This is a genomic window from Nostoc sp. LEGE 12454 (assembly GCF_056620565.1).
Genome location: NZ_JBWQXL010000017.1, coordinates 1 through 115,343, shown reverse-complemented (window position 1 = coordinate 115,343; position 115,343 = coordinate 1). Strand labels below are relative to the sequence as shown.

The 115,343-nt window shown below is 41.9% G+C and carries 69 protein-coding genes and 1 pseudogene (1 of these 70 running past the window's edge); 36 read left to right on the top strand and 34 right to left on the bottom strand.

Features of this window, described 5'->3' with window-relative positions; genetic code table 11:
- The 5 genes from AC1F2U_RS18885 to AC1F2U_RS18865 all read right to left on the bottom strand — a co-directional run.
- On the bottom strand, nt 1-17,405 hold the 5' portion of the coding sequence (locus tag AC1F2U_RS18885) for a non-ribosomal peptide synthase/polyketide synthase (protein ID WP_480262496.1). Its footprint begins 1,114 nt before the window's first position; the window shows 17,405 of its 18,519 coding nt (coding positions 1-17,405); it begins with the start codon at nt 17,403-17,405; its stop codon lies beyond the left edge, outside the window.
- Nucleotides 17,406-17,407: 2 nt separating this feature from the next.
- Nucleotides 17,408-25,276, bottom strand: a complete 7,869-nt coding sequence (locus AC1F2U_RS18880; RefSeq protein WP_480262495.1) for an amino acid adenylation domain-containing protein — start codon at nt 25,274-25,276, stop codon at nt 17,408-17,410.
- A 78-nt stretch (nt 25,277-25,354) separates the two neighbouring features.
- Nucleotides 25,355-25,606 carry an acyl carrier protein gene (locus AC1F2U_RS18875; protein ID WP_480262494.1) on the bottom strand — a complete coding sequence of 84 codons (252 nt, stop codon included), beginning with the start codon at nt 25,604-25,606 and terminating at the stop codon, nt 25,355-25,357.
- The gene (locus AC1F2U_RS18870; protein WP_480262493.1) at nt 25,603-27,144 is read right to left on the bottom strand and encodes a class I adenylate-forming enzyme family protein; all 1,542 of its coding nucleotides are present in this window, start codon (nt 27,142-27,144) and stop codon (nt 25,603-25,605) included. Before AC1F2U_RS18870 ends, AC1F2U_RS18875 begins: the two co-directional genes overlap by 4 nt.
- A gap of 64 nt (nt 27,145-27,208) precedes the next feature.
- On the bottom strand, nt 27,209-27,748 hold the full coding sequence (locus tag AC1F2U_RS18865) for a chorismate--pyruvate lyase family protein (RefSeq protein WP_480262492.1): 540 nt from the start codon (nt 27,746-27,748) through the stop codon (nt 27,209-27,211).
- A 1,436-nt stretch (nt 27,749-29,184) separates the two neighbouring features.
- On the opposite strand from AC1F2U_RS18865, the gene AC1F2U_RS18860 reads away from it, so the two are divergent.
- From AC1F2U_RS18860 to AC1F2U_RS18830, 7 genes are all read left to right on the top strand, one after another.
- On the top strand, nt 29,185-30,345 hold the full coding sequence (locus tag AC1F2U_RS18860; protein ID WP_480262491.1) for an AAA-like domain-containing protein: 1,161 nt from the start codon (nt 29,185-29,187) through the stop codon (nt 30,343-30,345).
- Between the two features lie 575 nt (nt 30,346-30,920).
- On the top strand, nt 30,921-32,336 hold the full coding sequence (locus AC1F2U_RS18855) for an AAA-like domain-containing protein (protein WP_480262489.1): 1,416 nt from the start codon (nt 30,921-30,923) through the stop codon (nt 32,334-32,336).
- A 439-nt stretch (nt 32,337-32,775) separates the two neighbouring features.
- Complete coding sequence (locus tag AC1F2U_RS18850; protein WP_480262488.1) at nt 32,776-36,426, top strand: WD40 domain-containing protein; 3,651 nt, start codon at nt 32,776-32,778, stop codon at nt 36,424-36,426.
- Between the two features lie 629 nt (nt 36,427-37,055).
- Nucleotides 37,056-38,111, top strand: coding sequence for a glutathione S-transferase family protein (locus AC1F2U_RS18845; protein ID WP_480262487.1), 1,056 nt, complete (start codon nt 37,056-37,058; stop codon nt 38,109-38,111).
- Nucleotides 38,108-38,992, top strand: a complete 885-nt coding sequence (locus AC1F2U_RS18840) for an aspartoacylase (RefSeq protein WP_480262486.1) — start codon at nt 38,108-38,110, stop codon at nt 38,990-38,992. The genes AC1F2U_RS18845 and AC1F2U_RS18840 overlap by 4 nt, the downstream gene beginning before the upstream one ends.
- A 321-nt stretch (nt 38,993-39,313) precedes the next feature.
- Entirely contained in the window at nt 39,314-39,490 is a 177-nt protein-coding gene (locus AC1F2U_RS18835) for a hypothetical protein (RefSeq protein ID WP_480262485.1), read from the top strand.
- Between the two features lie 336 nt (nt 39,491-39,826).
- Entirely contained in the window at nt 39,827-40,810 is a 984-nt protein-coding gene (locus tag AC1F2U_RS18830) for a polysaccharide deacetylase family protein (protein WP_480262484.1), read from the top strand.
- Between the two features lie 190 nt (nt 40,811-41,000).
- Here the strand turns inward: AC1F2U_RS18830 and AC1F2U_RS18825 are convergent, their stop codons facing one another.
- A complete protein-coding gene (locus AC1F2U_RS18825) occupies nt 41,001-45,671 on the bottom strand; it encodes a beta strand repeat-containing protein (protein WP_480262482.1) in 4,671 nt (1,556 codons plus the stop codon).
- A 331-nt stretch (nt 45,672-46,002) separates the two neighbouring features.
- Here AC1F2U_RS18825 and AC1F2U_RS18820 point away from each other — a divergent pair, with 331 nt between their 5' ends.
- Both AC1F2U_RS18820 and AC1F2U_RS18815 read left to right on the top strand, forming a co-directional pair.
- A complete protein-coding gene (locus AC1F2U_RS18820) occupies nt 46,003-48,444 on the top strand; it encodes a dynamin family protein (RefSeq protein ID WP_480262481.1) in 2,442 nt (813 codons plus the stop codon).
- Between the two features lie 236 nt (nt 48,445-48,680).
- Entirely contained in the window at nt 48,681-49,706 is a 1,026-nt protein-coding gene (locus tag AC1F2U_RS18815) for a S66 peptidase family protein (RefSeq protein ID WP_480262480.1), read from the top strand.
- A gap of 193 nt (nt 49,707-49,899) precedes the next feature.
- On the opposite strand, the gene AC1F2U_RS18810 is transcribed toward AC1F2U_RS18815, so the two are convergent.
- From AC1F2U_RS18810 to AC1F2U_RS18800, 3 genes are all read right to left on the bottom strand, one after another.
- A complete protein-coding gene (locus tag AC1F2U_RS18810) occupies nt 49,900-50,421 on the bottom strand; it encodes a hypothetical protein (protein WP_480262479.1) in 522 nt (173 codons plus the stop codon).
- A 68-nt stretch (nt 50,422-50,489) separates the two neighbouring features.
- Nucleotides 50,490-50,927 (bottom strand): hypothetical protein, encoded by a 438-nt coding sequence (locus AC1F2U_RS18805; protein WP_480262478.1) that lies wholly within the window; start codon nt 50,925-50,927, stop codon nt 50,490-50,492.
- A gap of 126 nt (nt 50,928-51,053) precedes the next feature.
- Entirely contained in the window at nt 51,054-51,944 is an 891-nt protein-coding gene (locus AC1F2U_RS18800) for a DUF2382 domain-containing protein (protein WP_480262477.1), read from the bottom strand.
- A 587-nt stretch (nt 51,945-52,531) separates the two neighbouring features.
- On the opposite strand from AC1F2U_RS18800, the gene AC1F2U_RS18795 reads away from it, so the two are divergent.
- From AC1F2U_RS18795 to AC1F2U_RS18775, 5 genes are all read left to right on the top strand, one after another.
- Nucleotides 52,532-52,987, top strand: coding sequence for a CAAD domain-containing protein (locus tag AC1F2U_RS18795; protein WP_480262476.1), 456 nt, complete (start codon nt 52,532-52,534; stop codon nt 52,985-52,987).
- A 129-nt stretch (nt 52,988-53,116) separates the two neighbouring features.
- Nucleotides 53,117-53,599 (top strand): hypothetical protein, encoded by a 483-nt coding sequence (locus AC1F2U_RS18790; protein WP_480262475.1) that lies wholly within the window; start codon nt 53,117-53,119, stop codon nt 53,597-53,599.
- A gap of 156 nt (nt 53,600-53,755) precedes the next feature.
- Nucleotides 53,756-54,400, top strand: coding sequence for a hypothetical protein (locus AC1F2U_RS18785; RefSeq protein WP_480262474.1), 645 nt, complete (start codon nt 53,756-53,758; stop codon nt 54,398-54,400).
- Nucleotides 54,401-54,676: 276 nt separating this feature from the next.
- Nucleotides 54,677-56,164 (top strand): helix-turn-helix domain-containing protein, encoded by a 1,488-nt coding sequence (locus AC1F2U_RS18780; protein WP_480262473.1) that lies wholly within the window; start codon nt 54,677-54,679, stop codon nt 56,162-56,164.
- Nucleotides 56,165-56,364: 200 nt separating this feature from the next.
- Nucleotides 56,365-57,978 carry an NAD(P)/FAD-dependent oxidoreductase gene (locus AC1F2U_RS18775; protein ID WP_480262472.1) on the top strand — a complete coding sequence of 538 codons (1,614 nt, stop codon included), beginning with the start codon at nt 56,365-56,367 and terminating at the stop codon, nt 57,976-57,978.
- A gap of 119 nt (nt 57,979-58,097) precedes the next feature.
- Here AC1F2U_RS18775 and AC1F2U_RS18770 read toward each other — a convergent pair whose 3' ends face one another.
- The 3 genes from AC1F2U_RS18770 to AC1F2U_RS18760 all read right to left on the bottom strand — a co-directional run bounded on the left by AC1F2U_RS18770 (nt 58,098) and on the right by AC1F2U_RS18760 (nt 61,559).
- Nucleotides 58,098-59,195, bottom strand: a complete 1,098-nt coding sequence (locus AC1F2U_RS18770) for an alkene reductase (protein ID WP_480262518.1) — start codon at nt 59,193-59,195, stop codon at nt 58,098-58,100.
- A 440-nt stretch (nt 59,196-59,635) separates the two neighbouring features.
- Nucleotides 59,636-59,902: a hypothetical protein gene (locus AC1F2U_RS18765; RefSeq protein WP_334841349.1), complete on the bottom strand. Its 267-nt coding sequence runs from the start codon at nt 59,900-59,902 to the stop codon at nt 59,636-59,638.
- Nucleotides 59,903-60,434: 532 nt separating this feature from the next.
- On the bottom strand, nt 60,435-61,559 hold the full coding sequence (locus AC1F2U_RS18760; RefSeq protein ID WP_480262471.1) for a THUMP domain-containing class I SAM-dependent RNA methyltransferase: 1,125 nt from the start codon (nt 61,557-61,559) through the stop codon (nt 60,435-60,437).
- Nucleotides 61,560-61,833: 274 nt separating this feature from the next.
- Between AC1F2U_RS18760 and AC1F2U_RS18755 the strand changes: the two genes are divergently transcribed.
- On the top strand, nt 61,834-63,225 hold the full coding sequence (locus tag AC1F2U_RS18755; protein WP_480262470.1) for a hypothetical protein: 1,392 nt from the start codon (nt 61,834-61,836) through the stop codon (nt 63,223-63,225).
- Between the two features lie 201 nt (nt 63,226-63,426).
- Here AC1F2U_RS18755 and AC1F2U_RS18750 read toward each other — a convergent pair whose 3' ends face one another.
- The gene (locus tag AC1F2U_RS18750; RefSeq protein WP_480262517.1) at nt 63,427-64,314 is read right to left on the bottom strand and encodes a sugar phosphate nucleotidyltransferase; all 888 of its coding nucleotides are present in this window, start codon (nt 64,312-64,314) and stop codon (nt 63,427-63,429) included.
- A 200-nt stretch (nt 64,315-64,514) separates the two neighbouring features.
- Nucleotides 64,515-65,696 carry a radical SAM family heme chaperone HemW gene (hemW, locus tag AC1F2U_RS18745; RefSeq protein ID WP_480262469.1) on the bottom strand — a complete coding sequence of 394 codons (1,182 nt, stop codon included), beginning with the start codon at nt 65,694-65,696 and terminating at the stop codon, nt 64,515-64,517.
- Nucleotides 65,697-66,101: 405 nt separating this feature from the next.
- On the opposite strand from hemW, the gene AC1F2U_RS18740 reads away from it, so the two are divergent.
- Nucleotides 66,102-67,178: a PIN/TRAM domain-containing protein gene (locus AC1F2U_RS18740; RefSeq protein ID WP_480262468.1), complete on the top strand. Its 1,077-nt coding sequence runs from the start codon at nt 66,102-66,104 to the stop codon at nt 67,176-67,178.
- A gap of 67 nt (nt 67,179-67,245) precedes the next feature.
- Here AC1F2U_RS18740 and AC1F2U_RS18735 read toward each other — a convergent pair whose 3' ends face one another.
- Nucleotides 67,246-68,040, bottom strand: a complete 795-nt coding sequence (locus AC1F2U_RS18735; RefSeq protein ID WP_480262467.1) for an Rpn family recombination-promoting nuclease/putative transposase — start codon at nt 68,038-68,040, stop codon at nt 67,246-67,248.
- Nucleotides 68,041-68,558: 518 nt separating this feature from the next.
- On the opposite strand from AC1F2U_RS18735, the gene AC1F2U_RS18730 reads away from it, so the two are divergent.
- The 3 genes from AC1F2U_RS18730 (at nt 68,559) to AC1F2U_RS18720 (ending at nt 74,703) form a co-directional block, all read left to right on the top strand.
- Entirely contained in the window at nt 68,559-70,505 is a 1,947-nt protein-coding gene (locus AC1F2U_RS18730) for an APC family permease (RefSeq protein WP_480262466.1), read from the top strand.
- 279 nt (nt 70,506-70,784) lie between these two features.
- Nucleotides 70,785-74,033, top strand: coding sequence for a hybrid sensor histidine kinase/response regulator (locus tag AC1F2U_RS18725; RefSeq protein ID WP_480262465.1), 3,249 nt, complete (start codon nt 70,785-70,787; stop codon nt 74,031-74,033).
- 97 nt (nt 74,034-74,130) lie between these two features.
- Nucleotides 74,131-74,703 carry a prolyl hydroxylase family protein gene (locus tag AC1F2U_RS18720; protein ID WP_480262464.1) on the top strand — a complete coding sequence of 191 codons (573 nt, stop codon included), beginning with the start codon at nt 74,131-74,133 and terminating at the stop codon, nt 74,701-74,703.
- Nucleotides 74,704-74,738: 35 nt separating this feature from the next.
- On the opposite strand, the gene recR is transcribed toward AC1F2U_RS18720, so the two are convergent.
- The 3 genes from recR to AC1F2U_RS18705 form a co-directional block, all read right to left on the bottom strand.
- Complete coding sequence (gene recR, locus AC1F2U_RS18715) at nt 74,739-75,296, bottom strand: recombination mediator RecR (RefSeq protein ID WP_480262463.1); 558 nt, start codon at nt 75,294-75,296, stop codon at nt 74,739-74,741.
- Nucleotides 75,297-75,365: 69 nt separating this feature from the next.
- Entirely contained in the window at nt 75,366-75,494 is a 129-nt protein-coding gene (locus AC1F2U_RS18710) for a hypothetical protein (protein ID WP_480262462.1), read from the bottom strand.
- A gap of 31 nt (nt 75,495-75,525) precedes the next feature.
- Complete coding sequence (locus AC1F2U_RS18705; protein WP_480262461.1) at nt 75,526-76,563, bottom strand: aldo/keto reductase; 1,038 nt, start codon at nt 76,561-76,563, stop codon at nt 75,526-75,528.
- 592 nt (nt 76,564-77,155) lie between these two features.
- On the opposite strand from AC1F2U_RS18705, the gene AC1F2U_RS18700 reads away from it, so the two are divergent.
- The 3 genes from AC1F2U_RS18700 to AC1F2U_RS18690 all read left to right on the top strand — a co-directional run bounded on the left by AC1F2U_RS18700 (nt 77,156) and on the right by AC1F2U_RS18690 (nt 81,404).
- Nucleotides 77,156-79,048 (top strand): lipoxygenase family protein, encoded by a 1,893-nt coding sequence (locus AC1F2U_RS18700; RefSeq protein ID WP_480262460.1) that lies wholly within the window; start codon nt 77,156-77,158, stop codon nt 79,046-79,048.
- A 51-nt stretch (nt 79,049-79,099) separates the two neighbouring features.
- Complete coding sequence (locus AC1F2U_RS18695) at nt 79,100-80,449, top strand: cytochrome P450 (RefSeq protein ID WP_480262459.1); 1,350 nt, start codon at nt 79,100-79,102, stop codon at nt 80,447-80,449.
- Between the two features lie 403 nt (nt 80,450-80,852).
- Nucleotides 80,853-81,404, top strand: coding sequence for a hypothetical protein (locus AC1F2U_RS18690; protein ID WP_480262458.1), 552 nt, complete (start codon nt 80,853-80,855; stop codon nt 81,402-81,404).
- A 79-nt stretch (nt 81,405-81,483) separates the two neighbouring features.
- On the opposite strand, the gene AC1F2U_RS18685 is transcribed toward AC1F2U_RS18690, so the two are convergent.
- On the bottom strand, nt 81,484-82,206 hold the full coding sequence (locus AC1F2U_RS18685) for a chromophore lyase CpcT/CpeT (RefSeq protein ID WP_480262457.1): 723 nt from the start codon (nt 82,204-82,206) through the stop codon (nt 81,484-81,486).
- A gap of 204 nt (nt 82,207-82,410) precedes the next feature.
- Nucleotides 82,411-82,908 carry an N-acetyltransferase family protein gene (locus tag AC1F2U_RS18680; protein ID WP_480262456.1) on the bottom strand — a complete coding sequence of 166 codons (498 nt, stop codon included), beginning with the start codon at nt 82,906-82,908 and terminating at the stop codon, nt 82,411-82,413.
- A 269-nt stretch (nt 82,909-83,177) separates the two neighbouring features.
- Between AC1F2U_RS18680 and AC1F2U_RS18675 the strand changes: the two genes are divergently transcribed.
- Together AC1F2U_RS18675 and AC1F2U_RS18670 are read left to right on the top strand one after the other, a co-directional pair.
- Entirely contained in the window at nt 83,178-83,396 is a 219-nt protein-coding gene (locus tag AC1F2U_RS18675) for a hypothetical protein (RefSeq protein WP_480262455.1), read from the top strand.
- A gap of 225 nt (nt 83,397-83,621) precedes the next feature.
- On the top strand, nt 83,622-84,641 hold the full coding sequence (locus AC1F2U_RS18670) for a tRNA-dihydrouridine synthase family protein (protein WP_480262454.1): 1,020 nt from the start codon (nt 83,622-83,624) through the stop codon (nt 84,639-84,641).
- Nucleotides 84,642-84,669: 28 nt separating this feature from the next.
- Here the strand turns inward: AC1F2U_RS18670 and AC1F2U_RS18665 are convergent, their stop codons facing one another.
- Both AC1F2U_RS18665 and dpdE read right to left on the bottom strand, forming a co-directional pair.
- Nucleotides 84,670-85,473, bottom strand: coding sequence for an SDR family NAD(P)-dependent oxidoreductase (locus tag AC1F2U_RS18665; RefSeq protein WP_480262453.1), 804 nt, complete (start codon nt 85,471-85,473; stop codon nt 84,670-84,672).
- Between the two features lie 295 nt (nt 85,474-85,768).
- Nucleotides 85,769-89,077: a protein DpdE gene (gene dpdE / locus AC1F2U_RS18660; RefSeq protein WP_480262452.1), complete on the bottom strand. Its 3,309-nt coding sequence runs from the start codon at nt 89,075-89,077 to the stop codon at nt 85,769-85,771.
- 597 nt (nt 89,078-89,674) lie between these two features.
- On the opposite strand from dpdE, the gene AC1F2U_RS18655 reads away from it, so the two are divergent.
- From AC1F2U_RS18655 to AC1F2U_RS18620, 8 genes are all read left to right on the top strand, one after another.
- Entirely contained in the window at nt 89,675-89,929 is a 255-nt protein-coding gene (locus tag AC1F2U_RS18655; protein WP_289797304.1) for an RNA-binding S4 domain-containing protein, read from the top strand.
- Between the two features lie 47 nt (nt 89,930-89,976).
- Entirely contained in the window at nt 89,977-90,393 is a 417-nt protein-coding gene (arfB, locus tag AC1F2U_RS18650; RefSeq protein WP_335177773.1) for an alternative ribosome rescue aminoacyl-tRNA hydrolase ArfB, read from the top strand.
- Between the two features lie 49 nt (nt 90,394-90,442).
- Entirely contained in the window at nt 90,443-90,619 is a 177-nt protein-coding gene (locus AC1F2U_RS18645) for a hypothetical protein (protein ID WP_194044777.1), read from the top strand.
- Between the two features lie 718 nt (nt 90,620-91,337).
- The gene (locus AC1F2U_RS18640) at nt 91,338-92,222 is read left to right on the top strand and encodes a lipid kinase (RefSeq protein ID WP_480262451.1); all 885 of its coding nucleotides are present in this window, start codon (nt 91,338-91,340) and stop codon (nt 92,220-92,222) included.
- 122 nt (nt 92,223-92,344) lie between these two features.
- Nucleotides 92,345-92,950 carry an exopolysaccharide biosynthesis protein gene (locus AC1F2U_RS18635; RefSeq protein ID WP_322663877.1) on the top strand — a complete coding sequence of 202 codons (606 nt, stop codon included), beginning with the start codon at nt 92,345-92,347 and terminating at the stop codon, nt 92,948-92,950.
- A 634-nt stretch (nt 92,951-93,584) separates the two neighbouring features.
- A complete protein-coding gene (locus AC1F2U_RS18630; RefSeq protein ID WP_480262450.1) occupies nt 93,585-94,142 on the top strand; it encodes a hypothetical protein in 558 nt (185 codons plus the stop codon).
- Between the two features lie 281 nt (nt 94,143-94,423).
- Nucleotides 94,424-95,332, top strand: coding sequence for a class I SAM-dependent methyltransferase (locus AC1F2U_RS18625; RefSeq protein ID WP_480262449.1), 909 nt, complete (start codon nt 94,424-94,426; stop codon nt 95,330-95,332).
- 119 nt (nt 95,333-95,451) lie between these two features.
- Nucleotides 95,452-96,228, top strand: a complete 777-nt coding sequence (locus tag AC1F2U_RS18620; RefSeq protein ID WP_480262448.1) for an SDR family NAD(P)-dependent oxidoreductase — start codon at nt 95,452-95,454, stop codon at nt 96,226-96,228.
- 131 nt (nt 96,229-96,359) lie between these two features.
- Here AC1F2U_RS18620 and AC1F2U_RS18615 read toward each other — a convergent pair whose 3' ends face one another.
- The 3 genes from AC1F2U_RS18615 to AC1F2U_RS18605 all read right to left on the bottom strand — a co-directional run bounded on the left by AC1F2U_RS18615 (nt 96,360) and on the right by AC1F2U_RS18605 (nt 98,493).
- Entirely contained in the window at nt 96,360-97,139 is a 780-nt protein-coding gene (locus AC1F2U_RS18615) for a photosystem II electron transport protein, Sll1252 family (protein WP_322683416.1), read from the bottom strand.
- Between the two features lie 206 nt (nt 97,140-97,345).
- Nucleotides 97,346-97,855 carry a hypothetical protein gene (locus AC1F2U_RS18610; RefSeq protein WP_194043242.1) on the bottom strand — a complete coding sequence of 170 codons (510 nt, stop codon included), beginning with the start codon at nt 97,853-97,855 and terminating at the stop codon, nt 97,346-97,348.
- A gap of 260 nt (nt 97,856-98,115) precedes the next feature.
- The gene (locus tag AC1F2U_RS18605; protein ID WP_480262447.1) at nt 98,116-98,493 is read right to left on the bottom strand and encodes a hypothetical protein; all 378 of its coding nucleotides are present in this window, start codon (nt 98,491-98,493) and stop codon (nt 98,116-98,118) included.
- A gap of 82 nt (nt 98,494-98,575) precedes the next feature.
- Here AC1F2U_RS18605 and AC1F2U_RS18600 point away from each other — a divergent pair.
- Nucleotides 98,576-98,759: pseudogene (locus AC1F2U_RS18600) on the top strand (zinc ribbon domain-containing protein); the annotation flags it as partial.
- 177 nt (nt 98,760-98,936) lie between these two features.
- Here the strand turns inward: AC1F2U_RS18600 and AC1F2U_RS18595 are convergent.
- From AC1F2U_RS18595 to AC1F2U_RS18580, 4 genes are all read right to left on the bottom strand, one after another.
- Nucleotides 98,937-101,201 (bottom strand): TolC family protein, encoded by a 2,265-nt coding sequence (locus AC1F2U_RS18595; RefSeq protein WP_480262446.1) that lies wholly within the window; start codon nt 101,199-101,201, stop codon nt 98,937-98,939.
- A 103-nt stretch (nt 101,202-101,304) separates the two neighbouring features.
- Nucleotides 101,305-102,867, bottom strand: a complete 1,563-nt coding sequence (gene kaiC, locus AC1F2U_RS18590; RefSeq protein WP_480262445.1) for a circadian clock protein KaiC — start codon at nt 102,865-102,867, stop codon at nt 101,305-101,307.
- A gap of 76 nt (nt 102,868-102,943) precedes the next feature.
- Nucleotides 102,944-103,258 (bottom strand): circadian clock protein KaiB, encoded by a 315-nt coding sequence (gene kaiB, locus AC1F2U_RS18585; RefSeq protein ID WP_099099291.1) that lies wholly within the window; start codon nt 103,256-103,258, stop codon nt 102,944-102,946.
- Nucleotides 103,259-103,367: 109 nt separating this feature from the next.
- Complete coding sequence (locus tag AC1F2U_RS18580) at nt 103,368-103,949, bottom strand: KaiA family protein (RefSeq protein ID WP_480262444.1); 582 nt, start codon at nt 103,947-103,949, stop codon at nt 103,368-103,370.
- A gap of 562 nt (nt 103,950-104,511) precedes the next feature.
- Between AC1F2U_RS18580 and AC1F2U_RS18575 the strand changes: the two genes are divergently transcribed.
- Nucleotides 104,512-107,844, top strand: a complete 3,333-nt coding sequence (locus AC1F2U_RS18575; RefSeq protein ID WP_480262443.1) for a hybrid sensor histidine kinase/response regulator — start codon at nt 104,512-104,514, stop codon at nt 107,842-107,844.
- A gap of 66 nt (nt 107,845-107,910) precedes the next feature.
- On the opposite strand, the gene AC1F2U_RS18570 is transcribed toward AC1F2U_RS18575, so the two are convergent.
- Together AC1F2U_RS18570 and AC1F2U_RS18565 are read right to left on the bottom strand one after the other, a co-directional pair.
- Complete coding sequence (locus tag AC1F2U_RS18570; protein ID WP_480262442.1) at nt 107,911-109,857, bottom strand: ArnT family glycosyltransferase; 1,947 nt, start codon at nt 109,855-109,857, stop codon at nt 107,911-107,913.
- Nucleotides 109,858-110,209: 352 nt separating this feature from the next.
- The gene (locus AC1F2U_RS18565) at nt 110,210-110,848 is read right to left on the bottom strand and encodes a hypothetical protein (RefSeq protein WP_480262441.1); all 639 of its coding nucleotides are present in this window, start codon (nt 110,846-110,848) and stop codon (nt 110,210-110,212) included.
- An 807-nt stretch (nt 110,849-111,655) separates the two neighbouring features.
- Between AC1F2U_RS18565 and AC1F2U_RS18560 the strand changes: the two genes are divergently transcribed.
- Together AC1F2U_RS18560 and AC1F2U_RS18555 are read left to right on the top strand one after the other, a co-directional pair.
- On the top strand, nt 111,656-111,988 hold the full coding sequence (locus AC1F2U_RS18560) for a DUF565 domain-containing protein (protein ID WP_480262440.1): 333 nt from the start codon (nt 111,656-111,658) through the stop codon (nt 111,986-111,988).
- 15 nt (nt 111,989-112,003) lie between these two features.
- Entirely contained in the window at nt 112,004-113,053 is a 1,050-nt protein-coding gene (locus AC1F2U_RS18555; protein WP_480262439.1) for a glycerate kinase, read from the top strand.
- A gap of 17 nt (nt 113,054-113,070) precedes the next feature.
- Here AC1F2U_RS18555 and AC1F2U_RS18550 read toward each other — a convergent pair whose 3' ends face one another.
- The 3 genes from AC1F2U_RS18550 to AC1F2U_RS18540 all read right to left on the bottom strand — a co-directional run.
- Entirely contained in the window at nt 113,071-114,315 is a 1,245-nt protein-coding gene (locus tag AC1F2U_RS18550) for a hypothetical protein (protein ID WP_480262438.1), read from the bottom strand.
- A gap of 3 nt (nt 114,316-114,318) precedes the next feature.
- A complete protein-coding gene (locus tag AC1F2U_RS18545; RefSeq protein WP_480262437.1) occupies nt 114,319-115,044 on the bottom strand; it encodes a hypothetical protein in 726 nt (241 codons plus the stop codon).
- A 42-nt stretch (nt 115,045-115,086) separates the two neighbouring features.
- A partial coding sequence (locus AC1F2U_RS18540) for a trypsin-like peptidase domain-containing protein (protein WP_480262436.1) occupies nt 115,087-115,343 on the bottom strand: 257 nt, incomplete at its 5' end.

Sequence of the window (115,343 nt, the reverse complement as noted above, 5' to 3'; positions counted from 1 at the left end):
GCAGGTAAAGCACGGCGGTCTATTTTGCTGTTAGTAGTTAGTGGCAGTGCTTTTAGGAAAATAAAAGCATTGGGTATCATGTACTCTGGCAGCTTTGTTTTCAGGAATTGTCGCAGTTCTTTGTTTGTCGGTGTCACCTCTTTTTGCGGCACAATGTAGGCGACTAAGCTTTTATCGCCTGGGGTATCTTCACGGACGATGGCACAACATAGTTGCACATCGTCATGTTGGCTTAGTACTGCTTCAATCTCACCTAACTCGATCCGGAAGCCCCGAACCTTGACCTGATTATCAATGCGTCCCAGGTATTCAATGTTGCCATCCAATAAATAGCGTGCTAAATCCCCTGTTTTGTATAAGTGGGAATCTGGGTCAGCGCTAAACGGGTTCGGAATGAATTTCTCGTTGGTCAATTCTGGACGGTTAAGGTAGCCTTGTGCCAAACAGTTCCCACCAATGTGCAACTCTCCTGGCACACCTACAGGTACTGGTTGTAGGTGAGAGTCAAGAATGTATACAGTTTTGTTAATTACTGGACGACCAACAGGAACTGTGGTGAGATTGGTGTCTTCACTGAACTGGGGAGGAATTTCAAACAGGGTTGCTGTGATAGTTGCTTCTGCGGGGCCATAAGCATTGAGCAAACGAACACCAGACATTGGGAGTTTTTGCCAAAGAGCAACGTATTCGGGTAACATCGCTTCTCCACCAATAATTACAAGTCTCATTTGACTATTCTCATTTTGTACTTGTGTTGTCGCCCACTCTTGAGTCAATTGTTGCCAATAAGCTGTTGGGAGATTAACGACAGTAAGTCCAAAATCGGAAATTATTTGATGTAACTTTGTTGGAGTCCATACATCCCAACCTCGAACCAACAAGGTCGCGCCAACGGTCAGTGTAGGAAATATCTGCTCCCATGAGGGATCGAAGTTGATTGAGGTAAACTGGAGTACACGATCGCTCGGCACAAGTCCAAAAGCCTCTTGCATAATACAGCAGTGGTTAGCGATCGCACCATGTGAAATCATCACCCCTTTGGGTCTGCCTGTAGAACCAGAGGTATAAATTACATAAGCCAAGTTAGCTGCTTGTACACCAGTTATGGGATTTTCCTGGCTATGCTCAGAAATTAGATGCCACTCGGTATCCAAACAGACAACATTTGCTTGATTCTCAGGCAGTCTTTCAACAAGATGGTGCTGGGTTACTAGCACCGCAACTTGAGCATCTTCCAACATAAAACTCAAGCGGTCTTGGGGATAGTCTGGGTCAAGCGGCACACAAGCTCCACCCGCCTTGAGAATGCCAAGTAGTCCCACCAACATCTCTAATGAACGTTCCACACACAACCCAACCAGTACATCTGCTCCCACACCCAAGGAGCGCAAGTAATGCGCTAATTGATTAGCCCGACAATTCAACTGCTGGTAAGTCAGTTGTTGATTATCACATACCACTGCTACTGCATCCGGAGTACTCAAAGACTGCGCTGCAAACAACTCATGAATACACTTACTTTGAGGATAATCTGCTTGAGTATGGTTCCATTCAACTAATAACTGGTGTTGTTCTTGTTCAGAAACAAGAGAGTGCAACTCGTAGCATCCTTGTGGCTGGTTTGCCATTGCCACCAGAGCATTGAAATAGTATTCACCAATCCTATTAATTTGTTCAGGACATAACTTTAAGGCATCGTACTGAAGTCGCAATTCTACCTCAGATGACCTGGGATTAACACTAAATTGAGTGGCAAAAGTGAAATTGGTTTGTTCAAAAAACTTGACACCTAACAGTTGCAAATTATTCAGTTCCAATACCTGTTGGTAGACATGAAAATGCACAAAATTAAACGCCGTCTCAAATAAAGGCTCACCACCCAAATTTCTCTGGATTTCTGCCAGTGGATAGCGACGGTGGGGCAACATTTCTCGTTCGGCGGTAAACACTTGCCGTACTAAGTCTATCCATCTGCCCCCAGTCAATTCCACGCGCAATGGCAAACTATTGAGGAATAGTCCCAGGATTCGCTCACCATCGCTTTGTTCCGGTCGCCCGTTGGCTACTAAACCAGTTAGTACGTCTGACTGACCTCCCAGAAGACTTAACACTCGCAGATGAGCAGCCAACAGCACACTCTTGAGTGGAACTTCTGCGGATTGAGCCAGTTGTTTTAAGCTTTCAGAAATTTGAGGAGATAAAGTTACATCTTGTACGCCAACTTCTACAACATTAGTATTTGTTGGTACAGAAGACCAGCGAGGTATTTTAGTGAAAGTGCTATCATGTAACTTCTCATTCCAGTATTGCTGAGTTGACGATGAAGCGATCGCTTGTTGCTCTAAGGCGACAAAATCCCGGTATGCAATACTTAATGGTGGCGATACATAATTGGCTTGTTCGCCTAAAAGTGATAAATAACAATTAAACAACTCAGCCATCATTGAGGAAACACTCCACCCGTCCAAAATAGCGTGGTGGCAACTCAAAGTGAGATTAAATGTCTCCTGTGTACGACGATGAACAAAAAAGCGTAATAGGGGAGCATGAGTCCAATCAAAATGCCGTTTCTTTTCGGCTTCAAACCAAGCAGCTAAGGTTTCTTCTTGCTCGGAATGATTCAAGTGACACCAATCTTCCATTTGCAAGGGAAGCTCAACTTGCTGATGCACCAGTTGTAACGGAATACTGAAGTTACTCAGATCGAATGAAGTCCGCAGTACAGGATGATGATTAACTAAATCTTGGACAGCGACTTGCAAAAGTCGAACATCAAGACGGGTTTTGAGATGGAAACTGCTAATTTCGTGATATAATGCATCATCTTTTTTGTACTCACTGTGGTAGAGCATTCCCATTTGCAGCATAGCAAGGGGATAGGCATCTTCTACACCATCAGGTAAGCTTTGTTTATCTGCGATCGCAATCAGGCTAAATGGTTGAGTTGATGATAATTGTGTAAGATTCTGCTCTTGGGTTTTGAGTTCTTGAACTAGCTGGGAAATGGTTTGATGTTGGAATAGCTGTACAAGAGAGATACCTAAACCTTGTTCTTTAGCTTCAGACAACACTTGAATGCTACGGATAGAATCTCCACCCAAGGCAAAGTAGTTATCATTAATACCGACTTGCTCGACACCGAGAACCTTAGTCCAAATAGCGGCTAATATTTTCTCTTCTCTTGTGCTAGGCGCGACAAAAACATCTTCTAGTTCTGGTCTGGTGCTGTCAGGTGCAGGTAAAGCACGACGGTCTACTTTACCATTTGCTGTTAGTGGTAGGGCTTCTAATTGTACAAAAGCACTTGGAACCATGTAGCTTGGCAGTTGGTTGCTGAGGAAGCGACGTAGTTCTGCGGTTGTGAGAGATTGTTCTTTTTGCGGCACTACATAAGCAACTAAACGTTTACTTCGACTCCGCTCAGTACCAGTGTCGCCCGGTTCGTCTTCTCTCACTACCACAACGTTTTCCCACACATCTGGATGAGTTGCCAGTAATGCCTCAATTTCTCCCAACTCAATGCGGAAGCCCCGCACCTTCACTTGGTTATCTATGCGTCCTAAATACTCTAGCTCGCCATTCGGCAAATAACGTGCCTTATCCCCTGTTTTGTATAATCGCGCTTTTGGTTTATCAGTGAAGGGGTTAGAGATAAACCTTTGTTGTGTCAGTTCCAGACGATTGAGATAGCCACACGTCACTCCAGCACCACCAACGTACATCTCGCCTGGAACACCAATTGGTACTGTATGAAGATGTTCATCTAGCACATACACCTGTAAATCGGGGATTGGACGACCAATAACACTTGCTGTACTTTGCAAATCGGCTTTGCTCAGTGGGCGATAGGTAACGTGTACGGTAGTTTCTGTAATCCCGTACATATTCACTAACTGGGGTCTTGTGTCGCCATGACGCTCAAACCAAGGTTGTAAACTCAACAGTTCCAAGGCTTCGCCACCGAAAATTACTAGGCGTAAGTTCAAGTCGTCAGCAGTTGCCATTGATTGTTCGGCTTGAATTAACTGGCGGAAGGCGGAAGGTGTTTGATTGAGAACTGTGACTTTTTCTTGAGCTAATAACTGGTAGAAAGATTCAGGCGATCGCGTTACTAAATAAGGCACTACTACCAGTCGTCCACCATACAGTAATGCACCCCAAATTTCCCACACGGAGAAGTCGAAGGCGTAGGAGTGGAATAATGTCCACACATCATCTTGATTGAATTTATACCAAGCTTCTGTGGCTGCAAATAGACGAACTACATTAGAGTGATTAACTAAAGTGCCTTTCGGCTGACCTGTAGAACCTGAAGTATAAATGACATAAGCTAAGTTATCAGTTGTCAAATCACTAATGGGATTATCTTGACTTTCAGTAGATATATTTTCCCAGTTAGTATCTAAGCAGACTACACGCGCCCCATGATCTGGTAGTCCACTGACCAATTTCTCTTGACTCAACAGTACACGCACTTGTGAATCATTCAGCATATAAGCCAAGCGTTCTTGGGGATATGTTGGGTCTAAAGGTACATAAGCCCCACCAGCTTTGAGAATTGCCAAAAGTCCCACCACCATTTCTATTGAGCGTTCCACACACAAACCGACCAGTACATCGGCTCCCACGCCCAAGGAGCGTAAGTAGTGGGCTAACTGGTTAGCACGACAGTTTAATTCCCAGTATGTAAGTTGTTGATTCTCATATACAACCGCTACAGCATTTGGTGTATACTCTACCTGCTCCTCAAATAACTGATGGATGCACAAATCTTGTGGATAATCGAGGCTTGTATCGTTCCACTCGACAATTAACTGCTGTTGCTCAGATGGTGTCAGTAAAGGCAATTGCGCTAGGTGCTGCTCTGGGTTAGCAATAATACCTTCAAGCAATGTTTGGAAATGACCCAACATTCGAGCGATCGTTGCATCGTCAAAGCGGCTAGTATCATAGCTAATTTTCACCAACAATTGTTCACGAGCGATCGCAACTAAAGTCAGAGGATAATTGGTTTGTTCAATGCCGTGAATATTGTCTAGGTCGAAACCATAATTGTGCGATCGCATTGTCGCATCAACAGGATAATTCTCGAAGACAACAATACTTTCGAACAAAGACATTCCCTTGGGAACTTCGCTAAAACCCTGAATATTTGCTAACGAACTATATGAGTATTGCTCAGACTCAACTTGCTGCGCCTGTAAATCTTTCAACAAATCTAGCAGTTGGGTATTTGCTGAAACTTGAACTCGCACTGGCAATGTGTTGATAAATAGCCCTACCATCGACTCAATACCAACAAGAGATGGCGGACGACCAGATACAGTCGTACCAAACACTACATCTGTTTCTTGGCTGTAGCGACACAGCAGTATTGCCCAAACTGCCTGTATTAAATTACTAATTGTCAATTGATGCTGTCGTGCAAAAGACCCAACTGCGGTTGTGACTAGTACTGTTAACTGAATTTGCTGTTCGCCATAGCTAGCGTTGCCATTTCCCTGGTTTGGCAGTAGCTTATCGACTGTTAAAGGAGTAGGAACAGTAAAACCTTGGAGTTTTTGCCTCCAGAATTTTTCAGCTAGAGCTAAATCTTGTTTCTGTAACCAAGCGATATAGTTGCGGTAGTTCGCAGCAGATTTATAGTGTAAACTTTCACCCTGAGAAATTGCTTGATAAAAATGCAGCAGGTCTTTGAAAACCAAAGGTAACGACCAGCCATCAAGCAATAAATGATGATGACTCCAAACAAACTGATAACTATCGGCACTCAACTGCATTAGATGAAAGCGCATTAGTGGTGCAACAGACAGTTGGAAACCTTGTTGCCGCTGTGACTTTAAGAAAAGCTCTAATTGCTGTTGCTGTTCTTGTGCAGATAGCTCTTGCCAGTTATAAACCTCTACAGTAACTTTGACCTGCCGATACACAACTTGCAGTGGCTGAATCAATTGCTCCCAAACAAAACCAGTCCGCAAAATTGAATGCTGCGCTACTAACTGCTGCCAAGCTTTTTCAAATGCTTTGACATCCAAATTACCTGTCAAAGTGCAAATTACCTGCTCGAAATATACTCCTGAGTCTGGAGCATACAAACTCTCAAACAACATACCCTGTTGCATGGGAGAGAGCGGATAAATATCCTCAATATTTTGCCAGTTAGTTTGTAGTCCTTGTTTCAATGCTGGGCTTACTAGGAGCTGGTCTAGTTTTCGTTGGTCAAACTTAACTAATGGGAAATCTGAAGGTGTATAACCGCCATTTTGTGGATCTAAACAATGGGCAATTAGTTCTTGTAATGTTTTGACAAATTCTTGTGCTAAATTCTCAATTGCCTCTTGCTGATGGACATTGGTGCTATAAATCCAATTTATTTGTAGTCGTTCTCCAGAAATGATGCTGTTGATGTCTAGGAGATGAGCGCGGTTATTATCTAAACTATGCTCAACTCCAGCAGACTCACTAGCTACTTGCATCCAAGAAGATGTGTTCAGAACTTGAGTGAATTGACCCAAATAATTGAAGCTAATTTCTGCTTGCGGTAATACCTGTAGTTGGGTAGCGATTTCTGCATCCTGACTCAGATAACGCAATAGCCCGTAGCCAATTCCCTTATTAGGAATAGCACGCAGTTGTTCTTTGACACATTTTAAAGCATCCGTCGGCTTTTCTGTTGCTTCCAGTTCCACAAGCACAGGAAAGATGGTTGTAAACCAACCGACAGTGCGTGACAAATCCACACCATCAATAATGTCTTCTCGTCCATGACCTTCTAAGTTGAACAGTACAGAGCTTGATTGAGTCCATCTGCTCAAAACCTGTACCAAGGCAGTTAGTAATACATCGTTGATTTGAGTGTTGTAAGCTTTTGGTACATCTTGCAGTAAAGCAAGAGTTTCAGCCTCATTTAACGACACTAATACTGTACTGGTAGATGCAACAGTGTTTACTCCTCGTATGTAGTCAACTGGAATAGAAGGAACTGCGGAACGAGATTCGTTTAGCCAATAAGCAACCTCGGATTTGAGGGTTTCCGACTGTGCATATTCTGTTAACTTGTAAGACCAATCCTTGAAAGAAGTTGTCTTGGCAGGAAGCACAATTTCTTGACCTTGGGCAAGTTGCTGATAAGCTGTTTGCAAATCTTCTAATAAAATCCGCCAAGAAACACCATCAATTACCAAGTGGTGAATTGCTATGAGTAATCGTGCCCTTTTGTCAATACCCAGAGCAAAAAAGGCAACCTGCACTAAATTTTCTGATAGATTTAAACTTGCCTGAAGGGAAGCGGCTTTAGCTTCAATTGCTGCTTGTTGTTCGCTCTCTGGAAGTGCCGATAAGTCTATGTGAGAGAAAGCAACCTTATCATTCGGAGCAGAGTGAATTTGTTGCCAAGTAGACTCAGACTGTGTAAAACGTAAGCGCAGAGCATCATGATGTACCAGCAATTGTTGTAAGGCTTGCTGCAATAACTCTGGCTTGAGGTCAGAGGGTACTGACAGCAGAAACGATTGATTAAAGTGGTGCGGCTGTTGTAAATCTTGCTCAAAGAACCAGTGTTGAATTGGTGTGAGAGGTAATTTTCCTGTAACTAATCCTTGTTCTACCTCGATCGCCTTGATTGTACCCGCTACTGCTGCCAACTGAGCGATCGTTTGATTTCCAAACAGTTGTTTGAGGGTCAGTTGCAGCCCTGCTTGCTTTGCTTTGGCAAGAATTTGAATACTGAGAATGGAATCTCCACCGAGTTCAAAGAAGTTATCGTGAATACCTACTTGTTTGACTCTCAGAACTTCTACCCAAATCTGCGTTAGTATTTCTTCAATTTGATTGCGCGGGGCTACAAAACTTTGTTCTAGTAACCCGTGTAAGTTTGGTTCAGGCAAAGCGCGACGGTCTATCTTGCCGTTGGGAGTTAAGGGTAAAAACTCTAGGATGACGAAAGTATGTGGCACCATATACTGTGGCAGTTGCCCAGAGAGGAAGGAGCGCAACTGGCTAATAGGGGGTGCAAAGCCTTGCTTCGGTACTACGTAGGCAACTAGGCGTTTATCGCCGGGAGTGTCTTCACGGGCGATGATACAAGATGCTTGCACATCGCTATGTTGGCTCAATACTGCTTCAACTTCTCCCAACTCGATGCGGAAGCCACGAATTTTTACCTGATTATCGATGCGTCCCAGGTATTCAATGTTGCCATCTGGTAAATAGCGTGCTAAATCCCCAGTTTTGTACAGGCGGCCAGCATCAAACGGGTTGGGAATGAATTTCTCTTGTGTTAATTCTGGGCGGTTGAGGTAGCCGCGTGCCAATCCCGCACCATTGATGTGTAACTCTCCTGGGATACCTACGGGAACTGGCTGTAGATATTGGTCAAGAATATAGATTTGCGTGTTAGAAATTGGCCGACCGATGGTTGGTGAAGTGGTTGCGCCTTGTTCCACCAAGCTAAATGTCGAGTAAGTAGTGTCTTCTGAGGGGCCATAGAGATTGAATACACGCTTGACTTTACTATGCTGATAAATTTGCTGCACAAGTTGATTTTGCAGAGGTTCACCAGCTAAATTAACTGTGCATACCTGCTGTGGTAGATTATCATCTCGAATTAACTGTGCGATCGCACTTGGGACTGTATTAATCAGAGTGACTTGGTTGGCAGCAGTCAGAGTGGATAAGTGCAAAGCATTTTGAGCTAAGATGACTTTTCCGCCCACGCTAAGAGTTACAAACAACTCAAAAACCGAGAGGTCAAAACAAATAGAGGTAGAAGCTAAGACACCAGCAAGTTCTTCTTTTGTAAAAACCTCTTTTGCCCAACTCACCAAAGCAACGGGACTGTGATGCTCGATAGCAACTGCTTTTGGTCTACCTGTCGAACCGGAGGTATAAAGTACATAAGCTAGGTTTGATGCTTTAACTTCGCTGAGGTTAGGAATTTCGCTAGCTTGGTCAAGCTTATAACCATCAGTATCCAAATAGACAATGTGAGCTTTATGTTCAGGTAGCTTTTCAATTAGATGCTGTTGCGTGAGTAATACTGGAATTTGAGCATCTTCTAACATGAAACGTAGGCGCTCAGTAGGATAATCAGGATCGAGTGGCACATAAGCTCCACCCGCCTTGAGAATGCCCAGTAACCCCACAACCATTTCTATAGAGCGATCGACACAAATGCCTACTAGCACATCTGGTTTTACGCCTAATGAGCGCAAGTAGTCGGCTAACTGGTTAGCGCGAGTGTTCAACTGCTGGTAAGTCAGTTGTTCGCTTTCAAACACAACTGCTACTGCATCTGGGGTACGCTCTACCTGCTCCTCAAACAATTGATGGATACACTTATTCTCAGGGTAATCTGCCTGAGTATTATTCCACTTCACTAATAACTGTTGTTGCTCAGTCGTTGTCAGTAAAGGTAATTGGGAAATCCGCTCTTGGGGGTTAGCAACAATACCTTCGAGCAATGTGACAAAATGACCAGTCAATCGCTCAATGGTAGAAGCATCAAATAAATCAGTGTTGTATTCCCACGCACCCACCAGTCCAGTGGGCGTGTTCTGCATTCCTAAAGTCAAATCAAATTTAGCGGTTGCGCTTTCTAACACCATTGGACTGACAGTTAACCCAGCCAACTCTAATTGAGACTTAGACTCATTCTCAAGCACAAACATTACCTGAAACAGAGGCGCATGGCTGAGATGTCGTTCTGGCTGCAATGCCTCTACTAGCATTTCAAAAGGTAAATCCTGATGAGAGTATGCATCTATGGCCATTTCCCGAACACGAGCTAGTAACTCGCTAAAGCTAGGATTGCCTGAGACATTAGTACGTAATACTAGAGTATTGACAAAAAAGCCAATTAACCCTTCTAACTCAGAGCGATCGCGGTTGGCGATCGGCGAGCCAACTAAAATATCTTCTTGTCCTGTGTAGCGGTAAAGTAAGGTATCAAACGCTGCCAACAGGGTCATGAACAAGGTTACTCCTTGCTCCTGACTGAGTTTTTTCAGTTTTTCAGTTAACTTAACAGACAGTGTAAACTTTTGATATGTGCCCGCAAAGGTTTGCACAACAGGTCTAGGTCTATCTGTGGGCAGTCCTAATAAAGTTGGTGCATCTGCCAATTGTTTTTGCCAGTAATCCAATTGGCTTTGCAGTACATCACCTTGCAACCAATCTCTTTGCCACAGTGCAAAGTCTGCATATTGAATCGGTAGTGGTGTTAAGGGTGTTGGCTGACCTTGAGAATAAGCATTGTACAGCGATGCAAGTTCTTGGACAAATACACCCATTGACCAGCCATCCGAGACAATGTGGTGCATACACACTAAAAATATATGTTCTGTCTCGGACAGCACTATTAATTTTGCGCTAACTAATGCTTGTGTTGCCAATTCAAACGGTTGAGTTGCTTGTTGTTGCGCTAATTGTTGTGCAGTTATTTCTTGTTCATCCGTAGATAAATGCTGTAAGTCAACAATTGATACTGTCCAATTCGTTTGTGTTTGAATAATTTGAGTTGGCTGTCCATCTACTGCAATGAAGTTGGTGCGTAAAGCTTCGTGGCGAGCAATTATTTCTTGCAAGCTTTGTTGTAGTGCCGCTTGATTGAGAGTTCCTACTAGACGTAAAGCTATGGGGATGTTGTATAAAGAAGTATTTGGCTCGAACTGGTCTAAAAACCACAGCCGTATTTGGGCAAATGATAGCGGTAATTCTGCATCTTTTGCCCGCCTTAAAATGTGTGAAGAAGTAAATTCGCTGTTTTGTTGTTGTAATTGCCCAATCGATTGAGCTAATTCAGCAACTGTTGCTTTTGCAAACAACTCACGCAAAGGTAATTCTATTTTAAAAATGTTGCGGATACGTGAAAGCAGTTGCGTTGCTAATAAAGAATGTCCACCCAATTCAAAGAAGTTATTATGAATGCCCACTTGTTCTACTTTGAGAACTTGTACCCAAATTTGTGCCAGTATTTCCTCAACGGGTGTGCGTGGGGCGACATACTTTTCTAGTAGTGTGCTGTCTAACTCTGGTTTGGGCAGGGCGCGACGGTCTACTTTCCCATTGGGAGTTAGCGGCAAAGAATCCAAGATCACAAAAGTACTTGGAACCATGTACTCTGGGAGTATTGTTTTCAGGTATTGCCGTAGTTCGCCGATAGTTGGTGTAAAGCCTTGATGTGGAACTATGTAAGCAACTAGGCGTTTATCGCCCCTGGTATCTTCGCGGGGTATGACACAAGATGCCTGCACATGACTATTTTGACTGAGTGCGGCTTCAATTTCTCCCAACTCAATGCGGAACCCGCGTATTTTTACTTGATTGTCAATACGTCCCAAGTATTCAATATTGCCATCTGGTAAATAACGGGCTAAATCCCCTGTTTTATATAATTTTGAATTGTCAAAGGGGTTGTTAATGAATCTTTCCTGAGTTAGTTCGTCACGGTTGAGATAACCTTTGGCTAACCCTACGCCACCAATATGCAACTCTCCTGGCACACCCACGGGTACTGGTTGCAGATTGCGATCTAGAATGTAGACTTGTGTGTTAGCGATCGCTTTCCCAATGCTTGGTGATATCTGCTCTTGTTCTTTAGCAACTACCAGCCCAGAAGTTGTAACAACAGTATTCTCGGTTGGGCCATAATTATTCACTACTTGGAAGGGAATTAACTCTGATGGATACTGATGAAGCTTATCTCCTCCAGTTAGGATAGTTCGCAAAGCCAAACCTTCAGTTGGCCATGCCAAAGACAATAATTCCTGAGCTAGTGGTGTTGGCAGGAAACTGATAGTAATCTTGTTGGAAATCAACCAGTCTCGTAGATTTTCTAGGGAAGTAAGTAGTTGAGATTTGACTAAGTAGATACTTGCTCCTGCGGTGAGGTAAGGCCATAATTCCCATACCGCAGCATCAAATGCTGTTCCTGCTAGCTGAGTAGCTTTGTCTGAGGAAGTGATGTCAAAGGCGCGTTGATGCCAGAACACCAAATTTAACAACCCTTGATGGGCAATCAGCACTCCCTTGGGTTGACCTGTAGAACCGGAGGTATAAATTACATAAGCTAAATTAGGTGCTTGTGTATCAGAGATTAGATTGTCCTGACTGAACTGAGAAATCACCTCAGCGTTAGTATCCAAACAAACGAGCTTTGCTTGATAAGAGCCTGGAGAGCTAAAGGCCCCATGCTCCTTGCCCCCTGCTCCCTGCCCCCCTGCCTTTTCACACTGGGCTAGTCTATCAACGAGTCGCTGCTGGGTCAACAATACCCTAACTTGAGCATCTTCGAGCATAAAATGCAAACGCTCAGTTGGATACTCAGGGTCAAGTGGTAGATATGCTCCACCTGCCTTGAGAATGCCTAACAGTCCCACTACCATTTCTATTGAGCGTTCTACACAAATACCTACCAGTACATCTGCTCCCACTCCTAAAGACTTGAGGTAGCGTGCCAACTGGTTAGCACGGCAATTTAACTGGTGATAGGTAAGTTGTTGATTTTCAAATACAACTGCTACAGCATCGGGGATTTGTTTAACCTGTTCCTCAAACAACTGATGAACACACTTATCTAGAGGATAATTAACACTTGTATCGTTCCACTCGACCAGTAATTGCTGTTGCTCAGATGGTGTCAGTAGCGGTAATTGGGAAATTTTCTGTTCTGGGCTAGCGATAATACCTTCAAGTAAGGTCACAAAATGACCCGTTATGCGCTCAATGGTACTAGCATCAAACAAATCAGTGTTGTACTCCCAAACACCTACTAGTCCATTAGAGGTCTTCTGCATTAATAAAGTTAAATCGAACTTGGCAGTTATACCTTCTACTTTCAGGTGATTGACAGTTAATCCAGCTAACTCCAATTCAGATAGGGAACTATTCTGGAGTGAAAACATCACCTGGAACAATGGTGTATGGCTCAAATCCCGTTCTGGCTGCAATGCTTCGAGCAGCATTTCAAAAGGTAAGTCCTGATGAGTGTATGCTTGCATTGCCATGTCTCTAACACGACCCAATAATTCGCTAAAGCTCGGATTGCCTGCCAAGTCAGTACGCATGACCAAGGTATTGACAAAAAAGCCAATTAACCCTTCTAACTCAGAGCGATCGCGGTTAGCGATGGGAGACCCCACCAATATATCTTCTTGTCCCGTGTAACGATAAAGTAGGGTATCATAAGCTGCCAACAACGTCATGAACAAGGTGGCTCCTTGCTCTTGACTTAGTTTTACCAATTTATTTGTTAACTCAACTGAAAGCGGAAACTCTTGATATGCACCAGAGAAAGTCTGCACAGCAGGTCTGGGTCTGTCTGTGGGTAAGGGTAATAAAGTTGGTGCATTTGCTAATTGTTGTTGCCAGTACGAGAGTTGACTTTGCAATACATTCCCTTGCAACCACTGTCTTTGCCATAAAGCAAAATCTGCGTACTGTACAGGCAGTGGTGCTAAGGGTGACGGCTGACCTATTGAATAAGCATTGTAGAGCGATGCTAGTTCTTCGATCAACACGCCTATTGACCAGCCATCAGAGACAATGTGGTGCATACACAGTAATAAGACGTGTTCTGTCTCGGACAGTACTACTAATGTTGCCCTAACTAATGCTCCCTGTTCCAAGTCAAACGCTTGAGTTGCTTGTTGTTGCGCTAATTGCTGTGTGGCAATTTCTTTTTCATTATTTGGTAAATGTTGCAACTGGACAAAATTAACAGTCCAATTCGTCTGTTGTTGAATAATTTGAGTTGGTTGTCCATCAGCTGCGATGAAGTTGGTGCGTAAAGCTTCATGGCGATGAATAATTTCAGATAAGCTTTGTTCTAAGGCAACTTGATTAAGCGTTCCCAGAATATGCAAACCTACAGGTATGTTGTAGAAGGAACTGTTTGGTTGTAACTGGTCTAAAAACCAAAGACGCTGTTGAGCAAACGACAGTGGTAATTCAGTATTTTCTGCTCTAGGTACGATGGGTGATGTATGAAGTTCTAAATTCTGTTGCTGTAATTGCCCAATCGATTGAGCTAATTCAGCAACTGTGGCGGCGGCAAATAACTCACGCAAAGGTAGTTCTACTTTGAAAATGTTGCGGATGCGTGAAACCAGTTGCGTTGCTAATAGAGAATGTCCACCCAGTTCAAAGAAATTATCATGAATGCCAACTTGCTCTATTTTGAGGATTTGCGCCCAAATTTGTGCCAGTATTTCCTCAACAGGTGTACGTGGGGCAACATATTTTTCTAGTATTGTGTCGTCTAACTCTGGTTTGGGTAGGGCGCGACGGTCTACTTTTCCATTGGCAGTTAGGGGTAAGGATGGAAGTATTACCAAAGTACTTGGAACCATGTACTCTGGGAGTTTCGCCTTGAGAAACTGACGCAATTGGTTAGTAGTGAGTGATTTATCACTCTTGACTACATAAGCAACTAAACGTTTGTCCCCCGGTTCATCCTCCCGAACTACCAGCACACTTTCCCACACATCTGGATGAGAAGCCAATAATGCTTCAATTTCTCCCAACTCAATGCGGAAACCGCGAATTTTAACTTGATTGTCGATGCGTCCTAAATACTCTAGCTCGCCATTGGGTAAGTAACGCGCTTTATCCCCTGTTTTGTATAGTTTACTTCCTCCTGCCTCCACAAAAGAATGAGAAATAAACCGTTGTTGGGTTAACTCGTGACGATTGAGATAACCACGCGCTACCCCAGCACCACCAACGTACATTTCACCTGAAACACCAATTGGTACTGTATGAAGATGTTCATCTAGCACATATACCTGTAAATCGGGTATCGGACGACCAATTACACTTGCCGTACTTTGCAAATCGGCTTTGCTCAGTGGGCGATAGGTAACGTGTACGGTAGTTTCTGTAATCCCGTACATATTCACTAACTGGGGTCTTGTGTCGCCGTGTCGCTCAAACCAAGGTTGCAAACTCTTGAGTTCTAAGGCTTCTCCACCGAAAATTACTAAGCGCAATTTTAAATCATCAACCGTTGCTATTGACTGTTCAGCTTGAATTAATTGGCGGAAGGCTGAAGGGGTCTGGTTGAGAACTGTGACTTTTTCTTGAGACAATAAATTATAAAAAGATTCAGGCGATCGCGTCACCAAATACGGCACTACTACTAGTTTTCCACCATACAGTAATGCACCCCAAATTTCCCAAACAGAGAAATCGAATGCATAAGAGTGGAATAATGTCCAGACATCTTTAGAGTTGAAATTATACCACGAGTTTGTCGCTGCAAACAGACGAGTTACATTATTGTGATTGACTAAAACGCCTTTGGGCTTACCTGTAGAACCGGAAGTGTAAATGACATAAGCCAGGTTATCGGGTGTTGCGGCGTTTTCCAGATTGAACTCGCACTTTTGAGCAATTTTTTCCCAACCGGTATCTAAGCAAACTACACGCGCCTGATGTTTGGGCAGAGATTCTACTAATTGTTGTTGGGTTAATAGCACCGAAACTTGAGCATCTTCTACCATAAAGCTCAAACGTTCAGCCGGATAGTCTGGGTCAAGTGGTACATAAGCCCCACCTGCCTTGAGAATCCCTAGTATGCCCACAATCATGAAGAGCGATCGCTCTACACACAACCCTACCAGTACATCGGCTTTCACACCCAAAGACCGCAAGTAATGCGCCAACTGATTAGCGCGAGTATTCAATTGCTGGTAAGTCAGTTGTTGATCTTCAAACACAACTGCCACACCATCGGGAGTACGTTCAACTTGTTCCTCAAATAGATGATGGATACACTTATCCTGGGGATAGTCTACTTGAGTGTTGTTCCACTCTACTAACAATTTATGACGTTCTGCGATCGTTAACAGAGGTAATTCTGCAATTCGTTCTCTAGGATTGGCAACAATTGCTTGTAGTAAAGTTTGAAAATTTTGGGCTATGCGGGCAATGGTTGCCGCATCAAATAAATCAGCATTGTAAGACCATACGCCTTCTAAACCTCCTGAAACTTCCCAGTAGTTCACTTCTAGGTCAAACCTGACCATTTCATCAAGTGGTAAGGACATTTTCTGGGTGGTTAAACCTGGCAAATCCAAAAAAGACTGTGAGTCATTTTGGAGAGAAAATAGCACTTGTACCAGGGGATTACGGCTTAAATCTCGTTCTGGTTGTAGCTTTTCCACCAACATCTCAAAGGGCAAGTCTTGATGAGCATAAGCTGATAATGTGGTTTGCCGCACTTGCGCTAAAAAGTCAGCAAAGCTGGGATTGCCAGAGAGATCGCCCCTTAATGCTATGGTGTTAGCAAAAAAACCTATTAGCTGCTCAACGCTCTTGTTGTTGCGGTTAGCGATGGGAGAGCCAACAATAATATCTAACTGACCACTGTAACGAGAAATTAAGACCAAAAAAGCTGCCAGTAGAGTCATAAACAATGTTGCTTCTGACTCTTGGCTCAACTGCTTGAGGCGTTGTGTAAGGTGGCGATCGAGTTGGAAACGCTCAACTCCACCCCGGAATGTCTGAACTGGAGGACGTGGTTTATCAGTTGGCAGTTCTAGTACAACTGAGGCATCAGCTAACTGTTGCTGCCAGTAATTCAGTTGCCGTTCCAGGACTTCGCCTGTTAGCCATTGGCGTTGCCAAACTGCAAAGTCAGCATACTGGATGGATAATTCCGGTAGTGGGTTGGGCAATCCTTGAGCGAAAGCTGCATATAGCTGAGATAACTCACGTTTAAAGATGTTCAAAGACCAGCCATCGTAGATGATGTGGTGCATTTTCAACAGCAGTACATATTCCTGGTTACTCAGTTGGAGTAGAGTGAATTGTACTAATGGCCCAACAGCTAAATCGAAAGGCTGGGACGCAAGAGACTTGGCCATTTCTCGAATTTGCTCAGTCTGCTGTTGCGCTGACAACCCCTGCAAGTTATGAATTGGCAAAGTTAAGGCAGTGGGAGGAGCAATGACTTGGACAGGTTTTCCGTCTACGGTGGGGAAAGTGGTTCTTAAAACCTCATGGCGGCGAATGAGTTCACTCAGGCTCTGCTCTAGTGCAACTATATTCAGCGACCCATGTAGTATTTGAGCATCCAGCAAATTATAAGACCGACTGTCTGGTGACAAATGGTGCAAAAACCAGAGTCGTTGTTGAGCAAAAGATAGTGGAGCTTCACCGTCTCGTTGCACTCTCGGAATGGGCAATTGATGAGAGCTTTTAACCTGCTTTGCTTGTTGTAAAAACAGGATAATTTCTGTTTTTCGTGCAGCTATTTCCTGACGTAGCGATGGAGTTAATACCCCTTCAGGTGCATGACAGCGCAAGCGAACCTCTTCCAGAGGCGCTCCGCTAACGCCATTGGCCTCTAGTTCTATACTTAAGTTTGTCAGGTGACGAATAAATTCAAAGGTGCTGTTAGTCATGCTCAAAACTCCACTACCTCGCTACTGACTTCTTTAACTGATAAATTTTGTGTTACCAAATCCACTACTTCTATGTAGGCTGCTATCCCTGCTACTGTGGGAGACTCGAACATCATCTGTATAGATAAATCGAGTCCAAAAGCTGAGTTAATCTCTGACAGGACTTGGGTAGCGAGTAGCGAATGACCCCCTAGTTCAAAGAAGTTATCCTTAACGCCAATGCGTTCAACTCCTAAGATTTCACTCCAGATTTGAGCGATTTGAGCTTCAATAGGCGATCGCGGTAAAACAAAGCCAGTGGAAAGATTTCTCGTGGCTGTATCAGGTGTTGGCAAAGTGCGACGATCCACTTTGCCATTGGGTGTTAAGGGTAGCGCATTGAGAACAACAAAAGCTTGCGGAACCATGTAATCGGGTAGCTTTTGTTGGATATATTCACGCACCTGTGGCACTAGTTTCTGAACTAACTTGCCGTATAGAGGATTATTTGTGTAGTCAATCCAGGGTTTGGTAGCGACAGCTGAACTATCCCAAAAAGCGATTGTCCCGTTAGATGTCTGCGTTGAACTATTGCGGCAGAACACCACATCATAACAACCATCCTGGCTACTCTCCCACCAACTTAGGTCAACTGTGTAACCGAGTTGCTGCCCCAACTGGTAAAACTGTTCTGGATTGATCCCAACTGTTGGCTGTTGTGCTAATACCTGCCGCAGTTGCTTGACTGTTTCCACAGCCGGAGGATTTTCCAACCACTGCCAAATCTGTAGTGCTTGCTGTACCCGTTGATTCGGCACGCGCCTAATTCCCAACAGTTCTGGCTGCTCTTTGTGTAGTTGATTTTGAATTTCTGTAAACGAGAGCTTGTCTAGTTGCCAATTTAACCAAGCAATGGTGGTCGCCTGAACATTAGTACCAACATGGAGGGTAACATCATAGCGGAATTGGGTTAGCTCATTTTGGGCGTAACCGCGTTTGGGCTGAATCTCTACCCAACCAATCTGGGGAAAACGTGTCTGGAGGGCAATGAAGAAACCCGGATCGATAACCAATTCTTCCTCGGCGGCCAGACTCTGGTGTACCTGCTGCTGCCATTGCTCAATAGTTCTATCCGACTCTGCTTGGGACAACTGCACGGCTGCATGGTATTGCTCCAGTAATGGCAAGCTGCGGACATCGCCCACGAAAATTGTTCCCTGTTGAGTAATTGTAGACATCGCCCCTTCTAAAACCTGCAACAGATACTCAATGCTGGGGAAATACTGGACGATTGAGTTCAAAACAACAGTGTCGAATTCTCCTTGGGGGATGCCTTCAAAATTATCTGCCATTTGGTGCAGCAGCCGCACATCTTCTAGACCCTCGACTGTGCTGCATATCTGTTCAACGTGCTGTATGGCGGCGATGGAATAATCGGTTCCCCAATACTGTTGAGAGTGCTTGGCAAGACGAGATAGCAGTAAGCCTGTTCCACAACCAATTTCTAATACGCGCTGAGGAAAGTTAGCTTGAATTCGGCTGACTGTACTCTCAACCCACTCCTGCATTTCCCGATCTGGGATGGGCTGTCTGGTATAACTACTGTTCCAACCAGCAATATTAAATGTCAGGTCATCTGTGGATGTTTGATTTTGGCTATAAAGTTGTTCATAGAGTGTTTGCCAATCATTAACATACTCACTCTGCCATTGACTAACCTGCTGGGGTAATGTTTGACGATGAAGAGTTGGTACTAAGTAAGCTATCAGACGTTTATCACCAGGGGTGTCTTCTCTTACAACCACAACACTCTCTTGCAACAAGGGGTGTTGACTCAAAACTGTTTCAATTTCTCCCAACTCGATCCGGAAACCCCGTATCTTCACCTGATAATCGATCCGACCGAGAAATTCAATATTCCCATCACTTAGGTAACGTGCCTTATCTCCAGTTTTGTAGAGGCGTTCGGAAGAGGCAGAGGGGCAGAGGTGCGGAGGGGCAGAGGGGAAAGATGGGTGCAATTTATCTTCTGCCCCCCTACTCCCCTGCTCTCCTGCTCCCTTGCTTCGACTAAAGGGACTGAGAATGAATTTTTGGGCAGTTAACTCTGGTTGATTGAGGTATTCTTTTGCTAGACCATCACCCCCAATGTAGAGTTCTCCTGGTACACCAACGCCCACAGGCTGTAGTTGGGGATCTAATAAATAGATTTGTGTGTTGGAAATTGGCTGCCCGATGGGAATAGTTGTAGCGTCTTCGGGGACATCCTGCACTAAGTACCAGGAACTAAATGTGGTATTCTCTGTTGGCCCATAAACGTGCAGTAATCGCTGTGGCGCACCATTTTCCAGTACTTTTTTCACCCATTTAGGATCGACAGCTTCACCTCCAAATAAGAGATGCCGTAGTGAATTGAAAGCATAGGGGACTTCCTGAGCAATTTGATTGAACAAGGCAGTCGTCAAGAATAATATGCTGATTTTTTGCGATCGCATAAAACCAGCGAAATCTCTGGGCGAAAGCGCCAAATCTTTGCTCACCCCTACCAACCTTGCTCCGTTTAGTAACGCTCCCCAAATTTCAAAGGTAGCTGCGTCAAAGGCGTAATTTGCAGCTTGGGCAATGACATCTGTTGGTTCTATGTTGATGTAGTTTGTGTTGATTACCAAGCGATTCACGGCTCGGTGAGTCACAGCTACTCCTTTGGGTTTCCCTGTGGAACCGGAAGTGTAAATTACATAAGCGAGATTATCGGGTGTTACTGCTGCTATGGGGTTTTGCTGGCTGAAGAGAGCGATCGCATCTGCATCAGTATCAAAGCAGACAACACGCGCTTGGTGTTTGGGAACAACATCGGTTAATTTCTGTGTTGTCAACAGCACCGATATCTGAGTGTCTTCTATGATGAAAGCCAAACGATCTGTAGGATATTCTATATCTAAAGGCACATAAGCCGCACCTGCCTTGAGAATTGCCAATAACCCGACAACCATAGATACAGAACGTTCCACACAAATACCCACCATAACACCTGGTTTCACGCCCAGTTTTTGCAGATAATGTGCTAGTTGATTTGCCTGTGCATTCAACTCCTGATAAGTGAGCTTTTGCTGTCCAAAAACCACCGCGACTGCATTAGGAGTTTGTGCAACTTGGGCTGCAAACAAATCATGTATACATTGGTCTTTTGGATAATCCGTTTGGGTGCCGTTCCACTCTACTAACAATTGCTGCCTTTCTTGTGCTGTCAGTAGAGGTAATTGGCTGACTGGTTGTTCTAAGTTAGTAACAATCGCCTCTAGCAAATTCTGGAAATGTTTCATCATCCGGGCGATCGTTGCCGCATCAAATAAATCGCTGCTGTAATAGCAAAAGCCCTCAAGACCTTCAGCAACTTCCCAGAGGTGAACTTCTAGGTCAAACCGCACCGCCTCAAGCCCCCAATGCGTTTTCTCGACCCTTAAACCAGGTAAATCCCAAGGGTTGGTTGGCGCATTCTGAAGGGCAAACATCACTTGCACCAGTGGGTTGCGATCTAGGTTGCGCTCCAGTTGCAACTCTTCAACTAACATCTCGAAGGGCAAATCCTGATGGTCATAAGCGTTTTGAGTCACCTGTCGCACCTTCTCCAGCAAGGCTTTCAAGGTCAATTCTGGGGACAGATCGAATCTCAGTGCCAGAGTATTGACAAAAAAGCCAATTAACCCTTCAATTTCTTTACGGTTGCGATTTGCGATCGGGGAGCCAATTACAAGATCCGTTTGACCACTGTAGCGAGACATTAACACCACAAATCCCGTCAACAGTGTCATAAACAGAGTCGTTCCCGACTTGTAGCTTAGTTGTCTAAGCCGAGAAGTCAGCAAGGCATCTAGTTGAAATCGCTCTGTTCCGCCTCGAAAAGTCTGGATAGCTGGGCGGGGGCGGTCTGTAGGCAATTCCAACAAAGGTGGCGCTGCCGCTAACTGTTGTTTCCAGTAACCTAACTGAGGTTCAAGTACTTGAGTTGTCAGCCATTGGCGCTGCCATAAGGTAAAGTCGGCATACTGTACAGATAACTCTGGTAATTCAACCGCACTACCCGTGGTAATAGCTCGATAATGGGCAGACAATTCGCGGTTCAAAACGCCTATCGACCAACCATCAGCAGCAATATGGTGAATGGCTATCAGTAGTACATACTCGTCAGTCGCAACTTGCCACATCTTGACCCGCAATACCGGATCTTTCGCCAGATCGAATGGTTTGTAGGCTTCTTCGATCGCTAGTTGCTCTACTTGTTTCCAGGGGTCTGCCACATTTTGTAGATTCACCACTGGTAATGTTATGGCTATAGCAGGGGCTATTACCTGTATTGGCTTGTCATGCTCGATCTCAAAACGAGTCCGTAGAACTTCATGCCGCCGCACCATTGCCTCAACCGCTTGTTCCAAAGCTTTGATATTGAGATTCCCCACTAAACGCATGGCGAAAGGCATTGTGTAAGCACCACTTTCGCCTTCTAGGTGATGGAGAAACCACAGGCGCTCTTGCGCCCAAGATAGAGGTATGTCTTGTCTTGTGGAAACGGGTAAAATTGCTGGAAGCGTTAGACTCGAACCTGTTTTAAGTTCACCTAAAATAACTTCACTTAACTGTGCGATCGTCGGTGACTCAAATAGCGATCGCAACGGTAGCGAAATCCCAAAAGCTTCTGGTAAGCGGGAAATAACTTGAGTAGCTAGTAGGGAATGTCCCCCTAGTTCAAAGAAATTATTATGAATACCTACTTTCTCTAACCTCAGCACTTGTGACCAAACCAGTGCTAATTTTTCTTCAATGGGGTTGCGGGGTGCAACAAATTTATCTGCTATTTCACTGTTTAAATCTGGTGCAGGTAAGGCCCGGCGGTCTACTTTACCGCTAGGAGTCAGGGGTAAGGCTTCTAGAATCACAAAAGCACTAGGAACCATATAATCTGGCAACTTGGCTTTCAGGAATTGCCGCAGTTCGCTGCTTACAGGTATTACCTCTTTTTGCGGCACTATGTAGGCGACTAACCGCTTCTGCCCAGGGTGATCTTCGCGGACAATAACGCTGGATACCTGCACATCGCCATGTTGATTCAGTACTGTTTCAATTTCTCCCAACTCGATACGGAAGCCCCGGATTTTTACCTGATTGTCGATGCGTCCCAGGTATTCGATGCTGCCATTTGATAAATAGCGTGCCAAATCCCCAGTTTTGTATAATTTACTTCCTCCTGACTTCTCAAACGGGTTGGAGATGAATTTCTCTTGTGTCAACTCAGGACGGTTGAGGTAGCCTCGCGCTAAAGAGACACCACCAATGTACAATTCTCCTGGTACGCCGACGGGTACAGGTTGTAGATCCCGATCAAGGATGTAAATTTGCGTGTTCGCAATGGGTCGCCCAATTGGAGGAAGTAGCGGCCAATTCTCTACTGAATTAGTTAAAGTAAAAGTGGTGACTACATGGCTCTCTGACGGGCCATAATGATTGTGCAAAGTACAATCAGCTAGTTTGTTGAACCATTGAGAAATGGCCGGAGTAATCTGCAACTGTTCGCCAGCAGTAATAATTTCTCGTAGATTACTAGTAACTGATTCACTACTAACAGCTACTTCAGCTAATTGCTGTAAGGCAACAAAGGGAACAAACAGCCTCTCAACAGCTTTTTCTTGCAGAAAATCTAACAAAGCCAAGGCATCTAATCGCAATTCTTCTTTAATCAAAAGCAATGTGCCTCCCGAAAACCAGGTAGAGAATATTTCTTGGAAGGAGACATCAAAGCTGATAGGAGCAAATTGCAGCGTTTTTGCTCCGCCAGAAATTGTATTATTTTGCAGTTGCCATAGAATCAGATTGCAAAGAGCAAGTTGATTCATGGCTACACCTTTAGGTTGACCTGTAGAACCAGATGTATAAATCACATAAGCTAAATTAGTTGCTTGCACGCCAGATATGAGATTATCTTGACTCGACTGGGAAATCAAGAGCCAGTCAGTATCCAAAAAGACTTGCTGCGCTTGATGCTTAGGTAGTTTTTCAAGTAATTGCTGTTGAGTCAACAGTATGGATACTTGAGCATCTTTGAGCATGAAGCTTAAACGCTCTTGGGGATACTCTGGGTCAATTGGCACATAAGCACCACCCGCCTTGAGAATGCCCAAAATTCCCACTACCATTTCTAGCGATCGCTCTACACAAATACCAACCAGCGTATCTGGTTTTACACCCAATGAGCGTAAGTAGTGCGCCAACTGATTAGCGCGACAGTTCAACTGCTGATAAGTTAGTTGTTGATTTTCAAATACAACTGCTACCGCATCCGGTGTACGCTCTACCTGCTCCTCAAACAACTGATAGATACACTTATCAGAGCGAGAATCCGCCTGAGTATTGTTCCACTCGACTAATAACTGTTGTTGCTCAGTTGGCGTCAGTAGAGGTAATTGTGAAATAGACTCCTGTGGGTTAGTAACAATACCTTCCAGCAAGGTCACAAAATGCCCTAGCATCCGGGTAATTGTGGCTTGTTCAAATAGGTAAGAGTTGTACTCTAAACTGCCACTAAGCCCTTGCTCACTCTCTATCATCGACAAGGTTAAATCATACTTAGCTGTCGAGTTTTCTATTTCTAAGCGAGTTAGAGATAAACCAGGTAATTCCAATTTTCCAGGCGGCGTATTCTGCAAAATGAACATCACCTGAAACAAGGGAGAGTAACTGAGGTTTCTTTCTGGCTGCAAAGCTTCTACTACTTTCTCAAACGGTACATCTTGGCGAGAGTATGCTTCCATTGCTGCTTGGCGTACTCTTTGCAGTAATTCCCAAAAGCTGGGATTCCCAGAAACGTCAGTACGCAACACCAAAATATTGACAAAAAAGCCGATGAGAGATTCTATTTCACTACGGTTGCGGTTAGCGATCGGAGAACCGACGAGAATATCTTCTTGATTGCTGTAGCGCGATAGTAAGATGACAAAGCTAGTCAGCAAAGTCATAAATAAGGTTGCGCCTGACTTTTCGCTAAGGCTTTTGAGTTTTTGAGTCAGATGAGAATTTAGCTGAAAATGTTTAATACCACCACGGTTTGTCTGTATGGGTGAGCGCACTCGGTCGGTAGGAAGTTCTAAGAGGGGAGGCGATCCTGCTAATTGTTGCTTCCAATAGTCCAGTTGAGTGTCTATGACTTGACCTTGCAGCCACTGTCTTTGCCAAACAGCAAAGTCTGCATACTGAATTGGCAGTTTAGACAATGGAGAAAGCTTACCAGTGGAAAAAGCTGTGTACAAGGCTGTCAGTTCGCGCCACAAAACACCCTCAGACCAACCATCAAAGGCAATGTGGTGGACACTCAGCAGTAGCACATATTCATGTTCGCGTAGCTGCACTAGAGAAAACCGCAACAGCGATCCTTGCTCTAGATCAAAGGGTTGTTCAACTTCGTTTTTCACCAGTTGCAAAACTTGAGTTTCTCTTTCCCTTTCAGAAAGTTCCTGAAGATCGACTACAGGTAACGTCAAGTTGAGATTGGGAAAAATCACCTGAACAGGTTGGTTTTCTGAAGCTAGAAACGTAGTTCGCAATGCTTCATGGCGTTGGATAATTTCATTGAGACTATCCTCTAATGCAGAAATGTTGAGTAAACCCTGAAGACGAAAAGCTAAAGAGACATTATAGGCGGAGCTATCTGGCTGCAACTGTTGAATGAACCATAATCTTTCTTGTGAAAAAGACAAAGGCGGATGTTCATTCCGAGATACAGGCTTCAAATCTGGAGCTTGATTCTGTAAATCGAGAATGCTTGCGATCGCTTGCCAAATATCTTCTCTACTTTTTACTGGCTTGTTTGGTTCTAATGGATTGATTTCAGCAGAATAGCTCATTGTAGTCTTTTTGCTTCAGATTTTTAAAGATATACTGGAGTATTTGGTTTTGTGAAAAAAGCCCATTTATAAAAATTATCAGCCTTGCTTTTGCTCAATCAGCTTCACAATAGTTGCTACGCTTTGAAAATTTTCTGCATTAATATCATTCATCTCAAATTTAATGCCAAAATTATTCTGTAATTTAAGTACAAGTGACATAGCATTGACAGAATCTAGACCTATACTAAAAAGATTGCTAGACTCTGATAAATCTTCACCATTTATATTTGGCAAGATGCTTAATACAACATTTTTAGTTTCTTTTTCAATTAAATCAATGTTTTTCATGATTTTATAGTTTCTGATAAATTATCAATTAAGTTTTTTCTTAATACTTTGCCTAATGGACTTTTAGGAATCTCGTCACGAAACTCAATAATTTTTGGGATTTTAAAATCAGCTAACTTTTCTTGACAGTAAGCTAATATATCTTTTGCATCACAAATGTCTCGATTTTGAGGTACAATAACCGCCTTAATAACTTCTCCTGCATAGGAACCTTTGATGCCAATAACAACGGCTTCTTTAACCCGATCGTGAGTTATCAATATGTTTTCTATTTCTAGTGGATCGACTTTGTAACCTCCTGTATCAATGAAGATTTGCTTTCTACCAGTAATATAAATACGCCCAACTTCATCTTTCTTGCCTAAATCACCCGTGAAAAACCAATTATCTTTAAATACCTGTTGATTTAGTTCTGGTTTATTACAATATCCTTTAGTCAGTGCTTGACTTTTGACGACTATCTCTCCAATACTTCCATTTGGTAGTTCTTTTTCAGCATCATCAATAATTTTAATGTCGATATTTTTTAAAGGTAAACCTACAGAATTATATGTGTTTTTTATATCTTCATTTAGATTAATTGCTATAGCACCGGCTTCTGTACAACCATAAAGTTGTCTCACAGGAATGCCAAATCTCTGAAGGAATTTATCAAAAATATCTTTTGATAAAAAGTTACCTGCCGAAAAGCATAGTTTCAGTGTGGAAATATCAACTTGAGTGTCATCGGGTGTTTCTGCTAGAGTGTTCAAAATATAAGGAACAGCAGGTAAGATAGTAATTTTTTCTTTTTCTATAAGCTCTAATACTCTCGCACGTCTAAAAACAAATGGCACTTCAATGGTTTTTCCTTGATGTGAAACTTGTTCTAAAATCACCAGAGTTGCGCCATTATGTATAGCAGCTAATAAACAATTTCCTAATCCATGTGCGTGATACAGTGGCACTATACATAAAATATTATCTGCCGGAGATATATTAGTGGTCTCGGTCAAGTTTATAACTTCGTGATATAAATTATTTTGGGTTCTACATACTCTTTTCGGTCTACCCGTAGAACCAGAGGAATATAAATAAAGCACATCTCCTTTAAAAATAGAGGTGCTTTCTGTAATTATGGATTTATCTACTTCTTTGGTAAGTGGACAAGTATTATCAAGGACTATTAATTCTATTTTTTTGTCTATCTTTGAGATAATTTTGCGACTAATTTCTTCACCGTGACTATTGGTAATAATTGCTTTAGTATTGCTGTCGATAATGTAGTGGCTGAGTTCTTCTTGTTTTAGAAGGGGATTAATTGGCAAAACTATAGCATTCAATTTGGCAGTAGCGTAAAAGGCGATCGCAAACTCTGGGCTATTAGGTAAAATTAACGCTATGCAGTCACCTTTGACAATACCGATTGTGCTTAAATGGTTACTTAAATATGTGATATTCGCATAAAGCTCTTGATAAGTAATCCTCAAATTTCTATAAGCGATCGCAGTTTTACTGGGGTAATTCTTGACAATTGTAAATAATCTTTTTTCTAACATTATTCCCTCATTATTATCAAAACCCAATCTTAACTAAATCTGTACTTATTTAGAGAATAACTCACTAATATTTTTTAAGAAAATAGCTCTCTGGAAATTTTTCAGTAATCATTATTATTGGTTTTTTATTAGAAAAAACTCGATAAGTCCGAGACAAGATGTTGTCTTCTCTTGCAATATTAAAATAGTTAGATAAGTCTTCAGATTTTTCTATAGCTGAATCTATTATCTCTTTAAATGTCTCAAGTTTATATTCTAACCATAGCCTACCCATTGGTTCTTGTGATTCTATTAGCCTGGACTTCAACCTATTATCTAGTCTTTCAGGAACGATTATGGATTCAGCATAAATAAAATTATTTAAACTAATCTTGCCTTGCAATAATATTTTTCTCTCAATTACTTGAGCATCAGTATCCAAATCTAAAGCTGGAATAGGTTTTGTAATAGTAACTAATTCTTCTGAGAGTTTGACTAATTTAATTTTTTCCAATAGATAAGCTTCTAATATTTCAGTCAATGTGCCATCAGTTGTTATTAAAATCCTTTGAAATGGACTTAAGTTAAGTGGTTCAATACGCCTAGCTTTCAATGTTTTTTGCATTTTGTATTTGATATTGTATATATTTTTACTGTTTCTACTTTCTTATATATTTTCTATAAGATATATACGACTAAAATTTAATTTTGTTTTAAATACTGAGACTGAAAAGCCAATTTTATCTAAAATTTTGTTCACAAATCACACAGGAGTATTATATTTCCTCCGCTGACTGTTACTGGGATACTCTCATTCCGAGTGTAGCAGTTTGTAAATGCTGACTTATGATTGTTTTGGTTAAACTCATACACCTCTCTGTATTTTTTCGTGGTTTTATTCAAAAATTAAATAGGAATCCTATATCGAATAGATAATCCCAGTTTTTTAAATAAAACGCAATAACAGTTAAGACATTTAAGAAGACATTTAAAAAAATAGTTAAGAAAGTTAAGAAACTTAAGAAAGTTAAGTAGATATTTAAAACATTTTAGGAATTACGCAAACTCTACGAATTCTTCTCTACGAGACGCTACGCCTTGGCGTTCGCATTAGCGTCTCTGAAAGAGAAGGCGTTCTTGGATAGGTTTATACGGTCAAAACTGGATAGCTGGTTTTTATAAGTGTCAAGTATGAGTTGAGGAATTTATGGATTCTATTCGTATAAGCAGATGTTTTATCGGTGGGGTTTGAAAGCTATGTCACTTATACAGTAAACTCTTTAGCTCCCTTGTCACCACTTAAGTCTTGGCGGTTCGATAAATTAAGCTTTTTGGAAATTTTTGTGTAAGTTCTATATTTAATGAATCAGAATTCAATACGATTCAGTAAGTCCTAAAGCTTTGTAAATTAGCAATTGTAATCAAGACTAGACATCTTGCAAAAGTAACTTTTGCTTTCCGGTTGGGGAAAGGTTAAAGGTTAAAGGTAAAGGGGAAATTCCATCCCTTTTCCCTTTAACCCTTCCCCTTTCCCCCACTTCTGCAAGAAGTCTACTAAAAATAAACTGTAGTACTGTAGTGTATCTCAAAGTCTTCTCCCTGTTTCCGGCTGCAAGATATGAGCCTATCACGGGCGCGATTAACGCTCTCGCAAAATATAAAACAAGCATATTTTCTCAAATCTTTATAAGCTTTTTAAAATGTGCTTGTTAAGAGGTTCATAACTTTTATCATTTTTTATTTAAAAACATAACTTACTTACTTTTTTATTAACTGTCTTAACTAGCTCAAAAATTTACTTAAAGGTCTTAACTTTCCTTGATTTTTACTTTTATCTAAGAGAAGATAAGTCTGTAAATGGTATAGCGCTCGACTTTGCCACGATCTCTTGGGCGATCGCTCTTTAGTTATCTAAAAACCTATAATCTTTTCTCAAAAAATCTTAAGTAACAGTAAAAATAATGAAAACAAAAGTTAAATTATATCAGAGCATTGTTGTGTTTAAATATACTATTGCTTATAAAAGAACAAGTATCCCTATTTATGGGAATTGACTTGACTATGAGATATCAGGTTGGTGGTAGCCTGAAGTATGATGACTCTACATATATTGTCCGTCAAGCAGACGAACAACTTTATACTGGATTAAAAACAGGAAATTTTTGTTACGTCTTCAACTGCCACCAAACAGGCAAATCATCTCTACTACACCGGACTATTCATCGCTTAGAAAAAGAAAATTATATATGTATTTATCTGAGTTTAGCTTTATTAGGTACTAATCAAACTACAGCTATACAATGGTACAAGGGCATTATTTTCAGCTTGTTTCACAAGTTAAATCTGACAGAGCGAATCAACTTTGAAACTTGGTTGGAGCAACAATCAGAACTTGACCCTGTACAACAACTGTATAAATTTGTTGGACAGGTGTTGCTGAGAGAATTTAAAAATAATCGCATTCTCATCTTTATCGATAATATTAATAGCTTGCTGAGTTTGAATTTTCCGGTCAACGATTTTTTGATCTGGATTCATTACTGTTATGAACAGCAAGCACACAACCCAAGCTTTCAACGCTTGGGATTTGCTTTGTTTGGTGTAGCTAGTCCATCTAACCTAATTGTCGATCGACATCGAACGCCCTTTAACATTGGTCAAGCAATTAATTTATGTGACTTTCAATTACATGAAGCTATGCCACTACTTGAAGGTTTAGAAGAAGTGGTCAGCCACCCACAAGCAATATTGCTACATATTATTCATTGGACAAGAGGACAGCCGTTTCTCACCCAAAAGCTTTGTCAGTTAGTTGTGCAAGTTGCCTTAGAAAGTGATAAAGCACCGATTACCATACCGAACGGTTCTGAAGGATATTGGGTAGAACAATTGGTGCGATCGCGCATTATTCAACATTGGGAATTCCAAGATGAACCTGAACATCTCCGTACCATAAGAGATCGCTTACTTTTTGACGAACACAAAGCAAGAAAGTTATTAAATATTTATCAACAGGTGTTACAAGTAGAGGAACTAAGGAATAGGAACCCGATAGATAATTCGATACCAGCCGATAATAGTGAAGAACAGACAGAACTGTTGCTATCTGGTTTGGTGGGAAATTATAACGGCTATCTGAGAGTTAAAAATCCGATTTACCGGAGTGTTTTCACTCTTCAATGGGTATTAAGACAGTTAGAAAATCTTCCCTTTTCTTGGTAGGAGCTAGTAATCAGAATACATCTATATAAATAAATTCTGCATTACTTCTTTAAGAAAAAAGTATAAAATATTACTAAACCATAGCTTATCTACTCGTCTATTTTTGGATTTTGCTTGTGCATAATTTCTGCCAAGTTTTTAACCAAGTTTTGATTACAAGTAGTTCCACAACTATTAATACTCAATATTTAGAGTTCTAATAAAGCGATAATATTTTTGCAATACGCAAGAAAAGTCATAATTTATACAAGTTAAAAATATTACATTATTTAATCACATTTGTACAAATTCAGGTAAATACAAAGACTTCATTTCTTTAGAGAGTTTTTGCAAGACAACCATCAAAACACCCAGTAAAAAAGTAGGAAAAGTAGGAAAAGTAGGATAAATAAATAACTGATGACAATGTTTACTATCAAGCTAGTATAATGTAACTTGTTTGTTAGAGTTCCAATATATCTTAGGAAAAGATGAAATAAAAATGTATAAAAGATTGCCACATTAAATTATAGTTTCAGTATGTAAAAACAAATGTTGCTTGTGACACTCATTTATAACAGCTACTTGGGACAGCCATGTATAAAACTAAACGCGCACGCGGAGTTGTACTAACTTCCACAGGGATTAAACGGTTACAATCAGCAATTCTTTCTGTGGAGATAGTAGAAAATAAAGGCGAACACTTGAGTTTAGAAGAAATAAGCTCGCGCATTCATGTTTCTAGTAGAACTTTGAGTAAATTATGGTCTTTAAGTGAAAGTGTAGATCAAAAAACAATAAAACTCTGCTTTAGCGCTTTTAATTTAGAATTACACAGCGAAGACTACACCATAGTCAACAAAGCAAATGAGACTGAAACATCTAAGTTATTGTCTATTGCAAATATAGAAAAAGATTTATCTCAACGTTCTGAATTAACCTCATTTGTCGAAGAACATCACACACAAACTGAACAGATAGAAAATCTTTGGTCATACCCAGATGGCCCCGTACCTTTAGATTCTCACTTTTATATTGAACGTCCTCCACTAGAGAGAAAGGTTTATCGAGAAGTAACTACTAGTGGCTGTGTGATTCGGATTAGATCCCCCAAACAGATGGGTAAAAGTTCTCTTGTGTTGAGGCTTTGTGCCTTTGCACACAAACTTGGGTATCAAACTGTAAATCTAAATTGCTACCAATTCGATAGTGAGTGTCTAACTGATTTAAATAAACTGTTGCGTCGTCTTTGCTGGAAAATTGCAACTCAATTAGGTATAGACCCAAACCTCAAGGAAAACTGGAATGAAGAAATTGGCTACAACTTGAGTAGCGGCTTCTATTTAGAAAACTATTTGCTAGATCGATGTCAAAGCCCAGTGGTTTTGGTGCTGAATGAAGTTGACCGTTTTTTTGAATATCCTCACATTTGCCAAGATTTTTTTGCATTGTTGCGGTCATGGTGTGAGGAAGCACGACACAATCCCAATTGGCAAAAGCTGAGGTTAGTAATGGTTTACTCAACCGAAGACTATATCTCTATGGATATTAACCTCTCTCCTTTTAATATTGGCCTACCTATTCGTCTGAATGATTTTACTCAACCACAAGTAGAAGATTTAGCTAGGCGGTATAGTTTAGACTGGTTTAAAGCTAAAGATTTGGCCAAACTGATGTCACTAGTAGGAGGACATCCAGCACTAATTCAGATTAGTTTGTATTATCTTAGGTCTCAAGAAATGACCCTGCAAGAAATAATAGAGGAAGCGATCGCCAATGGTGGTATCTACCGCGATCATTTATGGCGACAGTTGATCAAACTGCAAGAAAATCCTAGACTTGCAAAGACTTTTGCTGAAATTCTGGCAGCAAAGCAAGGTATTTCTCTTAATCCTATTGACACTTACAAGCTTGAAGGTTTAGGATTAATTCGCTTTGAAGGCGATCGCGTCTTACCGCGTTACGGACTCTACCAGGCCTATTTTGCAAAACAGTTATCGACAATTGTTTGAGCGAGCAGCTATCAAGAAGAAATTGAAATTTGCGGTTTTTATAATAATTGATACTAGCTCTTTTTAAATATTTTTTTACAAGTCAGTGGTTATCCCTTTTTCAATAAATAAAGCGGGAGGTTTAGCAGTCGCAGTCTTGCCGCTTTACGTCGATTGCTAAGTGCTGAACCAGAAGCACAGAAGGCGAAAGGCAAGATAATTTGACTTGTTTATAAATGTTTCTTTAGACCCATAGGGAATGTGTAGATGCAAAGCGGCTTGTCGTCAGACATCGCTTTCTCCGTAGTAAAAAAATAGGAATAAAGCTAAAAGTTAGATAGAATAAACTGAATTATTACATAAAACTGTGCTGTAAAATTTGTAATATTTAATTTCAATAATTTATCTACAAATTACTAGTCATTATGTTAATGTCGTTATTTGATAATCACACTTAGATATGAGATATCAAGTAGGCGGTAGTCTCCGCAGTGACGACCCCACATACGTTACCCGTCAGGCAGATGAACAACTCTATGCTAGCTTGAAAGCTGGCAATTTCTGTTATGTCTTCAACTCTCGTCAGATGGGCAAGTCATCGTTACTACAACGCACAAGTTATCGTCTTAAGTCAGAAGGGCATAGCTGTGTTTACTTAGATATGACTCGCTTGGGTATTGAAGATACTACACCAGATCAATGGTATAAAGGCATTATTATCAGCTTATTATATAGCTTGAAATTAGCGTCACAAATTGACTTTCAGTGTTGGTGGGAAATGCAAGCAGGTATTTCCTCGGTGCAAAAACTACAGCTATTTGTTGAAGATATCTTACTACCAAATCTCAAAAGTGATTCTCTACGAGACGGCAAAGCCAAACGCATCTTCATATTTATTGATGAGATTGATAGCCTGCTGAGTTTAAGTTTCCCAATTAACGACTTTTTTGCTTGGATTCGTCAGTGCTATAATCTACGATCGCATAACTCAAACTTTGAACGCTTGGGATTTGCACTATTTGGTGTAGCTAGTCCCTCCGACTTGATTGCTGATAAACGCCGCACGCCCTTTAACCTTGGTAAAGCAATTGAGTTACAGGGCTTTGAACTGCATGAAGCCACGCCCTTGCTTCTAGGATTAGAAGAAGTAGTCAGTCAACCACAAGCAATACTACAAGAGGTTATTTATTGGACAGGCGGACAACCCTTTCTGACACAAAAGCTCTGTGACTTAATTACTCAAGTAGCCTTTGAAACTACTAGAGGGAAGATTACCCTACCTCCAGGTACAAAAGCATTGTGGGTAGAGCAATTAGTGCGATCGCAGATTATTCAAAATTGGCAGTCACAAGACGAACCCGAACATTTGCGTACTATTCGCGATCGTCTTCTATTCGACGAACAACAGGCAGGGCGGTTGTTGGGTATTTATCAACAGGTATTGCAAGCAGAAGAGGCTCTTGAGCAGGGGAGCAGGGGAGCAGGGGAGCAGGGGAGCGGGGGAGAAGAGTTTTCCCCTTTGCCCCTTCGTTCTGTTCCAACTGATGATAGTCGAGAACAGACACAACTGTTGTTGTCCGGTTTAGTAGAGAGACACAACGGCTATCTCAAAATTAAAAATCCCATCTATCGGAATGTTTTTAATGCCCAATGGGTGTTGAGACAACTAGATAATCTCCGCCCCTACTCGCAAACATTCAACGCTTGGGTAGCATCACGTTACAAAGATGAATCGCGTCTGTTGCGAGGACAAGCTTTAAAAGATACTCAAAATTGGTCACAGGGCAAGAGTCTGAGCGATTTAGATTATCAATTTTTAGCCGCAAGTGTTGAATGCGATCGCAAAGAAGTGCAAATGGCATTGGAGGCAGCACGGGCCAAAGAGGTAGAAGCACGACTAGCACAAGAGAAAAGAACGGCTTTATTACAGAAATATTTACTAGTTGCAGTCAGTATTGGATTGCTCGTTTCTAGTAGTTTGGGAATAGGAACTTTCATTTTGTATCACCAGACTCGCAACAGTGAAACTCAAGCTAAAAACAGTGAAATTCGAGCGCTTGTATCTTCTTCTGTGGGATTGTTTGCCTCAAATCGCAGATTGGATGCACTTGTAGAAGCAATCAAAGCAAAAAAAAGACTGCAAAAATTAGGTAAATCAAATACAAATCTTGCACCTCAAGTAGAAAATGCACTGCAACAAGCAGTTTATGGAGCAGATGAGTACAACCGTTTTTGGGGTCATACAGCAGCTGTTCTAGCTGTAGATGTCAGTCCTGACAATTCTCTGATTGCCTCAGCAAGTGTAGATCAAACAATCAAGCTTTGGCGACGTGATGGCACACTAGTTGCAACTCTCAAAGGTCATAAGGGAGCAGTTAGGACGGTCGATTTTAGCCCTGATGGTCGAACACTCGCCTCGGCGGGTGAAGATGGGACTATTAAACTGTGGAAGCGAAACGGTCAGCTGCTAAAAACTTTTAAAGGTCACACGGCTTTGGTTTGGGGAGTAGCTTTTAGTCCCGATGGTCAGTTTTTTGCCTCTGCCAGTTGGGACAAAACGGTGATAGTTTGGAAGCGAGACGGCACAAGGCTCAACACGTTTCAAGCTTACACAGAGGGATTTAGCGGAGTAGCGTTTAGTCCCGATGGTCAGCTTATTGCTGCCACAAATCTAGACAAAACAGTAAAACTTTGGAAACGAAACACTACAGGCTGGCAAAATGCCAAGCTAGTACAAACTCTCCAAGGTCACACGAGTTGGGTTGTAGGAGTAGCTTTCAGCCCTGATGGTAAGACCATTGCTTCATCAAGTGAAGATAAAACTGTCAAACTTTGGCAGCGAAATAGCACAGATGGAAGCTACCGCCAATATCAAACTCTTACTGGACACAGTGCCGGGATTTGGAAAATTGCCTTTAGTCCCGATGGTCAGACTATTGCCTCCGCTAGTCTCGACAAAACAATTAAACTTTGGAACATTGATGGTACAGAACTCAGGACACTCAGAGGGCACACTGCGTCCGTTTGGGGAGTGACTTTTAGCCCTGACGGCAACTTTATTGCTTCGGCAGGCGCAGAAAACGTTGTCAGACTCTGGCAGAGTGAGAACCCATTCCAAAAGTCTATCATTGCCCATCAGTCCGGGATTTGGTCAATCGCTATCACCTCGGATAGTTCGACCATAGCCACAGCTAGCCACGAAAATACCGCGAAATTTTGGAGTCGCCAAGGCAAATTACTCAAAACTTGGACTGAATCTGGAGGCTCAATCTCCCAAGTTTCATTCAGTGGAGATGATAAATTAATTGCTCTTAAAATTAACAATGATACGATAAAACTTAAGAAGCCAGACGGCACCAATGTTGCTACTTACAAAGTTCCTGACAGCAAAATCATCGAAGCGCTATTAAGTGCTGATGGTCAAACAGTTGCGATCGCAACTGTTAAAAAGATTGTTCAGATATGGCAGCGCAATCGCCCTACACCACAGATTCTCAAAGGACATCAAGCAGAAGTGTGGCAAGTTGTATTTAGTCCAGACGGTCGATTCATTGCTTCAGCCAGTGGCGACGGTACTGTTAAGCTATGGACACTTGATGGCAGATTGTTCAGAACTCTTACAGGACACAGTGCAGCAGTATGGAGAGTTGCTTTTAGCCCTGACAGTAAAATGGTAGCTTCTGGAAGTGGTGACAATGCCGTTAAACTGTGGACACTCAATGGGAAGTTGTTGAAAACATTCATTGATCACAGTGCAGCAATTTGGGGAGTAGCGTTTAGTCCCAATGGAAAAATACTTGCTTCTGGTAGCGTAGATGCTACTGTCAAACTCTGGAAGCTTGATGGTACGGAAATAACGACCCTTAGAGGACATACCGCAGCGATTAGGCAAATAGCTATCAGCCCCGACGGGAGTTTTCTAGCTTCAGGGGGTGATGACAACACGCTCATTCTTTGGAATTTGCAGCGAATTCTCCACCTAGATGCACTGACTTATGGTTGTAAGTTGGTGCAGGATTATCTGAAAACTAACACAGCAGTTGAGAAAGGCGAAACTCCTACGGAGTCGCTGCGCGATCGCTCACTCTGTAATCACTCTCAGAACTATTAGAAATATTTCTTAATAGAAATAGAGATCGCTTCATCATCTCCATAAATCGAATTTTTATTAGTAAATAAGATGCGTTCGCCCTGAGCTTATAAGTTGTCCTTAAAGCGATATCGGTATCCACAATATTGTCATATAGATCCAACAGTTCAGGCAAAGCGTAGTAGAGTTAAAGTAAGAAATCTCAAGGTACGTGTAGGGAATGGCACGCTTGATAACGTGAAACCTCGTCTGGGCAGGGTGTTGGCAGGGTGTTGGGGGTAGGGGGTAGGATGTAGTGTTAATAAACATTAGACTTCTTGCAGAAGTGGGGGAAAGGGGAAGGGTTAAAGGGAAAAGGGATGGAATTTCCCCTTTACCTTTAACCTTTAACCTTTAACCTTTCCCCAACCGGAAAGCAAAAGTTACTTTTGCAAGATGTCTATTCAAGCTCACGAGGTGAAACAGAGATTACTTATTCTTCATTCCCTACACCCCACACCCGATACCCTACACCCTTTCATCCTTATAGATAATGGATTTACCCTTATCAAGCGTGCCATTAGTACGTGTAGGTATGATAACCTACCGCCTATAAATTTAACAGCATATACAGCAGTAACGTCGATCGCTCACAAAGCAAAATTGTCGCCATGACTAACTCAACTCCAATGGATGACGAGAAAAAGCTCCCCAAGAAGAAAGGCAAGTCGCTTCCTCCCAAGCTGATTATCTGGGTAGGAAAGTTTGTCTGGACGACTATGTGGCAGATAATGATGTCAAATCTTGCTCCTCGCAATCAGTCGGGAGCATATATTCGTCCTAATAGCCAGTTTCGCAAGTTCATCGGTACAGAAGAAGGGAATCCACACCCACCAGCAACGGGGCGCTACAAACTCTATGTTGGGCTGGGCTGTCCTTGGGCGCATCGAACTTTAGTTGTGCGATCGCTTAAAAAACTCGAAGCGGTAATATCAGTTTGTATAGTCTCTCCTTCTCCCGTTGAAGGCGGTTGGATATTTAACGATGAAGTTGAAGGTTGTCGCACACTGGCTGAATTTTATCAGAAGGCAGAACCCGGCTACAGTGGACGCTCTACAGTGCCAGTATTATGGGATAACCAAACAAAAACCATCGTCAATAATGAAAGTTCAGAGATTATCGTCATGCTGAACTCTGAGTTTAACGAGTTCGCCAACAATCCGACGCTAAATCTTTACCCAGAAGAACTTAAAGAGAAAATTGACTGGTGGAATGAGAAGATTTATCACGCGGTAAATAACGGGGTGTATCGTTGCGGCTTTGCCCAGACTCAAGAAGCATACAATCAAGCCTGTAATGAACTGTTCGCAACTCTCGATGAGATTGAACTCGCATTGCAGACTAATCGCTATCTCTGCGGTGAACATTTGACACTTGCAGATGTGCGGTTATTCACGACATTATTTCGGTTTGATAGTGCCTACTATGGGCTGTTTAAATGCAATCGGCAGCGAATTCGAGACTATCAGAATCTCGGAGCTTATCTGCGCGATTTGTATCAGCTTCCAGGTGTAGCTGACACTTGCGACGTAGAAACTGTGAAGCGGGACTACTACGGAAATTTATTTCCACTCAACCCCGGTGGGATTATCCCGAATGGGCCAGATATGTCTTATCTTAATCAACCACACGATCGCGATCGCATTGGCAGAGTGAATGCTTCATGAACCAGATTAATCGAGTTGCAATTGTCGGTGGAACTCATGGCAATGAGTTTACAGGAGCATACCTAATCCAGAAATTTGCCCAGTTTCCCGATTTAATTACTAGATCGAGTTTTGAGACAGTCACTCTGTTGGCAAATCCTCATGCTTTTGCCGCCGGAAGACGATATGTAGAGAAAGATTTAAATCGCTGTTTTCTCAAGCAAGATTTACAAGATCCGACTTTGAATAGTTACGAAGATTTGCAAGCTAAATTAATTCAGGATACCCTAGTATCAAATGGGGATAAACAAGCCGATTTCATCTTAGACTTGCACAGCAGTACAGCTAATATGGGTCTGACAATTATTCTTGATAATAGTCATCCCTTAAACTTAAAATTGGCTGCTTATCTGAGCCAGATTAATCCTTTAGTTCGGGTTTATCGTTGCTCTTTTAAATCAATTGCAGAAAACCCATTTGTAAATTCTCTGTGCGAATTAGGCTTTGCGTTTGAGGTTGGCCCAATTGCCCAAGGACTTTTAAAAGCAACGCTGTTCCAACAAACAGAGGAACTTATTCGCGCCCTTCTGGACTACCTAGAACAGTTTAACCAGGGTAAAATTCTATCAAATAATAAAACGTTGATTCTCTATGACCATTTATCAGTTGTAGACTACCCAAAAAAACCGGATGGTACAATCTTTGGAATGATTCATCCAGAGCTTCAGGATAAGGATTATCAAGCCTTGAACCCAGGAGATCCAATTTTTATAACTTTTGACGATAAAACAATTGTTTATGAAGGTGCATCTACTGTTTGGCCAATTTTTATTAATGAGGCAGCTTACTACGAAAAGGGAATTGCAATGTGTTTAACCCAGAGGCAGCAAATCAACATCTAGGATGTGGATAGCAAAGTACACACAAGTCTTTTAGAGTGGTTCCACAGGCTTTTAATCCCCCCAACCCCTCTCGAAAAACAAAACTGTTTTTTATTCCCTCAAAGGCTCAAAAAAGACTTGTGTTGTACACGAAAGTACTTGTGTTGCGCACGAAAGTACTTGTGTTGTACACGAAAATACTTGTGTTGTACACGAAAATACTTGTGTTGTGCACGAAAGTACTTGTGTTGCGAACGAAAATACTTGTGTTGTGCACGAAAGTACTTGTGTTGCGAACGAAAATACTTGTGTTGTGCACGAAAGTACTTGTGTTATGAAAGAATGGCACTAAGAAAAGCCCAAAAGCTTGTGCCGTCTTGTTTCCAGCCTGGAGGCTTGAGAATGTATTTAAAAGAGGCTCTGCCTCTTGTCAAGCTACTGGAGGCGGCAACCCTTCCAGAATGGGTTCCCTGCCTAGAGCCTCTTAAGCAGTCAGAGCAAGGGCTGTATCTTTCTTAGTGCGATTCTGTTATGAAGGAAAGTACTTGTGTTATGAACGAAAGAACTTGTGTGTACACCGTAGCCAAAGCATCGCGGAGGGGAGACAAAGCGTAGCTTTGGCGGGGTGGGGTTGTTTGGGTTTAATAAGTAATCAAGCAGACATGATATGAGGGGCTATGCTTACGAAATGCTGCTTTTAAACTAACTCTTTATTTTGAAAATTAGGAGCCGCAAATATTCTAGCTTGGGGTTTCCCTTAAACTCAGCCCCGATCGAACTATAGAACTTGACTAGTAAAGTCCAAACCTTAGACTATAATTGACGCTTAAAATTGTCCAAATAATTTAACTCATAATGAAAACAAAGCAAAAAGGAAACAAACCAATAGCCAGTCTTTCTCTAGATTTGGATAATATTTGGTCTTATTTAAAAAATCAGGGCGCTCCGGGTTGGGAGACTTATCCTTCTTACCTGGATATCGCAGTACCTCGTTTCTTAGATATTCTCAAGCAATGGGATTTGACAATCACAGTATTCATTGTCGGTCAGGATGCAGCGCTAGAAAAGAATACCAAAGCAATACAAGCGATCGCTAGCGCCGGTCACGAAATTGGCAACCATTCATTCTATCACGATCCTTGGCTACATCTGTATTCAGAGAATGAAATTGAAGAAGAGGTGGCACTCGCCGAAGAACATATCAAGCGCGTCACTCATCAACATCCTATCGGCTTTCGGGGCCCAGGATACAGTTTTTCTCCAGCAGTATTGAAAGTTTTAGCACGACGAGGATACGAATATGATGCTTCGACTTTCCCTACATTTTTGGGGCCTATAGCACGAGCATATTATTTAATAACTTGTAAATTGAGCAAGGAAGAACGTAAAAAACGGGAAGCGCTGTTTGGCGGTTTTAAAGAGGGTTTGCAGCCTCTAAAACCTTACCAGTGGCAACTAGATAAGGATAGGCTAACTGAGATTCCCGTTACCACCATGCCAGTTTTTAAAGTGCCAATTCACTTTAGTTACATAATGTTTCTGAGTACATTTTCTTCGGAAGTGGCGTTAGTGTACCTGCGAATTGCTCTGTGGCTGTGTAAAGTTACACGCGTCCAGCCTTCTTTGCTACTCCATCCTACAGACTTTGTAAGTCAAGAAGATGTGCCAGAACTCTCATTCTTTCCTGGTATGAGTGTTCCCACTTACAAAAAGCTGGCAATAGTGAACAAAAGTTTAGAAATTATATCGAGTCAGTTTAATGTTTTGACTGTTGGACAACACGCTAAATTTGCAGTTGATGCCCTTAAATTACCTGTATTAGTGCCTCAAAAAAGGTAAAAATATCATCTATGCAATTTATTAACAACAATTCAGAACTCAGGAGTCAGAATTCAGTTGTCGTAGGGGTATAGCATTGCTCATTGGTGTCAACTTAAGCTAAAAGCTAGTTTTAGGCTGGGTTTTAGCTTAAGTTGCAATGAGTATTGCTGTGCCCCTACCGCATGGTATATTTACCTGAAAATAGCATCTAAACTTGCACAACAAAATCTGATGCACTCAGAGTTGGCGCACCAGTCAAAGTTGCAAATAGACCGCCACTACCAAAACCAGCCGCACTGCCATTTTGGTTGTAAAATAACTGTCCACTCACAGGGTCGTAGATAATTTTCGCTGTGCTGGTTCCCCTATGAGAAGTGATTTGAAAATCACTCTTGTTACTAAAACCTGTTCCAGGAGTTGAAGCGATCGCACTAAAGGTAATTTTATCTAAAACAATCTTATCACCCTCGGAACTGTTGAAGTCAGCGATCGCATCTATACCAACAGCAGTCGCGCCAAAAACTGCATCGGTGTTGTAAACGAAAGAGTCAGCGCCAGCACCGCCAACGAGAGTATCATTGCCAGCACCACCGACGAGAGTATCATTACCAGCACCACCTCGCAATAGATCGTTGCCACTCAAGCCATAGATAATATCATTACCCCCTTGAGCATTAATCACATCGTTGGAGTTTTCAAAACCTGTGATGCTGTTATTCAGGTCATTGAGGAATGTGACAGTGTTTTTGTTAAACAGGCTAGTTTGAGTAGAGTTGGCATTAAAGACATCAAAGCTGTCGGTGATGTTAGTTTGCCCATCAAACTCTATATTGCCAATCGCAGGTGTTGCTCCAGAAGCAGGCAGATTATCGAGGCTTTCTAATTTGAAGTTTTGCAGAGTGACTTTGGTATTAGCAACATTTTCAAAGGTAACTTCTAAGTTGTTAGCATTTTGAGTTAATTGCAGATTTTGGGCAGTCAAACCCGAACCCATAAATTGCAAGGTATCAACATTGGCGATCGCTGCTGATGTTGGGGTTGTGCCTTTCCCAATGCCACCAAAATCGGTGATGGTGTCATTGCCATCCCCAGGGCGAAATACAAATGTATCTTGACGGCTGTTGCCTGTCGGAGTGAGGGTGCCGCCACTGCCCAGATTCGTCTCCCCAAACACTACATAGCTTTGTCCAACAGAACCTTTGCCGTTGGTGTTGGGACCAGTTGCCCCAATAATCAGGTCGTCAATGCCATCATTGTTGATGTCCCCCGCATTACTAACCGATAAGCCTGAGAAGTCACCTGCTGCAATGCCGTTAACTATAAAGCCATTAGTGCCATTCAAAGAAAAGAGGTTAAGGTCAGAAAGGTTGAGGGTGCCGCCAATGCCCAGATTCTTACCCCCAAACACTACATAGGTTTGCCCAGCAGAACCTTTGTCGTTAGGGGAGGCACCAGGTGCCCCAATAATCAGGTCGTCAATGCCATCGTTGTTTATGTCCCCCGCATTACTAACTGGGTTGTAACCTGCTGCAATGACGTTAATTATAAAGCCATTAGTGCCATTCAAAGAAGAGAGGTTGAAGGTGCCGCCACTGCCCAGATTCGTCCCTCCAAAAACTACATAACTTTGCCCAGGACCATCTCCAATAATCAGGTCATCAATGCCATCGTTGTTGATGTCCCCCGCATTGCTTACTGAGTTGCCTAATCTGTTATATTCAGAAATGCCGTTAATTATAAAGCCATTAGTGCCATTCAGGTTAGAAAGATTGAAAGTGCCGCCACTGCCCAGATTCGTTCCCCCAAACACTAGATAGCTTTGCCCAGCACCATTGATGCCGTTGGGGTCGGCATAAGGTGTCGCAACAATCAGGTCATCAATGCCATCGTTGTTGATGTCCCCTGCATTGCTGACTGAGACGCCTGAGAAGTCACCTGCTGCAATGCCGTTAATTATAAAGCCATTAGTGCCATTCAAAGAAGAGAGGTTGAAGGTGCCGCCACTGCCCAGATTCGTTCCTCCAAACACTACATAGCTTTGCCCAGCAGAATCGTTGCCGTAGGGGTAGACACCAGGTGCCCCAATAATCAGGTCGTCAATGCCATCGTTGTTGATGTCCCCCGCATTGCTGACTGAATAGCCTGAGTTGTCACCTGCTGCAATGCCGTTAATTATAAAGCCATTCGTGCCATTCAAAGAAGAGAGATTGAAGGTGCCGCCACTGCCCAGATTCGTCCCCCCAAAAACTACATAGCTTTGCCCAGCACCATTGATGCCGTTGGGGTCGGCAGAATATGCCCCAATAATCAGGTCGTCAATACCATCACCGTTGATGTCCCCCGCATTCCTGACTGAGAAACCTGAGTTGTCACCTGCTGCAATGCCGTTAATCAAAAAGCCATTAGCGCCATCCAAAGAAGAGAGGTTGAAGGTGCCACCACTGCCCAGATTCGTCCCCCCAAAAACTACATAGCTTTGCCCAGCATTATCTTTGCTGTAGGGGTTGGCATTCCTTGCCCCAATAATCAGGTCGTCAATGCCATCACCGTTGATGTCCCCCGCATTGCTGACTAAGAAGCCTAAGTTGTCACCTGCTACAATGCCGCCATTAATTATAAAGCCATTCGTGCCATTCAAGTCAGAGAGGTTGAAGGAAGAGTTGGCATCCGCACTACCGACAAGGGTATCATTGCCTGCACCACCGATAAGGGTATCATTGCCTGCAACACCTCTGAGCACGTCATTGCCACTCTTGCCGTTGATGATGTCGTCACCCCCCTGACCATTAATGATATCAGCGGAGTTGTCAAAACCCGTGATGTTATTGTTGAGTTCATTGAGGAAAGTCACCGTGTTCTTGTTGAATAGCGTAGTTTGAGTGGAATTGACATCGAACACATCAAAGCTGTCGGCGATGTTGGTTTGCCCATCAAATAAGATATTGCCAATCGCAGGTCTTGCTCCAGAAGTTGGCACATTATCGAGGTTTTCTAATTTGAAGTTTTGCAGAGTGACTTTGGTATTAGCCACATTTTCAAAGGTAACTTCTAAGTTGTTAGCGTTTTGAGTTAATTGCAGATTTTGGGCAGTTAAGCCACTACCTGTAAATTGCAAGGTGTCAACATTTGCAATGACTTCTGCTGAAGGATTTGTACCTTTCCCAATGCCAGCAAAATCGGTGATAGTGTCATTGCCATCACCAACGCGAATAATAAATTTGTCTTGACCCCCGTTGCCTGTTAAAGTATCGTCTCCAGTTAACCCATCGATGATATTATTGCTAGGTGTGCTAAATAAGTTATCTGCATCGGGAGTTCCAGTCAGGTTAGGAGAGGTGTTGCTACTGGCAATATTCGTCCCTCCAAACACCACATAGCTTTGCCCAGCACCATTGATGCCGTTGGGGTCGGCATCTGGTGCCCTAATAATCAGGTCGTCAATTCCATCGTTGTTGATGTCCCCCGCATTGCTGACTGAGATGCCTGATGCGTCATATGCTGCAATGCCATTAATGAAAAAGCCATTAGTGCCATTCAAGTCAGAGAGGTTAAGGGTGCCGCCACTACCCAGATTCGTTCCCCCAAACACCACATAGCTTTGCCCAGCATCGACAATGCCGTTGGGGTCGGCACTACTTGCCCCAATAATCAGGTCGTCAATGCCATCACCATTGATGTCCCCCGCATTGCTGACTGAGGAGCCTGATCTGTCACCTACTGCAATGCCGTTAATCAAAAAGCCATTCGTGCCATTCAAATCAGAGAGGTTGAGGATGCCGCCACTGCCCAGATTCTTCCCCCCAAACACCACATAGCTTTGCCCAGAAATACTGATACCATTAGGGTCGGCACCACTTGCCCCAATAATCAGGTCGTCAATGCCATCACCATTAATATCCCCCGCATTGCTAACTGAGGAGCCTGAAAAGTCACGTTCTGCAATGCCGTTAATCAAAAAGCCATTACTGCCATTCAACTCAGAGAGGTTGAGGCTGCCATCACTGCCCAGATTCGTCCCCCCAAACACTACATAGCTTTGCCCAGCATTATCTTTGCCGTTGGGGGAGGCACCATATGCCCCAATAATCAGGTCGTCAATGCCATCACCATTGATGTCCCCCGCATTGCTGATTGAGGTGCCTGAGTAGTCACCTACTACAATGCCGTTAATCAAAAAGCCATTAGTGCCATTCAAATCAGAGAGGTTGAGGCTGCCGCCACTGCCCAGATTCGTCCCTCCAAATACCACATAGCTTTCCCTAGCTTCAAAATTGCCGTTGGGGGACGCACCATATGTCCCAATAATCAGGTCGTCAACACCATCGTTGTTGATGTCCCCCGCATTGCTGACTGAGTTGCCTAAGAAGTCATTTGCTGCAATGCCGTTAATTATAAAGCCATTAGTGCCATCCAAAGAAGAGAGGTTGAAGGTGCCGCCACTGCCCAGATTCGTCCCCCCAAACACCACATAGCTTTGCCCAGCAGTATCTTTGCCGTTGGGGGAGGCATTTCGTGCCCCAATAATCAGGTCGTCAATACCATCATTGTTGATGTCCCCTGCATTGCTGACTGAGTAGCCTAAGAAGTCACCTGCTGCAATGCCGTTAATCAAAAAGCCATTACTGCCATTCAAATCAGAGAGGTTGAGGGTGCCGCCACTGCCCAGATTTGTTCTCCCAAACACTACATAGCTTTGCCCAGCATCATATTTGCCGTTGAGGTCGGCATCATTTGCCCCAATAATCAGGTCGTCAATGCCATCGTTGTTGATGTCCCCCGCATTACTCACTGAGACGCCTCTTGCAATGCCGTTAATTATAAAGCCATTAGTGCCATTCAAATCAGAGAGGTTCAGCAGGTTGAATAATGAATTAGCCATGATTTTCTCCTGTGTTTATTTCTTGTTAGTCAGCGAGTGAACTTTAAGGTTCTATGCTTGAAGTTCCGTGTTCTAAGTAGAGGGCTACAGATGTATGTCCTAACACTTGCACAAAAAAATCTGATGTACTGAGACTGGGCGCACTATTAACAACTACAAATTGACTGCTACTTCTGCAACCAGGTTGGCTTTGGGTTTATAGAATAATCGCTTATTAATTAATTTGTATAGTGCGTCAGTTAAAGCACAGTGAAATTGTCAGGAATTTTACTGAACCAGTAACCCAAGAAATATTACTAATATATACATAAATATTTTCAGGATGCTGAATATGTCAGATATGCCGCTTCAATGCAAAAATTTGAAAGAGCAGGTTGAGTCTATATTACAACTTTTACAACAAGAACCAACACTACGTTCTCAAGATATTACACCTGTACGAACTTCTTTAAGTAAGGCGATTTCTCCCAAGTTTGAAATTGTATTTGCAGGTGCTTTTAGTGCCGGGAAATCAATGCTAATCAATGCACTATTAGAAAGGGAATTACTCTACAGCGCAGAAGGACACGCTACAGGTACAGAATGCAAAATCGAGTATGCAGAAGTAGATAAAGAACGTGTTGTTTTGACGTTTTTAAGTGAAGCAGAGATTCGGGAACAAGCAGTTTCTTTGTGTCAGCAACTAGGATTTCAGACAGTCACTAATATTAACCAAACTGAGGTAATTAACCTGCTACGTCAAGGTTCTGAAGCGATTATTCAGCAGGAGGGTGGTGAGAGTCAATCAGAACGTGCAAAACAGGCGAAGGCGTTAATGTTGTTGCTAGAGGGATATATGGCAAACCGCGATCGCATCAACACGGTTAATAATGCTACATACTCAATGGAGCAATTTAACTTTTCCAATCTCAAGGAAGCGGCTGGATATGCGCGTCGTGGTAGTAATAGTGCGGTATTGAAGCGGATAGAATATTACTGCAATCATCCTCTGCTACAAGATGGTAATGTAATTATTGACACGCCGGGGATAGATGCGCCAGTAGAGAAAGACGCACAACTAACTTATGCCAAAATTCAACATCCTGATACTTCGGCGGTGGTGTGCGTGCTAAAACCTGCTTCGGCGGGTGATATGACAAAAGAAGAAACAGAACTTTTGGAATTAATGCGGGAGAATGGGGGAGTACGCGATCGCGTTTTCTATGTCTTCAACCGGATCGATGAAACTTGGTATAATACTCAGCTACGGCAACGATTAGACGATTTGCTTAGTGGGCAATTTGCCAATTCCAGGAAGGTTTATAAAACCAGTGGATTATTAGGATTTTATGGCAGTCAGATTAAACAGACAAGCCCACAAGATAGATTTGGTTTAGATTCTGTTTTTGCAGAAAGTATTAAAGGTTTAGATGGTAAAGAAGAAACTCCACAATTTGTCTATGCCTTTAACAACTACTGTGTAAATTCAGGAAAGCTATCTTCCAGTAAATTCCGTGTCTCTGTGAACGGCTTTGAAACTCCAAATCAAAATTATGTGCGCATTCTGGGAGAGTGGGGAAATGAACTGATAAAAAAGCTAATTCAAGATAGTGGAACTGAAGAATTTCGCACAGCTATTACTCGTTATCTTACCGAAGAAAAGCGTCCCCAATTATTTAAAAATCTTGCTGATGATTTGGAAGATGTTTGTATTAAGCTCAAAAAACATTATCAGAGTGTCCAACGCGATTTAGATAGTCAGCCCCAAGAAATTGAGACGATGAAGGCGCAAGAGTTACAATGCCTAAATCAGCAACTACAGCAAATTGGCAGAGAATTTAGCGAGCATATCAAAGAAGAAGTTAACCATGTAATTAATAATTCTTGTGATGCTTTTGAAGCAGATTTTAAGCAATTGCAATCACGAATGATTCGCCGCTTAGATGAATTGCTAGATACTTTTTCTGTAGCTTCTGCTTATCAACGTGCAACCATCAGCCATCCTCGCAACGCTACTGCACCTTTAATTGCTATTTTAGTAGAGGCATTTTATTACTTAGCAAATCAATTAGAAGATATTTTGGTTGAATCTTCTCAGCAAGTAGTTGCAAATTATTTTCAGCGGTTAATTGAAAAGATTCGCAAGTCAGAATATTATCGTCAACTGTATCGTTTATTAGATAATGATGGCGGTATCGAACAAGAGATTAGAAGTTTAGAAAAATTAGTTACTCAAGCACTGGTGAGTGCAGCTAGTGTAGAGTGCGATCGCTTTGTGCGAGAAAGCCCTAGATTTTACGATGAAGGCACTTTTTCTATATATCAATTTCGCCAAACTTTATCGCAAACTTCTCAAGGTTACGACGCTGAAAGTATCGTGGAAGCAGAACCAGCCATTAGGCAGTTATTGAAGTTAGATTTTGAACCAAAAGTTTCCCAAACTATTCGCAAATCTTTCCGTCAAACTATCAATCAAACACTGAAAAGTCAGTTATTGCCAATGGCAGATCGGCAAGCAGATGAAATTTTGCAACAATACCCACAGGCACGTGCTTATTTAGAGAAAATATTAGAACAAGAAGCTGAAGAAAAAATTGCAAATAATCGCCGATTGTTGAATGTTGTTGAAGAAAATATTGCAGCATATAATTCGGCAGTTTCTAGTATTAATAGTTGTTTACAGACGATGCAATTATACGATCGCCTTTTGCCTATCATCAGTGATTCATTTGCTACTGATGCTAAGTTGACTAATAATGGATTTGTGATTTCAGATATGATACAAAAGGTTTAATTTTATTAGGACTTACGCACACTTTACAAATTCTTGGCGTCTTGGCGTCTTCTCTGCGAGACGCGAAGCGCGATGGCGGTTCGACAAATTAAGCTTTTGGGCGATTTTTGCGTAAGTCCTATTTATATATCGCAATCCTATTTAATTTGTGAAAATTCGCGGTATCCAGATCCCCGACTTCGTAAAAGTTGTCGGGGATCTAACTTTTTAGAATCCTAATCCCCAACACAATAATTATGAATATCAAGCGTCGGGAATTTCTTGCAACCTGTGGGCTGGCTACTTTAGCCACTCAAATACCAACACTTACCGCCCAAGGTAAGCCATCTCTAAACACCATCCGCAAGCCGCCCCGCCTACAACCTGGCGATATCGTAGGGTTAATCGCCCCTGCGGGTATCGTTGACGCTAAAGACATTGAAGCCGCGCATAAATCAATTTCACAGTTAGGTTTAAAAGTCAAGCTGGGGAAACATATTTTAGATCGTTATGGCTATTTAGCGGGTAAAGACAGCGATCGCGCCCAGGATGTAAACTTGATGTTTAGCGATCGCACCATCAAAGCAATTATTCCCATGCGTGGAGGTTGGGGTTGTAATCGCATTTTACCCCTACTCAACTACTCGCTAATCCGCTCCCATCCGAAAATTATCATCGGTTACAGCGATATTACGACGCTGTTGTTAGCAATTAATGCCCGTAGTCAAATGATTACTTTTCATGGGCCAGTTGCTACGTCTACCTGGAATCGATTTACAGTCGATTACTTCAAGCGCATCCTATTTAATGCTGAAGCGGTGACTATGCAAAATCTCAACCCTAGCGAAGTGCGGATGGAGATAATAGCACCGGGAAAGGCGAGAGGTAAACTTGTGGGTGGAAACTTGTCAGTCTTATCAGCAATGGTAGGTTCACCTTACCTACCTTCTTGGAACAAAAGCATTCTGTTTGTGGAAGAAGTTGGCGAGGATGTTTATCGTATAGATAGGATGCTGACGCAATTAAAAACTGCTGGGATACTTAATCAAATTGCTGGCTTTATCTTTGGGCAATGCACTAAATGTAGTCTTGGAGATGAGCCGTCATTTACATTAATGCAAGTATTGCAACAACACATACTTCCTTTAGGTATTCCTGCTTGGTATGGTTCAATGATTGGTCATATTAAGGATAAATTCACTTTACCAATCGGTGTAGAAGTGGAAATAAATGCTGAACTTGGGACAATACGAATGTTAGAGGCGGCTGTTAGCCTTGTGTGAATGAGGCAGGAGGTTGGAATAAAAAATAGTGGCTCACATTTTATCTAAATTGCAAGCCACTAAATTGGAGATTTTGATGTTCTTGACTTTAATCCTTGCTCGTGTCTGACTTTTCACTATAGCTGCGCCTTGACTCCCACACTATATTTGCAGCATTCAGACAAAAGACTATGTGTATCAAGTTTGGAAATGCTTATTTATGACGACCGAACCATTTAGAGGCGATCGCTCCTAAAGCTGCACCTACCATTGGATTACTGAGAAACTTCAGAATCGCTGGTTGTTCAGCCATCACCTCTTGGAAGATGTCAGGATGGCTATGATATGTGAAAGACGCCAGCTTGCTGAGGTCATCTGCATTCATGTGGTTAGCGTTGTGGGTAGAAAGCCCCAAATCTCGCTCCAGATGGCGCTCGTCTAGACCTCTTTGCTTTAAGTGTTTGAAAAATGCCCGTGCAACATTATCCCGTTCATTAGGCTTAATCTGAGCGATCGCTTTTTGGAGTTCTGGCTCCAGCTGGCTTGGTGGAATGCTGTTATGGTTGAAAGATTGACTAAACAATTGCCGACGTTGATCGTGAGATGAACGCTGGGCAAAATCGTCAAAATTTTGGTATTCCTGAGTTTGGTCAGATGAAACATCATCTAAAGACTCTGTATTACCGTGAGCCAACTCGTTGAGAATTTCGCGTTTATACTTGTCACTGCTGCTCATTTTAAATGTCTCCTTTTTATACTTGCAATCAACTGAATTAACTCAGGTTTTCTCCAAAAAATGAGTCCCTATTTATAGTCAACTTGCTGAGATTGCACATCATACTGAGCCGTCAAAATCAGTTTTTTGTCTGGTGCATACATCAAAACTTTTAAGTCTTGATTAGGGAAATTTTTGTGAAAACCTTGGAGTAAGGATTTTGCTAATGGTCGCACTTCGGTCGGACGAACTTTAGGCGTAATCACGACACCTAACTTATTGTTGTCACGTACATAAGCATCTTGGACAATTCCCTTGGCTGTAGCGACAACCCAGTTCCCAAAATCTTGACCCTGTACACTGTTACCGCGTGACAACAAGGCATAGTCGGCACTATCACTGATTCCAGGCGGTAATTGAGTTGGTTGTTTAGCTTGAACAGTACCACTACAGGCGGCAGTCGTTGTTAGTACTAATACCAAGACTAAAGCTGTTAAAACCCGACGAAACTGTTGAATTATTTTCAATTTAAGCACCTCATTTAAACTAATGACTCTTCTGCAATATCAATCTAGTGAGAGTATTTCGAGTAGAAGTAGGTAGAAAACCCGCTCCTACTAGCTCAAATACAATGACCTTTGAGTTTAATTAGATTAAACCCGGTCAGTTTTATTGACTATTGGAGTTCCATCAGTGTCAACGTCTAATTCTTCGCGTCGAATGATTTCCTGAACCTCAACAGTTTCTTTATCTACAACTTTTTGCACTCTGACTTCTTCACGCAAAAAAGCTTCCTTTTGGACATCTGCAACTTCTTCATAGAGTTCTATATGTGTTACTTCGCCCTCACGGAAGTTAGCTGTTTGAGCAGACACAACTTTACCTGCGTCTTGAGGAGTCACTCGCTCAATCACGACTCGCTCTCTTTCTACCGGAACAGAAACTCTTGCAGTTTCAGTTTCGACATGCTTACCAATCGCTACTTCTCCGGTTTTCCGGCGCTGTTTATTAGCAACTAGCCTTTCTTCGTAGAGTTTGAAGGTTTGGTCGTCGTGAGCACTGACATCATATAGATCTGGCTCTTGTGCGTAGCTGTAGTTGTTGCGATCGGGACTAGAAGTAGTGCGCCCTACTGTCGATGCTACCGCAGCCGCAGATGTTGCATCCAGAGGTGCTGAACTTTCTACGGACGGTGTGCGATATGCTCCGCGCACCCGTTCTTCATAGTCGTAGTCAAGTGCTGTATGCTCTTGATATTCAGGTAAATTTTCGGCTTGCTCTCTTGTCATACCAACGACATATACTCGGTCTGCTGTAGAGTCAATACGCGATTTACCTATTGGTAGCAATACTTTCTTACCAAAAATCCAAAACCCTAAGTCAAGAATTAAATAGCGGAATGCTCCTTGGTCATCTACTACAGCATCACTTACTGTGCCAATCTTTTCATCAGTTCCCTGAACATACACACCCATCCCTTTGATGTCTTTACCAAGAGTATTATGGTAGTCTCTATCAAATTCACTTATTTTCTGGAGTGGCATTCTTTTATTCCTTAAAATTTTGCTGTGTCTTTTTTAAAATTACACAATTTAGTTTAGGTAAATCTTCTCTCCAAGGAGTGACTTCAATCATCTTGATATTTCATCAATCGAACTAATTAAATATAGTTTGATAACCCCCAAGCATGATACAACACAAGGCTTTTAGCATTAAGTTATTACTCTCAATTAAAATTTATTTTAACTAAATTTTTATAACTTTTGTGACTAGTTTCTAGCATTTATGTGACTACTTACTAGCAGTAAACTTAAAGTCTAAATTTAGCTAAATCGATACATACCATCAAACCTAGCTAGTTTAATATGTTTATTAATACCTTACACTTAAATCAAATATCCTCACATTCTTAAATATTTATTGCCTTAAGTTGTAATGCTTGCTCTATCACTCTTGTTGAAGACAGAATTTATTCCAAAAGATTGATGATAAGTAAATCTAAAAATGCCTAAATATTATTAAGCGTATTTACTCATCATCGGTATGCGGAACAAGCGCTCCATAAGTTGATAAATTGTGGCTAAGTGTAAACTTTAAAACTGCTCTCATTGCAGAAAATCAGGAGATAATTATGGATACAGAGTTACAACAAGATAAGTATGTCGATACTGCCTCCCCAAACCAGATGGAAGCACTTAAAGGTTCAGAGTCTGGAAACCTGGCAATGTTGCCACCCGCCTCGGAAAATGACGAACAATGGCAAAAAATTGGTAGACAGATTTCTATATTTTTGGCAAAAATACCTGAGTACATAGGTAGCTTCTACCAAGAATACAAATTGCTGATTATCAGCTTTGCGTTGCTTGTGATAACAGTTACGGCACTAAGGATTTTTCTAGCGGTACTCAACGCCATAAATGATATTCCCCTAGTTTCTCCATTTCTCCAATTAATTGGACTTGGTTACACAGTTTGGTTTACTTCCCGCTATTTACTCAAAGATTCGACTCGGCAAGAATTAGCAGTAGAAATTCGCTTGCTTAAAAAACAAATTCTAGGCAGAGAAGAATCACAGACTTTAAGCTAACTAAAGTATAGTGGCGGATACAGTGTATCTGAACTTTTGGTCAAGTAAAAAGCTGAGTTTTGCTTGACCATTGTATAAAACTGTAGACTCTTATACCACATTAGTTAAATTAGCAGGAAAAGGAAATGTATGATCAAGACAAATAGATTAGCTTCGCTGACAACAACAGTATTTCTTTCAACATTGCTAACAGTCCCTCTGCTTTCTAGCTGCGGCGGAGGTTCCCAAAATGCTGCGCCACCTCCAATTGACAATACTGTTGGGAGAAATTTAAATAATCGCGCCCCCGTAAATCAACCCCAAGCTAGGAGGGGATTAAGTACAGGGCAGAAAGTGGCAATCTTGGCAGGAGCCGCTGGACTTTTCTACCTCTACAATCAGCGAAAGAATGCCCAAGGAACGGGAGCGCAGGGGAAACACTACCTTTCTAAGAATGGGCGTGTTTACTATCGAGATGCTCAAAATCGCCCTGTCTGGGTAACACCGCCACAAGAGGGCATTCGTGTTCCAGAGGAGGAGGCACAACAATACCGGGACTTTCAAGGATATAACAACAGTCCCGCAGGGCGAGACTTAAGGGGTTTGGGTGCAGGTACTGTTCCGACAAATTAATTTTTGTACAGATTATAAATAGATGGCGTTTAACCGTCATTCTATTTTTTAATATAATGTTTTTCCGTATTTAAAGTTAATAATATTCATAAGTATAATATCAAGCATTATTATACTTTTTCAGAAAAGTCTTTTTTAAAAGTTTAGGAGTCACAAATGAATTTATTAGAAAAAATCTTCGGTGGCGGTGAGGTTCCAGAAAATGACTACCGCAATTTTGTCAATCGCTATGAGCAAGGTTTACCTCATGAGGGATACTCAGATGAAGAAGTTTTAAACCGTTATCAGCAAGTATCTAGACAGTTACCTCCAGACCTTTATCAGGAATCTGCACAAGAAGCCTTTAGTCGGATGTCACCACAAGAGCGGATGCAGTTTGGTCGCTCTCTTCAACAGCAGACACGCTCTTCAAACTTGAATTTTCCCGATCTAAACCAAGATGGTATAGACGATCGCTTTCAAGACCCAAATTATCTTGCTCAAACCACAGGCCGGGTTCACCAGCAACAACCAGATATACTCAGTCAAATTATGAGTGGTGCTGCGGGGAGCTTTATGGGTGGTCAAGGTGGTAACATTATGAGCAATCCATTAGCGAAGGGAGCAATGGCTGGTATCGCCGCCCTAGCTATGAAAAAGTTAATGGAAAGATGCAACCAAGGAAATTACGGGCAGTATGGTAACGTCCGCCCAGCTAGCCAAGACCCCTACGGCGATCCGGCGGATTACAGGCAGTATGGTAACGTCCGCCCAGCTAGCGAAGACCCGTATGGAGATCCGGCTGATCAACAGTACCGCTAGTAACCTCAAGCAGCAAAGCTGCAATTCATAATTACAATCAGTGAAAGCTTGAACTCATCATTGATAATTATGGTCAAGTAAAAATCAATTTTTTTACTTGACCACTTTTTATTAGATTGGTATCACCTGGTGGAAAATCTCTAGCATTGTTGGTGATTGTTTAAAGCGACTCAAAGGGGCTGAGAGTTATATTATAGCAAGGTCAATTAGAAGAAAATCAGGCTTTATTTCATCATTGTAAATTACCTACGTGAGCAGCCGATTGGTAGTAAGAAAATGAAACAGTTAGCAAAAACATTATATAGTAAGCTTCTGCATTTATTTAAGCAGGTAAGGGGAATTACAGTTTCCCGTAATCCAAATCAAAAGGAAACTAATGTTGCTCTTGATGAAGAATTTCTGGAACACTCAACTACTCAATTAAAAAAACAAATTCCTCTTCAAGACAGAGTTAAGGAATCTGAGCAAAACTTACAATTGAATTACCAGGATTCAGCAAAACCTCGGCAATTCAAAAAAGCTTCTTTATTTCCTGATAGTAAGACTAATGTTGCTGCATTGTCGCTAGTTTTGTATGGAGTTGCTGAAGTCTTATCTCAAAAAATGAATCTGTCATGGAATAAAGTAAATAATACTTTTAGTTACGAAAGAGAAACTGAAACTGGAAAAGGAAAAGTCTTTTATTATGTAACAGATAATCCCGAAACTCCACAACCAGAAACACTGGCAGAAGAGGCAGCTTTAGTTGTTATAAACGAATTTGATCCAAGAGCTTGTGCTATTCACCTGATTTACTGTGCCTTAGTAGCTAGCCTAGATAAACCTTGGTCAGGCAATTTTGTAATTGATGACAAGCAACTACTTGAATACACAGGTCTTGTAAAACGCAGGGATTTATGCAAGCATGAAAAATTGAGTATTTTGTACCACTTGTTACGGCAACCTGCTCAAGTACTAGCTTGTATTGCATGGCCTAAACAGGAGAAAGCTGGAGCTTTTACTGTTGCTGATTTAAAGATTTGGGACATCAGCATAATACGAGATTTTGAAACAGATAAAGCTGGCAATAACAAGCTAGTGGGTTTAAAGGTGATCGGTCAAGCTGGAGTATGGACAAAATACTTCCTCAACAAATCTAAATACGACTACCAGACTGGAATTATTACCAAGAAAACCGTACAGAAACTATTTAGTATTGGTAAACAAAATGCTGGCGCGGCTAGAATGCTAGTTTGGCTAACCTTCCAAATCAAACCGGAATTCCAGGATTGTGTAATGGGCAAGACTCTGATGGAGATTGCTTACGGTGCAGACAAGGTGTCAATAGCAGAGCAAGACAGACAGCTTAGACGGCAAATGGCTGATGATTTGGAAACTGACTTGAAAGTTGTCAAAGAAGCCGGATGGCAAGCAGAACTGGAAACAGGCCCAGCTTGGTTAACAAGCAGCAAAACTGCTAAAAGACCTATAGGTTACTGGAATCAAATACTCAATTCTAGATGGCGTTTTAATTTACCAGCAGAAGTACAAGAACGCTTGACCGTGGACTCGAATCAGCTAAGTGCAAACAATATCCAGCCTCTATCAGGTAATGTCATTAGAGAAGCGAGAAAAGCAAAAGGCTGGTCTAGAGCATTTTTCGCTACAACGATGGAGAAAAGCGTTTCCTGGGTTGATGCAGTCGAGACGGGTACACGTCAGGTTTCTCAAAAGGACTTGCCCAAGTTGCTCAATACACTAGAACTACACGTTAACAGGTATTGATGTTTGCAAGCCGCATACTCGTGCTGAGTTAATTTTTGCTAGATACTATTACTTATTGCAACTGCGTCGGCAGGGGGGTTAGGTTTTTCCATGACGTGAAAAGTCAGTGTTTATGTAAGGTTTCGGTAGAAGCCAGTATTCGTCCTGCCTCCTGCCTCTCTTGTTAATATTTTGATAGACAGTATGAATTTCTCCTCGCTATGTTACGACTAACTGAAGTAAAGCTCCCGCTCGATCATCCTGAAGATGCGATCGAGACTGCCATCCTCAAAAAGCTGCAAATCACGGACGAAGATTTGATCGGCTATTCCATCTTCAAGCGTAGCTACGATGCCCGTAAGAAAGGAGAGATCGCTCTTGTTTATATTCTGGATGTAGAAACGACTCAGGAAACCCATCTACTCAAGCGCCTGAAAAAAGATCCTCATGTAATGGCTACGCCAGACATGAGTTATCGCCCAGTGGCAAAAGCACCGAGCAATTTGGCGATTCGCCCTATCGTGATTGGTACTGGGCCTTGTGGTTTATTTGCAGGTTTGATGCTGGCACAAATGGGGTTCCGTCCCATCATTTTAGAACGTGGGAAACAAGTTCGCGATCGCACCGTTGATACCTTTGGCTTTTGGAAGAAAAAATCAGACTTCAATCCCGAATCCAATGCCCAGTTTGGCGAAGGTGGTGCGGGTACATTTTCTGACGGCAAACTCTACAGTCAAGTCAAAGATCCTCAGCATTATGGGCGCAAGGTACTAACCGAACTCGTGAATGCGGGAGCCTCACCAGAAATTCTCTATATCAACAAACCGCATATCGGCACATTCAAACTCGTGGGAATCGTCCAAAGTATGCGTGCCAAAATCGAATCCCTTGGTGGTGAAATTCGCTTTGAAAGTCGGGTGGAAGATATTAACATCGAAAATGGACAGGTGCGGGGAGTCACCCTCGCCAGTGGGGAATATATCGCCAGCGATTATGTGGTTTTGGCAGTGGGACACAGCGCCCGCGATACCTTCCAAATGCTATACGATCGCGGGGTTTACATCGAGCCAAAACCTTTTTCCATCGGCTTTCGGGTCGAACACCCCCAGTCTCTCATCGATCAATGTCGTTTCGGCGCTCAAGCTGGTCATAAAATTTTAGGTGCTGCCGATTATAAACTGGTTCACCACTGTCAAAATGGTCGTTCTGTTTATAGTTTTTGTATGTGTCCGGGGGGCTTGGTGGTTGCAGCCGCATCAGAACCGGGGCGGCTTGTCACCAATGGGATGAGCCAATACTCTCGCAATGAGCGTAATGCCAATAGTGCGATCGTTGTAGGCATCACCCCCGAAGATTATCCGGGCAACGCTTTGGCAGGAATTGACTTCCAACGGCGCTTGGAAGAACGAGCATTTGAGTTAGGCGGTGGAACTTATGAAGCTCCAGGACAGTTGGTGGGAGATTTTCTCAACCATCGCCCTTCTACAGCATTTGGCACAGTTAAGCCGTCTTATACACCTGGGGTACATTTGGGCGATTTGAGTCAGAGTTTACCAGATTATGCGATCGCCGCCATCCGCGAAGCCCTTCCCGCTTTTGACAAACAAATTAAAGGATTTGCGATGAATGATGCCGTGTTGACTGGCGTGGAAACCCGCACCTCATCACCAATTCGGATTAAACGCAAAGAGGATTATCAGAGTTTAAATACAGTCGGTCTTTATCCAGGGGGTGAAGGAGCGGGATATGCAGGGGGAATCCTCTCGGCTGGTATCGATGGAATTAAAGTGGCGGAGGCGGTAGCTTTAAGTATTTTGAACAATTGCGTAGTTTAACGCCGTAAGCATTATAATGCGAAGTCTTCAACGGCGACTTGGAAATTATCACCGACATAGACACTGTTGAGCATTAAAAAGTTTTTGCAACACAACTCGCATGGGCGTTGTTATACCACTCAATCGAGTTGCGACAGGGTTTGATAGTCTGTGTAGCCATGTTCACTACCACCATAGAACGCCCTCACGTCACTTTCGTTCAGAGGGGCATTGAGCCGTAGCCGATCCACTAAGTCAGGGTTAGAGATGAACAGTCGCCCGAAAACTATGGCATCAGCCCGCCCGCTTGTAATTGCTTCATCACCTCGTTGTCGATCGAACCCACCCACAGCTATCAGTGTTCCTTGGTAAACGGGACGTAGGAGATCGATGGGGTTAAACTTTGGTGCAGTTCCTCTGGCGTAACCTCGGTCATACCCCACGTGCAAGTATGCCAAACCCAATGGACTGAGTGCTTTTGCAACATAAGTGTAAGTTTCGGCAGGATCGTCATCAAATGTGTCGTTGACTGTGAAGCCGGGGGCAATCTTGACCCCAATCCGCTCCGCTCCCCGGACGCTACACAGAGCATTGACTACTTCGAGCGTGAAGCGAGTTCGATTCTCCAATGTACCACCATAGGCATCGGTGCGTTTGTTGGAGCTGCTGACTTGGAACTGGTTGGGTAAATATCCGGTTGCTGCATGAAGTTCCACACCATCAAAACCTGCTTCAATAGATAGTTCTGCCGCTCTGCGATACTCCTCTACTATTTCGGGTATTTCGTCCAATTCTAACGGACGGGGTATCTCAAAAGGGACTTTGCCATCCCAAATGTGAACTTCTTCGGACACCACCGGGACAGCCGAAGGTGCGATCGGTCGGGCATGGTTAGGTAATAGGGAGGAGTGCGACACCCGTCCAGCGTGCATCAGTTGCACAAATATCCGACCTCCAGCAGCATGAACTGCATCTGTGACTTTTCGCCAGCCTGCAACCTGCTCCTCGTTGTGCAACCCAGGACAGGTTGTGTAACCTCGCCCCATTGGACTTGGATGCGTCCCTTCCGTAATAATGAGTCCCGCCGAAGCTCGCTGGGTGTAGTATTCGACCATTAAGGGGGTAGGTACACATTCAGTAGTTGCCCGAAGACGGGACATCGGAGACATGATGATGCGGTTGGGAAGGTCAAGCGAACCTAGTCTAACTGGCGCGAACAGTTCTGATTTTTCTGGCATTGGCATTTTTCCTCTTCTAGAACCAGGGCGATAGCGTAGCGGTAGCGAGTTCACGAGCGTCTGCTTGCGGCGGTAAACTACGCTCCACCGACAACCTCAAAATACTGCCCTACAGATAACTTCAAGATAACTGAATCTGGAACGCTGACAAATAGCTCTGATTAATTGCCCCATAGATCGCCTTGCGGTATCACTATTTATTATATGGAAAGCTTGCATATAATCTTTTTCTTGATGACGACAAATAGAGCATTACAGCCAATGCCTGTCATTTGCCTTTTACACCATTATCTGGTACTGCCAATATCAATTTTAATATCAAGCCCCACCTAGATGCTTTCGAGGTAGGGCTTTTGCTTTTATGGCTGGAATCGATATGCAATCATCTATCAAGCGCGATGGCGTACACGCCCTTTCCGAAGGCGATCGCAGTGCATAATTTATCCGATTGTTAAAGCTGGTTCTTTACAGAAGTTAAATAGGGCTGACTCAGTTTTTGATTCATCTTCAAATACAGCAGATATGTACCATTCACAGGGCGAACCATTCGTATATTCAGCCCAAGCAATTGTTGCTGTTTCACCTGATGGAATCCCTGATTCACCCAAGTTAAATGCGGCCCACTCTTGCTCGTCAACAGATACCCACAACTCTGTAATTGCCAATTCAGTTTTATTGGTAACGGTAAAGGTGAATTGGTCTGACATAAATAGCCTTGCCTTTTAACGATAAATAAATTGCAGATTGTCAGTCACTAGATTATACTGCCACTTGTTTCAAAAGTTGTTATACTAACTGCCAGAATATAGACTTATAGCATTTCACTATAAGGTTGATACATTTAGGTAAGCAGAGGGGCAGAGGGGCAGAGGAGCAGAGGGGCAGAGGGGCAGAGGAGCAGAGGAGCAGAAGAGAGGGTTTGCAGGTTTTACATAACAGATTATGAGGCAACTTATAGACGCGACAGGTTGCAAACCGGAAATAGTAAAATCCGATCGATTCTGTCTTAATACAGTTTTGCGTAAAAGCGTAGCATTTTTAATGCAGAGAGATGCATTGGCATTGCAGAGAGATGCATTGGCATTGCAGAGAGACGCATTGACATTGTATTGAGATGCATTGACATTGTATTGAGACGCATTGGCATTGTATTGAGACGCATTGGCATTGTAGAGAGATGCATTGGCATTGCAAGGTATTGCCAAATTTAATTCGCTACAAATTAATGAAATGCTGTACTTAATACAACTCATATTTCATTAACTGACAAGGCAACGCTCCGTTGTACACGGCAATTCGCTGGGATGATTTTAATCCAATCGATTGAGACAGTTCCTTGTTGCCACTGAGGACAAATGCAGTCCAGCCTTTGAAGCGTTGTTTCAATACATCGCCCAAAAGTTTATAGAACGCCGCTAAATCGCTATCTCGCCCCAGCCGTTCGCCATAAGGTGGATTGCAGAATAAAATCCCACTGTCTGCGGGGGCGACAACATCGGCAAGTTCCATTTGAGAAAACCATACATGGTTATCAACGCCGCAATTTTGAGCATTGTTAATCGCTTGCTCAATTATATTTTCATCGCGATCGCTTCCCCAAATAGGTGCGGGAAGAGTATCCAATTGGCTGTCCTTAGCTTCTTGCAGCAGCTTTTCTAAAAGGGGCAGATCGAAATCGAGCCAATTTTCAAATCCAAAGCTTTCGCGAAACAGTCCTGGTGCGATGTTCAGTGCCTTCAAGCAAGCTTCTAGGGGTAAAGTGCCAGATCCACACAGAGGATCGTAGAACATCTGGTCTGGTTGCCAGCCTGAAAGCTGAATGAGAGCCGCAGCGAGAGATTCCTTGAGAGGGGCTGCTCCCACCGCAGGACGGTAGCCTCGGCGATGCAGACTATTTCCAGAACTGTCAAGTTTGACGGTACAAAAGTCGCGTTCAATATGAACATTAACCCGCACATCTGGTTCATGAAGCTCTACATTTGAACGCTCGCCCAGATTTTCTTGCTGCTGGTCAACGATCGCATTTTTCACCTGGAGAGATGTGAAGTGGCTGTGGTTGAGGTGCTGGTTTTTGCCCGTGACATTCACCGCCAGCGTCATGTCTGGCGTCAGATAGTTTTGCCAATCGATAGTTTGGATACCGCGATAAAGATCCTTGGCATCAAGGCATGGAAACTCATCGATGTTCACCAAGATTCGGAACGGCAGCCTAGCCCAGAGATTGACGCGATAAAGTAAAGTGCGATCGCCCTCAAAGGCTACACCGCAAAACCCCGGCTCTACGGAATGGGCACCCAGTTGCTCTAACTCCTGAGCCGCGAGGGTTTCTAATCCGCGAGCAACCGTTGCAAAATACTGATTCATCCTCTAATCCAAAGCATTATCTTCACTGCTCACCCATTGACGCACTTTAGCTTAACTCATATCTTGTAACATTCTCTCTCGTTAAGTCTGCGATTATAACCTTAGTAAGGTAGAGGCAGGAGTCAGGACACAGCAAATATTTTTTGAAAGAGATTATATTTTCTTCAGTTTAAGTACTATCTTAAATCAATTAACCTTGCTAATATCAAGCTGAAATAGCATTCAGGCACTTTGCAATACAACTCATCAATAAAAATAATCAGAGGGAAAAACTATGAGTTTAGTATCTGATATTGTTCTGCTGCAAGACTTAACATCGTCCTCTAATGAGGGTGTAGTCCAGCTTAAAGCCGTACTACCTGCGACGGTAAATCGCTTAACCAACCCGAAATTAGCAAATATATTTGGTGATGACCTGAAATTTGGTATTGCCTCTTTCAAGGATAAGCCACTTGTGCCTTTTGGCGGTTACGCTGACTATGTATATCAAGCAGAAGTCGCTTTGACAAATAAAGTCACAACAATTAAAGACAAAATCTTTGGCTTTGAAGCTTTTGGTGGCAATGATGGGCCAGAATCACAATTATTTGCACTCTTGTTCGCAGCTTTAGATAACGGCAGTCTTGGTTACAGAGTAGGTTCATTTCGTGTTGTGATAATAGCTACCGATGGTATTTATCACGTTGCCGGCGATCGCGCAGCAGTTAGGCCAGATAGTATTGGCAATAATGGAGATGCGATAGCTGATGCTTTTGAAGATTATCCACAGGTCGGACAAGTAAAAACTGCGCTAGAAGCAAATAACATTATTCCAATTTTTCTAACTACGAGTAATGTTGCAGCCAATTACGAGACACTAGTTACCCAGCTTGGTCGAGGTGGTGTACTGACTGTTGGTTCTACAAGTGAGAATCTTGCTGATGTCATAAAAGAGGCAGTTGCTCGATCCAGAAATGCGATAAGTACTGATGTCGCTACAACCAAGGGAGACGATACCTTTAGTTGGGGGAATTTTTCGGCTGGCGATAAGGTTATTTTTGCTGGGGATGGTGATGACAGTATTTCGCTTTCTGGTGTTGTTGGTAATCATTACATTGATGGGGGGGCAGGTTCTGACATCCTTTTTGGTGGAGCTGGTGCAGACATCATAGATGGGGGTAGTGATGACGACAACCTTCTAGGGGGTAAAGGTAATGATATTCTTTTTGGCAGTAGTGGAAAAGATACTCTGATCGGCAACACAGGCAACGATTACCTACAGGGAGATAGTGGGGACGACTTACTAGAAGGAGGCGCTGGTTCAGATAAGTTTGCATTTGCAACAGGATCGAAGTTTAATATTAGGGAACTTGGAGTTGATATTATTAGTGACTTCACTCTTGAGGAAGACAAGATCCAACTATCTAAATCTACCTTTACCGCTCTAAGTAACTCTGTCTTTCCAACTCAATTAAATTCCGCAGACTTTGCCACAGTAACAAACGATACCTTAGCTGCAAGTAGTAGTGCAGCGATCGTTTATAATAGCGCAAATGGTAGTCTCTTTTATAACCCTAATGGTTCGGCGGATAATTTTGCTGAGATTAATTCCGGGGGTAAATTTGCACAATTGGATGCTACCTCTTTTCCTGCTCTAACTACCGCTAGTTTTGAGGTCGTTTTTTAAGGTTTGTGTCTGATTTAGATTCCTGCATTTTGTAACTCATCTACCTGAAAACTGCTTTAACAAAAAAAGGAGGCGATCGCCAGGAGCAAATTAAACGGTATATTTTTAAGATGCCTCTGCTTACCTCAATAGACTACTATCTATTTGAACTATTTTAAAAAGTGAGATCCTCCCAGACAAACAAATTGAACTGAGATTAATCTATATTTTTCTAAAATCAATCATTGTCTGCCGATAAGTATCTGGCAAACCTGTATCAAAACACTTGCCTTTAACAACATATCCTGTCATTCCCTCTTGCTGACGCAATTGTTCAAGACAAGATGTTAACTGAAATTCACCTCGTTCTCGGAAATTTTGGTTGATATGTTCTGCTAGAAAGTCAAAAATTTTCGGCGTTAGTAAATATAAGCCAAATATACATAAAAAATTATTTTCTGACATTCCTTCTACACGTAAATGCTGTTGTGCATACTCAATAGTCGGTTTCTCATACAGTTGTGTAACTGACAAAATCGAGTTTAACTCTTGCCAAACTCCTGTTACACACCCAGCTTGATGAATAATTTCTGCTGGCATTGTAGTTAAGCCAACAACGTTTTGATTAACTTGTTCGTAAACATCTAAAATTTGACGCGCACAAGATTTTTCAATGTCGGATGCATAAATGTGGTCGCCCAACATGAGTAAAAACGGCTCATTTTGTACCCAATCCTTGGCACAAAATACTGCATGACCATAGCCTAATTGTTCCTCTTGTAACAAAATGGTAATTCTGCTACCTAAATCTTCGAGATATCGGCTATATTCTTGATTTTGTGGTGAAAGTTTCTCTAAAAGCTCTTTTTTGGGTGGGTTTTTCAAGAAATCTGCAAATATTTCTTGGTCATCTGGCTGCACCACAATCCCTACTTCTGTAATTCCAGCACTAATTGCCTCTTCAATAATTGCAAGAATCACAGGTTTTGCTCTACCATCTCGATCGATAATCGGGAAAAGTTCTTTTTTGACAACTTTAGTAGCTGGAAACAAACGAGTACCGAAACCAGCTACCGGAATCACAGCTTTTCTAACTTTATTTTTCTGCATCATATCATGTCCGTATAATTAGTTATGATTCCTCAAGTCTTGCACCCCACCCCCAGCCCCTCCCCGCTCTGAGGGAGGGGAGACAAAGCATAGCTTTGGCAGGGTGGGGCTCTTCAGGTTTAATAAGTAATCTGGCGGACATGATATCAATCCTCATCAGCTTAAAATCTTCCCTCCTCTCTCTGCGCCTCTGCGGTTCGTCATCCCAACTTCTCAAACAACTCCGCTAACACCACATTAGAAAACAAAAACCCTTGGGGATCGATCAAACGCAACCTTCCCTCTGCAACTTCCACCCAACCTTTTTCAAAATACAATTGCAAACACCGACAAATCTCCTCCACCTTCTCTTCCCCAAACGCCTCTACCAACGCCGCCAAACTCAAACCTTCTGCCAAACGCAACCCCAACATTAACGTTTCTAACAATACTTCCTTTGGGGGGGTAACATCACAATCAATTACAGCGCCAGCTTGTACCCACTGGTAATACTCTTTAGTTTTACGCGGACGAGTGAACCGCTTCCCCTCAACATAACTCGCCGCACCCATACCGAAGCCATAATAAGGGCGGTTTTCCCAATACACTCGATTATGCCGACACTGATGGCCGGGTTGAGCATAATTGGAAATTTCATAATGCTCATAACCTGCACTAGTTAAAACCTGCTGACCCATCTGGTACATTTTGACTGTGGCTTCATCGGTAGGCAAAGGAGTATCGCCAGGTTTGTAGTAACGACCAAAGGCTGTACCTGGTTCGATGGTAAGATCGTAAATGGAAACGTGAGTAGGTGCGATCGCCACCGTCTTTTCTAAAGAATCCTGCCATCGATCCAAAGACTGATGCGGCAATCCAGAAATTAAGTCTAAGCTAAATACGGGAATCTCGACTTGGTGGATTAGTTCCACAGCTGCAAAAATATCTTCAACTGAGTGCGATCGCCCCGCCCTTTGCAATAATTCTGATTGAAAGGCTTGTACGCCCAAACTTACCCGGTTCACGCCTGCACTGCGATAGCCTGCTATGTGGGCTAAATCAAAGGTGCCTGGGTCAATTTCCATAGAAATCTCTGCCCCAGACGCAATCCCAAAATGCTTCTGTAGCTCTGTCAGTATCCGTTGTAGCTGCTCTATTGAGAGCAACGAAGGAGTACCACCACCGAAGAAAATTGTCTTCAGAGGTTGACCAAATGCTGGTGTAATGGCAATTTCTTGACATAGCACCTCAACATATTGGGAAATAGTACCAGATGTTTCGCCCCGCAAGCGATCGCCCACAACAGATACCGGAAAATCACAATAAAAACATCGCCGCCTGCAAAAGGGAATATGCACATAAGCAGAACTCGCAATTCCAGAAATACTAAATTTTTTACTCATTTTGAGAAAAGTTTTAAGTTAATCCAACTGCGAATTAGAGACAATGAAAATGAGGTAAGAATAAAGGCGTCAGTCGTCAGGAGCCAGAATAATTGTAAAATCAAGCGTGTAATAACTTCTTGATTTTATTAAAATTATTAAGTTTGTGTATCAAAGTCTTCTTAATTCTGACTTCTGGATTCTGGATTCTGAATTCTTACAAATTAATTAGTTTATTTACAAGTTTTTGTCTTTTTACAACAAAACAATGAAAAATATTAAGATAAAAGCCTTTGGTTATAATAATTGCAGATATTGTCAGCCTAAACCCTTAGTGTAAGTCAATATTGATGAGTTTATCTTACCGATGAAATAAAAAATACTTAACTTTATCGGTTAACACAGTTGCAGGAAAACAAGACAACCATGCTTGACGCCATTATTATTTTCTCATTTATCTTAGCAGCGTCGGGAATAGGGTTCTACAGCATTGAACTACTACCCAATGGGACGCTAGATCAGGTAACGAATCTAGAAGCTTTACGCTTAATTGTTGCCGTCTTTGCCGCTATTATTGGTGGTGCGATCGGGCTGAGTTTCCAGACGACATATCGTCGCCTAGAATCACAAGTCAAAGAAATGCCTCTGGAAGTGATTTTAACTCGTGCGATCGGCTTAGTGATTGGGCTATTACTAGCCAACCTAATGCTAGCCCCACTATTTTTGCTCCCGATCCCGGCAGATTTTGGATTTATTAAGCCATTGGTGGCAGTTGTCGGTAGTATTATCCTCTCCGTTACTGGCATGAATTTGGCAGACACCCACGGGCGAGGCTTATTGCGGTTCATTAATCCCAACACTGTTGAATCGATGGTAGTGGAAGGAACATTAAAACCAGCCAATACCAAAGTTTTAGATACTAGCTGTATTATTGATGGTCGTATTGAAGCCTTACTAGAAACAGGGTTTTTAGAAGGGCAAATTCTCGTACCGCAGTTTGTTTTGCAAGAACTCCAACAAGTAGCGGATGCTAGCAAAGACCAAAAGCGGGTGCGGGGAAGGAGAGGACTAGAAATTCTCAACCGTATTAAAGAAGATTATCCCGATCGCATCCTGATTAATGCAGTTGACTACGAAGATATTCCCACAGTGGATGCCAAGTTAGTACGCTTCGCCCAAGAAATTAGCGGTACACTGCTAACCAACGACTACAACTTGTCTAAAGTCGCCAGTGTTCAAAAAGTACCTGTTTTGAATGTGAATGATTTAGTGAATGCCGTCCGTCCCAGTTATTTACCTGGCGACAACCTGGATTTAAAAATCCTCAAGGAAGGCAAAGAACCCAGTCAAGGCATAGGCTATCTCGATGACGGCACAATGGTAGTTGTTGAAGAAGGTAGCAGCTATGTGGGTGGTGAACTGCGAGTAGTAGTCACCAGTGCTTTACAAACTACAGCAGGAAGAATGATTTTTGCCAAACCCCAAGCTTCAGCATTGGCGTGAAACAATGGGATGTTTGTTTAATTCGAGTGATACTTGGTAATCGGTGCAGGTTGACTGCACCGATTATTTATTGATTGAAATCACGAGACTCACTTGCCTGTAAATACTGTAACTGCTCAATTGATAACCCTGTCACCCTGCCGATCTGTTCTAATGGCATACCAGTACTAAATAGATTTCTTGCCACTTCAAGTAACGCTTCAGCCTTACCTTCAGCCTTACCTTCAGCTTTACCTTCTTGTAGAATGTCTTGATAAATCGCTGACTCGCGCATAATATCTGACCTCAAAACTCGTTTAATAACCTCTTTATCTAATACTAAACCAGCTAAAATCGCTGTAGAAGCAGCAATATTACTTTGAGTTCTAGATTCTGTAATACCATTAATTTCCCGTGCCACTTCGTTAAGTATGACTTCTGGATCGATTGTATTGCTTAAGACCGCCAAAGGTAAAAGTCCAGGTGTTCTCAAAAATACTTCAGTTGGTTGTTCCCAAAGTCTGATAACTGCAAATTCATGTCGTGTTCCAGCAATTGTAAATGTATTTTGTTGCACTAAATTTGAATTTGTCTGCTTGAGGTAAATGACGACTTGATGCATTGCTTTGTCTGGAAAGCGGCGATATACTCGCAACCGATAGTCAATCATCCGAAAAGGAATTTCCGCATCGACTTGGGTTTGAAATTCCAAATGCAATATGCTTTGCTCTGACTGCAACAGAATTAGGGCATCAGCACGAATGGGTTCAAGAGATAATTCTTTTGGACTTAGTTCTGTTAAATTAATAGATTCCCCTAATAACCATCTAGCGAAGTCACTGGAGAAGTTCTCAACTAAAAATTTGCAGATATTGTCAAACATCTGAATTAGTGTAGTTAGTGCCGATGGGTTCGCGTGATGCTACGAGCCTACCTAACAGATCGCCTGTATATTCTGTACGACTATATGCCTATAATTCCATCAAATTAAAGTCTGCGGCTACACAAACAGAGTTATAGATTAGCAGGCTAATTATTTTATGGTCATTTACACAAATATCATATAACTAAAAGTGACTTTTATTTTAGGGCTGATTTGTTGATTGCGTACATACCTTATTTAGCAGCGTCGTTTTTTATAATTTATACGGCTTAAAGGTGCTTAGAGTGCAAAAGCTTTAATCCCAAAATATACGGTTGCAGTATTGATTATTCCTATACCAAAACCTGCAACCGATCTCGATTTGGTAGACGACTACGAGCAGCTACTATATATTTTGTAAATTGGACAGGATGCTTAACATACAATAATAGTGCTATACCTTTGTAGTTAAAAATTTTAATAAACCACGAAGGCTTAAAAAAATCACAAAGCCGACTTTTGCAACATAACTGTATTTGATGGCTAAATCAATTGTTTCAACAAAACGGCTCGGCAGCCAGTTAATCCATTGGTTGCTTGAAGAAGACCGACGAGAAAAAAAAGGGCCTTACCGCAAGGAAGAAGTACATCGCCAGCATTCTTGGTGGCAGGTGATGTGCTTGACTGGTGTAGATTATTTCTCTACCCTTGGTTATCAACCTGGGATTGCAGCACTGGCGGCTGGCGCTCTTTCTCCTATAGCTACTCTGATTCTGGTTTTGCTGACGCTCTTTGGAGCATTGCCAATCTATCGGCGCATTGCTGCCGAAAGCCCTCATGGTGAAGGGTCGATCGCAATGTTAGAGCGTTTACTTCCCTGGTGGCAAGGCAAATTACTTGTACTGTGCTTACTTGGCTTTGTGGCAACTGACTTTATTATTACCATTACCTTGTCAGCAGCTGATGCCACAGCCCATATCATCGAAAATCCGCTGACACCAAATTGGCTTCACAATCAAACGATCGCAGTTACCCTGATATTAGTTGCATTACTAGGTGCAGTCTTCCTGAGAGGTTTCCGAGAAGCCATTGGGATTGCAGTAGTTTTGGTGGGAGCTTATCTGCTGTTAAACTTCATTGTCGTTGGCGTTGGTGTGTATCAGATATTAAATCACACAGAAACGATCCCGAATTGGCAAACTGCACTTTTTGCACGCCATTCCAATCCTTTGATGCTAATCGGCATCTCTCTCATCATCTTCCCCAAACTCGCGCTGGGTTTGTCAGGTTTTGAGACTGGTGTTACCGTTATGCCCCTGGTTAAAGGTAGCAGTAACAGCACTTCGCAGCATACCAAAGGGCGGATTCGGAATACACGCAAGTTGCTCACCACTGCTGCTCTGATTATGAGCTTCTTTTTGCTTACCACCAGTTTTATAACCACTCTACTGATTCCAGCCGCAGAATTTGCATCGGGAGGCAAAGCTAACGGACGGGCCCTTGCTTATTTAGCACATCTATATTTAGGCAATGGCTTTGGCACAATTTACGATTTAAGTACTATTTCTATTTTGTGGTTTGCAGGTGCATCTGCAATGGCAGGGCTGTTAAATATCGTGCCTCGCTACCTACCACGCTATGGCATGGCACCCAATTGGGCACGAGTAACCCGACCTTTGGTGTTAGTCTACACAGCGATCGCTTTTGTTGTCACAATTATCTTCAAAGCAAGTGTAGAAGCCCAAGGTGGGGCTTACGCAACTGGTGTGCTGGTGTTGATCACCTCAGCCGCCTTTGCCGTCACCTTATCAGCCCACCGTCACCAACAGAAGCGGGCCAGACTAGTTTTTGGCATCATTACACTGTTATTTGTATATACCACCATTGTTAATATCATCGAAAGACCAGAAGGGATTAGGATTGCTGGGTTTTTCATCGGTGCGATCATTTTTACCTCGCTGGTTTCTCGTGTTTGGCGTTCAACAGAACTGCGAGCAGAGCGGATTGAAGTTGACGAACTTGCTAGGCAATTCTTTGCCGAAGATAGCCAGGGAACAATACGACTGATTGCAAATCGCTTGAATACGGGCGATGTCCTAGAGTATTTTATGAAAGAGAAAGAGGTACGCGAAGACAACCATATTCCACTCAACGATCCAATTCTGTTTCTAGAAATTCATGTATCCGATGCTTCGGAATTTGCAGATGTGATTAAAGTAAAAGGGGTGCAAGTTGGTGATTATCGCATCCTCCGGGCTGAAAGTGCAGCAGTACCAAATGCGATCGCAGCTTTACTACTTTACATTCGCGACCAAACAGGTAAGATTCCCCATGCTTACTTCGGCTGGGTTGAGGGAAATCCCATACAATACCTATTGCGTTTTATCTTGTTTGGCGAAGGTGACATCGCTGTAGTTACCCGTGAAGTACTGCGGCGAGCTGAAAAGAATCCCGAAATGCGACCTGGTATTCATGTTGGGGGTTGATTTAAGAGTGCTGAGTAATGAGTAATGAGTAATGAGTAATGAGTTTAATTTTCTGTGTAAGTTCTCTAAGTCTATAAGATTTAAGAGTGCTGTTAGCGATAGCGGGGCGTTTAGCCCGTGCTGAGTGCGATTATTACTTTTTTTACTCAGCACTCGTATACTCAGCACTCAGCACTGTTTCGCAGCTTCTGGTTCAAGTTGGAAGAAATTGCCCTAGAATTTATGTAAGTATGAGCCGCTCAATCTGAGATTAACTTTAAAATTATTTAACTTTTTAGAATGCCAGACGCGGAAAAGTTCCACAACCAGCTGGCTAATCACAAGCTGCTGCATCGGCAAGTTAGTAAAAAGGCAAAATCTTCGCTAGTCGCCAGTCAAGAAGAAGGAATGGTGCTTCAGTTACTTGATGGCACTATCCAGGCTTGCAATGCCGCTAGCGATCGCATTTTGGGACTGAGCGCAGAACAGCTTGTGGGGCAAAATTTGCTCGATCCCAAGTGGCAGTTTATTCATGAAGATAGCTCTCCTTTACTCAGTAAAGCTCATCCTACGAGCGTTACTCAAAATACAGGTAAACCTTGTTTAAATGTGATATGTGGCTTTTATAAGCCAAATGGTGAGCTAGTCTGGCTCTTGTTTTCCTCGCAACCTCTGTTTCAAACTGAAGCAAGCAATTTGTATGCGATCGTGACAACTTTTTCAGATATTACGGCATCTAAGTATGCCCAGTTCGAGGATGACTGTAGTTGCGAACAAAATACTCAACAACTTGATGCAGATGAATTTCAGGCATTGTGGGATAGTCAACGTCTGTTTCAACAAATTGCTGGCACTCTTCCAGGGATAATCTACATTTATGACCTAATTGAGCAGCGAAATGCTTACGTTAATTACGAAATTGCTCAAGGTTGGGGCTACACACCAGCAGAAATCCAGGCGATGGGAAAGGAGTTATTTACCCAACTTCTACACCCTGAAGATTTGGCTCGACTCCCTAGCTATCTTGAACAATTTAATTCTACTTATCAGGGCGAAGTTCTCAGCTTTGAATACCGAATTCTACACGCTAATGGAGAATGGCGCTGGTTTTGTAGCTATGACACTGTGTATAGCAGAACTGTTGATGGATTGGCGCAATATCTTTTGGGGATCGCTTTTGATATTACAGAGCGACGACACATAGAAATTTCCTTGCGGCAAAGTAATGAAAGGTTTGAGCTAGCAGCAGCGGCGGTTAATTGCCTAATCTATGACTGGGAGATTGGCAGAAATACTGTGGAAAGAACTCAAGGTCTAACCCAGGTTTTTGGCTACACCCAACAAGAAACGGAACCTACTTTCCAATGGTGGCAAGAACGCATCCATCCCGATGACCAACAAAGAGTTAACGAGCAATTCATGGCTAGTATGGCCAATGGAAACCGTTATCGGATTGAGTATCGCGTGCGTCACCAGGATGGTCGCTATTTGTGGGTAGAAGATCGGGGGTTTGCAGTCCGGGATGAAAATGCTCAGGTCGTTAGGGTAGTTGGTGCGAGTACTGATATTAGCGAACAGCAAGCTGCTCTATGCGAACGTCAAAAAATTGAAACAAATCTGCGCGAAAGTGAAGAACGGATTCGGTTAGCCACTAATGCTGCTGAACTGGGTATGTGGTTTTGGAATATCACCACCAACGAGGTAATTTGGACAGACAAATGTCGGCAGCTGTTTGGAGTGTCCCTAGAAGCCGAAATCGACTTTGAGATTTTCCTTAACTGTGTACATCCAGAAGACCGCCAATGCATTCATGAAGCGATCGCCCGCTCTCTTAAAGAACAGGTTGACTGTGATATTGAATACCGCACCCTTTGGGCTGATGGTAGTATTCATTGGATTTCTGCTAAAGGTCGCGTCTTTTATGATGCTGAGGGTAAGCCAGTACGGATGATGGGTACTACCCAAGATATTACCCAACGCAAACAGGTAGAAAATGATTTACGCCAGCGTGAAACTCAATTAAGGCGCTTAGTTGATTCCAACATTATTGGCATTATGTTCGCTACTCCTGATTACATTACTGAGGCGAACGAGGCTTTTTTAGAAATGGTGGGTTATACACGAGAAGAACTTTTAGCGAGTAAGATACGCAGACAAGATATCACGCCACCTGAATATCATGCTCTCGATCGGCAGGGGCTAGAACAACTTTTAACGGTTGGGATATGTACTCCTTTTGAAAAAGAATACATTCGTAAGGATGGTTCCCGCATTCCGATACTAATTGGTGGTGCCTTGGTGGAGAAAGATCCCGCATCTTGGATCTGTTTTATTCTTGACTTAACCCCCAGGAAACAATTAGAAAAAGCACTCAGGCAACAAGCAGAAGAACTCAAACAGGCAAACCGGAATAAAGATGAGTTTCTCGCTATTCTCTCCCACGAATTGCGATCGCCCCTCAACCCGATTTTAGGGTGGTCATCGCTACTCAAAAGCCGCAAATTTGATGAAGTGACTACAAATCGGGCTTTAGAAACCATCGAAAGAAATGCTCAATTGCAGATTCAATTAATTGATGAGTTGCTGGATGTCTCCCGAATTATTCGCGGTAAGTTGAACCTGACTTTTGCCACTGTTAACCTGGTAGCTGTAATTGATGCTGCATTAGAAACAGTCCGGTTAAGCGCCGAAACCAAATCTATCCAGATTAAAGTACAGCTCGATCCCAATGTTGGTAAAGTGTTAGTGTTAGGCGATTATAATCGCTTACAGCAAGTTGTAGGGAATTTACTCTCGAACGCAGTCAAGTTTACTCCCTCTCGTGGTTCGGTGGAAGTTAGCTTGTCATTGAGTCGCGAATTCACTTCCCACTCTGCACTAATTCAAGTTAAAGATACAGGTCAAGGTATTTCCCCAGAGTTTCTACCCCACGTATTTGAATATTTTCGTCAAGCGGATAGCAGTACAACCAGGACATTCGGCGGACTGGGACTGGGATTGGCAATAGTTCGTCACTTAGTAGAGTTGCATGGTGGTACTGTAAAAGCAGCCAGTCCAGGAATTGGACAGGGAGCAGTTTTTACTGTCAGATTGCCCGTGATGAAGGAAACTGAGGGTGCAGAGAAAGCAGGAGGAGTAGGGGAGAAATTTAACTCGTCAGTTCTGCGTGGACTACGGGTATTAATTGTCGATGACGATGTTGACACACGAGAGTTTTTGCACTTCTTGCTACAACAAAATGGGGCGTTGATAACTGCCGTAGCATCGGTAAAAGAGGCGCTTATAATTATAGCACAAGCTGTACCTAATTTATTAATCAGTGATTTAGGAATGCCAGAAATGGATGGCTACAGCTTGATTAAGATGCTTAGAGCCATGCCCAAAGAGGAGGGTGGGGAAATTCCGGCGATCGCTCTTACCGCCTATGCTGGAGAAAGCGATCGCGATCGAGTTTTAGCGGCTGGTTTTCAGAAACACATTGCTAAACCAGTACAACCAACTGAATTACTCACCTCAATTACAGAATTGCTAGGGTCAAATCACCGCTAAAACTCTATTTCTGTTCATTAGATTTTAGGCTCAACTGAACCGTATTGAGTTATAAGGAATACATTATCATCAGGCTTAAATCTCAATCGGCTTAACCATGACCAAGAAAGATTTGCTTCGCAACCAAATTTTTACGCTGGAAAATATTCTTTCGCCAGCAGAATGCGCTGAGTATATTACTTTAACAGAAAACATCGGCTATACAGATGCTCCTATTACTACCCACCGAGGTTTTCAAATGCGTCCCGACATCCGCAATAATCAGCGCGTTATTCTAGATGACCGGGAGCGTGCTTTTGATTTATGGCAGCGTGTGTCAAATTATATCCCCAAGACCATTGGTAGATGGCATCCAGTTGGGCTGAATGAGCGTTTTCGTTTCTATCGCTACGATCCAGGTCAGAGGTTTGCACCTCACCATGATGGTCCTTATCGCCGAACTAACGGTGAGGAAAGCTTATTGACTTTTATGATTTATCTGAATGAAGGGTTTGAAGGCGGCGAAACCCGCTTTTATCTTCCTGAATACTACATAGATTTATCTAATCTAGCTGTGCTTCCAGTAACAGGTATGGCTTTGTGTTTTGTCCACGAGCTAGTACATGAGGGCGCTACTATTATCCAGGGGCGAAAGTACGTCTTGCGATCGGATGTTATGTACAGTCAATAGTCGAGAAAGTGATTAACCAGCAAAATCAACACAATTTAATCTAACTCCCGACGGCCTTCCAACGCCCTTGCCAAAGTTACTTCGTCTGCGTACTCCAAATCGCCACCCACAGGTAAACCAAAAGCAATCCGCGTCACTTTGGTAAATGGTTTCAATAGCTGACCGATATACAGGGTTGTTGTCTCCCCTTCTACACTCGGACTAATTGCCAGAATTACTTCTTGAGGTTTTTGCTGACTCACCCGGCGCTGCAAAGCTAGTATATTCAATTGATCTGGGCCAATTCCATCAATTGGCGAAATCACCCCGCCCAAAACGTGATACTTGCCTTTGTATTCGCGGGTTTTTTCCAGCGCAATCACATCGCGAGGATCTGCAACAACACAGATAGTGGTGTTGTCACGGTTGGCATTGCGGCAAATTTCACAAACAGGTTCAGCAGATAAGTGAAAGCAAACAGAACACAAGCCTATCTGTTTTTTTGCCTCAACTAAAGCTTGTGCCAAAGCTTCTACTTCTGCTTCTGGTCGCTTCAAAATATGCAAAGCCAGTCGTTGGGCACTTTTGGGGCCAACTCCCGGTAGGCGTTGCAATTGTTCAATTAACCGTGCTAAAGGGCGTGCGTAAACCGTTGTCTTGTCTCCAGAATGTTTTCACTTTAACTATGATGACATTTTTTGAGTACTTCCATCAGACGCAACACTTCCAACTCGCGATCGCTCAGTTCTGGATTTTGCAGCAACTCTACCAGTTTTGTGCCATTTGCTGTGAACTGCCCAAATCGCTTTCATCCTTAGTTTTCAAACACGCCCTAGTAAAAACTTATCCTAACCACTCAGGATTTTTGGCTGTACCATCAAATTGGTTAGTGGTTTTAAACAGTTCATACTGACCTTTGAGAGCAGCTTGGCGAGTCCGATTCAGTAATGCTCTAACTTGTTCCTGACTCATGGGTTTAAAAGTACGTACTGCCTCGAAAGCCTGGTTTAAGATGGGCATACTTTCAATGCCTGTAATCACCGTTGAAGTTGGCAGATTCATCGCGTAATGCAGACATTCGATCGGTTTGACCACATTGCTTTTGAGAATGTTTTGGTCGCCCATTGATTTCATCCCCAGTACAGCAATTCCGTCTTCAACCAGTCTGGGTAAAACTTGCCTCTCAAAACTGCGGAAATGGGCATCCATAACATTTAACGGCATCTGTACTGCATCAAAACGGAAGTTGTTTTGATTGGCAACTTCCAACATTCTCAGGTGTACTAAAGGGTCTTTATGTCCAGTAAAGCCTATGTAGCGAATCTTGCCAGCTTTTTGTGCTTCCACAACTGCTTCCATCGCACCACCAGGGGCAAAAATCCTGTCTGGGTCTTCCATCCGAATAACTTCATGATGCTGCAACAAATCAATGTGGTCTGTTTGCAAACGTTTTAAAGATTCATCAATTTGTTTAGCCGCCGCCGCCTTTGTGCGACCGTCGATTTTAGTCATCAGAAAAGCTTTTTGACGATAACCATTTTGCAGAGCTTTACCCATGCGAATTTCGCTACCTCCATTATGGTAATCCCAGCAATTGTCCATAAAATTGATCCCGCGATCGAGAGCAGTACGGATCAGATTAATACCCTCTTGTTCATCTTTTGGTCTACCAATATGATGACCACCTAGACCAATTACAGATATTTGTTCTTTGGTACGTCCTAGTTGCCTGTAGAGCATTTCCCCTTTTTTAATCTGGAGTGGGGTAGACTGATTTTGCGCTAAAACCTGTTTGGTTAAACCTTGTAAAGCAAATACCCCGGCTCCACCTAAACCAGAAGCAGAAACTACCTTCAGTAAATTTCGTCTGCTAATATCCACAAATTTATCCTTTTGCCACAGTATGAGAACTTGCCTTCATAGCTTTGCATGGAGCAAAATTCGTTGCTTCTAACTCTTGAAGGATAAAAGCAGTGAGGTAGAGATAGATTTTTGATAGAGGGAAGGTAATAGAAAAATATTTTATTGCTGTGTAAGCAGAGGAAGCATTGGAGACATCGGCAGCAGAGGAAGAATCTGATAGTTGTATTCCCGATCTTGTTTCAGTAGTTCAAATGTCAACTCCAACACAATACTTTAGTCTGAAAGTTTTATTTGAGAATTGTTTCTAAATCTTGGTAAATATTATTTGTATTGCTAAATATTTCTTGGAAGTTTTTTAAACACAGGACTTATGCAAAAATAGCCAAAAAGCTTAATTGATCGAACCACCAAGACGCCAAGAACGCCAAGAGTTCGTAGAGTTTGCGTAAGTCCTAAAATATTTATTGCGCGGTTCAAGAGTTGATAAAATCGAGAAAATTTCTTTAGAAAAATCGTAATTTTAAACTTGATTGCGATAATACGTTTAGGTAAATCAAACCTGTTTATCTTAAACTATTAAAGTTCCCCGTACTAAACATGAGTAGGGTCAATGACTGCTTCATCACCAGAAAATTCAATCAGCTCATCAATTACTCATACTTTAGATATAGCTAGGCAAGAGTATCAATATAACTACGTCCATATTCCATCTATTGCGATGCTGGATCGGCTTTCTCTTGCGGAAGAGTTCGCTACTAACTGGTATTTTTTATTAGCCCAGCAGTTACGAGTTGTGTTTATCAATACCTTGATTGTCAACAGAGGCAATCAAGGTTCTAAATCGATTCGTGATGATGTCGAAAAGTTTATTTTAGAAGCCTTTCTCAAGGGAGCAGTACCAGCAAAAATCACTATTCTGGCAAGAATCCTGCAAATTATCCCTCAGTTTTTGCTCAAAAGCATATCTAAGGATGTTAGAGAACTCGACGATCTTTTTTATTCTATTCTGAAAGAAAACGGACTTGTAATCCTCAGAGATGCCCTAAATAGGATAATTAACCTTTTATATGAAGGCCAGCCTACAGGACATGCAACCAGTCTCAAGGACTACGAAAATTTGTTTCCGGTGATTGGTGTACCAGCGATCGCTAAAACTTACCAAGAAGATGAAGTATTTGCCTATATGCGAGTGGCTGGCTACAATCCCGTCACGATCGCGCAAGTAACTACTCCAGGCGATCGCTTCCCAGTCACAGACGAACATTACCAAGGTGTGATGGGAAGTGACGATTCATTAGCAGCAGCCGGACTTGAACGCAGGCTCTACTTAGCTGACTATAAAATTTTAGATGGTGCGGTCAACGGTACATTCCCACACGAGCAAAAATATCTCTATGCTCCCCTAGCACTATTTGCCTTACCCAAAGGCTCAGACCCCACCCGTTTATTGCGTCCGATAGCCATTCAATGCGGTCAAACCCCAGGCCCAGATTATCCAATTGTTACCCCTAACTCTGGTAAATACTCTTGGCTTTTTGCCAAAACAATAGTCCAAATAGCAGATGCCAATTACCACGAAGCTGTTACTCATCTAGCAAGAACTCACCTGTTTGTTGGTGTTTTTGCGATCGCCACCGCAAGACAACTACCACTTACCCATCCCCTAAGAATTCTGTTGCGCCCGCATTTTGACAGCACCTTAGCAATTAACGATGCCGCCCAACGGATTCTCATAGCTCCAGGCGGTGGTGTCGATAGATTACTCTCATCATCGATCGATAACTCTCGCGTTTTAGCAGTGCTAGGCTTGCAAAGCTATGGTTTTAACAGCGCCATCTTACCTAAGCAATTCCAACAGCGCGGTGTAGACGATCCCAACCTCTTGCCTATTTATCCTTACCGAGATGATGCGCTATTAGTCTGGGATGCCATTCATCAATGGGTTTCAGACTACCTGAACCTTTACTACCCTACCGATGAAGACATTCAGAAAGATACAGCCTTGCAAGCCTGGGCAGCCGAAATCCCAGCTTACGATGGTGGTCGCATCCCCGATTTTGGCGAAGATGGAGGCATCAAAACGCTCAATTACCTGATTGATGCCACTACGCTGATTATTTTCACTGCCAGCGCCCAACACGCTGCGGTTAACTTTCCGCAAAAAGATTTTATGGGCTACGCCGCAGCCATACCATTGGCAGGTTATTTACCAGCCTCAACTCTCAAAAGAGAAGTTACTGAGCAAGACTACCTCAATTTGCTCCCTCCCTTAGATCAGGCACAACGGCAATACAACCTACTCAGCTTGTTGGGGTCTGTGTACTACAACAAGCTGGGCGATTATCAGCAAGGGTACTTTACAGACCAAAAAGTAAAACCATTGCTACAAGCATTCCAGAGTAATCTTCAGCAGGTAGAAGATACCATCAAGCAACGTAATTTACACCGTCCACCCTATGAGTATCTACTTCCTTCTAAAATTCCTCAGAGCATCAATATTTGATTTAGGCACAAATGACCAATGACCAATGACAAATGACTCAAAATAAATACTATGACACTTAAAGATAAAGTCCTCAAAGGTCACGATCGCCAGCTTTGGCTTGCACCTATACTAGCCAAAGTAGGTTACGATACTGCGATCGGCAAGTTTCTCCGCTTGATTTTTTATTACATGGATGCGTCAATCATGCTCAATGCATGGCGGGACTTTCTTTACATCCGTAAGGATAATATTGGAGACAAGTATTTTGCAGTAGACCAAGCAATTATGCATTCCTCTCACTCGCAGGTGAGAGAACTAATGCAAACCCAACCCCAACTGCGAGGAAATGATTTAGGCATCATCAGAATATTAGCTCCTAGCTACCTGCTGGATAATCCTCTGAGCTTGGGAACAAACGGTAACGAACACACAGGACTACGTACTGTAATCTTACAAGCCTTACCGGAACCGTCAGGGCAGATAAACTTTTTAGGGAATCTAGTAGAGCAAAGCCTGTTAGAAGCTGCTAAACAAGACAAATTACACATCGGCAACGATTTGCCAAAAATTATGCTGTCGAGTTTGCACCAACTAGTTTTTCAAATATCTTTATCTGAAAAAGAAATCGCAGCATCCGATAGTTACATTAAAGGTTTGGCTCTTGCATCCTTGCCTAATTTTATCAGCAAGTATCTGCTAGCAATATTAACAGCGCCAAAAATTCGGCATCGTCAATATTTAACTAACCGATATAAACAATCAGCTAAATGGGCATCTTACTTTGAAACAGGCGCTCAGTATCAGTTGAACGAACACCAAATTGCTAATACCCTTTTCGATATGATTCATATCGCTGGTACTGCTGGCACAAGTGCGCTTTTGGGATCTGTGATTGGTGTTCTCTGCTTAGATAATACCCTTAGAAATGATGTAGTATCAGAAATAAATGCTGTCTGGAATGGCAAGAAAAGTTTAGATCCAGATGCTCTAGAAAAGTTAACACTTCTCAATCAAGTGATTTTAGAAACGGCTCGTCTCTATCCACCTGTGCGATTTGTTAGCCAACTCACCACTGAAGCGGGTGAAGTTGAGATTGGAAAACAAAAATGTCCATTCCAAAAAGGTACTCGCTTGCTTGGCTCTATTCTTACAGCTAATCGGGATACCAATAGATACCAAAATCCAGATGATTTTGATCTAACACGGGATTTTTCAGATATCTTATCTTGGAATGGCGAAGGGCATGAACGAGCCTGTCCTGGTACATCTTTATCAATTGGCTTTATCAAAATTTTCTGTTTACATCTGTTTCACAACTATCAATGGGACTCAATTACAGAAGTCAAGTGGGATTTTGAAAAAGTGACTGCCGTTACTCCTAATAATTTAGTACTACAAGGTTTTGCTCAACGACTGTGAGTAAGGGACTTCCAGTAGAGGCGCACAGTTGTCATTAGTGTGAACTTAAGCTGAAAGCCTTTTCAAATCTCGTTTCCAGCCTCTGGGGAAATGCACTTCAATTGCGGCTCTGCCGCCAGCAAGGGAGGCGGAGCCTCTAGAACGGCATTCCCAGTCGGAGCAGGGGAACGAGACAACGAGACAATATCTAAAAGCTTGTTCTAGGCTGGCTTTCACGTTAAGTTGACACTAATGCACATCTGTGATCCTTTACTTCTCGTGCGGAATTATAAGTTGGTAATTGTTCTGGTTTTTTGAGTTGATTTTACTCTTTTTCTAGTACAAGATTACTCAGATTTTCTCTAACTCGGTTCGTTAAAAATTTAGGTATTATTTTAGCTGAAAGGAAATAATTACAAATTATATGGCTGAATTAATTGAAAAAAAGCAACTTAATAATATTGCAACCTGGATGATTCCAATCAAAGAAACAAACTTACCATCTGTCCTTAAAGGTGTGTTTTTTATGCATGGCAATCCACTACCAGATACTTGCATTACTATGTACAATTTAGAATGGGATATAGAGAATAGAACTTTGCTTTTACCGATATTTGCCCCGTTACAGTGGACTTTTCATGACTCGATTGCTGGCTGGATATTACTACGTTCAATTCAATGGTTTAGAGTAAGTTACAAAATTCAGTTTGAAGATGAAACTTTGCAACAAGCTCAAGTCACACCTGTTTTTTTAGGAATATCAGTTCCAAAATCAATTGTCAGTTTCACAATGTCCCAAGACAAAAATTCTCTCAATGGAGATATTTGGCACAGAAAGAACGTTTGGTTCGGCGGACTTTCTCGGGCTGGTGAGTATACTCTCCGTAGGGTTGTTGATAAAGATGGTTGTTATACTCCTGCTTTTAACGATATGCTTACCAGAGTACAAAATGAATGTTTAGTTATTGGACACTAATTAAATCGTTCCGGCTCATGTTTAGTCAGCTAAAGCTTACAGCCTTGTCGCCCTACTATCACTAACTTTAAATAGAGATTTAATTCTTTTTTGATTTCTGTTTTTGCCGATTTAAAATTGCATTTTTTGTACTCCAAATTCCCAAAGCCAGTAACCCGAATGTGACAGAGGGTTCTGGAACAGAATTAACTCGACGAAATTCAATGGGTGTGGCTACAAGTAAATTGCCTTTCTTGTCAAAAATTTTGTCTAAGGAGTCGATGCTACTTTGCTCAATAGTTATATCAGAAACCACTTTGAAGCCATTATTTGTTATACAGCCATTGGGAGCGTTGTTCCCAATGTAGCTGTTCGGCTCCCAAAATAATTGCAGATTACAGGTGTTCTTCTCAACATTGTTAATATTAAGCTGTCGCCTAGACTGAGAATGATTGCATAACCCGCGTACAGTATTTTCATTTAAAAAGCTGCTAATACTTAGATTCACAGCCGAATTTCCTTGATTAAAAGAATAAAGGCGTAGCCGCTCAAAACCTGGGCTTTCTTGCTCTAGATAAACGTTCTGTGTTTCAGCCAGAGGATTAGTACCATTCAGTTGTACATTACAACTTGATATAGTAATTAATGGCACAGAGGGGCTATTAGCAACCTGTTGAGCATTATCAAAAAAACCAGTGAACCACTGTGCTACTTCCTGAACCTGTTTCTTAATGGGTGGCGCACTGGTATCAGCACGGCTTTGTTGAACAAATGAAAATGTAGTGACTAAGAATGTCAAAATTGATACTTTGAGTAAATGCATAGAGGTTTGGACTCCAACACAAGCAGATTACAGACTTATGGACAAATAATTTACACCATCAAGCTCCATTTTCCGTCATGAAATAAATTTCTTAGCTGTTGGCTAATAACTCTTGTGTCATTTTCCAGATTAAGCAAGTAGTAAATAACTTCAATTATCCAGATTAGCCATTCAGTTTAGACTCAAAGAGAATCTATCAAGTAGTTAGCTATTATATGCAAATATCAAAAATTCAGTGCCTTCATAGATGAACTCTGCCATCTTGCACATACCCATCTTTTGATGTGCTTGAAGTGATGCTTTGTTATTTGCCTTGATGAACAGTATTCCTTCCCGCTTTGGTAGAAAATCTTTCAACTTAGCAAACATTACCGCAGCAATACCTTGCCTACGCATAGTTTCATCAACACAAATGGGGCCATACAAGTAAGCATCTTTTGTACCAGGATAGGCTTGTAACATCACCTTTATAATTGGTAGATTAGCAGTTGTCTTTGACCAACTGAGTAAGAATCCTACAACTTGACCATTTTTACGCGCTACAACGCTCGGCATTGTAGATATAGTCATCATCACAGCCTCTGGGTCAAGATGACCTAACAACATACCACCATGTTCTGCGTCATTGGCTTGGGCCAACTTGACGATTTCAGTAACATCACTGGGGCTGGCACGGTCAATCACTACATCATTGAGACACATACCTGGTTAATATAAATAGGAGAAAGACTTGGAGCAAAAGAATTTTCTTTTAGAAGAATAACAGAGAAGAACAAATTAGAGACTAACAAAACCTATTTTTATGTTTTGTTACGTAATAGGTCAGCTCTAAGTTTCTGTAGACGGCTCTAGCTCCAGAAAAAACCTGCTGGGATTTGCATGACTTTAAGATTGACTACTTTACTTTATAAGCCAGTAGCCCTGATGATATTTATCGTTCAGTTTCAGTCAAAATTTTAACTAAACCTCCTATGCCCAGTGTTGTGATTATCTCTTTTTCTGGTGCAGGTCATACTCATCTTATGGCCCAAGCTATTGCTGAAGGTGCAAGTAAAGTTAAAGACAATACTGTTGAGCTACTACGGTTTACTGGAGAGCAGATAGTCATTTCTAGGATTGAAGCTTCAATAAAAAAATATGATGACATAGCGTTAAGTGTACCCACATTAAAACTTTCAATCTCAAACTAACTGATTCGAGCGATCGCCCTTGAGCAAAACTTTGCGATTTACTGATACTAGCTTTCTCGGAGGTTTTGTATACTTAACCTCCCCATTAGTGCGATAACACCAATTAATACCATTTTGGATTGAGAATCGCTTTCTCTGTTTGGATTCTATTAATCCATCTGTCGTAATTATTTTTAAAATTGGTATAACTTAACAGTGATGCTTTGTCGATCGCTCTTGATCTTTATGCCCCAGGTATCGCTCCCCCAATCGTTCTATCCACACCTACCCCTCACCGCTCTTGCTCCCATGCAGGATGTGACAAACCTCTGGTTTATGAAGGTCATTGCCCACTACGGCAGCCCTGACTATTTTTTCACCGAATATTTCCGCGTCAATGATACCTCACGGCTCAATCGTAGCATTTTGGTAGCAATCACCGAAAACGATACAGGTCGCCCCGTTTTTGCTCAAATGATTGGCGAAAGCATTCCAGACTTAGTAAGAACAGCAAAGGAACTCTGCAATTATAATATCGCTGGAGTTGACTTGAATATGGGCTGTCCAGCACCCAGAATCTATCGCAAAAATGTTGGGGGTGGATTGCTGCTCTTACCAGAAAAAGTGGATCGGATTTTGGGAGAACTGCGGCAAGCAGTCAACAATCGACCTTTAACCGTCAAGATGCGTGTAGGCTTTGAAAATACAGATAATTTTTACAAAATTCTAGATATCATCAATCGCCACAGCATTGATTTGCTGAGTTTGCATGGTCGCACGGTGAAAGACATGTACCACGGGGCAGTTAAATATGATTTGATCGCTGAAGCCGTTAGACGAGTTGATTGTCCAGTGCTTGCCAATGGCAATATTAACTCGGCGACAACTGCTGTTGAAGTGCTTTCTCAAACGGGTGCGGCGGGTGTGATGGTGGGACGCTGGGCGATCGGGAATCCTTGGATTTTTAATCAAATTCGGCAAGCTTTGCGAAAAGAACCGATCGCGCCCGTTCCTTTAGCAGAAGTACGCAACTATATCGATCGTTTATGGCAAACCCCCACAGCAGCAACTATGCCAGAGCGATCGCGTGTAGGCTACCTAAAAATGTTCCTCAACTACATTGCTCTGAGTGTTGACACTGAAGGTCATTTTTTACGATTGATGCGACACACTTCTACTGAGGCAGAATTGTTTAACCTCTGCGATCGCGTTCTCCTTACCGATTTGACAAAAACTTTAGCCCTAGCGCCTTCTTTAAGCGTGTGATATCGGGCGTTGTCGATTTGGCTATGATTTATGGTAAATTCAACCGTTTGCGCGCACCAAATCGAAACAAGTTATCTGGCAATATTGCTTTTAAGCGAGGCAACCATTGTGCCTCATTGCCAACACGATAGCGTAATCGTGGCGACCGACTACGAGCAGCAAATAGAATCGTCTGTGCAACTTTTTCCGGATCGTCGCCTTGTGCAATTGCTTGGCTAACAGTTGAGCGAATCACATCGCGTACATTATCGTAATCAGCGTAATTCAATGTAGGTGACAACATGGCGTGGTTGAAGTTGGTCTTAAAGTAACCAGGCTCAATTAAAGACACTTTAATATTGAAAGGGTCTAGTTCCACGCTCAATGCTTCACTATAACCTTCGAGTGCAAACTTACTTGCACTATAAAAACCTTGACCTGGTGCGCCAATCAATCCCGCCACTGAACTGATATTAATAATATGCCCACTACGCTGCTGTCTCATAACTGGCAAAACAGCATTGTTAACCCGGACAACACCCCAAAAGTTGGTTTCAAAAACCTCCTTGGCTTGTTCTAAAGAAGTTTCTTCAATCATGCTGGCATGAATTTGTCCAGCATTGTTAATCAATAAATCAATGCGATTAGTCCGCGCGAGCAACTGCTTGATACAGGATTGTACTGAAGACTCGGAGGTAACATCGAGTGTCAACATTTCCACATCTTCTAAAGTTGGATATTCCTTACGACTGGTACCGAAGACCCAGTAACCTTCTTGAGCGAGCTTTTGAGCAGTTAACAGCCCAAATCCAGATGATGCTCCTGTTACTAGCACGACCTTTTTATCAGTCATAGGTTCTCCTCTTGTTTGTGAATTCTTTGATACTGCGATAGATTACACCCTGTCTAATAGTCGCGTTTTTTCTAAACCTTATTCGTTCATTATTCATTTTCAATAAAAACATAATTTTAGCAGTCCTGCACTTTGTACATCATCTACTTGAAACGTGCTGTACATATTTTTACAGCAATGCCATCAATAACACCAAAATAAAAAGATCCCCGAATTTTTAAATAAGTCGGGGATTTCAATCTCTCAATTATTGGAAATCAAATAGAATTACCAAAGCTATTAATCACACACCATATCATTCAAATTGCACAAGCGATCGCCCCGATACTACAATAAAACCTACAGAGTCAAGCCTTAGAAGCGGCTGGCGAATTCCTTCTAGAATGGCTGCATTTAAAGCAGTTTCTATCTTCAATTCTTCAGCTAATGCGTTATCCCAACTTTGCTGGTTTAAACGTAGTCGTAATTGTTCTACTCTATTGGCTAATTTCTTTTCAGCGACTTTAGCACAACTTTGACATAAGTCAATAAAATCGGGACGATTTGAAAGTAATTCCGCAGAAGTGTTACGCATTTCATAGCAAAAATTTTGCCATTTACTAGGGTCAACAAAATCGTCAATAATTCCTAAGCGCTCTTTTGCTAGATTGTAATCTCGTCCTTGATTATTGTTTTTATCTTTATATGGACGTTGCAGAATACTTAAGAGTGCTTTATCCTCAACAACCCGGATTGGCTGCTTGCGACCATCAACATAGATAGTTTCTATAATTGGTGGAAATAGAGCATCAACGCGGCGCTGCAAATTTTTGAATTGAGAATTATCTAGTTTGTTATCTAGTAAAACTTGTTTGGCAGTTCTTAAATTTGCCTCGACTACATAATTGCACTGGAAACCGAACCACTCTTTCCCTTCTTTCGCGTCCCAAGATGCATCAGTGCGCCACAGAGCAAAGGCTTCACCTCGGTCATCCCAGTTGATATAGTTCGAGAGTGCTTCGACAAATCCTTCCCCAACTCGAAAGAGTTTAACACCAGGATTTTGGTTTGCTACTCTGCGATTATAAGTACCAAATTGGTCTAAATAACTCTCAGCAAAACGGTCTTTTAAATCATTTATCGGCACCAATGTCCGCGTTGTCGGTTGATAACGTCGCATCTCTGATGAATCGGGGTTATTCAGTCCTCTGAATCCCAGCGCGTCACAAATCCAGCCTTCAATTGCTCGTTTCATTTCTAGATGACGAGCATCGTAATTATCTAGCTCTTGAAAATACTCGGTAGCAATTTCATCGTTTGCATCAATTTCATCTAGAGCATTTTGTTCGCTAATTTTGGCTATTTCCGCTTCAATTTGCGCTTGAATTGGTGAAACCATCTCTAACAATCCAGCCGCACCTGATTGAAACAAAACTGTTTCTAATTCGGCGAGTTTCTCATCCACATAAAACTGTAGACTGGCAATTGATTGTTGGAAAATACCAAACCCATCTTTTAATACTTTATACCAAGCATTGTGAGGACTATCTTCCAAATAAGGGCCAATCAAGGCACTAGATTGGATGCCAATTTTGCTGCCAATGCGGTCAAGTCTGCCAATTCTCTGTTCTAATTGATTAGGCGACCAAGGAAGGTCAAAATGAATTAACCAATCGGCAAACTGGAGGTTACGTCCTTCTTCTCCAGAGCGATCGCATACTAAAATAAAGCAGTTTGGGTTATTCTTGAACCGATTTAAGCCTTCCTCAACTTTGTCTGGTGATTCTCCAAATTGATGGCTAGCTATTGTCTCTGCACCAAAGGTATCAGATAAATACCGGACAATTTCGCCACAAGTTTGCACAAAACTGGTAAATACAACAAATTTGGGCAGAATATCGCCAGTAATTGGTCTCTTAATTCTCTGCTGTATTCTCGTGATGAATTCCTTTTGATTCTTCCGAACGTTTGCGGGAATTTTGAAATAAGTACCTAGCTGATTCAACAGCACTGTTTTCAAATTTTCCGTCCGTTGTCCGTCCTCTTGAGGTTGACGAACAATTTTTAGTAAGGATTGGAGAATCTCTTCTTCCCCTGAAAATTTGGGGGTTGTAGTTAATAGGCGAATATCATCTTCTTTAAACTCCTGGATGAGTTTAACATGAGGTTTTGCAGTTAACCGCGCCGTAAGTACCTGCTCTAAAATGCCTAACCAAGTACCAGCAGCGAGAAATAACAGCAGAAAAACTCGCTGATATTGCTTGTCAGCAGGAGCAACACTCCGCCATTGATTGAGGAGTTCGTGAATATCAAGCGATCGCTCGTCTAAATCGTACTCTTCTTTTGGTGTAAAGTTGCGGTCAAATATCACGTCTTCCACCGCAGCGCGACGGTTGCGAAGCATTCGGCGGTGTAGTCGATAGATATCACTGACATGGACGCGAATCGCTTGGACGATTTGCTCTTGTTCAGGAGAATTTGCTTGTAAATTTTCTAAATCATCCGCCAGTTTCAGTAAATACTTATCCTCAGCCAAGAGGTTTCGCAATTGCTGCAAGTTACTTTTGAGAACCTCTGGTTCTGCACCTTCTTTAAAAGAAAGCAGAAGTTTACCAATTTGCTGACGGCTTTCAACTTTGGCACGGAAACCTGCTAGATCGCCAATTTTATAAGTTGTTGGGTCGAGTAAGTGCAACATGGCCAGAAAATCCTGCTCGTGATTGAGAACAGGAGTGGCAGATAATAAAAGTAAGCGATCGCTTTTATGAGCCAGTTCTTTGCAAGTCTGAAAACGCTGGCGCACTGTTGCATCCTTAGAGGTTGCCATTGCTGCAATATGATGGGCTTCATCTAAAATTAAGCAGCCTATCCTTGCTTTCAGGTTGATTTTATGGATATCTTCAACCGCCAGCACCGCTACCCGTTTGCCAAAATGGGAGATGTAAAACTTGTTTTCTAACTCAGTTCGCCATTGTTTGAGCAAATATTGCGGAACTAATACCACCGCATTTTTTTTCGGTTCATCGAGAAGAAATTGACGCAGAATCGCACCCGCTTCGATGGTTTTTCCCAGTCCCACCTCATCTGCTAACAAGTAGCGTTGAATTGGGTCTTCTAGTACCCGCCGCACTACTTCAACTTGGTGAGGATAAAGATTAATATTTGCCGAAATCAGTCCCGTCATCCCGCGACTCACAGCGCGTTGCTGAGTCAAGGATTTCACGAAAGCCAATCTTTTGTCGTGGAAATAGGGCGTTTCGTGACCCTTCATCGCCAGAGTTTGGATGGGGTCTGTATTTGGTAGATTACACCGAACGTAAATATCTTCAACAGAAGCGATCGCAGTTTTTTTATCTGGTAAATCAATTTGATACATTTCTGTATCATCATCCCAAATAAAAACTCTGCCCACTATCCACTTATCCTGAGTTTGGGACTTGATATAGCATCGAGCCTGGGGTTCGAGCTTGACTTCAGAGAGCGAACTTAAAGGTAAAGTTTTTTGGAGACGTTGGCCTATAGAGCAGAAATACTCCACGTTTGCATTGGTATCAGATATTTCCGTAACTTTTCCGATACCCAAAGAGTTATTCTGGGACTGTACCAATAAACCAAGCTTAATCATAGATCCAGTCCCCTGAACACACTAAAAGAACCTTCCAGACTAGTTTTTAGCCCATATCTGGCAGTTTTGTCGATCAACATTATAGATAATAACTGGTATTACAGTTTTTGTTAGAGCGATATCTACGACGGTCACTGAGCGACTGGTGAGCGGCTTGCCCTGAGCGCAGTCGTTGGCGCAGCCTCTCGTAGAGAAGGGAGTCGAACCATGCCGTACCACTTTGTGGAAGCAAGCTACGCCCAGCGTCTCGTAGAGAAGTGCGGGCTATTCAGCGTCGCTCCATCACAGCCAATTAATAAAATTAGCAATTTTCAGGTAAATACACCACACAGTAGAGGTACAGCATTGTTGTGCTTTTACAACATATACAGTTCAATTGTATGAAAACTGCTGTAAATTCACATTTCTCAGCAAAGTTTTGCCTAAAAGCGTGACTTTGTTAAATGTTTGCCAACACAATGCTATTGCAGGGTATTGCAAATTAAATTTGCTACGAATTAATGAAATACTGTACTTAGCTGATTATGGGGTGTAACAAATTTACGCTTTGGCTTGAGAAGGCCGCGATACAATTAAGATTGTGTACATTTATTTACTATGAAAAAAATTAGAGACAACACAATTAAGTTAAATCAATTTTTAAAGTTGATGGGTATAGTGCCAACTGGAGGCCAAGCCAAGCTAATGATTCAAGGTGGTGATGTCCAAGTAAACGGGATGCTGGAAACTCGACGAGGACGGCGACTAGTACCGGGCGATAAAGTGACAATCCAAGGACAGACTTTAGAAGTGAATTTGAACAACAATGAAGACCCAGATGTAATGATAGATTTAGCCGAGCAAACCGAGTAAAGAAAGTTTATCCCAAAGTTACAAGTTTCTCTTTTGCCTTGTGAGTAATGCTGCAAATTTCCAATAATGTTATTATCCCACAGACTGAGATTGAAATTACTGCGATTCGCTCGCAAGGAGCAGGAGGTCAAAATGTAAATAAGGTTTCTACCGCGATCCACTTGCGCTTCGATATTGCGGCTTCATCATTACCCAACTATTATAAACAACAGCTTTTAAAGCTCAACGATCGCCGCATTAACCAAGAAGGAGTAGTGGTAATTAAAGCCCAGGAACACCGAAGCCAAGAAAACAATCGCGAGTCAGCCTTGAAACGACTTCAAGAACTCATTCAAAGCGCAGTTGTCGTAACAATCAAACGCAAACCCACTAAACCAACTCGCAGTTCTCAAAGAAAACGCCTTGACCACAAAAGTAAGCGCGCACAGATTAAATCTAACAGAGGGCAGGTGACAGATTGTTAATTCATCGATTATTTGTAGAGAACAGACATATTATTCAATATGAAAAAAGATGAATAAGACATTACTAAAGATTTTGATGTTTGCGCTTTTAATCTTGTTTATCATCTCTCCCTTTGCGGCCCTTGCGGGTTTAATGCTTGTAGTGTTAGTTGCGGCATTTTTCTTTTTACTAGGGGACGTGTTTCAAGCAATTATTGGTCGCAACACCGACCCGAAAAAGTCATAAAACCAAAATTCCAAATGAAGATAGGAATTTCCCCTCGTTAAGCAACCAACTAGCGCTGTATTGGATTCAACACAGAAACGCTATATACAGCATTCGTTTTTTAAGTAAATGACGTACACAGATAGGGGCACAACATTGTTGTGTCCTTATACCATTTCTTTGTGAGGCTGCGCCAAACCCTTTTAACTTCTTTTTTTATTTTCTTTGTGTCCTTTGCGTCCTTCTCCCAAGGGGAGACGCTAACGCGAATGTAGTTCGTTTTTCTTTCTTCTACTGAAAGATGGTTTAGCGCATCTTCATACAGAATTGGTATTACAATAATCTGTACCTCATTTTGACATAGCATCTGTCTGCGACACGCTGCGCGAACGGTAGACAAGTTGCAATTTGCTGTAAATGTATCTATTTTAATGAAAAATATCCCTTGTGTTTGGCATAATAATATTTGAAAAATTCATTATTTTATAAATAAAAACACCTAAAATTCATTTATCTGAAGAGTAATAATTATATTTGTTGAAGATAAACACACTGAGGGCTAGTAGAGCTAAACTAAATAAAAAGAAAAAATAAAAATTAGTAGTCACAATATAATAAGTTTTAGGAAAATGAATTGTTGATAACTTTCATCACAGCCTAAACACTTTTTTATAGTCAACATCAAGCAGAATACATAGATGCGGATAATTGGACATATAAACAACAAAAGGTACCACCCATGAGTTCCCGCGCACTGCTGTTAGTAAATCGTCATGCTCGCCAAGGGCAAAAGGGTCTATCGGAAGCGATTCAATATCTGAAAACACTTGACTTTGATTTAATTGAGGAGTCTACAGAAGATCCCAAACATCTTGCTGAAGTTATACTTCGCTATAAGCATCAAGTTGACTTGGTAATTATTGGCGGAGGAGATGGTACTCTAAATGCTGCCGTAGATGCTTTAATTGAGACTCAGTTACCTTTGGGAATCTTGCCTCTGGGAACTGCCAACGATCTAGCGAGAACTTTGGGAATCCCTAATTCCCTTAACGAAGCTTGCAAAATTATTGGAGATGGACATTTACAGCGTATCGACTTGGGTTGTGTGAATGGCAAGCACTTTTTTAACGTTGCCAGCATGGGATTGAGTGTAAAAATTACCCAACGACTTACCAAAGAAGTTAAGCGCCGCTGGGGAGTATTTGCTTATGCAGCCACTGCATTGCAAGTGCTTTTGGAAGCCAGACCTTTTACAGCAGAGATTGCAATCAACGGTGAATTGGTTCGCGTCAAAACAGTGCAAATTGCAGTCGGTAACGGCCGCTATTACGGTGGTGGTATGGCAGTGGCTGACGATGCCACAATAGACGATCAAAGGCTAGACCTTTATAGCTTGGAGATTGAACACTGGTGGCAGGTTATATTACTACTACCTTCAATGCGACAAGGGCGACACATACATTGGCAGAGTGTACGCTCCCATCAAGGTCAAGAAATAGAGATACATACTCGCAAACCTCGCCCTATCAATACAGATGGTGAAATCACTACCTACACACCTGCTCATTTTCGGGTTATACCTAAAGCTATAGCTGTTTTTGTACCCCCAGAAAGCAGGAGTTAGGAGTCATTCAATTTTAGATTTTAGATTTTCCTTAAATTCAAAATCTAAAATTGGCAGAGTTTAGAAGTTATTCTTTCATCTTCCTCTACTACAAAGTAGGAACTCGCATCAACTCACGCCAAATGCATCTGAGATTTTCTCAAGATATAAAATCCCTGTTGCAACGCCTAGCTGAACAACCGCTGACTCTAGGCGATATTCTGACAGAAACCTCAGAACGGGGCTTCAGTCTGGTAATTACATTATTAGTTTTGCCTTTTTTGCTTCCTATGCCACCGGGATTAACTGGCCCATTTGGTGGTGCTTGTTTACTGTTGTCAGTGCAAATGGTTTTAGGAAGGCGATCGCCTTGGCTACCGAAAAGAATCGCTAACTACAAATTTCCTCGTTCCTTCGCCCAGTTACTTTTGCAAAATTTGGGACGGCTTACCAAAGTTTTCCAGAAAATCGCCCGTCCCCGATTAGCAAAAATAGCTCATAATCCTTTAGTTTGGCGAATTAATGGGTTTTGTATCTCTTTATTAACAGTATTACTAATATTACCAATCCCGTTTACCAATCCTATCCCGACTATCGGTATTTTACTTTTGACTGTTGCCACCATCGAATCTGATGGTTTATTAATTTGCATCAGTTACGGCATTACTGCCCTAATTACCTTGCTGTTTGGATTTATTGGTTATGCAGTGTGGTTAGCTCCCAGTTTGCTGCCATCGATATTGAAATAATAAAAGCCTCCAGCTTTTGGCTGAGGGCTGTAAATTCTTAGGGTGCATCTACTATTTATTAATCCGCTTTATTTATTGCCATATCCGGGAAAATTAGACTTTCGAGCAAATTTATTTTATTCGCGAAAAAAAGTATGAGCAATAAAAAAGCCTTCAACTAAAAGCTGAGGGCTGTAATTTAATTAAGGTGCATCTACCATTTATTAATCCGCTTTATTTATTGCCATATCCGGGAAAATTAGACTTTTAAGCATATTTATTTTCTTCCCGAATAAAAAAGTATCAGCAATAAAAAAAAGCCCTCAACTAAAAGCTGAAGGCTGTAATTTAATTAAGGTGCATCTACTGTTTATATATCCGCTTTAGTTATTGCTGCATCAGGAAGAATTGAAAAAAATGGATAGCTGTGGAATTGATTTCGTTAGCTAAAACGGTAGTACGGGCCTCAATCAGGATTACCTACGGTATTTGACTAGGTAATTATTGACTAACTTCACATTAATTTTACAATTATCCCAATTTTCCTTTGAATACACAAAGTTTCTGTTAATATCTCTGATTCGATATCCGCAATAGTACGAATTTAGTTTATTAGTTGGGTATATGACTATGAAAGTTAGATACACCCAACTTGATGAAGCGATCGCAATTTCTATTAGCCCTTGCTAGTCTTAGTATTGTCGGGGGAAGCTTTTTTCTGAGAACAACTTTTAACAGTACTAGTGAGCCTAAAGTTATAACTGATACATCGCGTTATAAAGAAATTCGTAATCAACTTTGGTCTGATAATGACCAAGTAAAACATTTTCCTAATGAGATTCCCCCTGATGCTAAAGACGTTCGTATCGCTTACTCTCCCAAAGTTTTGCAAGGAAGTAGTTTTTTTCAAATTAGGTTAAAAGAGCCACCAGAGAAGATAGAAAAATTACTTTCCCAATATAGAAATAGTGCCAAGCACAAATATATAGGTGGTGACACAAACGACCACATAAACCAACCTAACGGTGTGCCGACAACTTTCTTCTATACTAGTGATTCTCCTACAGAATCTTTTCCAGCTACTTATGAAATATTGGTATTAAACACAGGTGACAAAGGTAGACCTGGTTTTAAATGGAATCATGGGGACAGCTACGGCGTTGCTATTAATAGTTCCACTTCAGAAATTATCTATTGGTCTGAAAAATGGTAATCGGCAATTCAAAATGAATTTGAATCGCTATGAGAAAAATCATTATTTGTGACATTGCACTTAATAAACTTCTTACATAAATCAAAAGCCCTCAAACTTAATCCCTCACCCAACATTCGGAAAAGGGGTTAGGGGAGCTAGTAAGATACCGCAAGCAAATTTTGCATTTGTGCAAGAGTTTGATAAAAAATACTTATATGTCATATAGAAATTTATCTTACTGGTACAGTTAATAAGGTTGTGTTCTATTCACACTAAATTCAGTAATAGAGGTGTGCCAAATGAAAAAAATACTCAGAAATATCCTTGATGAACGAATCAAATCGATGGTTAGATCGTCCGAACTGTATCAAGGTTTATATAATAGAACGCATTCCAGTAAGCTAGCTCTTACAGGCAAAAGGCTTGATATTTGTGCTAATGAAGTTGCTATCTATCTGCTTCAGTCTGGTAAAGGAAAAGATGTATTACGTGATAAAGTTTGTCTTGAAATTGGAAGTGGATGGTTACTTACTCATTCGTTAGTATTTTACCTGCTTGGAGCAAAAAAGGTTTATTCAACAGATATTTGTCTGTTATTACAACCGGACAATATTTTCAAAGCAGTGTGTAATTCTGTAGATTGGAGTATCTTAGATAGTCTATCTACATTTGAAGATCGGGATATTATCCACTTACGTTTAAAAAAACTGCTTTCATTAAAAAAAATATCTGTAGAAGCCTTACAAGACTTGGGCATAGAATACATTGCTCCAATTAATTTATCTGAAAAAGTGCCGATTCAAGAAAAAATAGATTTTATATTCTCCAAATCTGTGTTAGAACATGTCCCAGTTGATGATGTTGTGCCACTTTTAGAAAATCTTGTAAGTAGCCTGTCAGACGATGGTTTTATGTTTCATCTCATTGATTTAATCGATCACAGAGATAGAAAAGAAAGACCATTTGAGTTCTTGATTTATCAACAGGAAGCTTATTCGAGAGAATTACAATCAAGGTGGGGAAATCGAATTCGACGAAGCCAATGGAAGGAGATATTTTCTAACCTTAAGCATTTGGACTCTAAATTTGTATTTGAGTGGTCGCGCCGGGAAGGAGAATTACCAGAAAAAATCGACTCGTCTATTCAATATACAGATGAAGAAGATATAAGAATCTCCCATATAGGTGTATTTGGAGAATTAATATAGTTTCCAAAAGTCACTAAGGGTTGCTTTTACCCTTTTGGATATATCACTTTGGGTAGTTAAAACTTATAGTCAGTATAGTTAAGATTTATAAGTGCTTAAAAACTATCTGAATATGTAGAATGTCAACTGCTTTAATTACTGGTGCCTCTAGTGGTATTGGTAAAGCCTTTGCTGAAGAACTAGCTGCACGCAAGACAAATCTTGTACTCGTTGCTCGTTCTGAAGAGAAACTAAACCAATTAGCTAAACAACTACAAGGACAACACAACATTCAAGTAGACGTTATAGTAAAAGACCTCACAGAACCTAATGCAGCAGCTAGTGTATTTGATGCCACAGAATCAAAAGGATTAACCATTGATTTATTAATCAACAATGCTGGTTTTGGTTACTATGGTGACTTTGCTGAAGGAGATGGAGAAAAACAAGTCAAAATCGTACAATTAAATATTTTGGCATTGGTAGATTTAACCCACAAATTTCTACCATTGATGCGGCAACGTCGTTCTGGAAGTATTATTAACGTATCCTCGATTACCGCATTTCAACCAATACCATACCTTTCTGTGTATGCTGCTAGTAAAGCTTTTATTCTCAGCTTTAGTGAAGCATTATGGGCAGAAAATTATCAGTATGGTGTTCGTATCTTAGTCACTTGTCCAGGGCCAATAGAAACAAACTTTTTTGCAGAAGCTAATTTTCCTCCAGCGCTGGCAGGCAGTACAGATAAAGTTTATTCTTCCGAAAAAGTGGTTTGGGAATCTTTAGAGGCTTTAGAAAAAGGCTATCCAACTGTTATTAGCTCTGATAGTACTACTCAAATTAGAAGCAAATTATCTCGGCTTGTACCGCGCAAACTTCTACTGAATATGTTAGCGAAACGCTTTAAAGCCTAAGTATTAAGTATCTATTTAGGAGTTAGGAGTACAGACGCGATGAATCGTGTCTGTACAAGAGTTTGGAGTTTGAAGTTAAAGAAAATGATGAATTTAAAACTCTTAACTTTTCACTCTTAACTCCTAACTTATTACATATATCTTGTTAATTGAACTCGGTAACGCTCTTTTTTGGTAACGGCTATTTCCCCAACTTCTAAACGCCCTTTAGAGCGAATGGCGATTAAGTCGCCTGATTTGACTTGAGAACTAGCTTGGGTAACTTCCTTCCAATTGACGCGGACATCACCAGCATCGATGAAATCAACCATTTTGCTGCGGGACATACCAAAACCAGCAGATGCGATCGCATCTAATCTTAAAGAAGCCTCCACAGTAGTTAATTCTTTTTTCTTGGGTTCCCGAACCTTTAATTCAGTTAGCTCAATCTGCTGAGTTTTCACAGGAACCGATCGCACCTGTTTGAGACTCATTGACAAAAATTCCACCAATTCTGGTGCAACAATCGCCTGCGCCCCTCGTTCTCCTAAGACAATCACATCTCCCGTCTTTTCACGAACAATTCCCGTCCCCAACATTGCGCCTAAAAAGTCGCGGTGAGAGGCGGTATCAAACAGGAAATTACCTGCAATTTCTACGGCTACAAGGCTGACTTGAGATCGATCTAAGGGAAGTTCCGAACGAGCGATCGCTATTCTTTGGCGTTCAGCTTGCGGATATCCACCCCACGCCACCAATTGCACTTCTGTTAATCGGTTAAACACCCGTTGAATTTCTGCCAATTCTGGGGGAGATAGAAAATCTGTCAAAACCACTTCCCAAGTTTTGATTGCTTGCTCTGCTTGATCGATTGCACGAGCGACACTATCTCGATTTTCAACACCTTTTAAAAGTTCTTCTCGTGGCAACATTCTTAAAAATTATGAGTTATTAATTGAGAATTAATTTGCTATAACTATCATGATTCTAGCTTTAATTCCCATTTCTACAGTTCCTGTCCAGATTGGGTTAGCCTTTCTACTTGAGATTTGTTTGCGATCGCAGCGGCTTACGCTATCTTCAAAGAATAGGAAAGTAACTCCAGCCGCTGTGTCGTGATGTGTAAACTATGAATTATTCAATACACAGTATTTGTGTCGGCATAACCTTGGATATTTTCTGGATCGAACTGACGTAATATTTTGGTTGCTTGGCGAGTAAGAGTTTCAGAACCTTGAACAGCTACTAAATATTTTCCTGCATCTAAGCGGTTGCGATAAGGTAAAGCATCACCACCACCTACAAGTAAACCGACTCCGCCACCAACAAACACACCACCCATCGCACCACTAGCAGCACCCAGCAGTCCGCCAACAATGTGATTGCCAACTTCACCCGCCCAGGCAAAAGTATCTAAACCAGTAATGAGGCTGAATGTAAAACCTGCAAAAAAGCCAAATGGTATCAGCCAGGTTGCCATCAGTTTTGCTTGTTTTTTAGCTTGGTCTTTGGGGTCAATTAAACCAAACTCGTCAGCCGTTTTATACCCCCTCCCCAAAATAGTACTGTTAATGCCTTCTTTTTCTAAAGCTAAGTAAGCAGCTTCGGCTTGAATGCGGTCTGGTAATACGGCAACAAGGTAATTCATTGATTTTACAATTTGTCTAATAGAAGTTTTGCCTTAATTAACAGCGTATCAGTCCTGGTGGATTGAACCTCGCATGACTTATAAGTCATACACCTGAATTACTTCAAGACTTATACCATTTCATAAAATACTTGACACAAACGATTTGTCTCTAACTCTTTCTCCCTGCTCCTTACTCCCCGGTCACTGAGCGTAGCCGTTGACGCAGCCTCCCGTAGAGAAGTGCTGCTCCCCTGCTGCCTAAATGCGGGACGGGACAATCATTTTAACAAATCTAGTGGCTCACAAAAATTGTTTACGCCTTGCTTGAGGACATATAGCAAAACTGGCGTTGCCAAAATCTTAGGAAATGTTGGCGTTGTTTTTAAACGTTCCATCATCTTCACAAGAGAAGTATTAAGCAAATCTTCTCGATATTCTTGTTCGCAAATGACCACACGCCATTTTCTAGCCAAGGCATCTAACCACTCAGAATTTGCTCTTTCTGGTTGTTGTCCTGCTCGGATAGCTAGCGTCATCGCTGCATCTTCCAAATCTCCATCACAGTCTTCAATTAAATCCAGCGCTTCCATATCGCTAGGATCGTCTGCCAATTGAGAGCGAAACTGTGCAATTTCTTGAGATGTTACTTTAGTCATGAGTCTTTGACAAGGCAAGCGATCGAACACTCAGTTATGTTAGTCCAAATTTGACTATAGTGCTTCTCTGTTAAGTCCAATCCGGTCATGGTTAGAGTATTTTGGGTATAAGTATGGGAAGGTAACGGTTGCTGTGCCTCCCCATAACACTAGCCAAAATTGTTCTCGCTCTAGCACTAAGGTTAAAAAGTCTCTATCGACAAGAACTCATTGTTTGCCCTCATTGCAACTATGTAGAAGATAGGGACGTGAATGCGAGTATCAATACTGCCTTTTGGACTAAAAAGCCTCATCCTTCCAGTTAATACACTGAACAAATGAGGCTTTTAGCTAGCTTTTTATTAGAAACGCTACTGGACTCTGCGCTCCTCTAATAGAGGTGCAAAGTGGATTACAAAACACAACAGCAGTCAAAAATACTGATTCAGTTGAGTTTCAGCTAATTAGCGGAATGCTCTGAGGGTAACAGACCGTTGTAACTGAGCTAAAGCGCGGTTGTAATCCAAAATTGCTGTGACTCGATTACCTTCAGCTTGTGTGAGGTCGTTTTCAGAGTTAATGACATCAGTTTGAGTACCTACACCAGCTTGGAATCGCAAACGCGCTAAACGTAGAGCTTCCCTGGCTTGTTCTAAAGCGGTATTAGCGGTTTGAACATTCTCCAAACTAGATTGCTGGGTAGAATAGGCTTGTTCTACCTGAAAGCGAATTTGGTTGCGCTGTTCAGCAAATTGAGTTTCTGCGATCGCAATATTAGCTTGCTGTTGAGCTGCTCTTGCTCTTGCTGCTCCGCCATCAAACAAATTTAGGGTTGCCCTAACTCCGAATGAATAACCATCAGTAACGCTGACATTATCATCGAACTGATCGAGCAGGTCATAGCTAGCGACCAAACTAACTTGAGGCCCCAGTTCCGCAAGAGCTTGCCTACGCTGTTGCTCGCTAATATTACGTTGTGCTAACTGCTGTTGCAATTCTGGACGATTTTGATAAGCCAACACAATACTTTGTTCTAGGGTTGGGTTCCAAAGACCAGCTAATTGTACAGGGTCAGCAGCACTGATATTTATTGCTTGTGGCAAACTTATCCGAGTTGCTAATTGACGACGGGAAATTGTCTGCTGGGATCTAGCATTAGTTAAATTTTGTTGGGCATTTGCTAAATTCACCTGCGATCGCAACACGTCAAACCGCGTACCAACCCCAGCTCGCTCTAAAGCTTCTGCATCACGCAAACTAGCTTCAGAGTTTAGCACAGCCGATTGAGCAATCCGTACTTGTTCATCCGCTTGTTGCAAATTGTAGTAGTCTGTGGCAACATTCAGACGGATTGTCTCAGACTGAGTTTCTACAGCCAACTCATAGAAGCGTACCTGTTCTTGAGCTGCTTGGATGCCAGCTTGCACTCTTCCAGAAGTATAAAGGTTATATGAAAGTTGTGCTTGACCAGAAAAAGATGTACTGGGTTGATCTTGGTTAGAAAGTAAGCCATTTCGCCCGCTTAATTCGTCCTGAAGCTGACTGCCAGCAGACTGACTACGAGTAAGATCCGTGCTAACTCCCAGAGTAGGCAATAAAGCAGCTTGCGCCTCTCGTAGAGCCGCTCGATTGCGTTCTAGCTCCAATAAAGACACCTGTAGATCGCGATTGTTACGCCGTGCCAACTCCAGAGCCTGTGCCAAAGTAATCGGCTGATTTCCTTGAAGTTGCACCTCCTCCGGTTTGGTGGGAAATTGCAGGGGATTTGAGTTAGGAATCAGGTTCTCTGGAATTTGCACCGGTTCTGACGTTACTGGAGTTACCGTTGTTGGCGCAGTGATTGGCGTCGAACCCCCTGGTGCAGCAGGAGTTACGGTTCCTGGCACAGTAGAAGGTTGTACCGAACCCCCTGGTGCAGGAGTTACAGTTCCTGGCGCAGTAAGAGTTGGCGTCGAACCCTCTGGTACAGGAGTTACAGTTCCTGGCGCAGTGATTGGCGCCGAATCTGCCGGAATCGTGGTATTATTCTGAGCCAAGCGACCAATAGCATTTTTTTGTAAGCAGGTGCTTGAGATTAGCAGCACAGCCAAGGAGTCGGTTTTGCTTTTGCTCAACTCCTGTGGACACCTCTGCGCTGACAACAGTTTTGCTGCTCCTGCACCTGTCGCTGAAGTTTGTAAAAATGTTTGCAACTGAGTAACAGTATTTATCTTTTGAACCACTGGCTGCTGTGTAGAAGACAGGGACAAAATTTCTTTTTGGACAGAAGGAGGTTTTGAAGTGTAGTTGGGAACTACTATCTTCTTTAATTTCTGTCCAGAAGCACTTAAATTACTCTGTTTTTGGTTCTTTTGAGCTTGGGAAGAATTAGAGGTAGGTGTCAAACTAAAAAATCTACCTTTATCTTTCTTAAGTAGTTGTTTTATTGGCACAACAGTATTTTCAGCCGTAAATACGGGAATACTGTTATTACTTAAAGGTTTCACACTAAGTTTAGTAAAACCCAAAGCAGGTACTAGGGTTGGAACACTAACATTTGCACTGTTAGGCAGTTGGCTATTCATGGTATCCACAACCAAGCCTTGACCATAAGTAGAAGTCAAAACACTAGGAGAAGATGCCAGTTGTATCCCAGTTAGTTTCGCAGTACCAGCCCAAGCAGGCTGAGTTGTTAAAACTGCTGCCGTTACACCAGGTAAGAAGCTATAAAATAATTGCTGTCCTTTCACCGCATCCCTCACACGAAAATCAATCTAGCGGCAGAAAACCTTTCTTCACCACAGAATATAGCACGATACTAAACTTAGGAAAGAATATACTACGATACTAAATTTAGGGTTCGGAACTCTGTTTGTCTTCAAAACGTCTAACAATGCGAGAAAGTTCCGCCTTTTCATCGATACTAACGCGAGTAGGAGCACCGCTGATAATCCGTTCGTAGTTTCGGAAAGAATCTTTAATTTCGGGCCCGTCAGCAGTAATATTATACTCACGAATGCCTTTATCATGCCAAGACCCGCGCATTTTGAATACGTTAATTGCCCGCGACATTTCTCCGCGAATTTCTACGTACTGTAACATCAGAATAGTATCGGTAATCGTGGAAATGTGAGAGTCAGTAATCGAATGCGCTCCTAGAAATTGGTCGGTTGTGTTGGTAAAAAAACCAGTAATTTCTTCTTGTTTAGCATAACCCGTCACACCAATTACAAACTGCCGAAATGCATTATTCGTAACTCCTCTAGCTAATGCTGATAGGGAATCAATGGCGATTCGAGCAGGTTTGAAAATAGAAATTTCTGATTTAATAATTTGTAAGTGGTCTTCTAAACCAGTTGATTCAGGATAGGTACAAATTATTTTGAGTAAACCTTGATGTTCTAATTCTTCAAAATCAATTCCCCAAGAGGAAGCATTACGAGATAGTTGGGCGCGTGACTCTTCATAAGCAAATAATATCGCCTGTTCTCCATTGAGACAGCCATCTTGAATAAATTTGCTTACTAACAGGGTTTTACCAGTACCCGTAGCTCCTGTCGCCAAAATAATTGAATCTTTAAAGAAACCCCCACCGCACATTTCATCTAAAGTTTTGACACCAGAAGATACCCTGACATTAGAAGAACGTTGAGTCAAGCGCATTGCTCCAAGTGGGAAGATGTTAACTCCTTCATTAGTAATTGTGAAGGGATACTCGCCTTTCATGTGAGTTGTGCCGCGCAATTTGAGAATTTCAATTGTGCGACGGCGGCGTTCTCCTTCTAAAGCGTTGCGAACAATTACTACATTATCGGAAACAAATTCTTCCACTCCGAAAGAGGCAACGGGCCCATATTCTTCACTACGTTCAGTGGTGATTACAGTGGTGACACTCAGTAGTTTGAGACGTGCTACCAGGCGAAAAATCTCGCGTCGCACTACTCCCATCGCTTCATACTGCTGAAATACCGCTGTTATTGAGTCGATTGAAACTCGTTTAGCTTTGTATTTGCGGATGGCATATTGCAAGCGCTCAATGAGTGCAGAAAGATCAAAATTACCCACGATATCTTGACCTTCTGGATCGGGAGATGCGTCAAGAATAAACAACTTGCCTTCTTCAATTAAGCGGGGCAAGTTCCAACCAAAAACGTGAGCATTTTTAATAATATCACTCGGTGATTCCTCAAAGGTTACAAATACTCCTGCTTCATCAAAATAGGTAATACCGTTATAGAGAAACTGAAGAGAGAATAAAGTTTTGCCTGTGCCGGATGTGCCACTAATCAAGGTAGTTCTACCAATTGGTAAACCACCATGACTAATATCGTCAAACCCTTCGATCATCGTCCGAATTTTTTCTATACCCCTAATTATCGGTGGTTGTTTTGGTTCTACTTGCTCGTTTTCACTCATTGCTCGATCACAAAAGCGGATTTAAACCTGTTTTTTTATTACTGATAATTGTACTCAATTTTTTATGATTAAAAATTTACTCTTCAAAATCTTCTTCACTCAGTTCCTCATAGAGCAAATCCAATCCAATCAACACTCTTTCTCTATCTGAAAGATCCCCAATAATTTTGCGAACGGGTGGAGGCAAAATTTTAGATAATGTTGGCGTTGCCAAGATTTTATCTTCTTCCGCTAGTTGTGGACTTTTCAATACATCGATCACTTTTAAAGCATAAACCCCTTCAAACTCCTGTTCTAAAATATCTTTGAGTGTTTTTAATGCCCGGACTGAATTAGGAGTGTTACCTGCTACGTAAAGTTTGAGAACGTAGGTTTTTCTGGCTTTATTCATATATTTAATAACTAGTCATAATCAGAGAAATACAATATTTTCCCATGCATCGTTACTCACAGTTGTAGCTTGTTCCAAGTTGAACACAGAGCAATAAAATTAATTTATTTTATCTAGAAATCGAACTCCTATAGACTTCGCACAGGTGAGCCAAGATATCTATTAACGTCAGGCGGTAATCAAGTAAAGTTTCATTGCTCCTACCTTCTAATTTTAGCTGGTTAGAAAATTCTTCAATTATCTCCATGTGAATTTCGATTATTTGGGGCACAGGAATATTAGCATAAAATATAGTATTGATAAATTTATCAATTTTATCTTTGAGGGTTTTGTCTGTAGTAAAATAATCTATAAGAATCAGGCTATAATCTATTTTAAGCTGTCTTAATAATCCTTCTCTTTCTGCCGGAGTCATCTCCTGAAAATACTGCTGGTTTTTTTGCATCTGACTGGCAAATACATAAACGTACTTGCTAGTGTATGCCTTACTTGGATTTAGTAGCAGCAAATTTGGGAAATAGTTGATTGTTCCAGAGCTTGTTACAGCAACAGGTAAGCAGCAAAATTGGGCAATAATTGCGTCTATCAATTGCCCCAGCCACGCACTCAAACCTTTTAGGTTGGCTAAGTCAACTGGATTATTTAAGCATTTGTTAACATTAGATTGCAGAATCAATATCGGTAATAACATCTATTCTTGAATATATCTCCTCGATCGCCCTGACCAAGAAACGCGGGCTGATAAGTTTGGCTAACGCTTGTAGGGGAATACTGCGTGTGCAGTCAACTGCTGATTTAACCCCAAAATAACGCTCTATGCGAGCAGATAGTGCTAGGTACTCAACAATCTAGTGGAGCAACTAACTGCTAGAACTTAGTAGGTCTTTGATGATGAAGTATCTGTCGGCACAGCAAGACACAGTAACTAACTCATGATTTACATATCTATGTATATAAATAGATAGATTTTTTTATTTTGCTCCTTGATAAGATACTTAAACGAACTTAAAGGATTGTCGCATTCCAAATCATTATAATTCCTCAAGGTTCTAAAGCGAATCTTTGGGGCCATAATTGTTTTAGCCGTCGCTATCGATGAGGAGTTTAAATACCAGTAAGACACTGGAGAGGCTGGCTAGTTGCTAAAAATTAGAAACGTCGCCTCTTGAAAAAATGCACTCGTTTGCAATTCCCGTGTCCGTTAGGGGAAATCCCGTTGTTTTAATGGCGTTGAAATAACCAGAGTTGCTTATATGAGTCTTCTTAGAGGATATGACTTCAGGCGAAAAGACCATCAACTGGCAGATGGAAATGCCGGAGGGTTCTACAGGAAGAATGACCCCCAAATCCCTATGTTAATGCTAGATTACCCGCTTTATGACTTTCAGGCAACCGTACCTAGCTGCCCCCAAACAAGTTCTCTGGCAGTGGTGTTGGAGATTTTTGAGCAAGAGCAGTGCGATCGCCTGGTAGTAGTAAATCAACAGCAATGTCCCATTGGATTGCTGTATTCTGCCCGTTTAATCCCAAAATTATTAGCACAAAGTGACGATAAAAATCTAAATTTACAACAATCGCTCTCTACCTGGGGTCAAGGTCTAATTGAGCCAATACAGACAATATCAGCTTCTGAGCGTGTAGAGCGATTAAGCTTGCGCTGGGGCGATTCACAAGTCGAAAAAACCCAAAACTTAGATTGGGTGCTGATTGACTCTGAGGGTCGATATTTGGGGCTGCTAGATAGTTCGCGCCTGTTGCGATCGCTAGCTCAAGAACGTATGGCTGGCATACAAAAGTCTAGCGAACATCGCCATGAATATGATGGTCGACCAAATGAACCCAAGTCATTAGGACATCAGCCACTGGTACACTTGCTAGAAAGACTGCCTTGGCCTTTGATGTTGCAAACAGGTACTGGCGAGGTGGTAGCGCGAAATCCCGCCTGGTGGCAGCAATTAGGAACCTTAAAAGATCCAGAAGGAGTTAGGCAACAAGTGGAGGCAATACTTGTCCCTAAACGCTCCGAAATAGCAGAATATGCAACCCAACCAGCAATCAAAGTTCATCCCAATGGTAGGGAGAATGAGCATAGTGGTGAAGAAGAACTAATTCAGCAAGAAGCATCAGATGATGCTGCATACAGCCGATGCTATTTAGATAGTCAAGTGGGTACTTGTACCTGCGTTGTCGAAGTGCAAAATGGTCAAGAGCGAATCTGGCAGTTTGCCAAAATTCCCTTAGATAGTCCTGAATTTAAAGTTATGAGTGCCCAAGAGGAAATTGCACTCAGCACTGATTTGTGGTTAGTTTTAGCTACTGATGTCACCGAACAGCAGCAACTTTGTAAAGAACTAGCAGCGAAGAATGCCGATTTAATTCAACTCAATCGGTTAAAAGACGAGTTTTTAGCGTGTATTAGTCATGAACTCAAAACTCCCCTAACTGCCGTTTTGGGATTATCGCGCTTGCTAGTAGATCAGCAGTTGGGAGAACTCAACGAGCGTCAAGCCCGTTATGCAGGACTGATTCATCAAAGCGGACGCCACCTGATGAGTGTGGTGAATGACATTTTAGATTTGACCCGGATGGAGACGGGACAAATGGATTTGACGCTAACTCCGGTGAAAATTCAGGCTGTGTGCGATCGCGCCCTATCAGAAGCCAAAGCTATCCACACTCAAACCACCAAAGCGACATCTGCACCGCCACCTGCAAATGCGCGTTCATCTGCTCCCCAATTCTGCCTTTCCATTGAACTAGGTTTAGATCAGATGGTGGCAGACGAATTGCGCTTACGCCAGATGTTAGTACACCTACTTTCCAACGCCTTTAAATTCACCGAAATATCTGGCGAAATTGGACTGCGGGTAAGTCGTTGGGAAGGATGGATTGCCTTTACAGTTTGGGATACAGGAATTGGCATTCCCGAACACCAGCAACACTTAATCTTTCAAAAATTCCAACAACTAGAAAATCCCCTCACCCGCCAATTTGAAGGCACTGGTTTAGGGCTAGTATTAACTCGCGCCTTGGCTCGTCTCCACGGAGGAGATGTCAGCTTCTTATCGCGTGAAGGTAAAGGTAGCCAGTTTACCCTACTTCTGCCGCCCAGTCCCCCGAAAACAGGCTTTTCGGAACCAGATATGGGAATCAGAGAAGAGGAGGAGACACGATACCAACCGACACGGGAAAACTCCGCCGCTCGTCAGCAAGTTAGTACGCCCATACAGCATCATCTTGCGAGTTCGCAACGATTGGTCTTGGTAGTCGAGGCAGTAGCCCGATATATTGAAGACTTGACCGAACAACTCAAAGGTTTAGGATATCGGGTAGTGATTGCGCGATCGGGCACAGAAGCAGTCGAAAAAGCGCGACGCTTGCAACCAATAGCGATATTTTTAAATCCGTTGCTACCCCTGCTATCAGGCTGGGATGTACTGACTTTACTAAAATCTGACACCGCAACCCGTCATATATCTGTAATTGTTACCGCGACGGGAGCCGAAAAGGAGCAAGCATTTGCTAACCGAGCCGATGGTTTCTTAAGTTTGCCAGTAGAGCATCAGGTCTTAGCACCAGTTCTAGAAAAATTATCTAGTGTACAAGTAATTCCGCAGATAGGGTTAAATAATAGTGCAATTATCCCAACTAAAACCCCACTGCGAATTCTCAGGTTAGTGAATCCCCAGTTAGAATCGGTCAATCCCCACCCCTCACTTCGAGAACATCGAGTGATTGAAGTAGATGACCTAGATCAGGCAGAACTTTTGGCGCGGGTATGGCAGTTTGATGTCATTTTGCTAGATGTGGAAAGTACCACCGCCCAAATTTATTTGCAACAACTAATTGGACATCCACGTTTAGCAGCTATACCACTGGTGACTTGCGATGTTGCAACTACTTTAATCGCTTCCAAAATACCAGGGCTATCTGTATTTCCTTACTTAACACCATTTGCGAAAGATAACAGCAGTCGCACCGAGAAAACAGATGCTTTACTATCAGTACTAGAAATTGCTTCTGGTATTTGCTGCCCTCCCAACATCTTAGTAGTGGATTTAACAATGCTACGAGATTTCCCCCAGGTAAGACGTAAGCCAGCTAAGGGTTATCGGACAGCAAAAAATTGCTCAATTAGTAGTGAAACTGCTGAACGCGGATCTGAATGGTTCCAAGCTTTAATTCAATACCTGCAAACAGCAGGCTTCAAAGCGGCGATGAGTCCTTGTTGGGCAGAAGTATTGCAACAGATTCGCCACGAAAGCGTTGACTTATTGCTAATTTGCTTAGGAGAAACTTCTATCCACAAAGATGTGCTCAAAGCACTGAAAACATTAGGAGATTCACCTTTAAAGTTGCCACCAATTTTGGTACTAAATCAGCGATTAAATCGCTCACAGACCAGTTTCCAGGATGGGGTAGCTTATAAGCAAATTGACAAGCAGAAGAAGAATAGTGTGGAATCGATAGAAACTGTTGTTGGTGCGATCGCTACCCAAATATTACCACGATCGATCTCAATGGAAGATTTATTAAGCCAGATCAATCAAGCTTTAGCTGTCAATGGTTACAATGGCAAATGTTAATGTGGTCATTAGTCATTGGTCATTAGTTATTCTCAAAGGACTAATGACTAATGACTAATAACAAATTTATGATATATCTATTTTTGGATTCTTCATTTTCTTAAAAGGAACGCGAACCAAGTTATAAGCACCCTTGGTTGATAAATTCTTGTAATCATCTGGCTGTAAGTCCATTTGTAAAAACTTTTTCTGTTCGGCCAGCAGCAGCACTGAGGAAGGTTTTAGTCCTTTAGCAGCCTGATTTTTAATATGCTCTACAGCCTCTTTAGGAAATTTTAAATAATTTACGTGGATGTGGCTGTAAAATACCACACTAGGCTTTTTGAAGCCAAGCATGATCAATTCTTCGTTTGGTTGTTTTGCTTCTAAAATGACCGCAGACAACTCCCTTAAGGGTAATTGACGTTCTCGATCGATAAAGAACGAAGCAGGCGTTAAGACAAAAATTATAAACGCCACAAACCCGATTAAATTAATACTGATAATGTAGTTCCAGCGGCGACTCAATAATAAACCCGCAACCAAAACAGCAGAAACTAGCCAAATTATACCTGCGATTACTGGTAAACCAGATCGTTGAATTAGTTCATGGAAATTACTTATCGCTGGATCGGTACCTAATATATGGGTGATGTTGAGCAGTGCTGTTGCCAGAACTGATAAAAATACTACATTCACCCAACCACTGATTCGCAGCAAAGACGCGGAGATGGGCGGAGTGGGAGAGGGGGAAACAGGAATTGTTTGTCGTGTCTCTGTATCTGAAAAAACGTCGCTCCACAACAAGGCTACCAGGATTGCTGCTGCTGGCATTAAAGGCAATACGTAGCTAGGGAGTTTAGTAACGGCAATGCTAAAAAAGGCAAAGATACTAGCAAACCAGAACCAGGCAAATAAACCAAATTGCTGAAAACGTTCAAGGGATCGCCAATGCGATCGCTGCCAAAATTTTAGTCTGATTATAGAAGCTGGTAAATACACTGAGTATGGTGCAAAACCCAACAGCACGATTAAAAAGTAAAAATACCAAGGTGCTGAGTGACCATTAACTACTTCTGTAAAGCGTTCCAGGTTGTGATAACCAAAAAAGGAATTAATGTAATTCCAGCCATTGCGCCAAATTACTAAAGCATACCAGGGCACTGACAAAGCGAGAATTATCAGCATACCTACAAGAAGGTGCATTTCTCGCAACACCTCTCGCACTTTACCCACGTAAAGCAAAAAAGCAGCAACAATTAACCCCGGCAAAACAATTCCCACTGGCCCTTTGGTCAAAATTGCGCCAGCAATCAGCACATAAAAAGCTAAGTACCACTTATTAGGGAATAGGGCATGGGGCATCCCTTCGGCTTCGCTCAGGGCAAGTGGGGATTGGGCAGAAGAGTGCAGAGGAGAGGAATTTTCCCCCTGCTCCCCTGCTCCCCTGCTCCCCTGCTCCCCTGCATATCCTAGAAAGAAACATAACAAAGCTGATGCTATACATCCGGTGAGTAACATATCAGAGACACCCGTTCTCGCCCAAATAATAGTTTCGGGATTGAGTGCCATCAGCGCTGCTGCTATAAAAGATGTTAAGTAGCGACGAGTAGGACGTGAAACTTGCTCTAATTCGTCTTGTTTAGCCAAATACCACTGGATGGTGTAAAAACCTAAACAAACTAATCCGAATGCGGCGATCGCAGAAGGAAGGCGTACTGCCCATTCATTTACGCCAATCAGATGATATGCGATCGCCTGACACCAGTAAATTAAAGCAGGTTTATCGAAACGAGTGTCACCATTGAAAAATGGGGTAATCCAATCACCTGTAACGTACATCTGGCGGGAAGCTTCGGCAAAGAGCGGCTCTGTCTCATCAATTAAGCCGATGTTGCCCAAATTCCACCCAAAAGCCACCCAGCCAACTACTATCAACCACAAAATCGACACAGTTAGACTCAGGGCTGGATTTTTTGCTATTTTGTTGAACCACCGATCAACAGTGTGCTTAACACTCAATTTCATTCTCATTTAGTCAATAGTCAACAATCACTAATCAATAGTCGTTGGTTATCTATCTTTTGTTCTTCAGAGTTTTTAATTCAACAATTTTCCTCTATCCATTACTTAACACTTTACCAACTGTAGGGTAAGGATGTAAAAATAAAGGTTTGAGCAAACGGTAAACAATGCCCATTCTACAAAAATTGCTTCCGTACTCAATATTTCCCACTTAGCAATATTTATTAGACATCTTGCATAAGTAACTTTTGCTTTCCGGTTGGGAAAAGGCTAAAGGGTAGGGTAAGGAAAAATTCCATACCTTTCCCTTATCCCCAGAGGGTACCCCACCTTCCCCCTTTTCTCCACTTCTGCAATAAGTCTATTGACTCAGCACAAGTTGCCATTCTCTGTTTTGGGAATTCCACTTAGGTAATTGAGTTTCGCCAATAATATAAGGGCCCCAATAACGACGGGAACCATCTTGTGCAAAAGCAACTAAAACATCTCCCTTTTCCAGCTTTAAATTATTCTGAGGTAGGGATAGAACCAGTCCCTTCTCACTACCTTCTTCGGGAGCAAAATCCCAATGTGCCGGTACATCGTAGTGAGTTTGTTTTTTACTAGCTCCTTTTGCTACTGACTGTCGTGCCAGTAGAACCAGCCGCACAGGCTGATTTGTTTGATTGCTCATTCGCAAAGTACCTCCATCCTTGGCAATGCTTGTTGATTTATCACGCTCTGCCAAGACAGGATAAGTATTCTCTTTACTGCTATGTTCTACTCGACTGGTTGGGGTAGGTACTGGAGTAGATAGACTAGTAGAAAGACTTTTTTCAGGTACAACCGAAGTTGTATGCCACTCTTGAGTTTCTGTTGGCAGTTGTGAAGATGTATCTGGGTTTGTATCTGGGTTAGTGGACTCAAAGGATACGCTCAGTCCAAAGCATCCCACCAGAGCAACAAGCAGTCCCAAGCACAAAGCTGTAATACCGACGTTACGATACACTGAAGATTTCATATTGATAGTTATTTAGAAATAAATATTTTGTTTAGGCTTGACCAAATAGTAGCCTATTATCCCAAAAGGCAATCACACAAAATAGCCGAATATAGACTTTCCTAAAATTAGGAAGACGAATGTATGATAAATATCATTTTGATTAGAAAACATTTGAAGGATATAATCTCTTTGATGTTTCAAAAACAAGAGATACAGACATCCATTACTTTGGCTTTTGACCGTAAGTATGGATAAAAGCAAGATAAGTTTATACCTATTTAGCCAATTCATTTCTATAAAAAAAATAAAAGTTTCCTGAAACCATTAGCAGCCTCAACAAGGCGTCCTTTGCTAAACGTCAGATAAATCTAAGTGGTGTATTTTATCTTCTGCTATTAAAAGCACCTTAAGAGGATATTTGGAAAGTATCTGGCGATCTAGCCAGTGCTTAGAGATCCTCCTTTCTAAATCTACGCAAGTCCCTTGTCCTGTTGGGAGACGCTACGAGTAGCTTACTTCCATACATGAATACAAGTCAGCAAACCCGCTTAACGAACTAGCTTCCTTAAAAAAGGGGAATTTTGAATCATTTTCCCATTTTTTCAGGCTTGAACGTGGGGATCGAACTAAATATTATTGTTTCCAAACATCTTCTAAGAAACTGTACTTCTCTGAAGATGATAGAATAGTCAAATTTGAATAAACACTGGAATTCCAGTAGATATCTACAATAGTAACAAACAAGCTGATGCTAAAACCAATATCCTCCTTAACCTAATATAGATATATTTCAAGATATTTTGACTTTTCCCAGAAGTCCCTTTGATGCAAAACACTCGTCTCAATAACTTGTTCGATGCCATTGCTACACGCTTTGGGCAATGGTTTTTAAATCCTTGGCGACGGCTATCGTTGCTGATAATTAGTTTTTTGTTCGGTTTTTTTCTGGGAAACGCAGCTTCTACCACAGCCGGTCAACGTGCAGAATTAGACATTGTAGTAGCTGGTTTTTTAGTATTGTTGACGGAAATTACCAGCAGAATATTTTATAGTCGCAGCTTTTTGTCAAGGCGATCGCTCTTGGTAGACTCACTAAATCTCCTCAAAGTTGGTTTCATCTACAGCCTGTTTCTCGAAGCTTTTAAGCTGGGATCTTAGTCAGATGGAGAATTTATGAATTTGTGGCTGAGTGTTTTGGCAACCAATGGGGTGGGGGAAACTTGGAAGCAGGAAGCAAGAGAAGCAGCACTGGCAGATCGGTTAAGGGCTAAAGCTTTTGGCATTGCACCGGAAAATGTTGATGAAATGATTGAAAGGCGATCGCATTTACTAAAATCTGTCTTTCCAGCTTTTAGCGAATTCTGTCAAGCGACTCTCCAAGTACAACCCCAGGAAATGTTACAGGTATTGTGGGACTTGTGGCTGCCTTTGGGGATCAAACTAGCATCGCAGCGCCAACAGTTGGGACACCCCCTGATTCAAGGAATATTGGGAGGACAAGGCACTGGTAAAACCACAATGTCCAAAATTCTCATTTTGATTCTCGATCATTTGGGATACAGGACTGTGAGTTTATCTTTGGATGACTTATATAAAACTTACAGCGATCGCTTGGTTTTAACACAGCAAGATCCCCGCTTAATTTGGCGCGGCCCACCAGGAACCCATGATATAGACTTAGGCTTAAATGTACTAGATCAAATTCGCCAGTCGCAAAGCCCAGTGATGCTTCCCCGTTTTGATAAATCTGCTTTTGGAGGTGCTGGCGATCGCACTAATCCAGAAATGGTGGCGGATGTAGATATTGTACTATTTGAAGGTTGGTTTGTGGGTGTGCGACCAATCGATCCTGATTTATTTGATACTGCGCCACCGCCAATTGTCACAGATGAAGATAAAGCATTCGCCCGTGAGATGAATCTTCGCCTCCACGATTATTTACCACTGTGGGAGCGATTAGACAGCTTAATTGTCCTTTATCCCACCGATTACCGCTGTTCTTTGGAGTGGCGCAAACAGGCAGAACAACAGATGATTGCTACGGGGAAATCGGGAATGAATAACGCACAGATAGAGCAATTTGTCAATTACTTTTGGCGATCGCTTCACCCGGAATTATTCATCAACCCGTTGGTAACAGATGCAACAGTGGTTGACATGGTGATTGAGATTAATCTCGATCGCAGCTTTGGTAAAGTGTATTGCGATCGCACTAATTTGTAATTCGTAATTTGTAACAGCTATGGTTTTGACGCAGATTTAGAAGCATTACTAAATAACCAAGATACAAGATTAGGAATTGTAGCAGCCCCAAACGAGAACAGCGCAATAATTGCATCACGCGGTAAAACGCCATCTAACCAGCTACCCTGGATTCTGGAAACGGGAAAATCTTGATCTAGACCGATTCTAATCTGTTTAGTTTTACCAGAGAACCGTGCTTCTATACCCTTTTTGGGAACAATTTGGAGATGGCGTATTAGTTGAATATTTAGAGGAATATCAGGTTTTTCTCCCATGAGAAATTGATTTTTTCTAATTTCTTGTTCCTGCCCTACCATGCGAATTTTGCCTTCTACAATAGTAGAAACATCTAAATCATCTCTGAGATCGCTGCCATTTCTATTTACATCTATAAACTGAACATTTTTGGTTTCTATCTTGCCCCGAAACCATTGTTCTGATTCATATTTGGCAGGTTTGGCTAAGGTAATATAAATATTGATATTTTGCGGAAGTTCTAAGTTAAATTCTTGATTATCTGGATTTAAAATAAATTCTAGAGGTGTTTGGTTATCTAGTTGTTTTTGTAAATTGGAATCTAATAATTCATAACCTTCTACGATAATTTTGATTGGTTGTTCACCTAAATAAAGTTTTAATATATTTGAGTTATTTTTTAGGTCTATTTTAGGATTTCGCTGTAGAGCAAAGGCCAACTGATTACGATAAAAGTCATAATTTAACTCAGTTACTTTTGTATTCGGTTGTAACCGCAGTTCATTCAATTCGATTTCGCTCGTTCCTTGGAGATTAGCTGGAGCAATAATCCATTTACTTTCACGGTCTTTAAGTTGGATTGTTAACGATTTTGACTGATTAAGTTGGGTAAATTTACTTTCAAACTTACCTGTGAAAGTTAAGGTTTGGATGCCTTCACTTTCTAATTCTTTAATGCCACGAATATTTTCAATAAAGCGTTTGGGTTGCTGCCCATTATAGATAAAGCTCATTTCTTGAGAAATGATATTACCTTCAAAGGTATGAGTCCCAGGTGCGATCGCGGCAAAGCTGACGAGAGTCAAAAATAAAAGTAACAGCAACACCAACAATAAACTTTGATGATTTGAAATAGTTCGTAATAAGCGCTTCAGCGCTGAAAAGCTGACTCCAAACCACGCAACTAGATGTGTTTTCAGAGAATTCAAGCATTGGCGAATCTTGATGAAGTCGGGAAATTGTTTGGCTTTTTGCCGAGATGCCATGATTTATTTCAACCAATTTGGGTTATGTTCAAATACAATTCGCCTTTCGATGCGATCGCTAGGTTCATTTCTTCGCTCAATATTAGCAACGTAACGCAATTCATAGCGCCCTGCTGGGGCATTACCATCCCAGGTAAAAACAGTTTCACCCTTTTTCGGGTTAGGGCGGGAAGTGCTATAAATTGCTTTTTCACCTTGGGGAAGGATTTCAAAGGTGGTAAATCTGACTCGATCCTCGGAATAAAAGACAAATTCATATTTACCAGAAGTTTGCCCCAGGATGACTGGAACATACACAGGTTGGGAACCAAGGCTATAGGATGCCACAGCCCGGAGTTTGTTTGCTCGTATTTTGGCTTCTCTGAGAACGTAAGTATCCCAGCTAAAGCTGAAACCTGAACCATTCTTAGACAATAACAAGTCATCCATCTGATAGTGATAATTATCGCCCAATGATTTCACTATTATTTGGGGGTTTTTTCCACCATTTATTTGGGGAATTTGTACTGTGAGAGTTTTGCCGAAACTGGCAAGGTTGCGAGTAGCAATGGAAATTAGGCTTAAGGTATTGCCGCTTAAGGGTTCTTTTTTGATACCTTCGCAACGGTTGGGTGGTTTGCGGCGGATATAATCGGTAGAGCGGGGGTTTCCTTCTGGGCAATAAGCAGCAGCAGGAAGATGGCTGACGCTGAGAATTAATAAGCTGGCAAGAATAATTTTATAATTCATAGTTTGTTGAAGAGACGCGATTAATCGCGTCTGTACAAGAGGTTATTTAATGTTCCAAGTGGACAGTTGTTTTTGAATTTCAGACATGGGATAAGCGAAATCTCGGTCTTCACCTTTTTTGCGGGCAAAGACGATCCCTAAAAGTTGATTTTGTGAGTCAAGCACAGGACTGCCAGAATAACCAGGTGTGAGTGCGGCTTGAGATATTTCTAATTGCTGTTTTTCATAGCTGATTTGTCCTGATTGCATAGACCAAGATTTATCTTCACCCCTTTGAGCAGAATGACCGATAATCCGAA

Coding starts and splice junctions, on each gene's coding strand:
- AC1F2U_RS18880 (WP_480262495.1), bottom strand. CDS start 25,276: ATGAGCTATTCTGCTGAAATCAATCCATTAGAACCAAACAAGCCAGTA.
- AC1F2U_RS18875 (WP_480262494.1), bottom strand. CDS start 25,606: ATGAAAAACATTGATTTAATTGAAAAAGAAACTAAAAATGTTGTATTA.
- AC1F2U_RS18870 (WP_480262493.1), bottom strand. CDS start 27,144: ATGTTAGAAAAAAGATTATTTACAATTGTCAAGAATTACCCCAGTAAA.
- AC1F2U_RS18865 (WP_480262492.1), bottom strand. CDS start 27,748: ATGCAAAAAACATTGAAAGCTAGGCGTATTGAACCACTTAACTTAAGT.
- AC1F2U_RS18860 (WP_480262491.1), top strand. CDS start 29,185: ATGAGATATCAGGTTGGTGGTAGCCTGAAGTATGATGACTCTACATAT.
- AC1F2U_RS18855 (WP_480262489.1), top strand. CDS start 30,921: ATGTATAAAACTAAACGCGCACGCGGAGTTGTACTAACTTCCACAGGG.
- AC1F2U_RS18850 (WP_480262488.1), top strand. CDS start 32,776: ATGAGATATCAAGTAGGCGGTAGTCTCCGCAGTGACGACCCCACATAC.
- AC1F2U_RS18845 (WP_480262487.1), top strand. CDS start 37,056: ATGACTAACTCAACTCCAATGGATGACGAGAAAAAGCTCCCCAAGAAG.
- AC1F2U_RS18840 (WP_480262486.1), top strand. CDS start 38,108: ATGAACCAGATTAATCGAGTTGCAATTGTCGGTGGAACTCATGGCAAT.
- AC1F2U_RS18835 (WP_480262485.1), top strand. CDS start 39,314: ATGGCACTAAGAAAAGCCCAAAAGCTTGTGCCGTCTTGTTTCCAGCCT.
- AC1F2U_RS18830 (WP_480262484.1), top strand. CDS start 39,827: ATGAAAACAAAGCAAAAAGGAAACAAACCAATAGCCAGTCTTTCTCTA.
- AC1F2U_RS18825 (WP_480262482.1), bottom strand. CDS start 45,671: ATGGCTAATTCATTATTCAACCTGCTGAACCTCTCTGATTTGAATGGC.
- AC1F2U_RS18820 (WP_480262481.1), top strand. CDS start 46,003: ATGTCAGATATGCCGCTTCAATGCAAAAATTTGAAAGAGCAGGTTGAG.
- AC1F2U_RS18815 (WP_480262480.1), top strand. CDS start 48,681: ATGAATATCAAGCGTCGGGAATTTCTTGCAACCTGTGGGCTGGCTACT.
- AC1F2U_RS18810 (WP_480262479.1), bottom strand. CDS start 50,421: ATGAGCAGCAGTGACAAGTATAAACGCGAAATTCTCAACGAGTTGGCT.
- AC1F2U_RS18800 (WP_480262477.1), bottom strand. CDS start 51,944: ATGCCACTCCAGAAAATAAGTGAATTTGATAGAGACTACCATAATACT.
- AC1F2U_RS18795 (WP_480262476.1), top strand. CDS start 52,532: ATGGATACAGAGTTACAACAAGATAAGTATGTCGATACTGCCTCCCCA.
- AC1F2U_RS18790 (WP_480262475.1), top strand. CDS start 53,117: ATGATCAAGACAAATAGATTAGCTTCGCTGACAACAACAGTATTTCTT.
- AC1F2U_RS18785 (WP_480262474.1), top strand. CDS start 53,756: ATGAATTTATTAGAAAAAATCTTCGGTGGCGGTGAGGTTCCAGAAAAT.
- AC1F2U_RS18780 (WP_480262473.1), top strand. CDS start 54,677: ATGAAACAGTTAGCAAAAACATTATATAGTAAGCTTCTGCATTTATTT.
- AC1F2U_RS18775 (WP_480262472.1), top strand. CDS start 56,365: ATGTTACGACTAACTGAAGTAAAGCTCCCGCTCGATCATCCTGAAGAT.
- AC1F2U_RS18770 (WP_480262518.1), bottom strand. CDS start 59,195: ATGCCAGAAAAATCAGAACTGTTCGCGCCAGTTAGACTAGGTTCGCTT.
- AC1F2U_RS18765 (WP_334841349.1), bottom strand. CDS start 59,902: ATGTCAGACCAATTCACCTTTACCGTTACCAATAAAACTGAATTGGCA.
- AC1F2U_RS18760 (WP_480262471.1), bottom strand. CDS start 61,559: ATGAATCAGTATTTTGCAACGGTTGCTCGCGGATTAGAAACCCTCGCG.
- AC1F2U_RS18755 (WP_480262470.1), top strand. CDS start 61,834: ATGAGTTTAGTATCTGATATTGTTCTGCTGCAAGACTTAACATCGTCC.
- AC1F2U_RS18750 (WP_480262517.1), bottom strand. CDS start 64,314: ATGCAGAAAAATAAAGTTAGAAAAGCTGTGATTCCGGTAGCTGGTTTC.
- hemW (WP_480262469.1), bottom strand. CDS start 65,696: ATGAGTAAAAAATTTAGTATTTCTGGAATTGCGAGTTCTGCTTATGTG.
- AC1F2U_RS18740 (WP_480262468.1), top strand. CDS start 66,102: ATGCTTGACGCCATTATTATTTTCTCATTTATCTTAGCAGCGTCGGGA.
- AC1F2U_RS18735 (WP_480262467.1), bottom strand. CDS start 68,040: ATGTTTGACAATATCTGCAAATTTTTAGTTGAGAACTTCTCCAGTGAC.
- AC1F2U_RS18730 (WP_480262466.1), top strand. CDS start 68,559: ATGGCTAAATCAATTGTTTCAACAAAACGGCTCGGCAGCCAGTTAATC.
- AC1F2U_RS18725 (WP_480262465.1), top strand. CDS start 70,785: ATGCCAGACGCGGAAAAGTTCCACAACCAGCTGGCTAATCACAAGCTG.
- AC1F2U_RS18720 (WP_480262464.1), top strand. CDS start 74,131: ATGACCAAGAAAGATTTGCTTCGCAACCAAATTTTTACGCTGGAAAAT.
- AC1F2U_RS18710 (WP_480262462.1), bottom strand. CDS start 75,494: ATGAAAGCGATTTGGGCAGTTCACAGCAAATGGCACAAAACTGGTAGA.
- AC1F2U_RS18700 (WP_480262460.1), top strand. CDS start 77,156: ATGACTGCTTCATCACCAGAAAATTCAATCAGCTCATCAATTACTCAT.
- AC1F2U_RS18695 (WP_480262459.1), top strand. CDS start 79,100: ATGACACTTAAAGATAAAGTCCTCAAAGGTCACGATCGCCAGCTTTGG.
- AC1F2U_RS18690 (WP_480262458.1), top strand. CDS start 80,853: ATGGCTGAATTAATTGAAAAAAAGCAACTTAATAATATTGCAACCTGG.
- AC1F2U_RS18685 (WP_480262457.1), bottom strand. CDS start 82,206: ATGCATTTACTCAAAGTATCAATTTTGACATTCTTAGTCACTACATTT.
- AC1F2U_RS18680 (WP_480262456.1), bottom strand. CDS start 82,908: ATGTGTCTCAATGATGTAGTGATTGACCGTGCCAGCCCCAGTGATGTT.
- AC1F2U_RS18675 (WP_480262455.1), top strand. CDS start 83,178: ATGCCCAGTGTTGTGATTATCTCTTTTTCTGGTGCAGGTCATACTCAT.
- AC1F2U_RS18670 (WP_480262454.1), top strand. CDS start 83,622: ATGCCCCAGGTATCGCTCCCCCAATCGTTCTATCCACACCTACCCCTC.
- AC1F2U_RS18665 (WP_480262453.1), bottom strand. CDS start 85,473: ATGACTGATAAAAAGGTCGTGCTAGTAACAGGAGCATCATCTGGATTT.
- dpdE (WP_480262452.1), bottom strand. CDS start 89,077: ATGATTAAGCTTGGTTTATTGGTACAGTCCCAGAATAACTCTTTGGGT.
- AC1F2U_RS18655 (WP_289797304.1), top strand. CDS start 89,675: ATGAAAAAAATTAGAGACAACACAATTAAGTTAAATCAATTTTTAAAG.
- arfB (WP_335177773.1), top strand. CDS start 89,977: ATGCTGCAAATTTCCAATAATGTTATTATCCCACAGACTGAGATTGAA.
- AC1F2U_RS18645 (WP_194044777.1), top strand. CDS start 90,443: ATGAATAAGACATTACTAAAGATTTTGATGTTTGCGCTTTTAATCTTG.
- AC1F2U_RS18640 (WP_480262451.1), top strand. CDS start 91,338: ATGAGTTCCCGCGCACTGCTGTTAGTAAATCGTCATGCTCGCCAAGGG.
- AC1F2U_RS18635 (WP_322663877.1), top strand. CDS start 92,345: ATGCATCTGAGATTTTCTCAAGATATAAAATCCCTGTTGCAACGCCTA.
- AC1F2U_RS18630 (WP_480262450.1), top strand. CDS start 93,585: ATGAAGCGATCGCAATTTCTATTAGCCCTTGCTAGTCTTAGTATTGTC.
- AC1F2U_RS18625 (WP_480262449.1), top strand. CDS start 94,424: ATGAAAAAAATACTCAGAAATATCCTTGATGAACGAATCAAATCGATG.
- AC1F2U_RS18620 (WP_480262448.1), top strand. CDS start 95,452: ATGTCAACTGCTTTAATTACTGGTGCCTCTAGTGGTATTGGTAAAGCC.
- AC1F2U_RS18615 (WP_322683416.1), bottom strand. CDS start 97,139: ATGTTGCCACGAGAAGAACTTTTAAAAGGTGTTGAAAATCGAGATAGT.
- AC1F2U_RS18610 (WP_194043242.1), bottom strand. CDS start 97,855: ATGAATTACCTTGTTGCCGTATTACCAGACCGCATTCAAGCCGAAGCT.
- AC1F2U_RS18605 (WP_480262447.1), bottom strand. CDS start 98,493: ATGACTAAAGTAACATCTCAAGAAATTGCACAGTTTCGCTCTCAATTG.
- kaiC (WP_480262445.1), bottom strand. CDS start 102,867: ATGAGTGAAAACGAGCAAGTAGAACCAAAACAACCACCGATAATTAGG.
- kaiB (WP_099099291.1), bottom strand. CDS start 103,258: ATGAATAAAGCCAGAAAAACCTACGTTCTCAAACTTTACGTAGCAGGT.
- AC1F2U_RS18580 (WP_480262444.1), bottom strand. CDS start 103,949: ATGTTATTACCGATATTGATTCTGCAATCTAATGTTAACAAATGCTTA.
- AC1F2U_RS18575 (WP_480262443.1), top strand. CDS start 104,512: ATGAGTCTTCTTAGAGGATATGACTTCAGGCGAAAAGACCATCAACTG.
- AC1F2U_RS18570 (WP_480262442.1), bottom strand. CDS start 109,857: ATGAGAATGAAATTGAGTGTTAAGCACACTGTTGATCGGTGGTTCAAC.
- AC1F2U_RS18565 (WP_480262441.1), bottom strand. CDS start 110,848: ATGAAATCTTCAGTGTATCGTAACGTCGGTATTACAGCTTTGTGCTTG.
- AC1F2U_RS18560 (WP_480262440.1), top strand. CDS start 111,656: ATGCAAAACACTCGTCTCAATAACTTGTTCGATGCCATTGCTACACGC.
- AC1F2U_RS18555 (WP_480262439.1), top strand. CDS start 112,004: ATGAATTTGTGGCTGAGTGTTTTGGCAACCAATGGGGTGGGGGAAACT.
- AC1F2U_RS18550 (WP_480262438.1), bottom strand. CDS start 114,315: ATGGCATCTCGGCAAAAAGCCAAACAATTTCCCGACTTCATCAAGATT.
- AC1F2U_RS18545 (WP_480262437.1), bottom strand. CDS start 115,044: ATGAATTATAAAATTATTCTTGCCAGCTTATTAATTCTCAGCGTCAGC.